This window comes from Planococcus sp. MB-3u-03 (genome assembly GCF_002833405.1).
Classification (GTDB): Bacteria; Bacillota; Bacilli; order Bacillales_A; family Planococcaceae; genus Planococcus.
This window is the reverse complement of the sequence record NZ_CP025135.1, coordinates 1,775,638-1,890,980: the sequence shown is the minus strand read 5'-3', so window position 1 is coordinate 1,890,980 and position 115,343 is coordinate 1,775,638. Positions and strand designations below refer to the sequence as shown.

The window sequence follows — 115,343 nt, the reverse complement described above, 5'->3', positions numbered from 1 at the left end:
TATCGCATCATTTCCTATTGGCGTGAGCGCCTTCCCCTTGAAGGCACATTGAACCAGATCGAGCAATTGAAAAAAGAAAAACAACGGCAAGCAGCTTCCGTCCGCGGGCTGGTCCATTCAAGCGGCTGCATCCGGCAATACATCAGCATGAGTTTTGACCAGGAAAACCCTGCTATACCGGCTAATTGCTGCAGTTTTCATGGGATCGACCACAGCCTGTTCAAAGGCAATAGAAGTGAATCGAAAGCATCGCCAAACGGGTCTTGGCAAGAGCGCTTGAAGGTCCTTCTTCCTATATGAAAATCTCTATTTCTATTATTTACAAATAAGCCTTTTTTCGTCATAATAGATATATTAGTACAGATAGGGGTAGTCGTGAAATGGGAAACGATAATTATCATGAATCAATGGAAAAGAATCGCCAGGAATTGTCACAGGAACGCATGGCAGAATTGACGAGGCGCGCACGCCAGATGCCCAAGCCGAAAAGCAGGGGCTTATTATTGCCTTCCTTGTTTTTCATCTTTATCTTGATTCCGGTCACTTTGTTGATCTATGTTGCGTTTTACTATGAACCGGATGACACGCTTACTGCCAAAACAAACGAAAATGAAGTCAGCTTCGAACTGAACTCCCAGCCGCCTTCTGACAGCACTGTGCTCGCCGCTGCAGACGACCAGCAGGAAGACGAAAAAGAAGAAGAGAAGAAAAGTGCGAAAGCAAAAGAAGCGGAAGAACAAAAAGAGCTGAAAGAAAAAGCGCGTGAACGTGAGGAAAAGGCAGCTGCAAAAGAGAAAGAGAAAGAGCAGGCAGCTGCGGAACAGCAAGCAGAGAAAAAAGCCCAGGAAACAGCGCTGGCAGAACAAAAAGCGCGTGAGGAAGCTGAAGCGAAAGCAAAAGCCGAAGCCGAAGCAGAACAACGTGCGAAAGCTGAAGAAAAAGAAAAAGAAAAAGAGCAGCAAGAAGAGCAGGAGGAAACCCCGACTGCTGGCGGCAAGACGGTAACCGTCCAATCGAGTGAAACGCTTTACCGCATTGCCGTCAATAATTACGGCGCGAGCGGTGCAGCCGCCGCTGTTGAGAAGATCAAACAGGCCAATGGCTTGGCATCTAACGATATCAGCCCCGGACAAACATTGATTTTGCCATAAGGCAAGATTAAATGCCTCCTGTTAGGGAAAAGATAGGAAGAATCTAAAAAGAGGTGAGCGAATGTTTGTCAAAAGTGCATTAGTGAAAAAAGAAAGATGCTTTACGGTAAAACCGGAAGATACGATGGAAAAAGGGCTTGAGCTATTGGAGCAGCATTCCATTGATGCATTGCCCGTCGTCGATGGCGACCAATTCAAAGGGATCTTTACTTGGTATCATGCATATCGTGCGTTCTTCTATTCGGATGCCCAGAAAGACGAGTTTGTCCGTTCGACAAAAGTGAAAGATATCATGGTCAACCACGATGTTTACTTGAATATCGACGATGTCTATGAAAAAGCCTTGGTCGAATTACGTGACTTCCCAATTATCGCTGTCGTCGACGAAGGGAAATTTCTCGGAATCGTCACCCGCTTTGATGTCGTTAACCAATTGCAAAGTGCATTCGGCATGAATCAATCAGGGGTTCGCATTACCGTTACATCGGTCGAATCAGAAGGCCGCATTGGACGGCTTGGTGAAATCATCGAAAAACATAAAGAATCCGTCGTTTCACTCGTTACATTCGATGAAACTGACAAAATGGTGCGCCGCATCGTCCTCAAAGTGAAGAAAAAGAACAATATAGACAAGTTCACGAAGGAACTGGAAAAATCGGGCTTCCGTATTCTTGATATCACTGAAGATTGAATAGCGGCTTGAACAGGAAAACATAAGCGCAGCTTATGTTTTTTTGTTGCTTCGGAAAGGATGTACACGATGAAATGGATTTTACGGATTGGATTAGCGGGCTTGGCTATCCTGGCATGGATGTTCCGTGCCGCCCACAGCGAAAACAAGGAGACAGCAGCCATTCGCTTGTCGGGAGACGCCCAATTTGCTCCTTTTAAGCTGCTTTTTATCTCCGATGTTCACCGCCGCAAACTTCGGCGCGATATGTTCAACGATCAAGTCGATCTCATCGTCATCGGCGGGGATTTTGTCGAACGGGGGGTCCCGGAACAGCGCATCCGCGAAAACTTGCGGATTTTAACTGAACTTGCTCCGGTATATTATGTATTCGGAAATAATGACAGGGAAATTGGCGAAGAGCGGCTAAGGGCATTGCTTGAAGAACAAGGCACCGTTATCCTTGATGATGAATCTGTTGAATTGTTCGGCAATGCTAAACTTAAATTGACCGGAATCGATTATTTCGCTTTTCGGGAGCATAGTGTAGAAGACGCTTTCCGCACTGTCGAGAAAGGCGATTCCGTCATTTTCATCTCCCATACGCCTTTTGTCTTTAAGCACGTAAAACAACATTATCCAGTCAGCCTGATGATTGCCGGGCATACACACGGCGGGCAAATCAGGTTGGGGCCATACGGGATATTCGACCGGGGCTCATTGACTGTGTCGGAAGGAATAACCGAACTCATCAGCAATGGATTCGGCACGACGACTTTGCCATTGCGGCTCGGTGCAAAAGCAGAGTTCCATGTGCTTGAAATTCACCCTGCATCGGGCAGGAAGCATTTGGCACAAAGCTCTTCAATCGGCTAAGATGGATATGGACATTATTACAGGAGTGGTTGAAATGGAACATGCAGATGTCATCATCGTAGGAGGCGGGCCGTGCGGTTTATCGGCAGCCATCGAAATACAGAGAATGGGCCTGCACCCCGTCATTCTCGAAAAAGGAAATATTGTCAACGCCATCTATCATTACCCGACACACCAGACCTTTTTCAGCAGCAGCGAAAAATTATCGATCGGGGATGTGCCATTCATTACCGAAGACCGCAAGCCGAAGCGCAATCAAGCGCTCGTTTATTACCGTGAAGTGGTGAAGCGGCATGCATTGGATGTACGGGCATTCGAAACGGCCATATCGATCGAACAATCGGATGGCTTTCTCGTAAAAACGACCAAGAATGATTACAAGGCGAAATATGTGGTAGTGGCAACAGGCTATTACGACCATCCGAACAAGCTTGCAGTACCGGGTGCGGACTTGCCGAAAGTGATGCATTATTTCAAGGAAGGGCATCCATATTTCGACCGTGACGTGTTGGTGATCGGGGGCAAGAATTCGGCAGTGGACGCAGCGCTGGAACTGCATAAAGCCGGCAGCCGGGTGACGGTGTCCTATCACGGCACGAGCTATTCGAAAAGTGTCAAGCCATGGATTTTGCCGGAGTTCGACGGGCTCGTGCGCCAAGGCGAAATAACCATGCTATTCGATTCCATCGTCGACGAGATCCGTGAAGATGAAGTGGAACTGACCGTGAACGATACAAAAGAAACCTTCGCGAATGATTTTGTCTTCGCCATGATCGGCTATCATCCAGATCACCAGTTCCTCCGGCAGATGGGGATCAGCATCGATGAGGCAAGCGGCAGGCCGTCTTTCAATGAAGAGACGATGGAGACGAATGTCGAAGATTTATTTATCGCAGGCGTCATCGCGGCCGGAAACAATGCCAATGAAATTTTCATCGAGAACGGTCGTTTCCATGGCCAGCAAATCGCAGCGGCGATTGCGAAAAAACAAGCGCTGGAAAATGCAACAGACTAGATTATCCAAAAGAGGTGCATTATGAAAAAGAAAGTATCGTTAATTACGACAGGGGGCACTATTGCAAGCAAAGCCATTTCCGACGACGGCTTGCTGAAGTCCGGCGCCATTTCGGGAAAAGATCTGGCGGAACTTTGCCAATTGCCGTCTGAGATCGAAGTGAAAGTAATCGATGTTTATCAATTGCCAAGCATGCATATCGGCTTCGATGAAATGAACATCGTCAAGGAAGCGATTTTGAAAGAATTGGAAGACCCGGAAGTAGAGGGCGTCGTCGTTACACATGGCACCGACACATTGGAAGAAACTGCCTATTTCCTGGACTTGACTGTTGGCGATGAGCGGACGGTCGTGGTGACAGGAAGCCAGCGTGCGCCAGAAGCAGTCGGGACGGATGTCTACTCGAATTTACGCAACTCGATTTACGTTGCTGTCGATCCGGTGATCAAAGGCGTTGGAACGGTCGTCGTCTTCAATGAGCGGATCTACAGCGCGAAATACGTCAAGAAAGTGCATGCCAGCAATTTGCAAGGCTTCGATTCATTCGGCCATGGCTATTTGGGCATCATCGATAACGATAAGGTCCGCATCTACCAAAAGCCGGTGCTGCGTGAAGTGCATCGTGTGCCAGGGGGCATGCCGCGCGTCGATATCGTCAAATGCTATTCAGGACAAGAAGGATCGATTGTCGATATGCTGGCTGAAAGCGGATCGATAGGCATCGTCCTAGAAGCTGCTGGACGCGGCCAGATTTCCCCTCATATGGTGGAGGCGGTCGAACGCGCCGTGAAATCCGGCATTCCCGTCGTGTTGACGACGAGCGCCGAAGAAGGCAATGCCTATCCGGCTTATAGCTATCCCGGAAGCGCTCACGATTTGCTGACGCGCGGCGTTATTTTGGGCAGCGATTACGATAGCAAGAAAGCGCGCATCAAATTGGCGATCCTGCTGTCGGGCAATGAAGCGATCGACAAGGAAGCCTTTGAAATTTAACAGCAACGGGTGATTGGAGGAGGGCGTCTATGTTAGAGCTGTTGACGGTGGCTATTGCGCCCGGGCTCGCATTGTTCAGTTATTTTTATTTGCGTGATCAATTTGCAGGAGAACCGTCGAAACTGATCTTCCATTGCTTTTTATACGGCGCTCTTCTGACATTCCCGATTTTATTTATCCAATATGTGTTTGAAGCCGAGAATGTATTCCAGAATGCCTTCGTGAAATCCGTCTTGTTCTCGAGTTTATTGGAAGAATTCTTCAAGTGGATCGTCTTGCTTGCGGCAGTATTCCGCCATATCGATTTCGAAGACCCGTATGATGGGATTTTATACGGCGCGAGTTTATCGCTCGGATTCGCCACGGTCGAAAATATTCTATATCTTCTTGAGTTCGGGCTTGGCGCAGCTTTCCTTCGGGCATTTCTGCCGGTTTCGAGCCATGCTTTATTCGGTGTGGTCATGGGCTTTTATTTCGGGAAAGCGAAATTCACCGAAAAAAGGGAAAGCAAATGGTGGCTTGCGGCCGCTTTAGTTGCGGCGTCGCTTTTGCATATCGCCTATAACGCTTCGCTTTATGCTTACGATAATCTATTGTACGGCGCTGTACCCTTTATGCTGTTCTTGTGGTGGTTCGGTTTGCGGAAAGTTCGCCAGGCCCACCAATTATCGGTCAGCCATTACCATAAGCACACCCCTAATTAATTAGATCAAAAGCCTTCCGCTGCGGGGCTTTTTCTTTTTGTGCTGCTTTGGCTTCTGAACTATTCGCCGGGCGCTTTGATTTTGCCCGAAACCTTTTGCATATTGTGATAAAATGAAATCATTACATAAGATGAGGTGACAGTTTTGACGAAAGCTATACAAATCGCGATCGACGGGCCGGCTGCTGCGGGCAAGAGCACGATCGCTAAAATAGTGGCAGAAAAATTAGGCTATATTTATATCGACACTGGCGCGATGTACCGCGCGATCACGTTGAAGGCATTGAACGCAGGCATCAACCTGGCGAGCAATGAAGAAGCCGGGGCTTTGCTTGTGGCGACTGAAATCGATTTGATCCCTGTAGAAGGCGGACAGAAAGTACTGCTCGACGGGCACGATGTTTCGGAAGCGATCCGTTCCCAGTACGTGACGAAGGCGGTATCGGAAATGGCTGCCCATGAACTGGTCAGAAAGCGCATGGTTGAGCTTCAGCAGAAACTGGCTGAAGACCGTGGCGTCGTCATGGATGGCCGCGACATCGGCACACATGTCTTGCCGAACGCTGCACTCAAAGTATTTATGTCCGCCACAGTCGAAGAACGCGCAAGACGCCGCTTCGAGGAAAATAAAAAGCGCGATATCCTGACGCCGCTTGTCGAGCTGCAGGAGGAAATCGCCATGCGCGACAAGATGGATTCCGAGCGTGAAGTAGCGCCTTTGAAGCAAGCAGAGGATGCCGTGTTCTTGGATACGACTCCTTTGACGATCACAGAAGCGGCGGAAGCCATCCTGAAATTAGCGGAAGAGAGGCTGATGGCGTCATGAATTTGTATGCAGTAGGAAAAACGCTCGTGAAGACTGCGCTTAGCCCGATGTATCGTTTTCAGGTCAGCGGCACTGAAAAGTTCCCGGAAACAGGCGGAGTGCTTCTTTGCAGTAATCATATCCATGCACTCGATCCGCCGGTGGTCGGCATGACAGCGCCAAGAACCGTTCATTTCATGGCGAAAGAGGAATTGTTCAAAGCTCCGGTGCTCGGATCGATCCTACCGAAGGTCAACGCCTTCCCGGTGAAGCGCGGCATGAGCGACAGGGAAGCGCTGCGGACGGCGTTGAAATTGCTGAAGGGCGGGGAAGTGGTCGGGCTGTTTCCGGAAGGCACCCGCTCGACTGACGGCGTATTGAAAAAAGGCTTGAGCGGCGCCGGGTTCTTTGCTCTTCGCGGCAATGCAGATGTCATGCCGTGCGCTATCATCGGGCCGTATAAGCCATTCGGGAAAGTGAAAGTGGTCTACGGCGACCCGATCCTGATGGACCCTTATCGTGAACGCAAAGCTTCCGCAGAAGAAGTAACGGAAGCCATCATGGCCAGTATTCAAAAGATTCTGGATGAAAACGTCGAAAATAAGTGATTATTTTTGTTTTTATTAGAGAATTCGAATAAAATAGAATATGGATAGTTTGTGAAGGAGGGCTACTTATGTCAGAGGATATGAATTTGATGGAAAACCGTGACTTCCAAACAGGAGATCGCGTAAAAGGAATAGTCGCCAAAATCGAGGAAAAAGCGGTGACGGTGACAATTGATGGAGCGCCGTTCGACGGGATCATCCCGATCAGCGAGTTATCGAGCCTCCACGTCGAAAAAGCTTCAGACTCGGTCCAAGAAGGAGACGAGCTTGAGTTGATCATCACGAAAGTGGAAGACGAGAACTTTGTGTTGTCGAAACGCAAAGTCGATGCCGAATCCGCTTGGGACGATCTCGAGAAGAAATTCGAATCCGGTGAAATCATCGAAGCGGAAGTGAAGGATGTCGTCAAAGGCGGCCTGGTCATTGACTTAGGTGTGCGTGGTTTCGTGCCGGCTTCACTTGTGGAAGATTATTTCGTCGAATCTTTTGAGGATTACAAAGGCCGTGTCATGACCTTTAAAATTGTCGAAATGGAAAAAGAGAACAACCGCTTGATCCTTTCCCACCGTGCCGTCGTGGAAGGTGAAAAAGAATCCAAGAAAGAACAAGTGATGGATTCAATCAATGCAGGAGATGTACTTGACGGCAAAGTCCAGCGCATCGCATCATTTGGTGCATTCGTCGATATCGGCGGAGTGGACGGTCTTGTCCATATTTCCCAATTGTCACACGAGCATGTCGACAAAGTGTCGGACGTCCTGACGGAAGGCCAGGAAGTGAAAGTCAAAGTGCTTTCTGTTGACCGTGACTCTGAACGTATTTCGCTGTCGATCAAGGATACTTTGCCAGGGCCATGGGATGCCATCGACGAGAAGGCTCCAAGAGGCTCTGTCCACCAAGGAACAGTGAAGCGCCTTGTCAGCTATGGAGCGTTTGTTGAAGTGCTTCCGGGAGTAGAGGGCCTTGTGCACATCTCCCAAATCGCGCACAAGCATATCGCTACACCTCATGAAGTGCTTCAAGAAGGCCAGGAAGTTGAAGTGAAAGTGCTTGAAGTCAATAAAGAAGACAAGCGCTTGTCCCTCAGCATCAAAGAGCTTCAGGAAAAAGAAGCGGAACAGGATTTCTCACAATACGATATGCCGGAAGAAGCATCCGGATTCTCGATTAGTGATGTAATCGGTGATAAATTAAAAGGGTTCAAATCCGAATAAATGTCACGGGCAAAAAGAAAGATGGATCATATCAATTACGCACTGTCCACAGGGCAATGCCGGGCTACTTGGCTCGACTGCGTCCGTTTTGTCCATCAGGCGCTTCCGGGAATCGGTGTCGCCGATGTATCGTTGGAACCAAAAACAGGTGATTTGAAACTAAAATCACCTGTTTTTATTAATGCCATGACCGGAGGCGGTGGTTCTGAGACTTTGCAGCTGAATGCCATGCTTGCGCGTGCTGCAAAGGAAACCGGAATCGCAATGGCAGTCGGTTCACAAATGGGCGCATTGAAAGATAAAAATGAGCGCGAAAGCTATCGCATCGTCCGGAAAGAAAATCCGGATGGGGCCATCTTTGGCAATCTCGGCAGCGAGGCGACAGTTGGGCAAGCGCTTGAAGCGGTCGAAATGATTGAAGCGGATGCGCTGCAGATTCATTTGAATGTCGTCCAGGAATTGACGATGCCAGAAGGCGACCGACAGTTCCGAGGGGCGCTCGAGCGCATCGCCATGATTGCAGAAGCATTGCATGTGCCAGTCATCGTCAAAGAAACCGGCTTTGGCATTTCACATGAAACTGCCATCTCGCTTGAGAAGACTCAAGTGGCCGCCATCGATGCGAGCGGCTTCGGCGGCACCAATTTTGCGAGCATCGAAAATGAACGCAGGAAACGCAAGCTGGCTTATTTCGAAGACTGGGGCATCCCGACGGCTGCTGCAATCGTTGAATGCCGACAAGGATTCAGCCGCACCGTGTTGGCTTCAGGAGGACTTCAGGACGCAGGAGACGTGGTCCGGGCATTTCGACTCGGCGCAGATGCTGCAGGCATTGCAGGCAGTTTCTTGAAACATGCAGTGAGTCTTGGTGAGGCCGGCCTGATCGAAGAGATCAATGGGCTCCACGAAGATTTGCGCATGCTGATGACCGCACTCGGCGCCCGTACAATTGAAGATATCCGCTCCGCACCTGCTGTCATCAATGGGGAATTGCTGTCCCATTTGCAGCAGAGAGGCTTTGAGACGGAACATTTTGCAGTTCCTTTGAAAAACTGAATATTGGACAATTTAAGGGGATGGACATTATTCAGATGCCATCCTCTTTTTCGTGTATAATAGGCTTATCAGAAGTGGAAGGATGAATTAATTATGTCAAAACCGGTAGTAGCAATTGTTGGCCGGCCGAATGTAGGGAAATCCACGATTTTTAATCGCGTGGTAGGAGAACGCGTTTCCATCGTGGAAGATATTCCAGGGGTTACGCGTGACCGCATCTACAGCTCGGCAGATTGGCTGACGCATGAATTCAATATCATTGATACAGGAGGCATCGACCTTAGCGACGAGCCGTTCCTTGAACAGATCCGCAGCCAGGCAGAAGTGGCGATGGATGAAGCGGATGTTATCATCTTTCTCGTCAATGGGCGTGACGGCGTGACGGAACAGGACGAGCAAGTAGCGAGAATCCTGTACCGCACGAAAAAACCTCTGGTGTTGGCTGTCAATAAAATTGACAATCCTGATATGCGCCACATGATTTACGATTTTTATTCCCTTGGAATCGGCGAACCTTACCCGGTTTCCGGATCGCACGGCCTTGGCCTGGGCGATCTTTTGGATGAAGTGGCGAAGCATTTTCCGAAAGAGGACGAAGAGGAATATCCGGACAATGTCATCAAGTTTTCATTGATCGGGCGCCCGAACGTCGGGAAATCCTCATTGGTCAACTCATTCCTTGGCGAAGACCGCGTCATCGTTAGCGAAGTGGCAGGAACGACACGCGACGCCGTGGATACGCAGTATGAATACGATGAGCAGCCTTATGTCATCATCGACACTGCAGGCATGCGCAAAAAAGGGAAAATATATGAAAGCACCGAAAAATACAGCGTGCTTCGCGCATTGCGCGCGATTGAACGTTCTGACGTTGTTCTCGTTGTCTTAAATGCCGAAGAAGGCATTCAGGAACAAGACAAGAAGATTGCCGGATATGCCCACGAGGCAGGAAAAGCAATCGTCATCGTCGTCAATAAATGGGATGCCGTGAAAAAAGACGACAAGACCTTGAACAAATTCACGCAGCAAATCCGCGAGCATTTCCTGTTCCTGGATTATGCCCCGATCATTTTCGTTTCCGCAGTCAGCGGGCAGCGTGTGCATAACATCCTTGAAATCATCAACCGCGTCAATGACAACCATTCACGCCGCATCCAGTCGAGCATTCTCAATGAAGTAATCGAAGATGCTGTGGCGATGAACCCGGCTCCGTCCGATAAAGGGCGCCGCCTGCGTCTTTATTATGTGACGCAAGTGGCAGTCAAGCCGCCGACTTTCGTTGTGTTCGTCAACGAACCGGAAATGATGCACTTCAGCTATGAGCGCTTCCTGCAGAACCGTATCCGGGAAAGCTTTGATTTCGAAGGCACGCCGCTGCGTTTGATTACGCGCGCCCGTACTTAAATTCAACCAGCGGGTGTTTCGACTTTCCTGCTGATATCAATTGATCCAATCGGACTTTACAGAACATCATGGCTCCCACTTGAAGAGGTGGGAGTTTGGTATTCTGCTAAAGCAGGATAAAGGAGAGATAAAGATGGAAAAAGTCACTGTATTTGGTGCAGGGAGTTGGGGGACGGCGCTCAGTTATGTACTGGCGCAAAACGGCCATGATCTACTATTATGGACCCATCGCCAAGACCAGTCGGATGAGATCAATCAGCATTCGAACGAACGCTATTTGAAAGGGGTGCGCTTGCCGGATTCGTTGAAAGCGACAGCAAACCTCGATGAAGCGGTAGCGCACGCCGATATTTTCGTGTTGGCCGTACCCACAAAAGCCATTCGTGAAGTTTCACGGGATATCCGTGAACGGATGACGAAAAAAGGCTTGTTCGTCCATGTGTCTAAAGGCATCGAGCCGGATTCACTCAAACGGATCAGCGAGATGATCCGTGAAGAAATCCCGGCCGAGCTGATTGAGGAAGTCGTCATTTTATCTGGGCCAAGCCATGCAGAAGAAGTTGTACAGGAGCATCCGACAACGGTCACCGCAGCGTGTGAAAATACGCAAGCAGCGAACCGTGTCCAGGATCTGTTCATGAACTCTTATTTCCGCGTCTACACAAATACCGATGTCATCGGAGTGGAAATCGGCGGGGCTTTGAAGAATATCATCGCTTTGGCGGTCGGGATTACCGATGGCCTCGGCTATGGGGATAATGCGAAAGCTGCGATCATGACGCGCGGCCTGGCTGAAATTGCACGCCTCGGCGTGAAGATGGGCGCGACGCCGTTGACCTTCTCTGGTTTATCGGGTGTTGGTGACTTGATCGTTACATGCACAAGCGTCCATTCGCGTAACTGGCGGGCAGGTAATATGCTCGGGAAAGGCAAGAGCGTCGATGAGGTGCTCGCTGAAATGGGCATGGTCGTCGAAGGGATCCGGACAACGAAAGCTGCCCATCAATTGGCCGCTGAATACAAAGTTCCCATGCCGATAACAGAAGCTTTGTATGCGGTATTGTTTGAAGGCGTCAAGCCGGAGAATGCCGTAGAAGAGCTGATGGGCCGCATGAAGAAAAATGAAATGGAAGATTTGATCGACTTGCTGTAATTGTCACAAACGAAGGGGCTGCTTGCTGCTGCCCCTTCTTTTTTTATGCTATACTATGGACTGAAACTCCACGAAAGGCGGCTTATTCATGAGTTCTTTGGATAAAATGTGGGTATCGTTTGCAGGCATCGCTTTTTTGATCATTTCCATGGGGATGATCTATTTGAGCCGATACAAATTGCAAAACGGCATCCTGAAATTTCTATTTGCGCTGATCGCGTACGTTCTGCTGATCCTGGGCTTCTTTATTATGGTTTTCACTGTATTCAGCGGACCGACCGGTGGCGCCTGAGGGGATGGACATAATGAAAAAAACAACAGCGTTGCTGCTCGTCCTGCTGACGGCAAGCCTTCTTACGGCTTGTGCGTATCCCAGCAGCGAGCGGGCGGAAAATCAGATTCCCTATGAAGATCAACTAGCCAGTGCGCAACAAGCGGTTGAACGTTACCAAGAGTTCAATGGCGGCTTATTGCCAATCAAGACGAGGGATATGGACGTCGACCAATTCATCAAATATCCTATCGACTTTTCCAAAATCGTGCCGGATTTTACAGCTGAAATCCCGAGCAATGCATTTGAAGTCGGCGGAATTTACCAGTATGTCTTGATGGATGTGGAGGAAAATCCGACCGTCAAGCTCGTCGACCTCCGGGTAGCGGAAGGCATCCGTTCTGTCAATGTCAGAAAGAGCGCGAATGGCGGCAGGGCCCCGATCTCCGAAATCATTGCCGATAATGTGTATAAATTCAATCATGAAGCAATGGGATTCAATGAAGAGCCGATGGTCCAAAGCCCATACAGCGGCAAGATGTTGCCAATGGTCATCACAGGGCAAGGCGATGTCTATATCGATTATTCCATTGATTTGTATGAGGCGATTCAAAGCTATGAAGGCGAACTCGAACAAGGGCAGGATATCCGTTTTATCCTTTACGAAAACAGCCCGGTCGTGCCTGCTTATTCGCTTCCGTACACCATCGATGAAAATGGCGAGCCTATTTTTCTGACAGAGGAAAAAGCCTGATACAGCACGGATTTGCCCGAAATCCACATGTTTTTGAAAATATTGGGAGTATTTGGTGGTTTTCTTTGAAATGCGGCCTATTTGTTGTTGCTATGCGATTTTCGTTGTGATACTCTTTTTACAGGATTGATGGCAAGCATCCCCTTTGAGAGGAGGTGAATAGCATGAACAAAACAGAATTAGTGAACTCTGTTGCAGAAGCGGCTGAACTTTCTCGTAAAGATGCTGCGAAAGCAGTTGACGCTGCATTTGAAGCGATTCAAGATGCTCTAACTAAAGGTGAAAAAGTACAATTGATCGGATTCGGTAACTTTGAAGTTCGTGAGCGCGCGGCCCGTAAAGGACGCAACCCACAAACAGGTGCTGAAATCGAGATCGCCGCAAGCAAGGTTCCTGCCTTTAAGCCAGGTAAAGCACTTAAAGACGCAGTGAAATAAGCTTCGGCTACTGTACATAGAATGGCTTTTGCGAGATCTAATCTTGCAAAGGTCATTCTTTTTTTCGGCCCCGTTTTTGCCAATACCCCCCGTAAATGCTACAATTCAGGTGAGAAAAGCGGAGTTGTCTCTCGGCTCAGCAGAAATAGGCGCGTGAAACTGCAATGATCAATGGCTGTTTTCAACCGCTGCCCCAAATAGAGTGATTTTTTCTACAGGAGGAAATAATGTGATAGATATGAAAAGCCATAACGTAGATCTGGATAAAATAGAGCAAGCTGTCGGGATGATTTTGGAGGCAGTCGGAGAAGATGTAGGCCGTGAAGGGCTGCAGGATACCCCGAAACGTGTCGCGAAAATGTATGCGGAAGTTTTTGCGGGATTGAAGGAAGACCCGAAAGAATATTTCCGCACAGTGTTTCATGAAAATCACGAAGAACTCGTATTGGTCAAGGACATTCCGTTCTATTCGATGTGCGAGCATCATCTAGTGCCATTCTTTGGCAAAGCGCATATTGCCTATATCCCGCGCGATGGGGTGGTCACAGGGCTCAGCAAATTGGCGAGAGCGGTTGAAACAGTCGCAAAACGCCCTCAGTTGCAGGAACGGATCACTTCTACGATTGCCGACTCGATGATGGAAACCTTGAACCCCCACGGCGTGTACGTCATGGTCGAAGCCGAGCATATGTGCATGACGATGCGTGGCATCAAGAAGCCAGGATCGAAAACCGTCACGGCTGTGTCAAGAGGGGTATTGGAGACAGACGACATCAAACGTTCGGAAGTCATTACCTATATCAATATGAACTAAAACTATGGAAAAGCAGGTGTAAACAATGGCACAAACTGAATATGTGGTGATCCGTGCACAAGAGGACGGCGTCAACGTCATCGGGCTTACGCGCGGCAATGATACGAAATTCCATCATACGGAAAAGCTCGACCGCGGCGAAGTGATGATCGCCCAATTCACCGAACATACATCGGCAATGAAAATTCGCGGCAAAGCGGAAATCCATTCCGCGCACGGCATCATTGAAAGCGACGCGAAAAAATAAGCGTTAATGGTGAAGGCCAGAAGGGCATTATGCTATAATATGAGCTATGGCTAACCTATGAATGGAGCAGGCAGTATGAACGGACAACAAATACAATCCAAAATCATCTCCATGGAAATCGACGTACTAAAAGCAGTTCGCCAACGAACGTTAGACCAGTTGACGGAAGGGCCTTTTGTTAAAGAGGCGCGCCTGTTTTTCTTGCTGCTGCCGTTTTTTAACGGGGAGCAATGGTCGGATAAAATGGAGACAAGCGCCCGGACAGTGGCAATCGTCTACGCTGCGCTGCACGCACATGACCGGGTGAAAGAAGAAATGCCCATCAGCAAAGAACAGCAATTGACAGTGCTCGCCGGAGACTTTTACAGTGGCATCTATTACCAATTGCTGGCTGAAGGGAAAAATATTGAAATGGTTCAAAAGCTCGCTACAGTAATCATCCAGGTGAGCGAGAAGAAAGCATCCTTCCATGAACTTGCGATCCAGCAGCCGGAGCAAGTGGAAGAGACGGCGAAAGTGATCGAAACAGCTTTGTTGAATGCGTTTTATGAAGAAAATGGCTTTGGCCATTATAAGCAGCTGATGGAACAATCCTTGCTGTATATCCGCTTTGCAGAAGAGCTGGAAGCGCTGAAGAAGGGCGAGTTCAGCTATCTCCTCAGATTGCTCAGCGAAACCTTGATCCATTCGACATTCATCGAGCGTTGGCTCACTAGTCGTCTGGAAGTTTTAGGTAATGAGATATTGGAGTCCATCAATGATTGCGAACTGGATTTTGAACTCAAGAATATATTGCTCCACCAAATTATTCCGCATCGGCATAGCGCTGAACCGCTGACGCGAGAAGGATGACGATGATGCAGAAAACGAAAGAACAAAGAGTTCACGAAGTGTTTGAAAAAATTTCCGAAAACTATGACCAGATGAATTCGGTCATCAGCTTTCAGCAACACAATAAATGGCGCAACGACACGATGCATAAAATGCAAGTAGCAAAAGGCGCGTCTTGCATCGATGTCTGCTGCGGCACGGCAGACTGGACGATTGCGCTTGGAGAAGCCGCGGGACCTACAGGGCGCGTGGTCGGATTGGACTTTAGCCAGAACATGCTGAATGTCGGGCACCAAAAAACAGCCCATATGCCTCAAATCGAATTGGTGCAAGGCAATGCGATGTCCTTGCCTTACCCGGACAATTCATTCGATTTTGCGACCATCGGCTTTGGTTTGCGCAATGTACCGGATTATGAACAGGTGTTATCAGAAATGCACCGTGTCTTGAAACCTGGAGGCATGATTGCCTGCCTAGAGACTTCACAGCCTGAAAGCTTTGTATTCAAGCCGTTTTTCCGGATGTATTTCCGTTTCATCATGCCGGTCTTCGGCAAGCTTTTCGCGAAAAGCTATAAAGAGTATTCGTGGCTTCAGGAATCAGCTAAAACATTCCCTGGCATGAAAGAGCTTGCGAAACTCTTCAGCAAGGTCGGATTCGACAGAGTGAAATATAAACCGTATTCAGGAGGGGCTGCTGCCCTCCATATGGGACTGAAAAAGTAAACAAGCGGGAGAAGGTTATTAAGTGGAAAAGATGAAGTTGAAATTGCTCTATTCCGACCTAAAACCGGAGCTGGAACTGATCGAAAAAGAATTGGAACAGGCAGTGGATTCCGAATCCCTTCTATTAAATGATGCTTCTCTTCATTTATTGCAGGCCGGAGGAAAAAGGATCCGCCCTGTTTTTGTTTTGCTTGCCGGGAAATTCGGGGATTATGATATCGAATTGCTGAAGCGTGTCGCTGTGCCTTTGGAACTTATACATATGGCGTCTTTGGTCCACGATGATGTCATAGATGATTCGGAGATCCGCAGAGGGCGCCCGACTGTTAAATCGGAATGGAATAATAGCGTGGCGATGTATACCGGGGATTTTATTCTGGCGAGAGCGCTAGAGCGGATCACGGAAATCGAATCGCCAAGAATCCATGATATCCTGTCGAAGACATTGATTGAAGTCTGCCGAGGGGAAATTATTCAAATCGAAGATAAATACAGACTCGACCAAAGCTTGCGGGATTATTTGCGGCGCATCAAGCGCAAAACCGCGTTATTGATTTCTTCCAGCTGTGAGTTGGGGGCATTGGTGTCAGGAACTGATGAAAAAACTGCAGCGCATTTGCGCCGTTTCGGTTATTTCATCGGCATGTCGTTCCAAATCATCGATGATATCCTTGACTTCACAGCCAGCGACCAGGAATTGGGCAAACCGGCCGGCAGCGATTTTATCCAAGCCAATGATCACTTTGCCGATTTTATACGCGCGGCGGAATCCGCAGATCTATCAGATGCTCCGCGAGAATTTGAACCAGGACATTTCCGATGAAAACGCCTGGAAATCGTCCGCACGATTCGTACAAGCAGCGCGGTCGATGAAACAAAGCGGATGAGTGAGCGTTATTTGGAGAAGGCACTGAAAGAACTGGACTATTTGCCAAAAGGTCCTGCGATGAAAACGATGCGCAAAATTGCGTTCTTCATCGGCAAGCGAAAGTTTTAGTTTCCAGTTGACAAATGATCGGACAATGATAGTATTTTTAAGGTGGGCAAAGTGCCCGAGCTTTTAACAGAGGAGTGTTCTATAATGGAAAAACATTTTGATGGTAAAACCTGATGGTGTCCAACGCAATGTCATCGGTGAAATCGTTTCCCGTTTTGAGAAAAAGGCTATCATTTGGCAGGCGCTAAATTGATGCAAATCCCGACTGAGCTTGCTGAACAGCATTATGGCGAGCACAAAGAGCGCCCATTCTTCGGCGAACTTGTAGACTTCATCACTTCTGGACCAGTTTTCGCAATGGTTTGGGAAGGCGAAAACGTCATCTTGACTGCGCGTCAAATGATGGGAGCTACTAACCCGAAAGATGCAGCTCCAGGAACAATCCGCGGCGACTTCGCAGTCACTGTCGGCAAAACATGATCCACGGTTCCGATTCAGCTGAAAGCGCTGAGCGCGAAATCGGCTTGTTCTTCAAAGAAGAAGAATTGGTATCTTACGAAAAACAATGAACAGCTGGGTCAACTGATCCAACTATTGAAAATGCGGCCGCGCAATCGGCCGCATTTTTATTTTAGGAGCGAATGGGGCAACAGGAAGCGCACGAGAGAATCGAAAAATGAAAGCGGTTTCTTTTGCTGGCGCGGGTTTATTGCTATTCGAATGTTTAGTTTTCTTCATATTTAGGATAGAATTGAACAAATGCCATATGGTATAGTGATATTTAAATACTTTAGCACGTTGAAGGAGAAAGCGTACATGCGTTACTTAACAGCAGGAGAATCTCACGGTCCACAATTGACCGCCATTATTGAAGGGTTGCCAGCGCAATTGCCTTTGACGGCGGAAATGATCAATAAAGAGTTGAAACGGCGCCAGGGAGGCCATGGCCGCGGCCGCCGCATGCAAATCGAGACAGATACGGTGGAGATCGTTTCAGGCGTCCGCCACGGAAAGACTCTAGGCTCTCCTGTCGCATTGGTCGTCAAAAATGATGACTGGAAGCATTGGACGAATGTCATGGGCATCGAACCGATTGAAGAAACTGATGAAGTGAAACGTCAATTGACACGCCCGCGTCCAGGGCATGCTGATTTGAACGGCGGCATGAAATATGGCCATCGTGACCTGCGGAACGTATTGGAACGTTCTTCTGCACGTGAAACGACCGTGCGCGTGGCGGTCGGCGCAGTAGCCAAGCAGCTTCTCGCTGAACTCGGCGTCAAGATCGTTTCGCACGTAACAGAAATCGGCGGCATTAAAGTCGACCCGACAAGCTATATCGGTAAATCCGCAGATGAGATCCGTGCGATTGTCGAAGAGGATGCCGTCTATTGCGCAGACTCTTCAAAAACAAAAGAAATGACCGATTTGATCGATGCGACGAAGAAAAACGGCGACTCGATCGGCGGTACTGTAGAAGTTATCGTGGAAGGCATGCCAGCCGGAATCGGCAGCTATGTGCATTATGACCGCAAACTGGATGCTAAAATCGCAGCTTCTGTCATGAGCATCAACGCATTCAAAGGGGTGGAGTTCGGCCTTGGATTCGAAATGGCGCGCCGCCCGGGCAGCGAAGTTCATGATGAAATCATTTGGAGTGAAGAAGCGGGTTATACCCGCAGCACGAACAACCTCGGAGGCTTTGAGGGTGGAATGACGACGGGCATGCCGATCATCGTGCGCGGCGTTATGAAGCCGATCCCAACGCTCTATAAGCCTTTGAAGAGCGTTGACATCGAAACGAAAGAGCCGTTCCAGGCAAGCATCGAACGCTCAGACAGCTGTGCGGTTCCGGCAGCGTCGATCGTGGCGGAACACGTCGTCGCTTTTGAAGCGGCAAATGCATTGCTTGAACAATTCGACGCGGACCAATTGCCGCGGCTGAAAGAAAACATCGAAAGCTATAAAGCCTATACAAAGGAGTTTTAATCCATGAGGGAGTTGCGGGTCGAGACTGAACATCCATACACGGTGCATATCGGACAAGGGGCGGTCAAGCTGCTGGCAAAGCACTATCGTGATGTGCTCGCTGCAGCCGACCAAGTTGTCGTAATCGCAGACAGCCAAGTGGCTGAACTGCATTTGCCGCAGCTGCTCGGGGCGCTTGAGGATTTTCAGCCGAAAGTTTTCCGCGTACCAGCAGGTGAAGGAGCGAAATCAGCCGAAAGTTTTATGGATTGCCATAGCTTTTTGCTTTCGGAGAATTGCTCGCGAAATACGGTCATTCTCGCTTTTGGGGGAGGCGCAGTCGGGGATCTGGCTGGCTTTGTCGCATCGACTTTCATGCGGGGAGTGCCTTTTATCCAAGTGCCGACAACGATCTTGGCCCATGATAGCGCTGTGGGGGGCAAAACCGCCATCAACCATCCGCTCGGCAAGAACATGATCGGTACCTTCTATCAGCCGCGTGCGGTCATTTACGATGGCGACTTTCTCCAGACCTTGCCTGAAAATGAAATCCGTTCTGGAATGGCAGAAGTGATCAAGCATGCGTTCATTTCGAATGAAGGCTGGCTGGATGAACTGATGGCGTATCAAGATTTCAGCACGATGTCCGGACAGGAACTCGAAGGGCATCTGGAAAAAGGGATCGCCGTCAAATCGGCGATTGTTGAAGAAGATGAGTTTGAAGGCGGTGTCCGCAAATTCCTCAATTTCGGCCATACGCTGGCCCATGCCATCGAAGCGCATTTGGGTTATGGCAAACTGACGCATGGAGAAGCTGTCGTACTCGGCATGGCCTATGCACTTGAATTGTCCGAAAGCCCTGAGTTGCCACGTTTCTTGAACTGGGCGAAAGTGAACGGTTATCCAATTACGCTATTGGTTAATATGCCATTCGATGAATTATTGCTTTATATGAAAAAAGATAAAAAATCGACCGCTGCCGCATTGAACTTCGTTTTGCTTGGCGCAGTGGGCCGGCCGTATATTGAAACGATTCCAGAACAACGAGCACAAGCGGCTTACGATAAGCTGAGAATAACGATCAAGGAGATGATCTGATGATTCGAGGAGTCAGAGGCGCCATCACCATCACAAAAGATGAAGCGCCCGAAATTTTGGAGCAAACGCGTCGCCTGGTCTTGGAAATGGCCAAAGAAAACGGCATCGAACCGGATGAAGTGGCTTCGGTCATCGTATCGACGACGACGGATATTTCTGCAGCTTTTCCTGCAAAAGCCGTGCGCACTATCGAAGGCTGGACTTATGTGCCGGTCATGTGTACGCATGAAATGGATGTGCCCGGCAGCATGCCGCTATGCATTCGCGTGATGATGCACGTCAACACGAAACTTGCACAGGATAAAATCCAGCATATCTATATGAATGATGCTGTAAAACTGCGTCCCGATCTATCCCAAAAAAGCCAGGTGAGCCAAGCGTGAAAACAGAAGTCCTCATTATCGGCCTCGGATTGATTGGCGGGTCTTTAGCAAAAGCATTGCAGCGCAATGAAGATGTTCATGTATCGGGCTATGATGCGGACGCATTGACTGCCAGAAAAGCTTTCAAAATGGGCATCATCCAAAGCTCGCCGCCTTCTCTCGAGCAGGCAGCCGCTGCGGCTGATGTCATCGTTTTTGCCACACCGGTCGGGGCAACTGTCAAATTAATGGAACGAAGCAAATACTGGGATTTAAAAGAAGATGTCATTTTGACAGATACCGGCAGCACCAAAGTCCAAATTATGGAAGCTGCAGCAAAGCTGGCGCATACCTTTATCGGAGGGCATCCGATGGCCGGTTCCCATAAAAGTGGTGTCGAAGCAGCTAAAGAGGTGCTCTTTGAAAATGCCTTCTACATTTTGACGCCCGGCAAGGATACGGCTGAGGAAGACGTTGAGAAACTGGTTGGGCTATTGTCGGTCACCAAAGCAAAGATCAAAGTGCTCGAAGCGAAAGAACACGATCATATGACGGCGATCGTCAGCCATTTCCCCCATTTGATCGCTGCTGCTCTGGTCCATCAGCTCGATCGTGAAGAGCAATTTCCGTTCGCGCGGCAGCTCGCAGCGGGCGGTTTCCGCGACACGACGCGAATCGCTTCGGCGAATCCGGATATGTGGCGTGACATCACGACGCAAAACAATGAGATGATTGTCGAACAGCTGGACCACTGGATGGACCAGATGACGCATTTGCGAGAGATCCTTCAGAAGAACGAGCCCGAACCGATTCACCGCTTTTTCGCGAAAGCGAAGGAGACGCGTGATGAACTGCCGGTTGCAGGGCACGGTGCCATGTATTCTGTATTTGATTTGTATATCGATATCCCCGACGTGCCGGGGATCATCTCGGAAATGACGGGCTATCTGGCGGAAGCCGGCATCAGCATCGTCAATTTGAGGATTTTGGAGACGCGTGAAGATGTCTTCGGGATTCTTGTCCTTAGTTTCCAGACGGCGGAAGACCGGGAAAATGCACAACGCGTTTTTTCCGAACGGACCGCTTATGATACGTATATCTCCTGAAAGGAATGAAATTCATGTCCAAAACGATCAGTTACGCAAAACCTGCGCTAACGGGCAGCGTTCAAGTGCCTGGGGATAAGTCCATCTCACACCGGGCCATCATGTTCGGTGCGCTGGCACAAGGAACGACGACCATCGAAGGTTTTCTGATGGGAGATGACTGCCTGAGCACCATCAGCTGTTTTCGATCGCTCGGAATCAATATCCAAATAGACGGCGAACACGTGACGGTGACAAGCGGTGGCAGGAAAGCCTGGAAAGAACCGGATGTCGTATTGGATACCGGAAATTCAGGCACGACGACGCGCTTGATGCTCGGCTTGCTCGCGGGCACTGATTTCCATTCGGTCATGGCAGGGGATGAATCCATTGCACGCCGCCCGATGAAGCGCATCGTTGAACCGCTGCGTTTGATGGGAGCGGATATCCGCGGGCGCGCCAATGGCCATTTCACCCCGCTCGCCGTCCAAGGAACAGCTCTTCAGGCAATCGACTATACGATGCCTGTCGCAAGCGCGCAAGTGAAGTCAGCGGTGCTGCTTGCGGGATTATCGGCGCAAGGGACCACCACTGTCCATGAACCGGTGCCGTCTCGCGACCATACGGAAATCATGCTGAAGCATTTCGGTGCGGACATCTCACGAGACGGCGATGTCATTTCGTTGAACGGCGGACAGGAACTGCATGCTGCGCATGTCCAAGTGCCTGGGGATATTTCATCCGCTGCTTTTATGATCGGTGCGGCGCTCATTGCTGAAGGCAGCGAAATCCAATTAACAAACGTTGGCGTTAACCCGACGCGTACGGGCTTGCTTGATGTGTTCGAAGCCATGGGCGCGGACATCCAAGCAAGCGGCCATGCATCCGAAGGGGAAGAAGCCGCTGATTTGACGGTCCGCAGCACTCTCTTGACGGGGACGGAAATCGGCGGGGATGTCATTCCAAGATTGATTGACGAAATTCCGTTGATTGCCCTAGTGGCGACACAAGCGCAAGGCAAGACGGTCATCCGCGATGCGGAAGAATTGCGCGTCAAAGAAACCGACCGCATACAGGCAGTCGTTACCGAGTTGAAAAAACTCGGCGCCGATATCGAAGCGACAGAGGATGGAATGGTCATACAGGGCCCGACGCCGTTGACTGGCGCAGCGATGCATAGCTACGGCGATCACCGCCTCGGCATGATGGCCGCAGTCGCTGCATTAATCGCAGACGGCCCTGTGACGATTGACGACCCGGGCTGCATTTCGATCTCATACCCGAACTTTTTTGAACATCTGGATAAGCTGACACAATAACTCTCCTCCGGGGGAGTTTTTATTATGCTAGGATGATGGTTTCGTGTACGATAACTATATAACAGCAAGGAATAGGTGATGCAAATGGCAACTTTACAAAATATCCAAGAAGCGGTGCAAGCCGGAGACACGGCTGCACTTGATACATTGCTCGAACAATATTTGCTGAAAGGCGATCCCGATGAACAATATGCGGTCATGGAATGGCTGCAGGAGATCGGCTTTATCGAAGAAGCACTGCGCGTGGTGGAGCATCTACAATATATGTTTCCGGAAGAGGCGCAATTGCGCGTCGACCGTTCCAAGCTGCTGATTGATGCCGACCGTGAAGATGAGGCGCTCAATGAGCTGATGGCCATACCGAAAGACGATGAATTATATCCTCAGGCACTTGTCACATTAGCGGACCTGTTTCAGCTGCAGGGGCTTCTCGAGGCAGCGGAACTGCGGCTGGACGAAGCGATCGGCCTGATGCCCGACGAACCGCTCTTGCAACAGGCAAAAGCGGAACTTTTGCTCGACTCCGGGCGCTACCTGGAATCGGCACGGATCTATCAGGAACTGGAAAGCCGCAATGTCAAGATCGAAGGGGTCAACTTGAGTGAACGCTTGGCAGAAGTCTATAGCGCCGGGGCGGCTTACGAAGAAGCCTTGCCTTATTATGAGCGTGCGCTGGAAGACGAAGCGCAGCCCGACGTATTATTCGGTGCTGCATTTGCCGCTTTCCAGACGAAACAATATGAATTGTCGGTGAAGCGGCTGGACGAACTTTTGGATGCCGACCCCGATTACTTCTCTGCCTATTTATTGAAAGCGCAATGCTTCAATATGATGGAAGACTACAAGCGTGCCTACGATGCCATCAAAGAAGGGTTGGCACGTGATGAGTTCGACAAGGAATTGTATTTGTTTGCAGGAAAACTCGCGCTGAAACTTGGCAAAGGGGAGGGAGGAGTCGAAATGCTCCGCCAGGCGATTGCCCTCGATCCCGAATACATGGAAGCCCTTTATGCGTTGATATCTTATTTCCATACAGAAGAGCGGGACGAAGAATTGCTTGAGCTCGCCTCGATGGCTGTCGAAAGCGGCAATGACTGGCATGCACTGTATCCGATGATCGCGAAAGCGTATGACCGGACAGAACAATTCAGCAAAGCTCTGGAGTATTACGAAAAGCCTATCCGGCATTTTCCGACGACCCCAGAATTCCTCGAATCCTACGCCTTATTTTAGTGGAGGAAGGAAACGCGACCGCGCTCTCGAAATAATCAAACAGCTTCAAGCGCTGGAGCCGGAAAACCCGCAATGGTTCGATTGGCTGCAATCGTTTGAATGAAAGGGGAGACGATATGACTGCATCCGTTTCTGTAGGCGAGAAAAACAATTTGTCCGCTGGTTCCTCGGGTCTTATAAGATGAAAAGACGTGAATGCATTTGGATCCTCAACTATTTGCTGAGCAATGATGAATTGCTGGAAAACACATTTTGTCGAAGAAGCGCATTATTGTCCCCGCGCCATGGTCATGTCGACAACTGAATCGAAAGAAATCCCGTTTCAGTTCTATAAAGGCAAGCTGATGACCGCCGATGCTGAAAATCTTTCCACGATCTCAGGCTTCATCCCGATGAGCCTTTATATGTACAATTGAATTTCCCGAGCATTCCGCCTGCGCCGCTTTATCTGGCGGTGCTGGAAGAAAATCCCCATATGCCGAGAGGGGCATCGGTCAGTGAACAGGACCGCCTGCTTGCAGAAAAGGTATTGAATGATAGTTTGTCGTCCTACCAGGAAGAAACGATCCTCAATAAAATTGACGAAGCACTGGACGCAGGAGATAAAGAGCGATTCTATGAACTGTCTGCCTTGCTGTCCGTAGTGAAATCGGCCAAAAAAATGGAGAGTGACTGAATACATGCATTTCAACAGCAAAGACATCGATTTATATGTAAGCCAAAAAGATTATGTCGATACCGCGGTCGTGCCGCTGATCGAATTGGACTTGACCGTTTCGGGCATGAAGGCGAGCGCCGGGGCTTCTGAATATTTGCAATCCTTAACTGTTATTCTGGAAAAGCAATTCAAAGGGCGGATTCTTTTGCTTCCGCCTATTTCTTATGTCCGGGCAGCAGACCGAACAGAGCTTGGCGAACAATTGAAAAAAGAGCTGTCGGAAACAGGGTTTAAGCACATTTTCTACTTGACGACTGACCCGAAATGGCGCTCTGTTGAAGAACTTGACAATGTTCTATGGCTGCCTGCCATCCCTACTGGGGATATGGACCAATCTTTCAAGAAATCGGTCATGGAAGACCAGTTGCGGCAAGTGCTGCCGCTGTTTACCAAAGAATGGACACATCATTCATGAAATGTTCACAAACTGTTCCATTAGACTGAATGCGATATTGACCTTAAGTTTTGATTGATATATCATTAGGTTGTCCTAGTAATTATATTTGAATGAGTATGTCCATTGGACTGACCTTGAATGTTAGAGGGGGGAAAAGAATGAGTAATAATCGTGTATCACGACGCCAATTTTTAGGTTACACACTGACTGGTGTAGGTGGTTTCATGGCAGCAGGCATGTTAATGCCGATGGTGCGTTTTGCAGTCGATCCAGTGTTGCAGCAACATGACGCCGGAGATTATGTTTTGACTGACCAAGCTGTCGCCGATATCACAGAGGAGCCTGTACGTGTCGACTTTACATTTGAACAAGTGGACGCATGGTATACATCTGAAGTCACGAATTCTGCATGGGTTTACAAAGAAGGCGATAAACTAATCGCACTTTCACCTGTCTGCAAACACTTGGGATGCACAGTCAACTGGGGCGGAGACCCAGAACAGCCAACACAGTTCTTCTGCCCGTGCCACGCTGGACGCTATGAGAAAAACGGCCAGAACATTCCAGGTACGCCGCCGCTCGGACCTCTTGATGAGTACGACGTTCAAGAGCAGGATGGTTTTGTAGCCATCGGACAAGTAAAACCAAATACTTTAGTTTAATAGTTAGGGGGTACGACACCAGTGCTAAACAAGTTATATGATTGGGTAGACGAGCGATTGGACATCACGCCGATCTGGCGCGATATTGCAGACCATGAAGTACCGGAACACGTTAACCCCGCACACCACTTTTCAGCATTTGTCTATTGTTTCGGAGGACTGACGTTCTTTATCACAGTCATCCAGATCCTGTCTGGCATGTTCCTTACCATGTATTACGTGCCGGATATTGAAAATGCTTGGCAGTCGGTTTATTATCTCCAGAATGAAGTCGCTTTTGGGGAAATCGTGCGTGGGATGCACCACTGGGGAGCTTCTTTAGTAGTTGTTATGATTTTCCTTCATACGCTGCGCGTATTCTTCACAGGGTCTTATAAGAAACCTCGTGAGCTCAACTGGGTAGTCGGCGTTATGCTATTTGGCGTAATCCTCGGCCTATCTTTCACAGGTTACTTGCTTCCATGGGATATGAAAGCATTGTTTGCAACAAAAGTTGGGATTGAAATTGCAGCTTCTGTACCGGTGATCGGCGAAACGATCAAAATTTTGCTTGCAGGGGATTCAACGATTCTCGGCGCACAAACTTTGACACGCTTCTTCGCGATCCACGTCTTCTTCTTGCCTGCTGCTTTGCTTGGGTTGCTCGCAGCACACTTTATCATGATCAGAAGACAAGGTATTTCAGGACCATTGTAATTCATCCTTGACCAAGGATTTTAAGGAGGGGACACTATGCACCGCGGAAAAGGGATGAAATTTGTAGGAGATTCACGTGTTCCGAGCAAGGAGTTTCGGAAACCGAATATCCCGAAAGATTACTCCGAATATCCTGGCAAAACAGAAGCCTTCTGGCCGAACTTCCTTCTAAAAGAATGGATGATCGGTGCTGTCTTCCTGATTGGCTATCTGCTCTTGACTGTCGCCCACCCTTCGCCTCTTGAAGGCCAGGCTGATCCGACAGACACGGCATATATTCCATTGCCAGACTGGTATTTCTTGTTCTTATATCAATTATTGAAATATGAATTCGCGTCCGGCCCATTCAACATCGTCGGCGCAATCATCATGCCGGGCCTTGCGTTCGGTGCCTTGATGCTTGCTCCGTTCCTTGACCGTGGACCGGAACGCCGTCCGTCAAAACGCCCATTGCCGACAGGCTTTATGCTTTTGGCGGTCGCATCCATCGTCTTCTTGACTTGGGAATCCGTAGCCAACCATGACTGGGAAGCAGCGGCTCGCCAAGGGGAAATCACGGAAGAAGTTGAAATCGATACAGCGGACCCTGGATATGAAATCTACTCTGCTTCTGCATGTATCAGCTGCCACGGCGACAACTTGGAAGGGGCAGTCGGGCCGAGCTTGATCGGAACCGGCTTGTCACCTGAAGAAATCGCTGAAATCGCTGTAAATGGTATCGAAGATGGAGGCACTCAATTGATGCCGCCATCATGGGATGGATCAGATGAAGACCTTCAAGTCATGACAGAGTTTATCTCCGGGCTTGAAGCTGAATAAACTTACAGAAAAAGAGCCGGGAAACCGGCTCTTTTTTTCTGCACAGGAAAGGACGATTGGATGGTGGGATTCATAGCAAAAATCTCTGCATGGCTGATGTTCCGTCCATTTTTGATATTGCTGTTCTTCGTCAATCTAGGAGGCACGATTTACGGATACATTTGGTATGGCTGGCAATTGCGCATCACCGAACCGATATTTCTCATATTCGTGCCGGATAGCCCAACGGCCAGCCTGTTTTTCACGGTAGTGCTCGGCTTATGGATCATCGGCAAGCATAGCCCGCTGATTGAAGCGCTCGCTTTTGTCACCTTGATCAAATATGGTTTATGGGCAGTCGTCATGAATCTTTTGACGCTCCTTCAAACCGGATCGATCGGCTGGCTGGGGTGGATGCTCGTCGCTTCCCATTTTGCCATGGCGCTTCAAGCGGTGCTGTATTTCGAGCATTACCGCTTCGGCTATATTTCCGTTGCACTCACCGCTATTTGGACTTTACATAACGATGTCATCGATTATGTGTTCGGGCAGATGCCGATCTATTCGAGCTTGAGCGAATTCAGTGCAGAAATCGGCTATTTCACTTTCTGGCTGTCGATTGCCTGCATCGCGTTTGCCTGGTTCACGGCGTCACAGAACCGCCATCTAGAACCGCGGCGTATTAGTTGACCGAAAGTCAGAAAAACAAGTAAAATAGACGTATAGAAACAAAAAGAGAGGTTGATCAATAAAATGGGATTGGGCGGCTATTTGATTTATTTTATCGTCTTGTTGATTGTGCCGATTTGGGCTCAAATGAAATTGAAAAGCACGTATAAGAAATATTCCAAAGTCCGGTCGACTTCCGGGCATACAGGGGCCGAAGTGGCTCGCATCATTCTCGACCAAAATGGCTTGAACAATGTCAAAGTCGTCGAAAGCCGCGGCATGCTTAGCGACCATTACAACCCGATGACCAAAACGGTTGCGCTCAGCAGCCATAACTACCATGAGCCATCGGTAGCCGGCACTGCTGTCGCAGCGCACGAAGTGGGGCACGCGATCCAGGATGCGACGGATTATTCGTTCTTGCGCTTCCGCCACCGCCTTGTGCCAATGGTCAATATTTCATCGAATATGTCTTGGGTGTTCATCATGATCGGCTTGTTCGCACAGATGAGCGGCGCCTTGTTGATCGGTATCGCGCTTCTAGCGGTAGGTGTGTTGTTCCAATTGGTCACTTTGCCGGTAGAGTTTAACGCTTCGAACCGCGCGATGGACCAGCTGTTGTCGCATAACATCATCCGCAACGATGAAGAGAGACATGCGAAAAAAGTATTGAACGCCGCGGCGATGACTTATGTAGCAGCTACTGCAGTTGCAGTGATCGAACTTGCTCGTCTGATCTTGATCTACACAAGCATGGACCGTTCATAATAAAACGAAACGGGCGGGAAAAGCATTTGCTTTTCCTGCCCGTTTTTTATTTGGCATAATTGCATTAAAGAGGCTGTTTTTGTTCATCGAGCGTAAACCCTTCACCCATGACGTCATGCACCTCAATCAATGAGACGAATGCGTGGGGATCGACGGAATTGACGATGTTTTTCAGCCGTACAAGCTCATTGCGGGCAACAACGCAGTACAGGACTTCGCGCTCTTCTTTCGTGAAATGGCCATAGCCGCGGAGAATGGTGATGCCGCGATCCATTTCAATGGCGATGCGGCTGGCAATTTCTTCTTGTGAATTGGAGATGATCAACGCGCCGCGTCCGGAGTATGCCCCTTCCTGGACAAAGTCGATGACGCGGGCGCCGACGAAGACTGCGACGAGTGTATACATCATGGAGCGATAGTCAAGGAACGTCAGCCACGACAGCATGATGACCATGGCATCGAACAGGAACATCGTCTTGCCCATGCTCCAGCCGAGGTATTTCTGAACGAGCCTGGCGATGATATCAACCCCGCCGGTCGTACCTCCATAGCGGAAGATGATGCCTAGCCCCATCCCGACAAAGACGCCGGCAAACAAAGCGGCGAGAAACAAATCATCACGCAAGGGGATTTGGACTTCGTAGACAAGGAAGATTTTCAAGAAGACGGAAACAGCGACCGTGCCGATGATCGTATAAAGAAACACTTTGCGCCCGAGCAGTTTCCAGCCGATAAAGAATAAGGGAATGTTCAATAACAGGTTCATCAGTGCCGGATCCCAGTTCCAAAGGAAATACAGGATCAGCGTGATCCCTGCGAAGCCACCTTCACCGAGCTCATTTTGGATATTAAAATGAACAAAGCCGAAACTATAGATAGCTGAGCCGAGAAGGATGAAAAAGATATTTTTCAACTGAAGATCTTTCATAAAAAAAGCAGCCTCCCTTTTTTGTCATTAACTTCTGTATTATCTGCCATGATGCCGTTTTTGACAACACCCCCCGTTTTCTTTACGATTGAATGGGAGTGTGATGACAGTGAACGCAGATAAAAGCATGAGGCAATTACAGGAAGAAGTGGACCGCCATATCGGACAGTTTAAAGAAGGGTATTTTGCGCCGATGGAGATGCTTGCGCGGATGACCGAAGAACTTGGGGAACTGGCGCGTGAAGTCAATCATGTGTACGGTCCGAAAAAGAAAAAAGAGTCAGAAGCCGAAAAGCTAATCGAAGAGGAGATGGGCGATGTGCTCTTCGTCTTGATTTGCATGGCCAACTCCATGGATATCGATGTGCAACAAGCCCATGACGGGGTCATGGAAAAATTCCGGACCCGTGATAAAGATCGTTGGACAAGAAAGGAAGAACAATGATGACGATAAAAGTAGCAATTGCTGGAGCCCGCGGGAAAATGGGTAAAGAAGCTGTACATACTGTAATGGAAAATGCCGATATGGAACTGGTGGCAGCACTGGATTATAAAGACATCGGCGCGACGTTAGCGGAGACAGGCTTATTTCCTGAAAGTTTTCAAGTGCCGGTCTTTACCGATCTTGAAGCGCTTCACGAACAGCATGCACCTGATGTCCTCGTCGACTTGACGACGCCCGAACATGTCTATGCCCATACGAAACAAGCCTTGCAGCTTGGCATTCGCCCAGTTGTCGGAACGACCGGATTTTCTACAGAGGAATTGAAAGAATTGACGGAGCTCGCAAAAAGCTCTGGACTTGGCTGCATCATCGCACCGAACTTTGCGGTAGGGGCGGTCCTGATGATGAAATTTGCAGAACAGGCGGCGAAATATTTGCCGGATGTGGAAATTATCGAAATGCATCATGACCAAAAACTGGATGCCCCATCAGGTACCGCAATGAAAACAGCGCATATGATGAGTGAAACGCGGCCGGTACACCAGCAAGGCCATGTAGATGAGAAGGAAACTTTGCAAGGCGCTCGCGGCGCAGACTACGAAGGCATGCGCATTCATAGCGTCCGCCTGCCGGGCTTAGTGGCCCATCAGCAAGTGCTGCTGGGCGGCGAAGGCCAGCTTTTGACTTTGCGCCACGATTCGTTCAACCGCGGTTCATTCATGTCAGGGGTCAGTTTATCGATCCGCGAAGTGGTAGAACGCAAGGAATTAATTTATGGCCTGGAACATATCATCGGCTAGAGGAGGCGATTGGATGAATATCGCATTGGTTGCACATGACCGGAAAAAAGACGACTTGATACAATTTGCACTAGCTTACAAACCTATTTTGGCGAAACATCAGTTATATGCAACAGGAACGACCGGCTCCCGGTTGGTCGAAGGGACAGGCTTGCCTGTCCACCGTTTCCAATCTGGGCCGCTTGGCGGCGACCAGCAGATCGGCGCGATGATTGCCCAGAACGAAATGGATATGATCATTTTTTTCCGCGACCCGCTGACGGCGCAGCCTCATGAGCCGGATGTCACGGCTTTGATCCGCCTCTGTGATGTTTATCAAATACCGCTTGCGACCAATATGGGAACAGCCGAAGTCCTCCTGAAAGGCTTGGAAAACGGATTGGTCGATTGGCGGCTCCTAAGCGACCGCCGGAAATAGGAGGAGAGATTTTGAGAAAAATGAAAATTGGAATTACATGTTACCCGACAGTCGGCGGATCTGGCGTAGTGGCGACAGAACTTGGGAAAATGCTGGCTGAAAAAGGCCATGAAATCCATTTCATCACCTCGAGTACGCCGTTCCGGCTAAACCGCCTGTATGCAAATATATTCAGCCACCAAGTGGATGTCAACAGCTATTCAGTGTTTCAATATGCACCTTATGACATCGCGCTGGCAACCAAGATTGCAGAAGTGATCAAAAACGAAGAACTTGACCTTCTGCATGTGCATTACGCTATCCCGCATGCTGTCTGTGCGATATTGGGACGTGATATGGCAGGGTCCGACATCGGCATCGTCACCACTTTGCACGGAACGGATATCACTGTCCTCGGCACCGACAGTTCATTAAAAGATGCAATCCGTTACGGTATCGAGAAATCCGATATCGTGACAGCAGTGTCGGATTCATTGAAACAGCAGACCTATGACATGATCGCACCGGACAAAGAGATTGAAACCGTTCATAATTTTGTCGACGAACGGGAATATCATCTGCACGATTCAGCCAAGTTGAAGGAAGAGCTAGGCATCGAAGCACATGAAAAAGTATTGATTCATGTATCGAATTTCCGCAAGGTGAAGCGTGTAGAAGATGTCGTCTCCACTTTTGCGAAAGTGCAAAAGACAGTCGGCGCCAAACTATTGCTGGTCGGCGATGGCCCTGAAATGAGCCGCATCCACCAGCAAGTGAAAGACCTCCATATTGAACAAGAGGTCTTGTTTCTCGGCAAGCGCGACAATCTATCGGAACTTTACAGCATGAGCGATGTGAAATTGCTGATGTCGGAAAAAGAAGCGTTTGGCCTCGTCTTGCTTGAGGCGATGGCATGCGGCGTGCCGGCAATCGGTACGCAAATCGGCGGTATTCCGGAAATCATCGACCCGGGTGAAAACGGCTTTCTGGTGGAACTCGGCGATATCGACGCTGCGGCAGATGCAGCCATCCGCATATTAACCGACGATAAGCTCCATGAAAAATTGTCGGCCACGGCCTTGGAAACTGCGACCAAACGCTTCAGTTCAGAGAAGATCCTTGCCGAATACGAAACGCTGTATGCGCGTTTGCTGAAAAAGGCCGATAAGCAATGAAACGGGCCAAGCACATCATCGCGCGCTTAAAAGAAGCGGGGTTTGAAGCCTATATGGTTGGAGGCGCTGTGCGGGATTATTTGCGCGGAGCCGTGCCGCATGATATCGATGTAGCGACGTCCGCGTCCCCTGAGCAAGTGAAAGCCCTATTCGAACGGACGATCGACACAGGGATCGAACATGGAACCGTCATGATCCTTATCGAAGGACAGGGAACCGAAGTCACCACATTCCGCACAGAAAGCGGCTATTCGGATAATCGAAGGCCAGATAAAGTGGAATTCGTCGATTCATTGCACGAAGATTTAAAACGCCGTGATTTCACCATCAATGCGATGGCGATGACTGAACAAATGGAGATTATCGACCCTTTCGGCGGCAGGGATGATTTAAGTGCAGGCATCATCCGTGCGGTCGGAGTTCCGCAAGAGCGTTTCGCAGAAGATGCCCTGCGCATGCTACGGGCGATCCGATTTTCGGGCCAGTTGAATTTCCAAATCGATGCGGCGACCAAACAAACCATCATCGAACATGCACAGAGGATACAGTCTGTCGCGATGGAGCGCATCAAGGCGGAATTGGATAAAGTCATGGTTTCTCCAGCCCCGCACATCAGCATGGGGTATTTGATTGAAACACAGCTGAACCGTTTTTTGCCCTCAGGCGGATTATTTGAGCTGGATTGGTCTGGGTATACAGCCGGCATGGATCCATTGTCGGGCTGGTTTTACCTGTTGCATCAAAATGGCGAGGCTTTCGGTGCGATACGCGGATACCGTTTCTCCAACCAGGACAAAAAAGACCTTCAATATGCACTTGAAGCGAGCCGCCTGGCGCTTTGGGACGACTGGGTTTATTACAGCTTCACCGAACGGCAATTGACGATTGCGCAAGCGGCGGTGCACAAAACGGCAGCGGTGAGAGAGCGGCGACAGGCGTTGCCGATCCAGTCGAAATCAGAGCTTGCAGCCAATGGGCGCGATTTGATGGAATGGACGGGTAAAAAAGCGGGGCCTTGGCTGAAAGAATGGACCTTGCATATCGAAAAAGCGGTGGTCGAACGCCGCTTGGCCAATGATAAAGAACGGATAAAGGACTGGTTTATAGATGAATATCACCGTCACACATAAATTGGCGACACGGCTATTGGAAGCAGGCGCGGAACCGGTTTCCGGCCAGCAATTGGCAGACGAGTTCGGGGTTTCGAGAACGGCGATTTGGAAGCATATGAAAGAGCTTGAGGAAATGGGCTATGAAATCGAATCGGTCCGTAAAAAAGGCTACCGCATCCAAAAAAGCCCGGACAGCCTGGAAGCTTTTCTTGTCCAGGCCGATCTCAAGACGGAAAAAATCGGCAAGCGGATTGAATATTTGGAGCAATGTGCTTCGACTCAAATCGTTGCGCACCAATTGGCACAGGAAGGCGCGCCGGATGGAACGGTCATCATTGCGGAGCTTCAGACAGAAGGCAGAGGCCGCTTGATGAGAAAATGGGATTCGGCGAAGGGCCAAGGAATCTGGATGAGCATCATCTTGCGTCCGGACGTCCCGCCCCATAAAGCTCCCCAGTTCACATTGGTCGCTGCGGTGGCGATTGTCCGGGCGATTCAATCGGTGACAGGTTTAGAAGCATCGATCAAATGGCCGAACGACATCCTATTCGGTACGAAAAAAGCGACAGGTATCCTGACAGAGCTGCAATCGGATGCGGATGGCATCCAAGCTTTGATCATCGGCATCGGCGTCAACGTCAATCAAGAGCGAGAAGATTTCGATACTGCCGTCCAGGACATCGCCACTTCCTTGCACCTTGAGTCCGGCGAGCTGGTAAACCGTAGGGAATTAGTGCAGGAAATCCTGCACTTTCTTGAAGTCTATACAGAGCTCTATATTGAAAAAGGATTTGCCCCGTTAAAAATATTATGGGAAGGGCATTCCGCGACAATCGGCAAAGCCGTTCGCGCCCGCATGTCGCGTGAAACCCTTGAAGGTGTCGCGGAAGGCATTACAGAAGACGGGGTCTTGCAGCTCCGTACGGCAGACGGCAAGCTTCACGGCATTTATTCCGCGGATATCGAGCTGAAGTAATGGATATAGGCATTTTCTAGAAATTCTGCTATAGTGAAAATACGGGCAGTATCCGATGCGAACTGCACCGTGGCACGTAACAGCAAGCAATAAATGAATATGATTCTGCCTTGATCATTACGTGACAGGGACGGAGGAAACCGAATTGGAATTTTCTGTCCTTCTGTCTTCTGACAGAAGGTTTTTTATATGGTTTTCTCCTAAAAAGGAGAGGAAAACATGCAAGTCGTAAACACGGTGAAGGACTTGAGAAACTGGGTCCTGGGCACAAAAAAAAGCGGGCAGTCGATTGGATTGGTGCCGACGATGGGATTTTTACACGAAGGGCATCTAGCGCTTGTTGAATCCGCAAAAGCGGAGAGCGACCTGGTGGTCATGAGTATTTTCGTCAACCCGGCGCAATTCGGCCCAAATGAGGATTTTGACCGCTATCCACGCGATTTTGAACGGGACAGCCTGCTCGCTGAAAAAGCAGGCGTCGACGTGATATTCGCTCCGTCTGTAGAAGAGATGTACCCGCGTGAATCGCAAATCACGATGGGAGCGGGAACGCTTGCAGATGTTTTGTGCGGAAAAAGCCGCCCGGGACATTTTGATGGCGTGCTGAAAGTGGTGACGAAATTATTTCATCTCGTTCAACCCGATACGGCCTATTTCGGCCAGAAAGATGCGCAGCAATTGGCGATCATTGAGTCACTTGTGCGGGATTTCGATTTTCCGCTGGAAATCCGCCGCATCGAAACAGTCCGTGAACAGGACGGGCTTGCTAAAAGCTCGCGCAATGTCTATTTGAGCGAAACCGAACGGAGCGAAGCGCCAAAACTTTATCAAGCCTTGCAGCAAGGGGTGATCGGGGCTCGCAACGGCAAAGACCCGATTCCGGAGATGACCCGGTTTATCCAGTCGGAAACTTCAGGCAGAATCGATTACGTTAAGCTGCTGTCATACCCGGACTTGACCGATGCACCGAACGGGCAGGCCATTCTGGCGCTCGCTGTGCAATTCCAAAAAGCCCGGCTTATCGACAATATCATTTTCAATTTAAAGGAGAACTGACCTATGCTTAGAATGATGCTCAATTCAAAATCCACCGTGCTACGGTAACTGAAGCTGATTTGAATTATGTCGGCAGCATCACGATCGACCAGGATCTATTGGATGCGGTCGGCATGCTGCCGAATGAAAAAGTCCATATCGTCAACAATAATAATGGCGCCCGCTTCGAGACTTATATCATCGCGGGGGAACGCGGAAGCGGCGTTATCTGCGTCAACGGGGCTGCAGCGCGCCTCGTACAGCGCGGAGACATCGTCATCATCTTGTCTTACGGCTATGTCATGGACAAAGATGCGCGCAGCCATAAGCCGACTGTGGCGATCATGGATGCCGACAATTCCATCAAAGAAATCATCCATTACGAACCGGAAGCGACGGTCATGTAAGGATCGATCCTTGAACACTCCAAAAGGGGGAAAGCTCCCCCTTTTGGAGTGTTTCTTATTTTGCCGTGCTCCCACCGGCGAACAGCGGGCGAATATGTTACAATTTTTCCTGAGAGAATCACCTGAGAAAGAGGGGTTATCATGAATTCCCAAAAATATGTCGTTGTCGATATCGAAACAACGGGCCATTCCCCTGCAAAAGGTGACCGCATCATCCAGTTGGCGATGGTGGCGATCGAACAAGGAGAAATCGTTGATACATATACGAAATTCATCAATCCGCAGCGGAAAATTCCGGCGTTCATACAGGATTTGACCAATATTACGGAGCGGGACGTGGAAGGTGCAGAGCCTTTTGAAGCGTACGCCGAGGAAATCTACAGGCAATTGGAAGGCGCCATTTTCATCGCCCATAATATACATTTCGATTTGCCGTTTCTTCAGGCAGAACTGAGCCGCGCGGGCATGCCGAAATGGCAGGGGCTGGCTATGGATACTGTGGAGCTTTCACGCCTCGTCTATCCGACTGCCTTCAGCTATAAATTACAAGACATTGCGGCGGAACAAGGCATTAGCTTGAACAATGCACATCGCGCCGATGACGATGCCCTGGCGACAGCCGAATTGTTTCTCCAGGCAAAACAGGAGCTGGCTGAACTGCCCTATGATACGCTTGTCCTTTTGCATAAGCGATCTTTCCAATTGAAATCGGACCTGTCGCGCCTGCTGTTTGAAATTACGCAGCAAAAACGCAATGGACAAGCTGATCGGTATGGCCGTTTCCGCGGCATTCCAATCGTCCCGAAAGCGGAGCGAGCACAAGTCTTGGATGATTTACCGCAGCAGTCTGCTTGGCGAAAAGGACTGGAAACCGTCAAGCCGGAATACGAACAGCGGCCGAGCCAAGTCGCGATGATGCAAGCGGTGGAGCGTGCAATCCATGAGCGAAGTGAACTGGTAATTGAAGCGTCGACAGGCATGGGCAAGACGCTCGGCTACTTGCTGCCGGCTGCGGCTTATGCCAAAGATTCCGGCAAGCAAGTCGTCATCAGTACGTATACAACCCATCTGCAGGATCAGCTCGTCTCGAAGGAAGTCAAGCTTGCGGAAGAGTTTCTCGGCGCTAAAATCCACGTGGCGCTCATCAAAGGGCTATCGCATTATATCGATTTGGGCCGCTTTTTCGAGTTGCTTCACGGGGATGATGAGTCTTATGATGAAACGTTCACGATCATGCAGATTATGGTCTGGTTGACTTCGACACGGACCGGCGATTTAAACGAATTGAATGTATCGAGCGGCGGCCAATTGCTCGTTGATAAAGTGCGCCGTTCACATTTGAGGAAATTGACGAAGCTTGAAAAAACCGTCGATTTCTATGAACATGCACTGACAGAAGCCGAACATGCCGATGTCATTGTCACCAATCATGCATTCCTATTGAATCCGCATAACCAAAAGCGGACAATATTGAAAAACGTCGAGGCGTATATATGGGATGAAGCGCACCAAGTCGTGCAGGCGGCAGTTGCCCATAAAGAAAAAACTTTCGTCTACACGCAATGGCGCTACGTATTCGGCCAATTGGGGAGCTTTGATGAAAACCAGCTGTTTTCAAAATTCTACCGTGTCGCCGAAGCGCATGGCTTTGCCAGAGTGCCCGAGCTATTGCAAATGGAATCCTTGTATTTGAAGTACACCAGTTTATTCGATGAAGTGACGCTTTATCTTGCACAGGCCTTCCAGAATAAATTCCATAATAGCCGGACCCGGAAATGTGCTTCCCTGTTGGATGAATTGGATTTCGAACGGGAAGGGTTCATGGATTTCCTGAGATTCTTGAACAGTTGGATCGACATCGCCCAGACCGTCCTGCAAAAAGCAGAACGCTTTACGGAGCTGACGATGAATGAACGGCTTGTGCTTGCGGATTTCCGTTATTGGACAGAAGAATTGATGCTGAAATCGGTGGAGTTCAGTGAAATTTTCCTGTTCCCGAAAGAAGATGAAGTTTCCTGGATCGAAGGCGACTTGCGCAGCATGCCGACGAGCTTATCGCTCTACAAACGGCCCTATGAAGTCGCGTCGCTTGTCGATAAAGTTATCGGCCAGGCGAGAGGCGAGAAAGCGGTCATTTGGCTGTCGGGCACGATGAGCGTCCCATCGAACGAACGCTTTATCGTCAATCAGCTCGGCATACCGAATCATGTGCCGATCGATAAATTCGAACCTGCCGATCAATTCTACAGCGGCGCGAAAGTCTATATCGTCGAGGACATGCCGGATATCCAGCAAGTATCCCAGCAGGAATACATCGAATCCGTGGCGGATGCGGTCACCCAGACGGTGCTTGTTACCGAAGGGCGTTGTTTTGTGTTGTTCACTTCACAGGACATGCTCAGGAAAACGGTTGATTTGATCCAGGATTCCCAGCTGCTCGATGATTATATGCTGTTTGCGCAAGGCATGTCTTCAGGCAGCCGCATGAAATTATTGAAATCGTTCCAGCGATTCCAGAAATCGGTGTTGTTCGGGACCAATAGTTTTTGGGAAGGCGTCGATGTGCCGGGTGATGCGTTGCGCGCCGTCGTCGTTGTGAGGCTGCCTTTCACCTCGCCCGAAGAGCCTGTTTTTAAAGCGAAATCACGGATCATCTCGAAAGAAGGCATTAATCCATTTATGCATTATGCCTTGCCAGAAGCCGTGCTGCGTTTGCGCCAAGGGTTCGGGCGGCTGATCCGCTCGAAAAAGGACAAGGGCTTGTTTATCGTGCTGGACCGCCGCATTGAAACGAAATCATACGGCGAGGAATTCCTGCAGGCCTTGCCTGACGTGCCGGTCGCCAAAGTGTCATTGGAAAAGATGGTAACCGATATTGAACATTGGTATAATAAGCAAGGATAAAGAGGGAAGAACGGTTCCTTCAATCGAAAGGAAGTGCCGAACAATGGAATCCAAGATCGAAGTATTAAATACTGTGCAAGTCGAGTATCAATCCGACCTGTACAAAGTGGTCGATGCATTGAACCGGACATTGAAAGACCGTGATTTGATGTTTGGACTGGCGCTCGATAAAGACGACCAAACAAAAGCGGTTTTCACAATTTATAAAACCTAGGTGATCATATGAAAGAATGGATGAAATTCATCATCGTTTTTCTGTCTGTTTTGGCTGTAGTCATTGTGCTGGTCATTTTATTCCTCGGCAATAAACCGTTCTCGGAAGCGGAACAAGCAGCCGTAGAAAAAGTGGAGGCGGAAGGGCTGCTCGATGAAGTGGAGCGGGCCTACGTCTATTCCAGCTCGGCCCAATCCGTGACAGTTCTTGGAACGGACGGGGAAGGAAAGATAAAAGCCGCCTTCGTTCCTGAAGAAGGGGACATGGAAACATTGATGCTTGAAGATCAAGTGACCGCTCAACAAGCGCGCGAAATCGTTCAGGAAGATATGGAAGTCGAGGAAATCCTCCATACGAAGCTCGGCATGGAAGAGGCGGGGGCCGTATGGGAAATCGCCTTTTTGAATGAGGCGGGGCGCTTGAACTACGTCTATCTTTTGGCAGAAGACGGCACTTGGTGGAAACGCATATTGAATTTGTGAAAGGGTTGATCAATTTGTTGAAATTAGCAAACCGCGTACAGACCTTAACGCCATCCACAACATTGGCGATTACGGCAAAAGCGAATGAACTGAAAGCACAAGGCGTCGACGTCATCGGGCTCGGTGCAGGAGAGCCGGATTATAATACACCTCAAAACATTCTTGATGCAGCCAAGCGCTCCATGGAAGAAGGCAAGACGAAATATACACCTGCAGGCGGTTTGCCTGCGTTAAAGCAGGAGATCCAGGATAAATTGCAGCGCGACCAGGGACTAAGCTACGAGAAAAATGAAATCCTGGTCGGCGTCGGGGCAAAGCATGTACTTTATACGCTATTCCAAGTATTGTTGAACGAAGGCGATGAAGTCATCATCCCGATCCCTTATTGGGTCAGCTATCCGGAACAGGTGAAATTGGCTGGAGGCGTGCCGGTTTACATAGAAGCGACAGCCGGGCAATCGTATAAAATCACTCCCCAACAATTGCGCGAAGCGATTACAGACCGCACGAAAGCCGTCATCATCAACTCGCCAAGCAATCCAACAGGCATGCTGTACTCGAAAGAAGAGCTTGAAGCACTCGCAGAAGTGTGCCGCGAAGCGGATATCATCATCGTTTCCGATGAAATTTACGAAAAATTGATCTATGGGGATGCCGTCCATATTTCAGTTGCAGAGCTGTCTGAAGATGCTAAAAACCGGACGGTCATCATCAATGGCGTGTCGAAATCGCATTCAATGACCGGATGGCGCATCGGCTATGCAGCAGGCGATAAGGAATTGATCAAAGCAATGACTGACCTTGCGAGCCATTCGACTTCAAACCCGACGACGACATCACAATACGCTGCAATCGAGGCATATAACGGGCCTCAAGATGCAGTGGAAGAAATGCGCCAGGCATTTGAAAGCCGTCTGGAAGCTATTTTCCCTAAGTTGGAAGAAATTCCAGGATTCACCGTTTTGCGTCCTCAAGGGGCATTCTATTTACTGCCGGACGTTTCTGAAGCTGCAGTGAAAACCGGTTTTTCATCAGTAGATGATTTTGCGAAAGCCTTGCTCGAAGAAGCGAACGTAGCGGTGATTCCAGGATCTGGATTCGGCGCGCATTCGACAATCCGTTTGTCCTATGCAACATCTCTTGAATTGTTGGAACAGGCAGTCGAACGTATCAGCCAATTTGTTCATAAACATTGGAAAGAATAAGCACTATACATTTGGAGGCTATTGAATAGATGAAAAAAATCACTATCGCCGAAATGGCAAAATATAATGGACAAACCATCAAGCTTGGCGCATGGGTCGCCAATAAACGCTCCAGCGGAAAAATCGCCTTTCTTCAATTGCGCGACGGTTCCGGTTTCGTGCAAGGCGTCGTCGTCAAAGCAGAAGCGGGCGAAGAGATCTTTGCCAAAGCGAAAGCATTGACGCAAGAAACTTCCTTGTATGTGACAGGTGAAGTGAAAGAAGACGAGCGTTCTGCCTTTGGCTACGAGCTAACGATTTCAGACATTGAAGTGATCCAGGAAGCGAAAGATTTCCCGATCACGCCGAAAGAACACGGCACTGAATTCTTGATGGACAACCGCCACCTATGGCTGCGTTCGAGAAAACAGCACGCCATCATGAAAATCCGCAATGAAATCATCCGTGCCACTTACGAATTCTTTAATGACAATGGCTTCGTCAAAGTGGACCCGCCGATTTTGACGGGATCTTCGCCGGAAGGCACATCGGAATTGTTTGCGACGAAATACTTCGATGAAGATGCTTATCTGTCACAATCCGGCCAGCTTTATATGGAAGCGGCTGCGATGGCACTTGGGAAAGTATTCTCATTCGGCCCGACATTCCGTGCCGAAAAATCGAAAACACGCCGCCACTTGATCGAATTCTGGATGATCGAACCGGAAATGGCCTTTGTGGAACATGCTGAGAGCTTGGAAGTCCAAGAGCAGTATGTGGCGCATATCGTCCAATCCGTCTTGAAAAATTGCCAGCTTGAACTCGAGCGCCTTGGCCGTGACACAACGAAGTTGGAAAAAATCCAAGCACCGTTCCCGCGCGTCACTTATGACGAAGCGATCAAATGGTTGAACGATAACGGCTTTGACGATATCAAATGGGGCGAAGATTTCGGTGCGCCTCACGAAACTGCGTTGGCTGAAAGCTGATATGCCGATCTTCATCACGCATTACCCGATCGGCATCAAACCGTTCTATATGCAGCCGCATCCGGACCGCGACGACGTCGTGCTGTGCGCTGACATGATCGCGCCTGAAGGCTACGGGGAAATCATCGGCGGATCTGAACGCATCCATGATTACGATTTGATGAAACAGCGCATCCAAGAGCATAATCTGGACGAAGCTGCGTATGAATGGTATTTGGACCTCAGCAAATATGGAGCGGTGCCGCATTCAGGATTCGGTTTGGGCCTTGAGCGCACAGTCGCTTGGATCAGCGGGGCAGAACATGTCCGCGAATCGATTCCATTCCCGCGTTTGTTGAACCGTCTATACCCTTAAAAAAGTTAAACAAGACAACTAGAAACTGCCTGGCAGAAACCCCTACAATAGGATTTCTGCTGCGGTGGATGAAATATCAGAGTGTTAAAGAAGTCTATAATTTGCTGTAGATCAAAAAGAGAATCACTTTTTCTACAATCAAAAATCAATGTTCTCTCTAAGTATCTGGAGAAGTGTTCGCTCGACTCCTGCGGGAGCAGCGAAGCGACGGGTTTGAGAGACCCCGCAGGCAATGAATGAGCGAAGCATCGCTGAGCACATTCCTTTGCGATGCTCGAACGCAGTGAGAGTTGAGCAACGTTTTTAGTGACGAGGAGGCTCGATTCCCGCCCGCGGAAAGCGAGCGATAAGCTTCGGAAAATCAACTTCTTAAATTTCTCGACAAGTTGAAATATCCTAATAAATTTAGACAGCTAGAAATTTGCATACAGAAAGGTGGTTGGGATATGAGACAGTCTGACCGATTGCAACAATGGATTGAGCAGGGAAATGTGACCATTTCCCAGCTTTTTTTTCAGTTTTACCGGCGCTTGAAGATTAGTGACGAGGAAGCGATTATGCTATTGCAGATCCATTCCTTCCAACAGGCAGGAAACGTGTTCCCGACACCGGATGAAATTGCCGCAAGAATGTCCGCCAACCAGAACAGCGTGACGACGATGCTGCAGAAATTGATGCAGCAAGGCTATTTGTCGATACGTCAGGAAACGGCCGATGGAATGCTGACCGAGACGATTTCGCTCCAGCCTTTATGGGACAAACTCGTGGACTGCTTAGAGCTTCAAGCGCAAACCGAAAAAGAGCATACGCAAAAAGAACAGGAAGGCGAGATCTTCCAACTGTTTGAACAAGAATTTGGCCGTTTTCTATCGCCGATGGAGATCGAAACGATTTCCATGTGGATGGACCAGGACGGCCATACGCCAGAAGTCATCCGGATGGCTTTGAAGGAAGCCGTCATCGCGCAGAAGATCAGCTTGCGCTATGTCGACCGCATTTTGTTCGAGGGAAGAAAAGAATATCCGGACGTCGAGCCAAGTGTCACGGCATGCGAATTCGTTCCGGAAAACATCCGCATCCAGCCGCAGGAAAGCACCGCAAAAAGTGCAATTCTATAATTGGCTGGAAGAACGGAATTAGCAGGTGATAGGATGATGACGAAAAAGAATGGCTCGCTTGCCTGGAGGAAATGGACCATATGTTTCCTGATGCCCATTGTGAATTGATCCACCGCAACCCGTTCGATTTGGTCATTGCGGTATTATTGTCTGCACAATGCACCGACAAGCTTGTCAACAAAGTGACGGCAACTCTTTTCGAGAAGTACCATACACCGGAAGATTATCTTTCGGTTCCTTTGGAAGAATTGCAACAGGATATCCGTTCGATTGGCTTGTTCCGCAATAAAGCGAAGAACATCCAGGCGCTTAGCCGCATACTGATCGAGCAGCACGGCGGGCGTGTGCCGGAAGACCGCGATCTATTGATGACCTTGCCAGGCGTCGGAAGAAAGACCGCCAATGTGGTCGTTTCCGTGGCATTCAATAAACCGGCACTGGCCGTCGATACCCATGTCGAACGCGTCTCGAAACGTCTTGGCTTATGCCGCTGGAAAGATTCGCCCTTGCAAGTCGAAGAGACGATCATGAAAAAAACGCCTGCTGAGGATTGGTCGAAAACCCATCACCAAATCATTTTCTTCGGCCGCTACCACTGCAAGGCGCAAAATCCCGGCTGTCACGTGTGCCCGTTGTTCGACCGCTGCCGGGAAGGAAAGAAACGCGATAAAAAAGGGCTTGTGAAACATGACGCTGTCACGGAAATCAATTGACCAAGCCGTTTCGCCGTTCTACGAAGCCTGGGCTGGCTTAAGGGAGGAGATCCAATCCTGTTTTCAGCAGCAGGCGGGTGACTGCCAAGAGCTCATTGCAGATGGCTATGGGGTTTACGAAGCATTGCGAAAAACGCTGAATGGCTTGTTCGGAAGCTCTGCACCGTCTCCATTGAATGAAAGCGAGCGGCTTGAGTTTGTGCGAAACTCCAAAAGCGCACACGCAGCTTCTCGACAACTGGAGCAATTATTCGGGGAGCTCAAAAAGAAAATCGCGCGCATAAAGATCGGCTACCCAGCTGAGTGAATAATAGAACCCGGGGCAGAAGCTACATCTGTCCCGGGTTTTTTGCGCAAAAAAGCCTGCCCTAAAGTCTAGGGCAGGCCTTTTAATATTGGGACGGAAGATCAAGATGCGTCTTCATCATCCTCGCTGTTTGAGTTATTTCCGTTATTATCGTTGCCATTGCCGTTTCCATTCCCGTTGCCGTTCCCGTTGCCGTTCCCATTTTCATTGGACGAGGCATTGCTGCCTGATTCTTCTTCTTGGTCTCCTTCTTCCGGTTCTTCCGGCTGTTCAGGAGTGTCTACGGGTTCATCTGGAGTTTCGACTGCTTCTTCTTCCTCAGCCGGCTCCTCTTCGGCCGGTTCTTCTTCAGCAGGCTGTTCTTCGGCAGGCTCTTCTTCAGCCGGTTCTTCTTCGGCTGGTGGTTCTTCGGCCGGTTCTTCTTCAACCGGCTCTTCTTCAGCTGGTTCTTCTTCTGGCTCTTCCTCAGGCTCCTCTTCAGGAGGAGGCGTGATCTCGATAGTCGTGGAAGCAGGGTCACTGCGTCTGCCATTTTGAGTGGCGACGACGCGGAATGTGTATGTGACGCCTTCTTCAAGGCCATCATAAGAATAGCTGGTGTCATCTGTCGTCGTCAGCACTTCGCCGTTGACGGAAACTTCGAATGATACATCATCCGAACCATGGCTCCAGCTCAAGTTAGCTGTGTTGCCGCTGATGTCTGCTCTTAGTCCAGAAGGTCGGTCAGGGTCTGCCACAAATCGCTCTGATACTGTACTGGGCTCCGTCCCCCTTGCAAACAATTCTTCACTGCGCATGCTCCATGGGGTGAACGGGCTTGCCAAGCGAAGCGGTTCAGTCCCGACTTCGATGACTTCCTGTGACACCGAATCCGGCTGTTGGAAGCTTGCCGTTTCCGGTGAAGAGATCTGGCTCATCACTTGCTTGAACAAACGCTGTGCAAGCAGTCGCTCGTTCGAAGCAGTGTCGATTGGTGTTCGAACATCAGGGTAACCGCTCCATACAGAGATGGAATAATCTGTTGTATATCCTGCAAACCAAACATCCCGTGCAGAGCTTGCATCGAGTCCGTAATCCTGAAGATTTTCTTCAGAATAATTGGATGTGCCAGTTTTACCGGCCATATCCAATCCGCTGATAGCAGCTTCTTTGCCGGTCGCGCCGGCGATGCTTGTGTCGACTGCATCACGCAGCATGTCTGTCACCATATAGGCAGTGCTGTCTTTCATCGCCGTCACCGGTTCAGGGGCGACGATTTCTTCAGTTGAACCGTCGCGGAAGACGATTTTCTTGATCGTGTGCGGCTTGGTAAATACGCCATTATTGCCGAATGCTGCAAATGCGCCAGCCATTTCTACGGTAGAGATTTGATTTTCAGGCGTGCCAAGTGCTGCTGATTCATAAATCCCACCGAAATCCAAGCCGAGTTTTTGAGTAAACTCACTGGCGTTGTCAGAACCGACTTCAGCCAGCGCTTTAACTGCTGGGATATTGCGTGAGCGATACAAGGCTTCGCGCGCTGTCATTGGCCCGAGGAACTGGCCATCGACGTTGCGGATTTCCTGGCCGCTGCTATAGGAATATTCTTCATCGACCAATGTCTGCCCGGTCGACCAATCCAAGTACTCGATGGCTGGTCCGTAGCTGACAAGCGGCTTGATCGTCGAGCCGATGACGCGGTCTTTGGATGTGGCAAAGTTTCTGCGCACATCCCCTTCGTACTCGCGCGCTGCACCGACTGCGCTGATGCCGCCGGTTTTTGTATCGACGACCGTCATGGCAGATTCGACTTCTTCATCGAAGAAGAGATCTGATTCCATCGTTTCATTGACGCGTTCTTGCACATACGGCTCAAGCGTCGTGTAAATAGTCAAGCCTTCATCCAGCGAATAATCGCCTTCAAGAGCTTCAAGTTCATCGACGACCATTTCCATGAATGCCGTGTATTCGGTGCTTTCTTCATTAGTGGAACGTTCATCTTCAGGAACAAGGGTTGATTCGACTGGCGTGTTCCATGCTTCTTCTTTTTGTGCTGCATCGATTTTCCCGTGCTGTTCCATCAAATTCAAGACGACATCGCGGCGCTCTTCAGCTGCTTGCGGGTTCTTGAACGGATTATAACGGTTCGGGCTTTGCGGCATTCCGGCAAGAAGGGCAGCTTCGTGAAGTTCCAGTTCAGCCACTGGTTTCCCGAAGAACTGCTCAGCAGCAGTACCAAAGCCATAAGTATTGCCTGACATCAGGATTTTGTTGAAATACATCTCAAAAATCTCTTCTTTGGAATATTCGTGTTCGAGCTTGAAAGCCAAGTAAGCTTCCTGTGCTTTACGTTTCAATGTTTTTTCATTGGACAGGAAGGAGTTCTTGATGACTTGCTGGGTGATGGTGCTGGCACCTTGAGAACCGAAGCCGCCCGTGATGTTGGCGACGACCGCGCCGCCGAGGCGGATCAAATCGATTCCGGAATGGTCATAGAAGCGATTGTCTTCAGTGGCAAGAATCGCGTCTTCTATCACTTTCGGAATATCGTCATATTCCACATATTCACGGTTTTGGGCGGTGAAAAATGGGATATCGGTTTCGCCGTCATTGGCCAGGAAGACCGGGCTGATCGGGTCTCTCAACAATTCTTCGTCGAGCTCAGGCGCACTGGACGCATAGACAGCGAACAGGACGACCCCGAACAGAAAGCCGGCGACCGCTAATGCGGCAATGGCCAGAAATCCTCTTTTGATCCAGGTTTTTGCACCGGATTTCTTTTGTTTATTCGAGTTTTTCCGTTGCCGTTCAATTGATTTTCTGCGTTCTTCACGCGATATTTTCTTATCACTCACATGCGCTTCCTCACTTTCATGTATATGCTATTTCATTAGCTGATGGAGCACGGACAAATAATCGATTCTCGGGAAAGCACCTGGCTTTACTTCAACCGAAGCTTCTTCCACTTCCGCTAAAGTCATCGATTTCCTTCCGCCAGAGGCCATTCGCTTCCAATAGGTTTCCAGTATTTCGAATGGCAAGACAAAATAGCGGTCGAGGGAAGAGAATCGGATGATCAAAAAGGCCAGGCCCCCGTGGCGGATGATGTCTGCCATATGGTGCACTTGGTGCTCATGGATGTTCTTCAACGGGAAAGAAGTCCGATTTCGGTTTCTTTCGCTTCGAAATCGACGTAGCGGCCTTGCCAGATGCCGTTATAATCGGTCGTAGACGGGGCTTGGAAATAAGCTTCCCGTATAACTGCAGCGCTTCGTGACGGGTATTCGACACGCACGATTTGCACCGGCACGGGCTTTTGTGGATGACGGCGAGCCCGCGCTGTAAATAAAACTATTGGTTTCGTTCAGTTCATCCTCCAGGGTTTTCCCGCGATTGCTGAATGAAACATCTTTTTCTTCTTCTGCACCGGCTGATCTTTCAGTGGAGAAAATTTCTTCCCATTTGGGTAATTGATTGCCATTTGTGATACACCTCGCTTACTTTATCATATCACACGCACATAGACGATAAATATGATGAAAGGTTTCCGACTTTATTCCTAATAATAGCGGATTTTGGAGCCATCTCCAACTGAAAAGAATGCCTGTTCGGCAAACTGTATATGGCTTGCCGGATTGTGATAAACTAATGGCTATGGAGGGAAAATGGACCTCAAGCAATTATCAACCAATCTTTACCAAGAATGCGATATGTGTCTCGCACGCTTTAAGAAAATGCGTGAACTGGATGCAGATCCTGATTTTTCAAGATGTAAAACCGTATGCCGATGAATGGCATGCTGCCATAGATGAATGGAAAGATGCTTCGCTTATGTTTATCCGGAACGAACGGCCGAAATACGTCCATAAGCTGCAAATCGACAATGCGGCAGAAGGCATGGGGCAAGTATTCGTCCAAAGTTTCTATAAAGATACGAGCAAAACGTTTTGTCCAGACGATACAAGCGGCTCAGTACACGATACAGACCTTGCTTACAGCGATAGATGAAAAGGGCGATGAGAAACAATGAGAATCAAAAGACGATACCGGAAATCCTCGCAGAATGGAAAGTGGAGCCGGAGATGATGGAGCGCATTTACCATTGGCATACGAAGCCTGAAAACCGGCAAGCTATGCCGATTTTCCGGAAGCGATGCACGATAGCCTGAAACAGGCATTGCGCAAGAAAGGCATCGAACAATTATATACCCATCAACGGCAGGCGTTCGACTTGGCGCAAGCCGGCAATTCGTTCACGGCCGTCACGCCGACCGCTTCCGGCAAATCGTATTGCTATCATTTGCCGGTGCTGCACAAAATATTGAATGACCCGAATGCACGCGCCTTGTACTTGTTTCCGACAAAGGCTTTGGCGCAAGACCAAAAAGCGATTTGCACGATTTGATCGAAAAGACCGAGCAGTCGATCCTGTCTTATACCTATGACGGCGACGTCCCGTCGATCCGGAAGAAAGTGAGAAAGGCGGGGCAGATCGTCATGACCAATCCCGATATGCTCCATTCCGGGATCTTGCCGCATCACACGAAATGGGTGTCTCTTTGAGAACCTTCATTATATAGTGATCGATGAACTGCACACCTATAAAGGCGTATTCGGCACCCATGTGGCGCATGTCATACGCCGCTTGAAACGGATCTGCAACTTTTTACGGCAGCGATCCGGTCTTTATCTGTACGTCGGCGACCATCGCCAATCCGAAGCAGCTGGCTGAAAGTTTGACCAATACCGATCACGAGTTGATCGACCAGAATGGGGCGCCGGCGGGCAAAAGCATATCCTGTTCTATAATCCGCCGATCGTCCACCCGACATTCGGCGTCCGGCGCAGTGCGGTGCTCGAAGTGCGTGATTTAGCGACATATCTCGTCAAGCAAGGCGTCCAAACGATCGTATTTGCTAAATCACGTGTGCGCGTGGAAATGCTGGTAACTTATTTAAACGAAATTACGAAATATAAGTTGCAGGACGAATCGATTAAAGGCTACCGCGGCGGTTATTTGCCTTCGGAGCGGCGCGCCATCGAAAAGGCTTGCGCGACGGCTCGATCCAATGCGTCGTATCGACCAATGCATTAGAACTCGGCGTCGACATCGGCCAATTGCAGGCGTGCATCATGACCGGCTATCCAGGCAATATCGCGAGCGCCTGGCAACAGGCAGGTCGTGCAGGCAGACGCCAGGACGAATCGCTCGTCGTCTATGTCGCCCAGTCGACAGCGCTTGATCAATACATCATCAACCATCCGGAATATCTTCTCGACCAATCGCCGGAAGAAGCGCGCATCCATCCGGAGAACATCATCATCCTGATGGACCATTTGAAATGCGCCTCGTTCGAGCTGCCGTTTTCGACAGATGATATGTACGGGAATTCGATGTCCAGTCTTTGCTTGAATACCTTCAGGAAGAAGGTGTTCTGGTCCGGACATCGGATCGCTGGCATTGGATGAGCGACCGTTTCCCGGCGCACGATATTTCCTTGCGTTCAGCGACGCAGGAAAACGTCGTCATCGTCGACCAATCGGTTCCGGCCGATACGAAAGTCATCGGCGAGATGGACCGCTTCAGCGCCATGACGCTTTTGCACGAAGAAGCGATCTACCTTCACCAAGGCACTCAGTTCCAAGTGGAGATCTTGGACTGGGAAGAGAAAAAAGCGTATGTGCGCGAAGTGGATGTCGATTATTTCACCGATGCCAATCTGGCAATCGAATTGAAAGTGATCAGTGAAGACAAGCACCGGAAACTTCATCAATCCAATGTGTATTACGGCGATGTGGCGGTTCTTGCCATGCCGACGATTTTCAAAAAAATCCGTTTCGACACGCATGACAATATCGGCTCTGGGCCAATTTCACTCCCAGCCGAAGAATTGCATACCTCATCGACTTGGCTCAGCTTCGACAAGCCTGCTGATTTCAGCGATTCGGATTTGTCGGATATGATGACCGGCGCGGCTTATGCAATCGAAAGCTTTATCCCGATATTCGTGCAATGTGACCGGAGGGACGTCCATGTCGTGCCGCAAGTGAAATCGCCGCATAATGACCAGCCGTCATTTTTCATTCACGATTCCTACCCGGGCGGCATCGGCATCAGCGAACGCATCTATGAGCTATGGCAGCCGCTGCTCGAAAAAGCGCGCCAGCACGTCACCGAATGTCCATGCTTCGACGGTTGCCCGTCGTGCATCGGGGCTCAGGATGCGGCGATGGATATGAAAGGGCGCGTCATCGAATTGCTCGTGGAATTGGAGAAAGAGGGGTGAGCGTATGTCTTTTGAAAACAAACTGATGCAGATGAAAGGCATGCTGAACAAAAAACCGGCCGCCCGCAAAGCGCAAACCGCTCCTGTACGGCCGCCTCACGAAACGCAATGGAAGGAAATCGGCCTGACCTTAAAGGAAAATAAATTCGGTTTTGTCTTCGAGAAGAAAATCGAGTATCCGCTTGATTACCTCCATGGCAATGTCGTGTTGGGCGAACTCGACCGTGTGCTTGAAGCATGGCAGAACACCGATTACGACCATCCGTTCAAACTATCGGAAGAAGCCCCTTTGGTGTTTTCGATACGGAAACGACAGGTCTTGGGGACAGGAGCATATATTTTCCTGCTCGGTGTGTTGGAAAGGAAACAAGGCGGTTTTGAAATGACCCAATGGATCATGCCGGATCCTTCGCAGGAAGCGGCGTTTCTCTATGAGTCGAATTTATGGCAGGCACAGGACTCGGTCATTTTCTCCTATAATGGCAAAAGCTTCGACTGGCCGCAGCTTCATTCGCGCTGGACGATGCACCGTGGGGCCTTGCCGAAACTGCCGGACCCGAAGCAAATCGATTTATTCCACGGCACGAAACGGATCTGGAAAAACGAATTGCAGCGGCTCAAGCTTAGCGTCATCGAAGAAGAAAAGCTCGGCTTTGCCCGCAGCGGAGACGTGCCCGGGTACTTGATCCCCGCGATTTATCTCGATGCGGTCAAAAGCGGATTTCCGGAGGGCTTGGCGAAAGTGCTGTACCATAATGAACTGGACATCCTGTCGCTCGTGTCGCTGTATATCCGTTCATCGGATTTGCTGATAGAGGATCTTTCGAGCGAATCGAGCGGCGCCTATACGAATATCGGCAAATGGTATGCAGACTTGAAGCAATTCGACCAAAGCGCCGCTTATCTCGAGCATGTCACGCTTGAGCGCGGAGACGCCGGAGCGCTTGCCCGCTTTTTGCTGGCAGTCCAAAAAAAACGCAAAGGCGAATTTGCGGAAGCGCTTCAATTATTCAAAGAAGCAGCGCCTCATTTGCGCGGCCCGGTGGAAGTGGAGGCATGGGTTCATCTAGCGAAACTTCATGAACATCAATTCAAAGATCCGGCACAGGCGCTCGTCATGACCGGCTTTGCAAAAGAAGCAGCCAGCCATACGAAAGTCAGAAAGTCGATATTGGATGACTTGGCCAAGCGTGAATTGCGGCTCGAGGAGAAAAAACGAAAAAAAGCCGCCGAATCTACGGTTCACAGAACACGATAAATATCGCTTATGCTATACTAGCCGTAAGGAATAGACATATTTCACGAAGTTTCTTTTAATGGAAGGACGATTCGAATGGATATTAAATATGCAGCAAAAGACATTCTAGAAAAAGACTTTAAAACAGCCATGCGCGGCTACAACCAGGACGAAGTGGATCATTTCCTGGATGAAATCATTCAAGACTATGAATTGTACAACAAAAAAATCGAACAATTGCAAAACGAAAACCGCCGATTGCGCGCGGAGCTGGAGGAATCGCCAAAAAAGCAAGCAACTCCCGCGCCTGGAACGACCAATTTTGATATTTTGCGCAGATTGTCCCATCTGGAAAATCACGTATTCGGCAATAAGCTCGACAATAGATAACAAGCTTGTCAACAGCCGCCGAATGGCGTATACTTAGTTAGCCATTTGAAATTCTGGCAATCGCTCCCGCACTAGAGGCGGGAGAGGAAAGTCCATGCTCACACGGATCTGCGACGACCGTAGTGATCGCGCCCAGCGAAACAATAAGCTGGGGCAGCATTTATGCTGACGGCGGGTAGAACGCCTAAGTCTTCGGATATGGCCGAAATACCCTGAAGGTGCCACAGTGACGGAGCTGTCTAGGAAACTATGCAGGTGGAACGAGGTAAACCCCGCGAGTGAGAAACCCAAATTATGGTAGGGGCACTTTTCCAAGGGAAATGAACCGACGGAAGAGGCGGAGTGAATCCGCAGATAGATGATTGCCATCCGCTAGTACGAGGCTTCGGCTGTTTGAGTACGTGGAGACAAAACATGGCTTATAGAATTTTGAATGGTCTTAACTTATTATCTTTGAAAGGCTCTCCTGCTGGGGAGCCTTTCTTCATATGAATGAAGAAAAATTTGAAGTGAAAAATTATATATGGTTCGAGCTGCCGCTTATCGACAATCGGTATTGTAAGCAGTGCCTGCTATATGATTAAAACAGATATAAGGAAGACGGAAAGGAAGTTGTTATGACTAGCTATAAATTACTGGCCACTGCGGCAATGGGGCTGGAATCCATCGTGGCGAACGAAGTAAAAGAACTTGGATACGAAACGACGACAGACAATGGAAAAGTGTTTTTTGAAGGCACTGCACGGGATATCGCGAAAACGAATCTTTGGCTGCGCACCGCCGACCGTGTAAAATTGATAGCCGGCGAATTCGAAGCAACGACTTTCGATGACTTGTTCGAACAGACAAAAGCGATCGAATGGGAAAAATACCTGCCAGTCGATGCCGAATTCCCGGTACAAGGGAAATCGGTCAAATCGAAACTCCATAGCGTGCCGACTTGCCAGTCGATCGTCAAAAAAGCAATTGTCGAACGCATGAAAAAAGCATATCACCGAAATGCCTTTTTGGACGAATCGGGACCGCGCTTTAAAATCGAAGTGTCGATTCTGAAAGACAAAGTGCAATTATCGATTGACACAAGTGGAGCAGGACTCCATAAACGCGGATACCGCGTTGGGCAAGGCGAAGCGCCGCTCAAAGAAACTTTGGCAGCAGCGCTCGTCAAACTGTCACGTTGGTCACCGGATCGCCCGTTCGTCGACCCGTTCTGCGGTTCAGGGACGATCGTCATCGAAGCGGCAATGATCGGCCAGAACATCGCGCCGGGCTATAACCGGGAATTCGATAGCGAACAATGGCCATGGATCGGTTCCAAGATCTGGGATGAAGTACGCGCTGAAGCGGAAGAACAAGCGGATTACGACCAGCCGCTCAATATTCTCGGCACGGACATCGACCATCGGATGATCCAAATCGCCGAAGAAAACGTCATTGAAGCGGGATTTGCAGGAATCGTCCGCTTGCAGCAGCGTCAAGTGACAGATTTCACGACGACAGAAGAGAACGGTGTCGTCATCGGAAACCCGCCATACGGCGAGCGGATCGGTGAAGTGGAAGTCATCGAAGAAATGATCGGTGATATGGGGCAAATGTTCTCGCAATACCCGACATGGTCAGTTTATATGCTGTCTTCAATGGAAGGCTTTGAAAAACTTTACGGCCAAAAAGCGACGAAAAAACGTAAATTATATAATGGCTTTATCCGCACGGACCTGTTCCAATTCTGGGGAGAACGTCCAAAAAATAAATGAGGAAAACGGAAGGGCGCCAGCCCTTCCGTTTCTCTGTGAGGGGTTTTATATGAGACAAGCATTGCCATTTCCGTTATCCAAAGATAATACGTTCTTTGACTCATTGAACGACTGGATCGGGGATATCTTCTACGATATTCTGCCTGAAAAAGGGTATGAACTTCGCGATGAACAGATTTTCATGTCGTTTCAATTGGAAAAAGCGCTGAAAGAACGACAAGTGCTATTTGCAGAAGCCGGCGTAGGAACAGGCAAGACGATGGCGTATTTATTGCCAGCGATTGCGTACGCCCGCTATACAGGCAAGCCGGCACTCATTTCTTGTGCAGACGAGGCATTGATCGAGCAATTGGTGAAAAAAGGCGGGGATATCGACCGCCTGGATGAGTTATTCAATTTGAATCTGGACGTTCGCCTTGCGAAATCGCGCGACCAGTATTTATGCTTGCAGCGCTTTGAAGGGGCGAAAAAACGCAGCGAAGCGGATTTCCTCGACCATATCGAAGAGACGCTCCCTGAATTTGTCAACAAAACCTATTCGATGCAGCAAATGTATCCTTATGGTGAACGCTCAAGCTATCCGGAATTGACGGATGACCAGTGGCAGCAAGTCAATTACCATCCGATCCAAAACTGCAACGCTTGCGATATGCGCAATAAATGCGGATTGACCTTGCATCGCAACCATTACCGGGAAGCGACCGACCTCGTCATCTGTTCACATGATTTCCTGATGGAGCATATTTGGACAAAAGAAAACCGCAAGCACGAAGGCCAGGCGCCATTGCTTCCGGAAGTTTCACAAATCGTACTCGATGAAGGCCACTTACTGGAATTCGCGGCACAGCGCGCGCTTACTTATGAAGTACAGGAAAGCTCGCTTTATGACGTGACGGAAAAAGTCATGGTCGACGGGGTTCGCGAAAAGACGCTCGGACTCATTGAACGGACCATCGATTTGCATACTGAGTTTTTCCGTGTGCTGCGCAGCAATTTGATCCCGAGCGAAGAAGACCGCAAAGCGATCCAGGAAGACCCGCTATTGAAACGCATCGGGACGGAATTGATCCGCACCGTTGACAGCCTGTTGGAAGAATTCGTCTTCGAAGGGGAATTGTTCAGCATTCCGGAATATGAACTCAACTTGGCCGAGGAGTATTTTGAGCAGTATAACTTCTCGATGGGCTTGTTTGTCGAAAACGGCGACGCGATCAGCTGGCTTGAAGAAAAAGATGAAATTGAAACTTTGGTTATCATGCCACGGCTGGTGACGGATATTCTCGATGAGAAATTATTCGATGGCAAACTGCCGATTGTCTTTTCTTCCGCCACATTGTCCGTCGCAAAAGATTTCACTTATTTGGCGGATACGTTGGGGATCGACAATTTCGAATCGTTCTCAGTGCCGTCTCCGTTTGAATACGAAGAAGTGATGGAGATCTTCAAGCATCCCGTCGCACAGGAAGCAAAAGCGCCAAAAGTACTGGAACTGGCAGCGGAAGGCGGACAAACTTTAGTATTGTTCAAATCAAAAGCCGCCATGCAATCCTTCAAGCGCGCAGTGCCGAAAGATTCTCTGCTTGCCATCGAGTTTGAAGGCGACCGCGAGCTATCATCTGTCGTGCGCGATTTCCAGGAAGGCAAATTCCAAGTGCTGTGTTCCCATCATCTATGGGAAGGGATGGATTTGCCTGGCGATGCCTTGACCAAAGTCATCATCGTCGACTTGCCGATGCCGCCGAGCGATCCGGTATTCGACGCGAAACGCAAATTCAGCGAACATCCGCTAGAAGAGATCGACTTGCCGTTTATGCAGCTGCGCTTGCAGCAAGGCGTCGGACGACTTATCCGTTCTTCTTCCGATCATGGCGAAATCCATTTGCTGTTGACCGAAGAGGAATTGCGCATTGAACATCTCTGGCAGACTGTCTTGCCGGTGCCGGCGAAAAATCGCTGAATAAAATAGCAGTTACGAATCAGCGGGGGATCTCCTCCGCTGATTTTTTTATGTTTTTTTCTGATTTCCTGCCCTAAAAAAATGAATTTCCCGAAAGCTGATGCGGCGGGGAAAAGACTGCTTATGATACAATAGACCGGAAAAGAAGGAGGAATATTGTGTCAATGGAACAACAATTCAGGGAACTACACCAGAAAATGACAAGCTATAACGAAGCCATCTCCTTGCTGTATTGGGATATGCGGACAGGCGCACCAAAGAAAGGCCAAGACCTGCGTTCAGAGACGATCGGGACCTTGTCTTCAGAACTGTTTGCGATGTCGACATCCGAGGAATACGGCAAGCTGATCGCTGAGCTGAAAAAACAGGACGGTTTATCAATCGCGATGCAGCGCTCTGTGGAAGAAGCGGACCGTGAATACCAATTGAACGCCAAAATTCCGCCAGAAGAATACCGCGAGTTCGTCGTCTTGACGAGCAAAGCGGAATCCGTCTGGGAAGAGGCGAAAGCGCAGGCAGATTTCGCCATGTTCCAGCCATACCTTGAGCAGCTCGTGGAAACGACGCGCCGCTTTGTCGGCTATTGGGGCATAAAAAACGGCAGCGTCTATAATACCTTGCTGGACCAGTATGAGCCAGGCGTGACGACCGAACAGCTGGATGAGGTATTCGGGCAATTGAGAGACCGCATCGTGCCGCTCGTCAAACAAATCCAGGCGTCTGAAAATCAGCCAAACACTGAATTCTTATATGAGCATTTTCCGAAACAAGCCCAGCAGGATTTCAGCTTGGATGTGCTGAAACAATTGGGCTATGACTTCGAAGCGGGGAGACTGGACGAAACAGTCCATCCATTCATGATTGCAGTGAACCGCGGCGATGTCCGGGTAACGACGAAATACGATGAACAGGATTTCCGTACGGCTGTCTTCGGAACGATCCACGAGGCGGGCCATGCTTTGTACGAACAGAACATCAGCAGTGATTTGAGCGGCTTGCCGGTCGACGGCGGCTCATCGATGGGCATCCATGAATCACAGTCATTGTTCTTTGAAAACTTTGTCGGGCGCAACGAATCATTCTGGCGCCACAACTACGAAAAATTCCTGTCTTATGCACCGGATTCATTCAAGCAAGTGGCGCTTGATGAATTCCTTGAAGCCATCAATGAATCAAAGCCTTCATTAATCCGCATCGAAGCCGATGAATTAACTTATGCACTCCATATCATGATTCGTTATGAATTGGAAAAAGGGTTGTTCGACGGCGACTATGAAGTGAAGGATCTCCCAGCTTTATGGAACGATAAATACGAGGAATACCTAGGCATCCGTCCGGAACATGACGGGGAAGGCGTGCTTCAGGATGTGCACTGGGCAGGCGGCAGCTTCGGCTATTTCCCTTCCTATGCACTGGGACTGTTATATGCAGCCCAGTTCAAGAATGCCATGCAAAAAGACATCCCGAATTTCGATGAATTGCTGGCAAACGGAGAGATCGGCCCGGTCACTGAATGGCTGACTGATAAAGTTCACCGACACGGAGCTGTCAAAAAGCCGCTAGAGCTTTTGGAAGAAGCAACGGGTGAGAGCTTGAATGGAAATCATTTGGCCGAATACTTGGAAGCGAAATACGCCAAAATCTATCAATTGGATTAAAGTGAAAAGCGTCATGCTTGGTAAAAAAATGAATAGCAAATGACTAAAAGGGGGATTTACTTGTGTTGGCATCTTTTCGTTTAGAAGGCAAGACCGCAATCGTTACCGGAGCCGGAAAAGGCATCGGGCGTGCGATTGCATTAGCACTCGGTGAAGCAGGGGCGAATGTCCTGCTGGTCGCACGGACCGAAAGCGACCTCGAGCAAGTGTTGCAGGAAATGGATGGCGACCGCACATCCTATGCAGTTGCAGATGTGACCGACCGAAACGATATTCAACAGGCAGTCGAAAAGGCGAATGAACGGTTCGGCAGCGTCGACATCCTGGTCAATAATGCAGGGATGAATATCCGTTCGAAACTGGATGATGCGACCGACAGCGAATGGCACAAAATCATGGATACCAACGCACAAAGCGTATTCATGTTTTCGCAGGAGGCGGCGAAACACATGACTAAAGGAGCTTCGATCATCAACGTCAGTTCTGTCGGCGGTGACCGGGCGTTGAAAACAGGCGTCGTCTATGCGGCTTCTAAAGCAGCAATTATTCAAATGACGAAAGTGATGGCGATGGAATGGGGCGAGCGGGGCATCCGCGTCAATGCAATCGGCCCTTGGTATTTCCGTACGCCGCTTACGGAGAATTTGCTGTCGGATCAGGAATACCTGGATTCGATCCTTGCAGTGACACCGCTGAAACGCGTCGGCGAGTTGCCGGAAGTCGCATCTCCTGTCGTGTTCCTTGCATCGGATGCAGCGGGCTATATTACCGGGCAGACTTTGTTCATTGACGGTGGCATGTCGATCCACGGATTTTCATGAAGAAACATCCTTCCAGTAATGGAAGGATGTTTTTCGTTCTGCTGGAAAAAATGATATGATGAATAGAAGTAACGGTGAAGGAGATATACATATGACAGCGACAGACCATAAACAGGAATTAATCGAAACAGCGCATCTTTACCGGATTTTCAAAGACAATGAAGATACGGAACGTGAAGAAAAAGCGGAATTATTTGCGCGCAAAATCTTAAAAGACCAATTCATCATCGGGTTTGCCGGCCATTTCTCCTCCGGAAAATCGTCCATGATCAACGCTTTGACGGGCGAGACATTATTGCCATCGAGCCCGATCCCGACAAGCGCGAACATCGTCAATGTCCATAAGGCAGAAAAAGACTATGCCATCGTCAACCGCAGGGGAGACCGTCCCGTGTATTTCCCTGAAAACTATGATTTCCAGGCAGTGAAGGATTTCTGTAAGAGCGGGGACGTCACGCAAATCGACATCGGGCATTCGACTTCTGTGTTGCCTGAAGGGATCACCGTCATGGACACGCCAGGCGTTGACTCAACGGATGATGCCCACAGAATGTCGACTGAATCGGCTTTGCACGTGGCCGACATGGTGTTTTACGTGATGGATTACAACCATGTGCAATCCGAACTCAATTTCAATTTCACAAAGGAATTGCAGAAATACACGGATCTTTATTTGATCGTCAACCAGATCGATAAGCATCAGGAAAGCGAGATGTCGTTCGCGGAATTCCAGCAATCGGTTGCGGATAGTTTTGCCGCTTGGGGCGTTGAACCGAAAGGCATCTTTTTCACTTCATTGAAAGTCCATGACTTCCCGGGCAATGAATTTCCAGAAGTGAAACAGCTCGTTTCCTCAGTTATGGACAATTGGCAAGGGCATCTCGGCGAAGCATCGGCGTCTGCACTTCGTCAATTAAAAGATGAGCACATCGGCTTTTTGGAAGATGAAAAAGCGGAGCGGCTCGAAGCCTTCGCAAATGTGTTGTCAGAGGAAGAATGGGCTGCACGCGAAGACCTGAAAAAAGAACACGAACTGATCAAGCGCCGTAGTTCTGTCCAGGATTACGACAATTGGCGATCGAATTTCGAGAAAAAGCGCAAAGAGCTGCTTGAAAACGCCAATATCATGCCGTATGAAGTGAGGGATGCGCTCAGTGCTTATATAGAAGCCCGTCAACCAGGATTCAAAGTGGGCTTGTTGTTCAGCGGCAAGAAAACCGAAGAAGAGCGGGAAAACCGCAAAAAAGACCTTCAAGACAAGTTGTCGAAAACGATCGACTCACAAATGTCCGGCCATTTGAAAAAGTTGATGAAAACATCGCTGCGAGAAGCGGGCTTATTGACAGATACCGAGTCGCTTGAAATCGACAAAATGAAATTTGACTTGCCGTTTGAAGTTGTCGAGGAGAATGTTCCAGAAACGGCTACGATGACTGCGGATACAGTGCTCAATGTCAGCAAGAGCCTGACCGCTCAAGTGCAGCGCTGGCTCATACAGGAAACCGATCCATGGAAAGCCCGCCAGCAAGAAGGCTTCGAAGGGCTTCCAGACGATGCGGGAACAGAGATCGACATGAAATCCGAGTCGCTTGAACAAAAGGTGCTTGCGCTCCGCACGCTCGAGGAAATGGACGAAGCGATCGATAAAGTGAAAAAATCCTTCACTGCCATTTTGCCAAAACAGATGGATGCGGCAGAAAAACAAGTGGCCGGATGGCAAGATGCGTTTCATTTGACAGCTGAAGACATGGTAGAATTCACGCCATCGATGCTCGAAGAGGAAGAACAGCAGCAATGGGACGATGGCGAAAGTGCCCCGACACACGAACTGGCATCTTTTGATGAACAGCAAGTACTGTCGCGCGTGAAGACAACTGCCGATATTTTGGAGCCGGTGCGAGGATTCTCGGAAACGGTAGCTTATTTAAAACGCAAAGCGAAGCGTTTGGAAGGCCAGGAATTTACCATCGCCTTATTTGGTGCGTTCAGTGCCGGGAAATCCTCGTTTTCGAATGCCTTGATGGGCGAGACGGTGCTGCCGGTATCCCCGAACCCGACGACTGCGACCATCAACCGCATCCGCCCGGTGACCGACGCACATCCGCATGAAACCGCTGATGTGCGCTTGAAAACCGTTTCGGCGATGACCGAAGATGTTAAAAACTCATTTGCCGTGTTCGGTGTGAAAGTGGAGACATTGGAACAAGCCTATGCGAAAACCGATGCGCTGCCAGACGATGCAACGACCGAGCAGCAAATCCACAAATCGTTCCTGCTGGCCTTTAAAGGCGGCTATGAAGCCTTTTCCGGACATCTTGGCGAAACCTTGCGCGTAAACCGCGAAGAATTCAGCTTGTATGTTGCTAAGGAAGAACGCAGTTGTTTTGTCGAGGAAATCGACTTTTATTTCGATTGCGAGCTGACAAGAAACGGTGTTACCCTAGTGGACACGCCAGGTGCGGATTCGATCAATGCGCGTCATACGAATGTCGCATTCGAATATATCCGTAATGCTGATGCTGTGTTGTTCATCACATATTACAACCACGCCTTTGCCCGTGCGGACCGCGAATTTTTGATTCAGCTTGGCCGCGTGAAAGACGCTTTCGAAATGGACAAAATGTTCTTTGTCGTCAATGCCATCGATTTGGCGAATAACGAAGAGGAAAAACAGGCAGTCATCGACTATGTCGGCAACGAATTGCAGCGCTTCGGCATCCGCTTCCCGCGCCTGTTCGGCGTTTCAAGCCTGCAAGCCTTAAAAGAGCGCGACATTTCCGGCATGCCGGAGTTCGAAGAAAACTTCCAGCATTTCCTGAAAGAAGAGCTGAAAGGGATGGCGGTCCAGTCATTGTCGGAAGAAGAACAGAAGACAGTGGACCGTTTCCGCAATTTTATTCAGTCGACCGAAAAGAACCTGGAACGCAAAGACGAGCGCTTGGAAGAATTAAAGCAATTGGAACAGAAAGTACGTAAACGCTATAGCGAAACAATGGCACCGGTATTGGAACAAGAAGCGAACCAAGAACTCGGTGAATTGCTGTATTATGTGAAACAGCGCGTATTTTACCGCTTCAACGATTTCTTCAAGGAAGCATTCAATCCTTCGCTATTCGCAAGGGAATCCTCGAAGCAAGCGCTTGATACGGCAATGCGCGATTTGCAGGAAATGACGGCTTTTGATTTCCAGCAGGAGATGAGAGTGACCAATCTGAGGCTTGCACGATTTGTCGAAAAGAAATTGACGGAACGCTTTAAAGACGATGCCGTTAAACTGAAGGACTGGAATTCGGAGTTTTCGTTCCTTCCATATGAAGTGAAAGAAGCCCAGTTGATCGAAGCAGGCCAGCCGTTTGGGGATGCTGATTATTCCCCAGCTAAATCGTATTATAAAAACAACAAGAGCTTTTTTGAGAAAAACGAAAAAGAAGCGATGCGCGATGCACTGCAGGGAATGATGGAACCGGATGCAAGCCGTTACTTGGAACAGGAAAAAGCTGCGTTGACCGAATGGGCGGAATTCTGGATCGAACAGGAAGCGGAAGGGCTCCGTCAGCATCTGTTGCGCCAGGCGATTGAACAGATCGAATCCGAGCGCAGCTTGTTGCAGCAAAGCGAAATTTTGGCGCAATGGAAGAAATTGCACGAAAAATTGATGGAAGGCAGGGGATAATATGACTGTTTTTATTGAAACGATAGATACAGAGAATTACCGTTGGATCGATGCACGCTTTGACTTAAAGGATTCCGCATGGGGAAGCGAACGCTTTGCGGCGGAACATGTGGCAGGGGCGATCCATTGGGACTTGGAGAACGATTTATCCGATATGGCGTCTGAAAACGGCCGCCACCCGATGCCGAGCAAAGAACAGCTGACGCAATTGTTCCAAGCAGCAGGTTTGGAATTGACGGATTCGATCGTCGTCTATGACCAGGGCGGTTCTCCTTATGCCGCACGAGCATGGTGGTTGCTTTCTTATGCCGGATTCGAACACGCTTTTATCAGCCGTGTCGGTTTTGACGAACTGAAGCAGCAAGGCATTGCCACTTCGACAGAGTCTACATCCTATTCAGCTTCAACCATTACGCCGGAGTTTGACGATGGATTGCTTGCGACGCGTAAAGACGTCCAGCAAATCGTCGACGGCAAAGAATTGGGCGTCTTGATCGATGCCCGTACTGCGGAACGCTATGCCGGCATCAACGAACCGATCGACGCCGTCGCCGGGCGCATCCCGGGTGCACGCAATTACGATTGGTCGCAACTGGTGTCGAATGGTGCATTCCGCACCGATGAAGAGTTCGGCGGATTGCTGCAGCCAAAAGAACCAGCTGTCGTATATTGCGGCAGCGGCGTAACGGCGGCTGCGCTGTATGCCATGCTTGCCGAAAAACAATACGAAGGCTTGAAATTGTATGTCGGCAGCTATTCCGACTGGATCTCCGATGAGGACAGTGTTGTCGAAATCGACCGCGATGAGCATCCGGAAGCGGCTGATGACCAGACGAAAGCGGTACTGGCGAAATTGATCGAAGAAGGCTACACCGGCGAGATGCTGATGAAGAAATTCGAATACGAGAAATCACTTTTAGAAGATAAAAAGTAAATGAAAATAAGGCATTGCTACATTAGCAATGCCTTTTCTTCAGAATGTTAAAGAAGTCTGTGATCTGTTATGAATGAAAAAGGAGACCGCTTATTCCGCATTCAAAAGTCAATGTTCTATCCAAGTATTTGGAGATGTGTTCGCTCGACTCCAGTGGATCAGCGAGACGACCAAGACCCCGCAAGACGCGCAGCGGCTGAGGAGGCTTGGGCGCGAGCCCACGGAAAGCGAGCGATAAGCTTCGGAAAATACGACTTCTTAACTGTCTCGAGAACTAAAAAACGGCATTGCTACATTAGCAATGCCGTTTTTCTATGATTTGTTTTTCTTGTTCAATTGGACAGTGATGATTTGGTGGTTCTCCATTTCGCGGACGATAAAGCGGAAGTCGGTCAAGTCGATGACGCCGCCTTCTGCGATATCCGTGTCCATCATCTGCACCCAGCCCCGACAGTGTCGATGTCTTCGCTTTCCTCGAATTCGATCGGGAAGCGGGCTTCGAGTTCTGATAGCAGCACCCGGCCGTTGACAAGGAAATTATGATGATCCACCCGTTTGATATCATCGGTTTCATCGTGGTCGAATTCATCACGGATTTCACCGACAATTTCTTCAAGGATGTCTTCCATTGTAATGACGCCGGCCGTCCCGCCGTATTCATCGACGACGATCGCCATATGGACGTGCTGGCTTTGCATACGCAGCAGCACATCCTGGATCGGCGCCTGGTCATGGACGAACGGCAAGTCATGGATCGTCAAGCTTTTCGACAGATCCCCGCCGTCGTGTAACTCGTCAACAATTCCTTGATATTGACAAAGCCGATGATGGCGTCTTTATCGCCGTCTTCGGTTACGGGGTAGCGTGTATATTGATGTTCTTCGATTATTTCCATTAATTCATCGTGATTCATTTCCAGTGAAATGGTAATCATTTGCGTTCTCGGCAGCATGATGTCTTTCGCCAGCCGTTCATCAAACGAAAAGATGTTTTGCATATATGCCAATTCATTCTGGTTGATCTCGCCGCTCTGGTAACTTTCATGCATCAAATGCTTCAAGTCTTCTTCGGAATGGCCGTATTCCGGCTGCAATGTACGGATGCCGAGCGGCCGCAATAGGAGCCGTGCCGCTGCATTAAGCAACCAAAGTACGGGTGCGAATATACTGCCGGCAAGACTCAGCGCAGGGGCGAGGCGGAAGGCCGCACGTTCTGCGTATTGGGCAGCTAAAGCTTTCGGTGCCAGTTCCCCGATAATGGCGCGGATGAAAAAGACCAGCACGAGCACGGTGATATAAGCGATCGGCCCTGCTGCATTCGGTCCGGCATTTTCTGCCAATGCTCGGACAGAAGGCAGCTCGGCAATATTTTTTGACAGCCAGCCAAGACCGATTGCCGTGACGGCGATGCCAAAGCGCGAAACGGATAAATAATAATCCAGATTATTGCTGATTTTTTCCAGCCAATTGGCATTTTTACGCCCTTCCGATAAGGCTTGTTCGATGCGCGGTAAGCGCACCCGGATGATGGAGAATTCCGCTCCTACAAAAAAAGCGGTAAAAAATAAAAGAATACTTGCGGTTGCGATATAAAGATAAAATATACTGTCCAATTCGTCCCCCATGTCCGGGAGCTCACCTCAGCTTTCTAAAGTTGTGCATAGTATATCATAAATGGGGAAGCTTGTATCTGCGGGCGGGCGCAGAAAAATTTAGCCGTTTCCAGCCAAACTTATTGAATGCACTGAAAAATATATTTATGATGAACAAAGAGAAAAGGAGTGGTTTTAGATGAAGGTGCTTATTTACGGGGGACAGATTTATACAATGGCAACAGAAGGCGAGACCGTAGAAGCGGTGCTGGTCTCTGACGACCACATAGAAAAAACAGGGTCTTACGAAGAATTGCGTCAACTAGCCGATAAGGAAATCGATTTAGCCGGCCGTACGATGTATCCGGGGCTTGTTGACAGCCACCTGCACCTGATCCAGCACGGAGAAAAGTTGATGCGTGTCGATTTATCGAAGATCGACAGTTCAGATGAGATGAAACAGCAATTGATCCGCTCGACAGAAGGGCATTCCGGGGATGAATGGTTTATCGGAGAAGGTTGGAATGAAAACAATTTCCCGGACCGGAAAATTTTCCACCGCAGCGAACTGGATGCCATCTGCGAATCGCCGATGATGTTAAAACGCGTGTGCCGCCATGCGGTGCTCGCCAATTCGCGCGCGCTTGAACTGGCAGGGATCACAAAAGAAACCGAAGATCCAGAAGGCGGCGTCATCGTGCGTGATACAAACGGCGAACCAACAGGGTATTTGCTCGATGCAGCCCAGGATCTCGTCGCAGGAGTCGTGCCGGAAGTGAGCGTCGACTATTTGACGAAAGCGCTGAAAACCTCGGTCGACGATTTGCTCAAGCTCGGGCTAACGGGAGGCCATACAGAAGATATGGGGTATTACGGTCATTACTCACGGCCGCTGCAAGCTTTCCGAAACGTAATCGGCAAGGAAACGAAATTCCGTGCCCATTTGCTGCGCGCCCATATCGCTTTTGAGGAGATGATGGAGAACGCCGACTACTTAGAACCGTTTATCGATCCAGGCCCGATGAAATTATTCGCTGACGGTTCGATCGGAGGCAGAACGGCACTGCTTAGCCGCCCTTATACAGACGACCCATCGACTAGCGGCGTGGCGATTCATTCCGATGAAGAACTGAAACGCCTGGTGTCGGTCGCGAGAAAACACGGGGAAGCGGTCGCTATCCACGTCATCGGGGATTTCGCGATGGAAAAAGCGCTCGATGCGATCGAAGCCCACCCAACGCCTGAAGGCAAGAGGGACCGCCTCATCCACGCGATGGTGCTGAGAGAAGACTTGCTTGAACGCTTGAAGCGCCTTGATGTGGCGCTTGATCTACAGCCAAGTTTTGTGCCTTCAGATTTTCCGTGGGTAGTGGAGCGTCTCGGCGAAGACCGCCTCGCGTTATCGTATGCTTGGAAGACGCTATTGGATGAGGGCATCATCTGCGCAGGCGGATCCGATGCGCCGATTGAAGAAGTCGACCCGCGCCAAGGTTTATTTGCGGCTGTTACACGCAGAAAGCCTGAAGAGACGCATGAAGGATATTTGCCGGAACAAAAACTCAGCCGCTTCGAAGCGATCCGCTTGTATACGTACGGCAGTGCACAAGCGATTTCTATGGAGCATCGCCGCGGCTTGATCAAAGAAGGCTTCGATGCGGATTTCACCGTGTTTGACCGTGATTTGTTCGAAGGGCCTGAGGAGCAATTGCTAGACGCTGAAGTGGAAATGACAGTCGTCGCAGGCGAAGTCATGTACGAGAAAAATGGCGTGGAGGTGTGAAGATGGAAACGTTTATCATCACCGGTGCTTCAAAAGGCATCGGCCTTGCACTCAGCAAGCAATTGGCAGAGTCCGGCCATCAAGTAATCGGCATTGCCCGCACGCAGCCTGAAGACTGGACAGGTGCACTGTTCATCAGCCATGATTTGACCGATATCGCTGGGATTTCCAAAGTCATGTCACGAGCGGCAACAGAAATTTCAGCTGAAGCCGAAGCGGTTACTTTGGTCAATAATGCCGGGACGGTCGAACCAATCGGCTTTGCCGCCGCGAACGACGGACAGGACATCGAGAAGAGCATCACTTTGAACTTGACGGCGCCAATGGCTTTGTCTTCCGCTTTCTTGGGCGGGACAGAGTCCATAAAGACGCGCCGCATCGTCAATATCTCATCAGGTGCCGGCAGAAAACAGGTCAAAGGCTGGAGCGCCTATTGCGCCGGCAAGGCGGGTCTCGACCATTACACGACCTGTCTGGACGCTGAATATGAAAACCTTAAAGCGGTTTCGGTGGCACCGGGCATTATCGATACCGGCATGCAAGAAAAAATACGGGAAAGCGGGGAAGAGGATTTCCCTCAGATCGAGCATTTCCGTGATTATAAGCGCAGCGGCAAACTGAGCACCCCGGAAGACACAGCATCAGGCTTGATCCAGTTGATGCAACGCCCTGATTTCAATGAACTGCCAGTATTGCTTGATTTGAGGGAGCTGCCGAAATGAAAAAGGGGGAAGCCCAATTGGCTACGAAACAGCAAATGCTAACGAAATTGCGTGAAGCGGACCAAGCAGGCGTCGATGTGTCGAGCCCAAAAGCCCTTGTCACACATATGCTCGAACGCGGGGATAAAGATGCCGTGCTATGGTTTTATAAAAAGGAAGCGTAGAATTCGATTTTGACTACTATCGGAAGCTTGTAGCGGAATTAAAGCGCATTAAGCTAAAACCCCAATCCAGTATTTGTGGATTGGGGATTTTGGTTGTTGTTTCAGCCGAAAGCAAGCCGCTTTCTGGATGTTAATTATGCTATAGTAGCTGTAGTTGATGTTAAAAAATGACTTAATCTTTCAACAAAAGGATGGAATTCAATGGACACGTTGTTATTTATCGCAATAATTGGGGTGGCGGTTTTTGTCGGGATCGCGTCAAAGAAATACTACGATAAACCCTATATCGTCAATTTCGGAATCGCGGCTTTGATGCTATTGCTTGTCGTTCAGTCGATTTTGATGCAGCCGATTACGATACTTGGCTATATCGCCATTGTGGTCTGTTCGATCGCATTCGTTTTCCAAGTGGTGATCGGCTACCGCAATTGGAAAGGCCAGGAGTATACAAAAGCATGAAAAAAAGCAGGTGAAGAGAAAGTCTTCACCTGCTTTTTCGTTTCATTAAATTTGTTTTAAGACGTCTTCGATTTGGCTGTCGCCTGCGGTCAGCTCGAATACTTTGTCTGTAAGATCTGTGGATTCAAGGCACGCGACGATGACAGCTGCGACGTCTTCTCTCGGAATGCTGCCGGGATCGAGTTTCCCGGCTGCAGCAATTTGCCCTGTTCCCGGATCGTCTGTCAATAAGCCGGGCCGGACAATCGTATACGCCAAGCTGCTCGATTGCAAGATGCGATCAGCGTGGTGTTTGGCGATATAGTACGGCGTCATTTCCTTAGTCCAATGGGAGCGGTCATCGGCATGGATGGCGCTGACCATGATGAAGCGATCGATGCCGGCTAGTTCTGCCGCTTCTACCGCTTTTGCCGCGCCGTCCAAATCGACAGTCATCGTTTTGTCTGCACCGGTTGAAGCGCCGCTGCCAGCTGTGAAGACTACTGCATCGCAGTCAGTCATCGCTTTTTGCAGTTCTTCCACGCTTCCTTCGAGGCTTGTCACGACAGTTTCCGCTTTTAACTCTTCAAAAAACGGGCGTTGCTCTGGTTTGCGGATCATCGCTTTCACTGTGTGCTCTGGATGTTTCGCAAGCAGGCGCACCAAATGCTGTCCAATCTTGCCGTTTGCTCCAATTACGAGTGTCTTCATTTCAATTTCCTCCTTAAAATTTGGCTACCTACACCCTATACCCGAAAAATCGGACTATAGCCAAAATATAGGATATGATGCAAAAAACTAGCATGTTTTCTTAGCGCAACTTTTAGTATAATTGTAAAAAGAAAAATAATTTAAAAATGTTAAATTATAGGGGTGTTTATATATGAGCAAACAATTCGAGGAAAATGACCTGTCCATACAGCAACGCAATCTAAAAGAAACGCCGCCGGATTTTTCACAGTTCAAAGGCAAACGTCTCGATAAGCAGCCGAATCTTTTGGTGGACGGATTGGTCCACGTCGTCTTAACCGGTTTTGGAGCCGCTTTACTGCTGGGCATCGTTTATGTGTTGTTCAATTATATCAATTGGTAAGGAGGAGAGACAATGATCCGCTATCCCGATCGAGCGTTAAGAACCATCGGCGTCACGGCACCTTCTTCAGGGTGTCCGAAGAACTTCATCATTTGCTTAAAGGAGCTACAGCCCAGTTGGAAAACAAGGATTTGCTGTCAAAACTACGGCGAATGCCTGGACCCAAAAAGAAGCAAAGTCATCGCCTGCAGCCATCCGCGCGAAAGAACTGCTCAGCATTTGGCGTGATTCCAAAGTCGACGCGATCATTCCGCCATGGGGTGGGGAGTTGTTATTGGAAGTATTGGAGCATCTGGATTTTCAGAAGTTCACGCCGAAATGGCTTCTTGGGTATTCGGACGTCAGCTTGCTGTCATTGGCAATTACGTTAAATACCGGAATCGCGACGGCACATGGCACCAATATCGTCGACTTGCGCGGCAGTGAAACCGATCCGACTACTGCGCGTTGGGTGGATGTGCTGTCTTCGACGAAAGGCACGGTCATTAAACAAGTCTCTTCTGAGCGGTACCAAAAAAAATGGAGCCATGACAAGCCGGCTCCTGGCGTTTTCAATTTGACCGATCCGACCGAATGGAAAACCGTATCGGGACAAGCTGAACGGCTGGAAGGCCGACTCCTTGGCGGATGCATCGACGTGATCCGCCACCTGATCGGTACGCCATACGGTGACGTGGATGCTTTCCGGAAGAAATTCATTTCAGGGGAGCCAGTCGTCTGGTTTTTGGAAAACTGTGAAATGAACACACCGGATTTGAAGCGCAGTTTGCTGCAGATGAAATATGCAGGCTGGTTCGACAATTGTTCCGGAATCGTCTTCGGCAGAAGCGAAGCGAACGATGCCGTGCAAGGTTATACCGCGGAGATGGTGTACCAGGAACTGGCGGAGCAATTAAAAATCCCCATCGTTTATGATGCCGACATTGGCCATCAGCCACCGCAAGTGATTTTGGTCAACGGGGCGCACGCGATTTTCCACGTTGACGACGGAAAAGGACGTGTCGTCCAGGAATTCCGCTAAAGAAAGGATGAATGCCATGGACTATCGCCGATTAACAGAAGAAGATGCTGAACAATACCGGGAACTTCGCTTGACGGCATTGCAGACAGATGCCGATGCGTTTTCGACTGATTTCAATGAAGCAAGCCAAAGGCCGGTAAGTGCGACGGCTATCAATCTCGCCAATCCTTCAGCCGTGACATTCGGGGCGTACGAAGAAGACCAGTTGCTAGCCATGATGACGCTGCTCAGATTGTCGGGGAAGAAGACCAGCCATCGAGCTGAAGTACTTGCCGTCTATGCAGCGGAAGAAACGAGAGGGACAGGAGTTGCGTCCACGCTTTTTGATCAGTTGCTGGCATTTGCAAGGGAATGGGATGGGCTCGAACAGCTTGAACTCGCCGTCAATTCTGCCAACCCGCGCGCCATCCGTTTTTACGAACGATCCGGCTTTCAGCGCATCGGCATCACGCCGAATGCCCAGAAGGCAGACAGCCGTTATATCGATGAGTTGTTGATGGTGTTGAAGCTGTAAAAATGAAAAAATAGAAAAAGTCGGAGACCCGGGTCTCCGCTTTTTTATTGTTCATTTAAAATATACAGTTTGTCGTCGCCTTCTGTCGGGGTTCCCCGGCCATCAGTATTATTCGTGATGAAATACAAATCGTCGCCGTCAGAATGGACGTCGCGAATACGGCCGTACCCTTCGATGGAATCGCTGATTTCTGCCGATTCTGGATCCATCACTTTGATCGCCGTCCCGCGAAGTGCTGCGATATACAGCGCACCGTCGTGGAAATCGATCCCGCTTGGCGCCCATGTATCATCATCGCCGCTAGTTGCTAGAGGTGCTTCTAAGCCATCTGCCGTTTCTTCTCCTTCGATATCGGGCCAGCCATAATTGGCGTCCTGTTCGATGATATTAATCTCATCGTTTGCGGATTGGCCATGTTCTGCTGCATACATTGTCTCCCCGTCCCACGCCAAGCCTTGTGGATTGCGGTGGCCGAGCGAATAGATTTCAAATTCATTGAATTCGTTGAGGCGGAGAATCTTCCCGTTGACTGAAGCGGGATCCTGCGCAAGATCAGGTTCGGATGCGTCTCCGATGGTCGCATACAGCGTGCCGTCTTCACTGAATTCTAACCGGCCACCGTGATGGACATTGCCTGTTGGAATGCCTGACAAGAGAACGGCCGTTTCCGACCAGCTGCCGCCGTCCAACCGGAATTCCGCAATTTTATTATAAGTATTTCCATTATCTTCATAGACATAATAGCCGTAAGCTTCCTGTGAGTCATCGAAATCAGGCTTCAGCACAAATCCGAGAAATCCGGCTTCAGAAGCCGAAGACAAGGGCGAAGAGAAATTGACGTCTTGGCGTTCCAACTTTCCTTCAGCATCAATGTAAGCGACTGTGCCTGGACGTTCTGATATATAGAAAGCGTCTCCTTGCTTGTTGATTGACCAAGGGGCTTCAAGGTCTGTCGCGATTACATCTGCAGGTGCGGTCGCTTCATCGGTATTCGCTGGCCCATTGCTGCATCCGGCAAATGCTATTGCCAGAAACCCGGGAAAAAGCCATTTTTTCAACTTGAAAACCTCCTTTTTATTCATCATAATCGAAGCAGGAAGCGTTGGGAAATGAAATACAGCAAGGAGGGCGAGAAATGCCGCTGCTAAAAGACGTGAAAGAACAAGAAGAACTGCGGAAAAAACGCAATTTGGTCCGCATCATCACATGGATCAGTATCGCGGTCGTGCTGTTCATCCTGTGGTATGTAATTTAAAGGGACTGCATAAAAAAACGCGAAGCCCGTAGTCTAGGCTTCGCGTTTATTGCGGTTTTGCAGTTATGCATTTGTTTTTTGCTGCGGTTTGGCGATAATCCATTCGACGATGACAAACACTGCTACGAGGACAATCATTAAATTGATCAGCCCGGCGTCCAAATACTTATCGCGGAAAATGATGGCGACCGTCAAAACGTAAAAGACGGCCTGTGTTACTTTTGCAGCAGGCGGCACTTCGTTTTTCGGATAGCGCAGCCGGCCGAGCTGGAACGCCAGAAAAGCGAATAACAGAATCAAGTATTGGGGCCAAGTAAAGCTATCGTTGACCAGATTATTCATCAATGCGTAAACGATTAATGGAACGAGATACAATAAAAGCGTTTTCAAGGGAGATCCTCATTTCTGCTATTTTTTGCGCGGAGTGCTATTTTGCCGTTCTTTCAACAGCTGGACCAAATTGAAGACGGCGAAAGCGAGTGCGAGGCCGACAATGATCACCGACAATAACGGATAAAGCGATACGCCGTTTTGCATGATGTCCACGATGCGTGCATAGATGATGAATGGGCCGATCAGGATGATGAAAATATCGAGTACGGTTCCTAGTTTCGATCTCATAAATAGCCTCCAGTAAATCAGTATGTCACCATCATATCAGAATCGCATGTGCCTGGCATGCCCAAAGCAAAAAGCAGCCGCTCAAAGTTGAACGGCTGCTTTCTTTATTTATGCTCTTTTAGTTTGTCGTTGGCAAGTGCATGGGCTGCCTTGTTCTGGGAATCGGGGATCCATTTGATGAAGCAATAATCGAATCCGTCCGCAATCGACAAGGACTCGTCCAGCAATTTTTTGTAGACCGGATTTTTCACAAAGCGTTTTTCAAAAGCGTCGACGACGAGTTTTGAGTCCGATTTGATGGACACCATGCCGGTCGCGAGCGGACGAGCGAGCTCCAGCCCTTTTAACAGCGCCGTGAATTCGGCCTGGTGATTATCCATTTTGCCGACATACTCGCTCCATTTGATGGAATGCCCTTCGCCTCTTAAAAACACGCCGACCGCGCTGACGTTGACACCGCCGGCAGTCGATGCGTCCACGAACAATTCGATCATTGCGCGGCCTCCTGTTCATCGAGCGGCCGGATTTTCTTCGCGATATAGCCAAACGGCGTATCCAGTACCGACACGATAAATTTCAGGACATAGGTCGAGATGAAGATCTGGATCCAGACATCGAACGGAAAGACGCCGAAAAAAGCGATCGATGTGAAGATCAAGGTATCGATCAATTGGCTAAGCAAGGTCGAGCCGTTATTGCGGATCCAGAACTGGCTGTCTTTCGGAAAGACTTTCCGCAAAGCTGAAAAGACGATGACGTCAATATGCTGCGCAAGCAGGTAAGCGATCATGCTGGCGATGGCGATTTGCGGCACCAACCCGAAGACCGTCTCGAGTGCTTCATGCGCAAAATCACTTTCCGCCGGGATGAATTGAAGGCCGAACTGCATTGTTACAACCATGATCAGAAGTGAGGAAAAGCCAAGCCATACCGCTTTTTTCGCTTCTTTTTTGCCGTATTTTTCATTGAGGATGTCGGTTGCGAGAAAAGTCGAGGCGTATAAGCTATTGCCGAGCGTTGCGGTCAAGCCGATGATCTCAATCGTTTTTGTCACTTGGATATTCGCCAGGATGGTGGCAAACGCGACCCAGGCGAACAATCCGGTCTTGCCGAACACTTTATACATGATAAGCAATAATACAAAATTAAACAGGGCGAAACCGAGCCCTAAAAATTCATTAAACAAACTGCTTCCTCCTTAGTTTTGGTAGAGCGGGAAGTTTCGAACCGCTGGAGGACGAAAATGTCCCAAGCCAGTATACCGATTGTTGCAGAAAAAAACAAATTCATAGTAGAATAATAGAATGACATTTTGCGGAGGTACCTGAATGAAAAAAGTATCCATCATTAACGAAATCGATGAAATGCTCAATACGTATTGTGAAGCCTGCTTTGTCAAAGCCCAACTCCGCAAGGACGAAGGAAAAACAGCGGCACACCGCTTCTGCATCAGCGAATGTACAGTCGGCACCCAATTGCAATTTTTGGGGCAGTAATTGAATAAAATCGGAACGAGCGGCAAGTAAAACCTTAAGCCGCTAAAAGTCGTTTTCAAGCGCATGAAAATCGAGTATGCACTGACTCGACCGAATAAAAAAAGGTCCAGGAATTTTCCCTGGGCCTTTTGACGTTTCACTTTTCATGGTTGGTCCTGCACGACGTTCGCTGCTTGTGGCCCGCGGTTGCCATCGATGATGTCGAACGAGACGGCTGCGCCTTCTTGCAGCGATCGGAAACCATCACCTTGGATGCCGGTAAAATGGACGAAAACATCATCACCGTTGTCACATTCAATAAAGCCATAGCCTTTTTCTGAATTGAACCATTTCACAATTCCGTGGTGCATGGACCTTCCCCCTAATATTCAGATTGTCAAACCTTTAGCCTTAGAGCCAATGGATGGCTTAACTATACATGATGGTGCATATAAGGTCAATACGGCGATGGAGCGCCATTTCAGGCCTTTTCACGGTATAATGAAAACACAACACCTTAAAGGAGAGAATCCATGAATTCCGAAACAATAGCGGACTGCCGCGTGAAAGTAAAAAGCATCTATGAACAGTTTGACGCGAGCCACGACTGGCAGCACATCGAGCGGGTATTGGAAAATGCACGCCATATTGCACAGGCAGAAGGCGGCGATTGGGCATTGATCGAGCTTGCCGTATTATTGCATGACGTCTCGGATCCAAAATACAAAAAAGCAGGGGAAGACCCGGAACAAGAAATCCTCCGAGAGCTCGTACTGACGGATAAAGAGCGCAGTGACATTCGCTCGATCATCCGGACTGTGTCTTTTAAAGGCGGCACGAACAAGGAACCGGAATCGATCGAAGGCAGAATCGTCCGCGATGCTGACCGTCTCGATGCCATCGGCGCCATCGGCATTGCGCGTGCCTTTGCGTATGGCGGCGCAAAACGCCGAAAACTATATGACTGGGATGAACAAGCACGTACAGTGATGACCGAAAGTGAATACCGGAACGGCGATACGAGCACCGTGACGCATTTTTACGAAAAGCTTTTGCTGTTAAAAGAGCTCATGGTGACCGATAGCGGAAAGCAAATGGCTGAAGAACGCCACCAATATATGCTATCCTTTCTAGAGCAACTACAAAACGAAACGGATGGGAAAAAATGAGCCACTTACACGTAACAAACTTAAGCAAATCAGTGGGGGTCAAAACCCTCTTCACCAATGTTGAGTTCTCATTGTATCCAGGAGAACGCGCCGGCTTGATCGGTGTCAACGGAACGGGCAAGTCGACTCTTCTGTCGATCTTGGCAGGAGACCTTGAATCCGACACGATGGAAATGGACCATCCGAAAAAATACCGGATTACTTATTTGATGCAGGAGCCTGAATTCGACGAATCGTTGACTGTCCTTGAGACGGTCTTCTCCGGGGACTCTCCGCTTCTCGCACTCAATCGCTCTTATGAAAAAGCACTGCAGAACATGATCGCCGACTCCGGATCTGAACAATTGCAGGAAGAGTTGATGAAAATCCAGGAAGGCATGGAACGCGAAAACGCCTGGGACATCAATGCTTTGGCGAAAACGGCGTTGACCAAGCTCGGAATCGATATGTACGACCAGCAGATCAGCGAATTGTCCGGCGGCCAGCGCAAACGCGTAGCGCTCGCGAAAGCCTTGATCGAACCGGCTGATTTGATCCTTCTGGATGAGCCGACCAACCATTTGGACGCAGGTTCTACTGAATGGCTACAGGAAACCTTGTTGCGCATGAACAGCGCCATGCTTTTTGTGACGCATGACCGTTACTTCCTTGACGCGGTCTCGACGCATATCTTTGAACTGGCGGATCAGACGATGTATACGCATAAAGGGAACTACGGCGATTATCTGGAAGCCAGAGCCGTGCGCGAAGAAATGGCCGAAGCGACCAAACAGAAGATGCACAACCGTTTCCGCTCAGAGCTGAAATGGATTCGCCGCGGTGCGAAAGCCCGCAGCACGAAACAAAAAGCGCGCATCCAGCGTTTTGACCAATTATTGGAAGACCTGCAATCAACGTCCGATAATACGAGCCTTGAATTATCAATGCAGAGCCAGCGACTAGGCAAGAAGATTATTGAAGGGGAAATTCTGGGCGTTTCATACTGCGACCATGAAATTTTCCATTCGTTTGACTTCCTCTTGCAAGGCGGCGACCGCATCGGCATCGTTGGCCCGAACGGTGCAGGAAAATCAACGCTCATGAAATTGATCGCTGGCGACTTGGAAGCGACAAGCGGCACGTTGGACTACGGCAGCACCGTCAAGATCGCGCATTTCACGCAGCGTTTGCCGGAAATGGACGAATCCCAGCGCATGATCGAATACATCCAGGAAGTATCAAGTGATTTTGAAGCGGAAAAAGGCGTCCGCCTGTCCGCGACGCAAATGCTCGAGCGATTCTTGTTCCCGTCGAATGCACACGGCACCTTGATCGGCAAATTGTCAGGAGGCGAGCGTAAGCGCTTGTACTTGCTGAAATTATTGATGGAAAAACCGAATATCCTATTGCTCGATGAGCCGACGAATGATTTGGACATCCAAACCTTGTCTGTCCTGGAAGACTTTTTGGAAAACTTCCCAGGCGTCGTCTTGACTATTTCCCATGACCGCTTTTTCCTGACCGCATCGCGAAAAACTATGGACACTCGGCAGCGGCACGGTCGATGAGTATCAAGGCCTCTATACCGACTGGCTGAAAGAAAAGAAGCCGGTAGTTGAGCCGCAAGCTGTAACTGTGGCAAATAATATACCGGTTTCAAGTGTTGCACCGCAGGTACCGGAAAAAAAGAAGAAGATGAGTTTCCTCGAGAAAAAGGAGTATGACGGCATACTCGATAAAATCGCGGAAGTGGAAGAGAAAATCGAACAGACCGAAGCACAAATGTCCAAAGCCGGATCTGATTTTGATAAATTGCAAGAATTGACCGACCAGATTGATGCCTATACCGCCGAGTACGATGAATTGATTGAACGGTGGAGCTATCTGCAGGAACTGGCAGAAGCGTAATTTACACAGGAGGGATTATTTTGAAAATACTAGCGATTGAACCGACTCCAAGCCCGAATACGATGAAAGTGATCATCGACCAGGAATTGCCGTTCGGGAAAAGCCATAATTACAAGAAAGACCAACTTGAAGGCGCGCCGAAAGAAGTGCAGGAAATCTTAGCGATCGATGGCGTCAAAGGCGTCTACCATGTGGCGGATTTCCTCGCAGTCGAACGCAATGCGAAATCCGACTGGGAAGGCATTCTCGCGGATGTGCGCAAAGTCTTTGGCGTAGGCAATGGTTCCGAGGAAGAACTTGAGATCGATGAGCATTTCGGCGAAGTGTATGTCCATGTCCAGGAATTCAAAGGCATTCCGTTGCAAGTGAAAGTGTTCGATTCGCAATCGGAAGAGCGCTTCGCGATGCCGGAACGGTTTGTGCAGGCGATGAACAAAGTCATGGACCCCACCGATGAAAACTTCATCTTCCAGCGTAAATGGGCGGATTACGGGGTCCGTTACGGCGAAAAAGCGGAAATTGGCAAAAGCATCGTCGAGGAAATCGAAGCGGCGTATCCGAACGAACGCCTGGATTCTTTGACCAGCAAAACCGAATCGAATGAATCGGCTGGCAAAATCAATAAACGCAGAGTGTCTTTGGAAGAATTCGACGCACCGGATTGGGAGACGCGCTTCCAATTGCTCGGCCAATTGGTTGAAGCGGATCTAGAGGATTTGCCGCTATTGGGCAAAGCGTTGGAAGACGACAAGATGTCGATTCGCCGCCAAGCAGCAATTTACCTCGGTGACATCGACGATGAAGCGGTCGTGCCGTACGCAGAACAGGCGATGAGAGACAAGTCGTGGGCGGTGCGCCGCACAGCAGGCGACACCATCAGCGACCTTGGCTTCGAAGCGTTCGAACCGATCATGATCGAAACATTGCAAGACAAAAACAAGCTCGTGCGCTGGCGTGCCGCAATGTTCTTGTATGAAACGGGAACGGAACAAGCCCTTCCGGCACTGAAAGAAGCGGAAAATGACCCTGAGTTCGAAGTGAAGCTCCAGATCAAGATGGCGATCGCCCGTATTGAACAAGGCGAAGAAGCGCGCGGTTCGGTATGGAAGCAAATGACCGAAGCCCGCCAGACGATGAAAGACAATAAGTGATTTAGACTCACAAAAAATTTATTAGCGTGTTTTCCGAAGCTTACCGCTCGCTTTCCGTGGGCTCGCGCCCAAGCCTCCTCAGCCGCTCTGCGCCTTGCGGGGTCTCGGCCGTCTCGCTGATCCACTGGAAAGATAAGGTCGACCTACGGGAGACATTATCTTTGCGAAAGTAATGCGGAGCATTATTGAGCAGAAGGGGTTACGAGCGGACGCTTCTCCAAACACTAAAATATTTCATTGATTGTTTTGTTAAGGCTTCTGCTTTCTATAAATTCTTGAATGTGCCAGTGTTGTATCAATACACTAAGCGTGAAAGAAATGTTTCCCGTCTGCTTCCTTGAGGTAAAGAGCAATACGACGCTTTACTTGGAGGAGAGAACATGGCTGAAAACAAGTATATTCAATAGAAGTTCTTTGCCGCGGCAAATACGAATCGTGGAATTTGAAAAGAAGATGAGCGCGACAGGTTTTATGAATCGGTGAAGAAAAATTCGCCGATCATGCATTTGAAGAAGAACCGACAGATGCGGAAGATACGGAAATCCTGCAGCTGAGCGCCAATTCCATGCATATCGATGACGAAGGCGAAGTGGACCAGAAAATGCGCTATGACTGGTTCCATTACGATAGTTTCAGGGATATGCTGTCGTATATCAATGGGCAATATAAGAACAAATAAGAAGGAAATACGAAAAAAGTCGGTCGCTCGTGGAATCCACAAGCGGCCGACTTTTTTTCTTGCTTAGCGGTATAAACTTCTAGAGGCATATCATTCCATTTTTTTCTTCAAATAGCGTTGGATGAGCTGGTGGTCTTCTGCAGTCAGTTTTTCGATTTTTTTGATTGAATTGACGATGTCGAGCACGCGGTCTTCTTCCAGTGCTCGCCTGCGGGAGGCGAAATAGGCCGAAATGGCACTGGTGAACGTTCCGATAATGCCGATTCCGACAAACATCAAAATGACCGCTAACAAGCGCCCGACGCCGGTTTCAGGGGTGATATCGCCATATCCAACAGTCGTAATCGTCACAATCGCCCACCAGATGGCATCATTGTAAGTAACAATTTGAGGTTCGATTAGGATCATTGGGATCGGCACAAGAAAAATCAAAATGACCGCGAAAATCAGCAGCTTTTCCAAGCCATTCGTTTTTAAGACGGCATACACAGGCCTTAAAAAGCGGGGAAGGATGCCCCATAATTTCAACATCCGGAAAAACATGAAAAAACGCGCTGCCTGATAAATCGCATCCAGCGGAATGATGGCAATCAATTCAAAGGGGTGGGATTTGATGAACTGCCATTTGCGCTCTGCTGCAAAGAAGCGGGTGAAATAATCAACGAAGAAAATCCCCCAGATGATCCAATGAACCAGGGTGAAACGTTCGTTGGAAACGAGCGCAATGATGACGGAAACGATCACCAGCAGGAACAGGAATGCCTCGTAAAAGAAATTGCGTAATTTCATGTCAATCCCCCTTTAGTTTAAGACAGGAATTAATCCACTTCTCCCCATGCAGGATTCCATACAATTTCCCATAAATGGCCGTCCGGATCTTGAAAATGCCCGGAGTAACCGCCCCAAAACGTATCATGTGCTGGGTCGGTTATAAGGGCTCCGGCTTGTTCAGCCTGGGCCATCACCGCATCGACTTCTGCTTTGCTGTTGACGTTATGGCCGAGCGTGAATTCTGTAGGACTTGGCGGGCCCATCGATACTTTCGTTTCGTGGGCGATGTCTTGGCGTTTCCAAATGGCGAGTTTCAGCCCTTGCTGAAGATCGAAAAAGGCGACGGCTCCGTTATCGAACTCCTCCCCAACGATTCCTTCTGTCGGTAACCCCAAGCCGTCCCGGTAAAATTTTAGCGCTCGCTTGAGATCGTCCACGCCAGTAGTGATGACAGAGATTCTTGGCTTCATTTTAATCCCTCCTCGTATATTATGTTTAAGGTTCTTACGAACCAGTCTTCTTATTTCACTTTGATTTCTCAAGCAGACAGCTTGGACGTCCCGGTATATTTCTAGATAATGGTCGTAGGATCATTTGGGACAATTCTTATCCCTCCTGTGGCTGGACCACATTCTAAGACTGTTTCTCAGTGCACGCGCGGAACTCCCTACTCGCAGGCTGAGCCTCCTGAAGATCGAACCCAGCTGTTAGTAGCGCTGGGGCGGCTTTCGACTCAGGATGAGCTCTCATACACGAGGTTGTTGGTCGGCGTACACACTAGAGATATCTCAAGGCGTCCAAGAACTGGCCAGATGATGCTAAATCGAAAGGAGGTCTTCCGATGAGATTATTTGTTGGTTTAGATGTTAGCTCATTTGATATGCGTGTCTGTTTTCTGGACGGTGACGGGGAAAAACTCGACACCTTCGCTGTTTCGAATGACCTGCCCGGTGCCACGGTCCTCAAAGAACGACTGATGGCTCGTTTGAGTGGGCAGGAGGTCGATGTTCTGAAGATCGGCTTGGAATCGACTTCCGTTTACAGCTTCCATCCGTCGATGTTCCTGCATCATGATGAGGAGTTGAAACGCTTTGGCGCGAAGGTGTTCGTCATGAACCCAAAGCAAATCGCCAATTTCAAGAAAAGCTATTCGGACATGGATAAGACGGATGAAATTGATGCGTTCGTCATTGCCGATTACTTGCGCTTCGGCCGCAATCAGCTGTCCGTCGTCAAGGAAAGCCAGTACGTGGCGCTGCAACAATTGACGCGGTCTCGTTATCATCTCGTCAAGGCATTGACGAAGGAAAAGCAGCACTTTCTCCAACACCTCAGTTTCAAGTGCAACACGTTCACTCAGGAAGTCGACGCTTCAGTGTTCGGCAATGCCATGATGGAACTGTTTCTGGAGAAACTCAGCCTGGAAGAAGTGGCCGAGATGCCACTCGAAGAGCTGGCTGCCTTCCTGCAGGAAAAAGGAAAGAACCGGTTCAACGATCCGGCCTGCATCGCTGCATCCATCCAAAAAGCCACACGCTCTTCGTATCGCTTGGACCAAGTCGTCGAAGACTCGATGGATGTGATTCTGGGTACGTCCATCGAGCTCATTCGCACGTTCAATAAACAGATCAAGGAACTCGATAAATCGATTACGAAACTGATGGCTGGGCTTACCCAAACCCTTGATTCCATTCCTGGCATTGGTCCGGTCTTCGCCGCCGGGATCATCGCTGAAATCGGTCAAATCGAACGATTTGAAGAGGAAAGCCAAATTGCCAAATACGCCGGTCTCTACTGGCGAAAACACCAATCCGGCACGTTTACCGCCGAATCTACCGCCTTGTCGCGTAACGGGAATCATTACTTGCGTTATTACCTGGTTGAAGCCGCCAACTCGGTAAGAAGGCATGTTCCCGAGTATCAAGACTATTACGCGAAAAAGTACCGAGAAGTGCCGAAACATCAACACAAACGAGCCCTCGTTCTAACCGCAAGAAAACTCGTGCGCTTGGTGGATGCGCTACTACGCAGCCACCAACTCTTCACGCCGGGAAAGGAGCGTGAAGCGATGACATAGCCATCGTCATTGCGTACCTTTCGAAAAATCCCAGTAAATGTAAATTATTTACTGGTCTATTTCTTGCGGTCTTTTTCAACAAAATTGACCTTTGATCAGTGCATCATGCCTTATTTTTCATTTGACATACTACCGCAGGTCTTTGTTGCTATGTAAGATTAGGGCCTGCGCTTCAAATTTCGATATTGCTGTAGTAATGTTCAAAAAGATATCGGGGTGGGTAAAATACATAATATGGCTTTATAAATCCTGTGAGGCGCAAGTTATAGTTCTTGTAGGTATTATATGCCGGATTATGATAACACATAGTATAGGAGGAAAGAGCATGAAAACTATTCAATTAAACGATAATGTCGAGATTCCGATTGTCGGCAGCGGAACTAACACTTTCGGCAAAGAAGGAAATCAATTCTCTGGTAATTTAAGAGGAGACACCGAAGAAATCGATTGGGCTATTGAAAATGGCTACCGTCATTTCGATTCTGCTCAACTGTATTCCAATGAGGAAGTTGTAGGAAAAGGAATCCACAAATCCTCAGTACCGCGCGAAGATTTCTTTATCACTACTAAATTAAGTACTCGCAAAGGAATAAGCAGTATAGATTGGGCAGTAGCTGAAATCGAAAAAAGCTTAGCCAAATTACAGACTGACTATATTGATTTGTTTCTCATTCATTTCCCGTGGGATAATAATGATGAGATGTTGGAAGCTTGGCGCATTCTTGAAGACCATTATGACCGGGGCGTGTTCAAGTCCATCGGGGTATCAAACTTCAACAAAGAGCAACTTGATTTGATCCTCGAAAACGGTAAAGTCAAACCAGCCGTAAACCAAATTGAATCCCACGTTGGAAAGTGGAATGAGGAGCTGATTGCTCATCATAAGGATAACGGGATTGCTTCTGTAGCTTGGTCACCGTTAGGCGGTATTGATGATAAAGCCAAGCAAGCATTGCAAGAAATCGGCCGCCAGTACGGCAAGACCTACGCTCAAGTTGTATTGCGGTACCAAATCGAACAAAACATTGTCGTCATCCCTAAGTCTCACGATAAAGACCGTCAAGCACAAAGTTTGGATATTTTCGACTTTGAACTAACGGCAAGTGAGCGGGAGCGCATTGCTGCTCTATAAAAAGTTAGCGTTTCATTTTGGAGATGGATCTCCAGAATGAAACGCTTTTTGGCATAAGCAGGTTTATTACGGAGATAAAGAGTGATGTTCTTATTTTTAGTCGATTGAATATTTCTAAAAGGATTTTTAACCAGGTTGATGTTGGCAGCTCTTTTGAAGTGGATCGCCAAGTAGAGAATGTGACGATCAGAAATGAATAAGAAGAAGTTACCTATATCCTATCAGATGAGAGATAACCTTATAGCAAAAAACTTCTCATTTATGTATTTATTATTGAACAATTGATCTTTTCTTCGAATCGAATATCAAATGATAAAACGCCAAAATATATCAAACCTGTTTTTTCGAACATGATATTATGAATTCGGATAGAAAATACGTTACTATGGACAGTGAAACGATAATTAAAAACAACTATTCTTTAAAAGAAAGCAGGGAGATATATGAACGCATACGATGAATACATGAAAGGCATTGTCGTCCCAATGCGCAAAGAACTAACGGAATCCGGATTCACGGAGCTGACGACGGCAGAAGACGTCAACGAACATATGAGCAATTCACAAGGCGTGAGCCTCGTGATCATCAACTCGATCTGTGGATGTGCCGCAGGGCTTGCACGCCCAGCAGTACGCGAAGCGGTGGAATTAGCTGAGCATAAGCCGGATCATTTGGTGACGGTCTTTGCAGGACAGGACAAGGAAGCGACAGCGCAGATGCGCCAGTATTTTGAGGAAGTGCCGCCATCGTCTCCTTCGATCGCGGTCGTAAAAGACGGCCAGCTTGCGCATTTCATTCCGCGCGAAGAAATCGAAGGCTTTGAAATGGAGCAAGTGCGTGATGCTGTGAAAAGAGCGATTGAGGAAGCTGCGCAGTGAAGATGATCGTCACGACCGCTTACCGGCCGACTGATGCGACCAAGCGCCGCGTGCAAGAGACGGCACAGCTCCTTGGCCTGCAGGCAGTCGAGCGCAATAAGCGGCCGATCTACAAATTGCACGAAGAACTAGCGGCGGACGTCATCGTCTGCAAAAAAGAACGGCTCGAGCTTTATCCAGTCGGACAAAGCGAGCCGTTCTTTTTTCATCCCAATTCGGCGGCATTTCGCTCGAAGCGGCCGCTCGGAAACGATCCGCTCGTTGAAGTCTCAGGACTCGAGCCGGGCGATGCCTATCTGGATTGCACGCTCGGCATGGCGAGTGATGCGCTCATCGCTTCGCTTGTCGTTGGGGAGACGGGGCGAGTGGTTGGCTGTGAAAGCGACCCGGTCATCGCTCATGTCATCCGTGAAGGCTTGAAAAATTATCAGGATATGCCAAAGCTGCACGAATCGATGAGGCGCATCCAAGTTGTCCCGAAAAATGCGGTCGATTATTTGAAGGGCCTTGATGATGATTCCTTCGATGTCGTTTACATGGATCCGATGTTCACGGAACAGATTGCCGAAGCGTCGAACTTTGCGCCACTCCGGAACAACGCGGACCACGGGCAGTTGACGCAGGAATGGGTAGAGGAAGCGAAGCGCGTCGCAAGGAAAAGCGTCGTCTTGAAAGCGCATTTCCGCTCGACTGATTTTGAGGCGTTCGGCTTCAATCGGCGCGTGCGCCCAAATACGAAATTCCATTTCGGCGTCATACAAATGAATAAGAGCCAATAAAAAAATCTCCCAAAGCGGGAGATTTTTTTTAGTCTGTAAAGGATAGCGAAGTCAAATACACAAGCATAAACAATAGACCCAATCCAATCAATAATGACGCGTCCATGAAAATTCCTCCTTTTTGAAAAAAACAAGGCGTACTTACTCGCTTTATTGTACAATGAAATGGAACAAGATGAAACCTTTCCACTTAAAAATCGTTTATTACTATAACTATCTTGACAAAATGTTCAAAATTGAGGGTGATGTTTAATGAAGAGTTGGTGGCAGAAGTCCTTGATGGTTGCTGTAACGGTTCTGACGCTAGGAGCCATTACGCCAAACCATATGATTTGGGAGTCCTTGCTCGATGAAGAGGATAGCCCAAAAACACATGCAAGCCAAGGGCAAACAAAAGAATTTACGCTTGAATGGATCGACCCTGCAGAATATTATGTGACGGCAGACTCAATTCTTGCCGATTTCCGCCAAGCTGCGGAAGAACAGTCCTACATAAAATTCGGTTCGCGCATTGGCCCGGTGATCGATTCGGAATTCCGTACGCGCATTTTGCCGACGATCCAGGACGTCATCGACACGGAACTGGCTGCATACGGCAAAGACAGATTGCGCAATTTGGCGATTTCCGAAAAACCGTCCGGCGACCACGCCGAGAAGATTTTCCACGTTTACGACAAAGACAGCGGGCAAGATGAAATCCGCTTCCATGTCCGGACTGAGAAAAAACCGCTTGAAGGCTATTCGTTCAATTTCCATTACCATTTAGCAAGCGATCAGTACCAGCGCCACATCAGCATCGGGGACATCTACTGGTCAAAAAATACACCGCCTAAATGGCTTTCCTGAAACCGTTATCACGATAACGGTTTTTTTTAATTCGCCCATTTCTTTCTTCAGCTGTGATACTCTTAAAGTTTTTCTTATTCGAGTTGTTTTTGTTATGATGATACTAATAATGGAGGGAATTGCATGAAACAATATTTAGCGTTGTGTGAACATATTCTGGATCAAGGAGCCAAAAAAGAAGACCGTACGGGGACCGGGACGCTCAGCGTATTCGGCCACCAGATGCGCTTTGACCTGGCAGAGGGCTTCCCGCTCATGACCACCAAAAAAACAGCGTTTCGCCTGATCGTCTCTGAACTTCTCTGGTTCATCAAAGGCGATACGAACGTCCAAACTTTATTGAAAGATAATAACCACATTTGGGATGAGTGGGCATTTGCCCAGTGGGTCGAAAGCGATGAATACGACGGGCCGGACATGAATGATTTCGGTAGGCGGGCACAGCGCGATCCGGAATTTGCAGAACTGTACAAACAGCAAATGACGCTGTTCCAGGAAAAGTACTGGCAGATGACGAGTTTGCGAAAAATACGGTGATTTGGGGCCGGTTTACGGCAAGCAATGGCGATCGTGGGCAGCGACTGACGGCGGCCAGATTGACCAGCTGAAAATGTCGTTGAATCGATCAAGAACAATCCAGACTCGCGCCGCCATTTGGTAACGGCATGGAATCCGGAATTCATCGATGATATGGCGCTTCCGCCTTGCCACATCATGTTCCAGTTTTACGTAGCAGACGGCAAATTGTCGTGCCAGCTATACCAAAGAAGCGCGGACGTCTTTCTCGGCGTGCCGTTCAATATTGCGTCCTACGCCCTTTTGACGCATCTAGTTGCACAGGAATGCGGGCTCGAGCCTGGTGAATTCATTCATACGACCGGCGATACGCATCTTTATGTGAACCATTTAGAACAAGTGCAGGAGCAATTGAGCAGAGAACCGAAAGCTTTGCCAATTTTGAAATTAACAGAAGGCAAATCGATGTTCGATATGGACATGGAAGACATTCAAATTGAGGGCTATGACCCGCATCCACGGATCAAAGCACCTGTTGCTGTATAACGGCCAAGGAGGAGAACTTATGATTTCATTAATGGTGGCACATGACCCAGATCACGTAATCGGCAAGGACAACCAATTGCCGTGGCATATTCCGGAAGATTTGGCATATTTTAAAACACACCCTCGGAAAAGGCATGGTCATGGGGCGCAATACCTTCGAATCGATCGGCCGCCCCTTGCCGAAACGGCGCAATATCATCGTGACACGCAATGCGGATTATACGGCACCAGGCGCCGACATTACTCATAACCTGGAAGATGCGATCGAACTGGCCAGAGAGCAGCACGACGAAGTGATGGTCATCGGCGGCGAGCAGATTTTCCGCAAAGCCTTGCCGATCGCCGACAGGCTGTATATTACACTGGTCCACCAGCCGTTCGAGGGAGATACGTTTTTTCCTGAATACGGAAGGGAATGGAAGCTAGTATCGGAGTCTGAACGCCAACACTCGAACGGCATCCCGTATTCTTATTTGGTGTACGAACGAAATGCAGGGGGAGAAACAGGTGCTTAAGTCTGCCCGAACATTTTCTTATCTATTCGGCTATTTACCGATTGCCGCTACCAATCTGGCGAAGTTCAAAAAACGTAAAGCGAACATGAGCCAAGAGGAATACAGCAAGCTGATCCATAGCGAACCCCAAAAATGGGCGTCTGGCATCATGCAGCGCACCGGCAGCCAGGTCGAAGTGAGCGGGCTCGATTACTTACCAGAAGGGCCGGTGCTGTTTGTCAGCAACCACGAAGGCAATTTCGATATTCCGGTGCTGTTGTCGTCGATCCCGAAACCGTTCGGCTTTATTTCCAAAGAAGAAGTGAGGAAATTCCCAATCATCCCGACTTATATGGAAGAGATGAATTGCGTATTCCTCGACCGGACCGACCGCCGCAGCGCCTTCAAGTCCATCACCGATACCATCGGAAAGCTTCAGGAAGGCCATTCCATCCTGATTTTCCCGGAAGGCACGAGAAGTAAAGGCCAAGGGCTCAAGGAGTTTAAAGCCGGCTTCATGCGCATTGCCAAAGAAGCTGGCGTACCGGTCGTGCCGATCGCCATCGAAGGCACGTCGCGCATTATGGAAAACAACAATAACCAAATCCGCCCGGCCCATGTAAGGGTTCAGGTGCTTGAACCGTTTACGCCGCAACAGTTGGACGCTGCGGGCGTAAAAGCAGCGCAAGTGGTCAAAAGCCGCATCGAACAAGCGCTGGCTAAGCTTCAGTAAACTTTTTGCAAGAAGAGAAACACCCTATATGCAGATGAAATGGAAGTGATCGAATGTCGAAAATTCACATTGTAACGGATTCGACTGCTGATTTGAAGGCAGAAGAAATAGAAGCATACGGGCTTCACGTCGTACCGTTGTCGATCCAGATCGGGGGCAAGACCTATCTCGACCGCGTCGATTTGGAACCGGAAGCTTTTCTGGAACTGATGAAAAACTCAGCTGAATTTCCGAAGAGCTCACAACCGGCGCCAGGAGTCTTTAAAGAGCTATATGACGAACTCGGCAAGGACGGGGCCAAATTATTTCCATCCATATGACTGGCGGCATGAGCGGCACTGTGGAATCTGCGCGCACCGCTGCCGAATTGACGGATTCGGATGTTACGGTCATCGATTCCCGCTATATTTCCCATGCCTTGAGCTTCCAGGTATTCGAGGCTGCCGACATGGCGAAACAAGGAAAAACGGTCCAGGAAATTGTCGAACGCGTGGAGCAGGTGCGGCGCAATACGAAATTGTATGTTGTTGTCGATACGCTCGATAATTTAGTCAAAGGCGGGCGCATCGGCAAAGGCCGTGCGATGATCGGATCGTTCCTGAAGATCAAGCCGATTGCCTCGCTTGATGATGGTGAGTATACACCTGTCGCTAAAATGCGCAGTCATAAGCAAGTGGTTGAGTATTTGGTGAAGGATTTCACCGAACGCACAAAAGGCAAAGTGGTTAAAGGCGTCGGCATCGCACAGGCGAATGGCCAATCGATGGCCGAGCCGCTGCGCGAAAAAATCAAGGACACCGGGTTTGCCGGGGTCCGTTATGATTTCACGACACCAGTCATTTCCACGCATACCGGAATTGGCGCCATCGGTTTCATGTATTATACGGAGTAAACTAAAAGAAATATGAAGGAGAGACGGACGTGAAACGCATCCTGTATATTGTTGTCGCTTTATCGCTTGTGCTTGCGGGATGTGCTTCAACGTTCAATTTCGGTAAAGAAGAAGCGGCGCCGCGTTTGCCGGTAGAGTTCACACCCTATACGATCCCGCCTAACTTCATTCCGCAAACCGTCATTATCACGGCACTGGGCGATTCTTTGTCGCAAGGCGTGGGCGATACGGAAAACCGCGGGGGTTATGCCGGCCGCTTGGCGCTCGAAATGGCTGAGTGGCCCGGGGTAGAAGGCATCGCCCTTGAGAACACCGCGAAACGCGGCAGGAGAAGCGACCAATTATTGGCGCTGTTCCAGCAAGGCAAGCTGTCCGGCCCGTTGCTCGCTTCCGATTATATTTTCATGACGATCGGCGGCAACGACGTCATGCGCATCGTCAAACGGGATTTGTTTTCGCTGAATATCGATGCATTCACTAAAGAATTGATTCTCTACCAGAACCGCTTCGAGACCATCTACGCATCCATCCGCTCATTGAATCCGTCCGCGCCGCTCATCGTCGTCGGCCTGTACAACCCATTTTCTCTGGTGACGGATGAAGTTGAGGAATTCGATCAAATTATCGCCTCCTATAATGGAGTCATGCAAGAAACAGTGGAAGATGACCCGCATGCCTGTTTCGTCCCGGTCAGCGATTTATTCGTCGGCAATGAGAATTTGGTATATCATACCGATTTCTTCCACCCGAACAGCAAAGGCTATGACCTGATGGCTGAGCGCGTATCTGAAAGAATGGGGCAATGCGGCATCAGCTTCCAAGGATAGGAGGTGGAAAAATGAAAAAATGGCGTTTTGCATTCTTCGTGTTATTGGTGTTGAACCTTATTGCCGTCATTGGATTTTTCCTGTTCATTACGACACCATCCGATAATTTTAAAACCTATCAAGCGGAAAGCAGCCCGCCGCCTGAAGGCAATACAGTCGTCGTCAATACGACCAAAGCCGACTTTGAAGGGATTGCGAATACCTACATCGCAGATGCGATGGAAGGCCAGCCGATGCCCTTGCGCCTAGCGGTGACCGATAATGTCAGCTTGTCTACCGAATTGACGGTATTCGGGGTGACCTTGCCGATCCTGTTGACGTTCGACCCGGTTGTGCTGCCGGATGGCAATTTGCTGTTGGAACAGCGTTCGGTCGAAGTCGGACGGCTCGACATACCACCGGAATCAGCGTTAAAATTGCTTCGAGACTCCGTGGACCTTCCAGAATTTATGGAAGTTCTGCCGAAAGAAGAGGAAGTCGTGTTGAATCTCACCGAAATTCCCATCAACGGCGGCGTTTCAGTACGCGCAACATCGTTCGACCTTGAAGAAGACGACATCCGTCTTTTAGTAACGATTCAGCCATAATGTGAGGAGGAGTAAGATGAAGACAGAAAAAGCGACATTTGCCGGCGGCTGTTTTTGGTGCATGGTGCAGCCTTTTGATTCACTCGAAGGCATCGAAGCGGTCGTCAGTGGCTATACAGGCGGCGATTTGCCGAATCCGACCTATGAACAAGTCTGCACAAACTTGACTGGCCATCGGGAAGCTGTTGAAATCACCTTCCAACCGGAGCTTTACCCTTATGAGCAACTGCTTGAAGTGTATTGGTCCCAGATCGACCCGACCGATGCGGGCGGCCAGTTTTTCGACCGCGGCGATTCTTATAAAACCGCCATTTATTACCACACGGAAGAACAGCGGATCGCTGCTGAAAAATCCAAACAGCAATTGGAGCAATCGGGCAAGTTCACGAAGCCGATCGCGACGGATATTCTGGAAGCAAAAGAATTCTATCCGGCCGAAACGTATCACCAAGAATATTACCAGAAAAACCCAACGCATTATAACCGCTATGCGACAGGATCCGGTCGCAAGGCATTTATCCAAAACCATTGGGGGGAATCGAAATGAAAGACGATTTAAAAGCGAAATTGACGCCGATGCAATACCATGTCACGCAGGAAAACGGTACTGAACCGCCGTTCCAAGGCGAATTCGACCAGCATTTCGAAGAAGGCATCTATGTTGACATCGTCTCGGGCAAACCGTTGTTCAGCTCAAAAGACAAATTCGACGCCCATTGCGGATGGCCAAGCTTTGCCAAGCCGATCGAAGACGAAGAAGTCAAAGAAAGCTTCGATACGAGCCATGGCATGAGACGGACCGAAGTGCGCTCTGCTTCTGCCGATTCGCATCTCGGCCATTTGTTCCCGGACGGGCCATCTGAACTCGGCGGCTTGCGCTATTGCATCAACTCCGCAGCATTGCGTTTTGTTCCGAAAGACCAATTGGAACAGCAGGGCTATAGCGAGTATCTGCAACTATTTGAATAATAGATGAGCCTGGACTCCGGTCCGGGCTTTTTGCTGAAAGGAGGAGCCTCTCATGGAGCGCTCGTTTTATCAATTTGCATTGAAATACCGCGGCAAGCTTGTGCAGGATGAATATTCCCGATTTGCCGAGGCGATGTTTTTGGATCACAGCTTTCCGAAAACGAGTACGGATTTTCAGGAAATCTCACAATATGTCGAAGAGAAGGCGCATCCAGTTCTCCAAGCTTCCACATTCGACCGGATGTGGGAAGAATACGAGACAGCTTGAGGCTCTTCATTGCACTTGTCTAAAAAAAACAGTATGATTAAATCGACTAAAATAAAGTGAGGTTTTATGATGAGTGTCCACATTAATGCTAAAAAAGGCGATATCGCCGATACTATTCTGCTTCCTGGAGACCCGCTTCGCGCGAAGTACATCGCGGAAACATTCCTAGAAGACGTCACATTGTATAACGAAGTCCGCAATATGTTCGGCTATACGGGTACATACAAAGGCAAACGCATTTCCGTTCAAGGAACGGGCATGGGTGTCCCGTCGATCTCGATCTATGTGACGGAATTGATGCAAGAATACGACGTGCAGAAATTGATCCGCGTCGGTACTTGCGGCTCGATCCATAAAGACGTCAAAGTGCGCGATGTCATCCTTGCACAGGCTGCTTCAACGGATTCGAAAATGAACGACATCATCTTCAACGGCATCTCATATGCGCCGATCGCCAACTTCGACCTTCTGCAAAAGGCTTATGCAGCCGGGCAGGAAAAAGGCTTGAACTTGCGCGTAGGGAACGTATTCACAGAAGACGTATTCTACAACGAACACGCAGAGCACGAAAAATGGGCACAATACGGAATTCTTGGCTTGGAAATGGAATCTTCCGCATTGTACACGCTAGCAGCGAAATTCGGCCGCAAAGCGCTATCGATTCTGACAGTCAGCGACCATCTTTTGACTGGTGAAGTAACTTCTGCAGAAGAACGCCAAACAACTTTCAACGATATGATTGTTGTGGCATTGGACGCAGCGATCCAAGACTAACAGGAAAAAAGACTGTCGAGGCAGTCTTTTTCTTTTAACCCCGCCAAGTTTCCGAAAAATCTTTGAAACTTGTTGTCAGGTGAATGAAGAAAGTGGTGAAACATATGGACGAAAAGCGACCGGGCGAAGAACAGCAACCCGAAGCGCAGGCGGCAGAGGAACCAAAGTCGCATTTTATTCGAATGAAGACCTTCTATTTCATCATGCTCGTCTTTTTCTTGATTATCGCGACAGCGGGCATCACCGTTTTCGCTTTAACTTTCGGAGAAGATAAAGCAGTGGAAGTGAACAGTCCTGAGCGCCAGGAATTCCAGAAATTATACTCTGCTTACGATCAAATAGAAGCACAGTATTTTGAGGAAGTAGAGGAAGAAGACTTGATCAACGGTGCCATCAACGGCATGGTGGATGCACTTGGCGACCCGTATTCCGACTATATGGATGAAAACGAGGCTGCCCAGTTCATGGAAGGCATTTCATCCAGCTTTGAAGGAATCGGCGCAGAAGTCCAAGAGCGCAATGGCTATGTAACGGTTGTTTCACCGATCAAGAACTCTCCGGCTGAAAAGCAGGTGTCTTGCCGAACGACCAGATATTGGAAGTTGACGGCGAAAGCATACAAGGATTTTCTACAACCGAAGCGGTCATGTTGATCCGTGGGGAAAAGGAACCGAAGTGACTTTGACGATCCAGCGCGGCGAAAATGCTGACCCGATCGAGATCACGATCGTCCGTGACGAGATCCCGATTGAAACGGTGTATGCGGAAATGGTCAATGACCAAGTCGCCCACATCAATATTACAAGTTTCTCTGGGACACTTATGATGAACTGCAGGAAGCCATCGCTGACATGGAAGAACAAGGCATGGAAGCAGCAGTCCTCGATGTGCGCCAGAATCCAGGCGGCTTATTGAATACGGCGCTTGATATTTCCAACCTCTTTATTGAAGAGGGCAAGGAAATGTTCGAAGTGCAAGCAAAAGGCGAAGAGCCGGAAGTGTATCTCGCTACAGGCGGCGATAAACTGGATATTCCGGTGACCTTGCTGATCGATGGAGGCAGTGCATCGGCTTCTGAGATTTTGGCAGGAGCGATGAGCGAATCCGCGGATGTTACCTTAGTCGGAGAGAAAACCTTCGGGAAAGGGACCGTCCAAACAGCGAATGACCTTTCGGATGGCTCGAACTTGAAGTTCACGACCGCTAAATGGTTAACGCCGGATGGCAATTGGATCCACGAAGAAGGCATCGAGCCGGATGAAGTGGTTCCATATCCAGAATATGCATCCCTGCCGTTCCTTGATCCGTCAGTCGAATTGAAAGATGGCAGCATATCCGAACAAGTGCAAACTGCAGAGAAAATGTTGGATGCACTCGGTTATGAAGTCGGCGAAATCGACGGCGTGTTCGAAGAAGAGATGGAGCAGGCCGTAACTGAATTCCAGGAAGCGAACGATCTGGAAGCGGACGGTGTATTGACCGAAGACACGACGTATGCGGTCATGGACCAATTGCGCGAAAAGATCAATACGGAAGATCCTCAGCTCCAGGAAGCAACAGATATCCTGATGGAGCAGGCTGGCTTAGCAACGGAAGAACCGGCTGAAGAAGAAGCCGATACAGAAGAATAAGTTTGTTGAAAAGGCCCGCTTCCGGCGGGCCTTTTCTTGCATAAGGAGAGAAAGGGTGAGTTGATGGTTGATGTGTATTTGTTCAGCGGATTTCTCGGCAGCGGGAAAACGACCTTGCTGAAGAAGATGATTATGGAATTTAAAGAAAAAGGCTTGAAGCCGGCAGTGTTCATGAATGAACTCGGATCGATGAATTTCGATTCCGAAGAAGTCGGGGACGGGGTGCCGCTTAAGGAAATCCTGGATGGCTGCATTTGCTGCAGCGGCTCGGAAAAATCGGAAGCGCAGATCCAGACTTTGCTCGCGGAGTCGGAATTTGATGTGTTGCTGATTGAAACGACAGGAGCGGCACATCCTGTCGAAGCGCTCGACGCGATATTTTCGCCGCTGTTCGCGGAGCGCTTGAACTTCCGCGGCATTGTCACAGTGGCGGACAGCAAACGCTTTTTAGAGCGCCAGCAATTGTCTCCGCAAATTCGCTCGCTGTTCATCGAACAGATTCGCCATGCTGATTTACTATTGGCCAACAAAACCGATTTGCTGAGCGAATCGGAACAAAGCCAGGCGATTTTTGAGATCCAGCAAATCAATCCGACGGCGCGTATCGTCCAGACGGTCCATGCCAAAGTGCCGCTAAAATTGCTTGAATCCATCAGCCCCGCAGAGCGTGGGCCTGTCGAACAGGCACCGGTGTCAAAATTGAATTTGCAGACGAAGATCGTGTCATTTGATGAGCCAATCGAACGGGAAGCGTTTGAGGAATGGCTGCGCAATTTGCCGGATACGGTCTACCGCATCAAAGGCTATCTTACGCTCTCAGGCCATAGCTATCCGCATTCTTTCCAGTACGCTTACGGCATGGTGCAATGGCTGCCAGAATACATGAAGCTGCGCAACCAGATTGTGCTGATCGGTGAAAACCTTGAGGAGCTGGCAATGCCATGATCGAGGCGTATAAACGGCTATGGCCAGACCGGCAAGGCGTCCAGCGCATCACGACGCAAGACGAGTTGGAGACAAGCATACGCGTAGAACTGAACGACGAATTGACCCATCCACGCGTCCGTAAATCAGTGGAAGAAAAGCTGGAGTTGGCGGTCGAACGGATTGGGGAGTCGGCGCTTACGGAAGATGAAAAAACAAAATTAATCCAGCTATATAAAAAACTTGCCGCTCATTGAGCGGCAAGCTGTTCAGGCTACCGGGAATGCTCCGGTAGCTTTTTTTTTATAAATTATCAGTTTCCACTCTCTGTTTTTCTGATTTCCGAGACAAGCCCGCTTATCCCATTTGGGAACAGGTGATCATTTCCGGGAAGTTTTCTCAATGTCGCATTCGACAGTTTCTCTGAGTATTTTTGTGAATGGCTGAAAGGGACAATGGGATCGCCAGCGCTATGGAAAAGAACGACTTCCGGTAAGGGCTCAATATGAGAACCAAAATCCTTTTCCAGTAAAAACTCTTCGACTGCCCATTGCGAATTGATTTCCCAATACGGTGCTGCGACAGTGATGATTTTAGCAAATGACTTTCGAGGAGCTTGTTCTGATAAAAATTTAAACAAAACCGAACCTCCGAGTGAGTGGGTTACCACAATTGCGCCATCGTTCAATGATTCGATTTCTTTTTTTAATACGTGTTTCCAAGGCAAGTAATGCGGGTCTTCAGGATGAGTCATTTTTGGTGCAATTACCTGGAATTCGGCGTCTAATTGTTGCTTCAAATACTGCAGCAGCCCCGAACTGCCTTCTTGCTCTCCTTGTGGGCCGGCACTATGGATGAATAAAACTTGTTTCATTAGTTGAGCCTCCCGTCGTTTGATGTCGACTGCATTCAACCGCTAAAGGTAGTTTACTTTATTAATTCTCCGATCCAGCGCTTTTAAAACACAGCTATCTGTTTTAACCTTAAGAAATCCGCTCAGTTGTATTTATCTCAAATTCTATCAAATAACTGGCCCGTCCAATAAAAAAACACCTTTGCACTGAGTGGCTGGTATTTTCATACCCGATTTTCAGTGAAAGGTGTTTTTTTATCTTATAGATATAGGCAGTGACAGAGCGATTCGATGGCTTTGATCTGACCTTGATGCTTCTAACCTTTTGCCACTGCGATTTATCAGTGGTCAGCCAGTTTTTTCTGGATGATCAACAAGCGGATCGATAAGGTGATGGCGCCTGCAGTGAGTCCGGCGATCAGGCCGACCCAATAGCCGAATGCACCGAGATCGGTGAACGTGGCGAACAGATAGCCTGAAGGCAGCCCGATGACCCAATAGGAAATGAGCGCCATGATGAATGTGATATTGACGTCCTTATAGCCGCGCAACGCCCCTTGTACCGGAGCTTGGACAGCGTCCGACACTTGGAACAAGGCAGCGAAGATCAGGAACTGGACAGCGAGCCCGATGACGGCGGGGTCGGATGAATACAACTCGGCGATCGGTTCCCGCAGGAAGTACAGGATGCCCGACGAGATGACACTGAGCGTCACGGCTGCCGCGACGCCAAGCCAGCTGTATTGCTTGGCATGTGCAGCACGTTTTGCCCCGACTTCAAACCCGACCAGTATCGTTGCGCCCATCGAGATGCTGAGCGGCAGCATATAGAGGAGCGATGCAAAGTTCAAGGCGATTTGGTGGGCAGCGATGGTGATCGTCCCGTACACAGACATCATGAACGTGACCGCAGAAAAGATGCTTGTTTCGGCGAAGATCGAAATGCCTATCGGCACGCCGATGCCCGTGATCTCTTTCCATCTACTTAAGGAAGGGCGCGCCCATTTGCGGAAAATCCCGAATGACTTGAACGGTTCATTCGTGTGGATGATGAACGCGGCAATCGCCAGCACGAGCCAATACGTGATCGCCGAAGCCATCCCGGCACCCGGGCCGCCGAGTTCAGGAAGCCGAAGTTTCCGAAAATCAGCAAATAATTGAAGAATACATTGATCGGTGCCGACATCAGCGTGATGAACATCGTCACGCGCGTGGCGCCGAGCGCGTCGATATACGAACGCAGCGCATTATAGGCGAACAGCGGCACCAGCCCTAAGCTCATCGCAAAATATAGCGGCTGGCTACGTCGTTGACAGCTGGCTCGAGGTCCATAAAGCCGAGCAGCCAGTCGATGCCGAAGAAGAAAAGGCGAAGACGATTGCCGCCAGGATGGCCGCCAAGTAAATCCCTTGCTGTACGGCGTCTTTCACGCCATCTTTTTCTTGGCCCCATCAATTGTGCTACAATTGGGTAATGGACATGAGGATGCCGGCAAGTCCGATATACACCGGAACCCAAAAGAGGATCCGATCGACACGCCGGCAAGATCCTCGGTCCCGTAGCGGGCGGTCATGTAAATATCGAAAAAGTCACCATATACATAGCGACTTGGGTGATGAGAATCGGCAGGACGATTTTCATTAACAATTTGAGTTTTCTTGAGTCGTTTCTGTTTCGTACATATACATAGCCTCCCAATACACTTGCAATACCAAATAAAACGAGTATATCACACAAACCGTGCAAAGTGATGAAGACACATATGCGCATAGTAGGAGAGTCGGACAACAGATGGAAAACAAGACAATCATTTTAACGGGCGGCGGGACAGCTGGCCATGTTTCATTAAATCAGGCAATCATTCCGAACTGGAAAACTCGGGTTCCGCGTTGAATATATCGGCTCCAAAGAGGGATTGAAAACGAATTGATCCGCGATTCGTATCCGGAGATCACCTATCACGCCATTTCAAGCGGCAAACTGCGCCGTTATTTCTCCATGAAGAACTTCACGGATCCGTTCCGTGTCGGGGCAGGATTGACGCAAGCCTTAAACATTATCCGCAAAGTGAAGCCGGTCGCAATCTTTTCAAAAGGCGGTTTCGTCTCGGTACCGGTCGCGATGGCGGGCCGTTTGGCAGGCGTGCCTGTCATCATTCACGAATCCGATGTCACGCCCGGCCTTGCGAATAATTGGCAATTCCCTTTGCGGACCATATCTTTACGGTCTTCAAGGAAACGATGAGCCATGTGCCGAAAGAGAAATCGACTTGCACGGGCTCGGTCATCCGCAGCGAATTGCTCGACGGCTCAGCCGCGAACGGCAGGAATTATGCCATTTCGACAATACCCATAAAGTATTGATGATCATGGGCGGAAGCCAAGGGTCTTCGCTCATCAATGATGCGGTGCGCGAAAACCTGGATACGTTGACGAAGCAATTCAATATCATTCATTTATGTGGAAAAGGCAATATCGATGATCGCCTTGAAGGCCACGCACAGTATTGCCAGTTTGAATATGTGACGCATGAATTGTCGCATCTTTTGCATTTGACGGACCTTGTCGTTTCCCGGGCAGGATCGAATTCGATCTTTGAATTTTTGGCGTTGAAAAAGCCGATGCTGCTCATTCCTTTATCGAAACAAAAAAGCCGCGGGGACCAGATCTTAAATGCCAATTTGTTCGAAGCGCAAGGCTTTGCCCATGTGCTTGAGGAAGAACAAGTGAATGCACAAAGCTTCATGGCAGCGATTGAGCGCCTGGTAGCTGAAGAAGAGCAATTGATCCACGCAATGACTGAAGCAGAACCGCCGAAAACCGCCTATGAAATGGCGAAATTGGTGGCTGCCCACGCAAAATAAACTCGAGCTGAAGAGGTGTCGTTATGGAATTACTGAAAGTACACGGTTCAATGAATACATTTTTCCTCTATGAAGGAAGCGACCGCGAGGATTTTCCGCAATTAACGAAGCGGCTGGCGGCACTTGATCCGGAAATAGACGGCCTCTTGACCGTCTCCCCATCCACACACGCTGATGCGAAAATGCGTGTCTTCAATACGGACGGTTCCGAAGCTTCCATGTGCGGCAATGGTTTGCGCTGCGTCGCGCGCTATGTTTGCGAACGGGAAGGCATCGAACAGGCCGTAATCGAAACGATGAAAGCGGATTTGGCGGTGCAAAAAGAACAGGAAGTCGACGCCGGCGTAAACATGTACGGTGTTGAAATTTCACCGGTGTCTTTCCAGCTTGCCGATTTGCCGATGATGTTCGATCAGCATACGGAATGGCGCCAACGTGCGTTGCCATTCGTGGGTGCTGACATTCCGTTTACGGCAGTTGCCGTGCCGAACCCTCACCTGATCGGGATCGTCGGCAAGGACTTGCAGCAACACCCATCCCATCAGGAAAAATGGGCCGCTTATTTTAACGGCGACAATCCCTATTTTCCGGACGGGGTCAATTTAAGTTATGTGACGCCATTAAAAGAAGAAATTTTTGTCCGGACTTACGAGAGAGGCGTCGGCTTTACGGACGCCTGCGGGACGGCCATGACGGCATCCGCTTTGGTCAGCTGTCTTGCGGGGCTCGTCCCGTTCGGTGACGTTTCCGTCTTTAACCCAGGTGGTATGGTTAACTGTTCGGTAAAATCCGCGGACGGTCAGTATCAATTGAAATTGAGCGGCAATGCGACATATCTGGGCGTTTATCGCTTCCGTGCCGGCACTGCTTCAGCAGGCGGCGAGCTGGAACTGATGAACCAGTCGGATGAGCAGCCGGCTTATGAAAGATTCATTGAGAAAATCAGCGGTGCGACAGCAGAGCTGAGATAACAGAAAGCGGTGGATTCGATGTCGGGACCTTTTACGAAAGAGCAAATGGATATGCTGTACGAAAAAGCGGCCGACCCGGTCTATTTCATGCAACAACAGGGCAACGGCTTTATTTATGCTTGGGTCAATCCGGTCTGCCAGGAGATTTTCGGGGTCGATTTGACAGGCCGTACTGTAGAAGAGTGTATGCCCAGGGAATTGGCGCTGGAAATCCACAAGCAATACCGGATTGCGATCAAGCGCAATGAACGCCATCTGTACAGGGACTATAGCTTGTTCTCTGACCGCGGAACCGCGATGGAAACCGAGCTGACCCCATTTAAGCATGAAGGCGTGCAATACGTGCTGGCCATCACGAGAGATGTGACTGAACAAAAGAAAATCGAAGAGGATTATCTGTTCTATCAATCGCTTGTCCAGAATTCAGTCGACCCGATGTTGATGATCTCAGCCGATTTTACGATCCTCGATATGAACCCAGCTTACGAAAAAACCTTTGGCGTGCACCGTAAGGAATGGCTCGGCCGCAATTACGATGACATTCCGCAAGACAAGCAGAAATTCTTCGAAATGGGCAAGCTTCTCCTTGAAAACAGCACAAGCACACATAAAGCAAGTTCGATTTTCCTGAGCCGCATCAAAAGCGATGGGCGCGAGGCGAAGTTTTCGGCCAGTTATTCATTGATTAAGGAAAACGGGATTATCCGCGCTTTTCATGTCGTGTTCCGTGAGCTAACGAACGAATTATTATTGAAGCATGAACTGAAACGGACGGAGAATATTCTGGAAAGCTACAAAGATGCACTGAATTACGCAGCACTCGTACTCATTTGGGATATCTCCGGTATGATTGAATTTGCCAATGAAAATTTCAAGAAGTTGACGGGCTTTGAAAGCAGTGAATTGACTGGGATGAATATCCAGTCGATCGGCCAAGCCATTATGTCCGGCCAGCAGCTCGCCCATCTCCAGTCGGTCCTGAAAAAAGGCGAGATCTGGCGTGGGCAAGTGCGCAGCTTGAAGAAGAATGGCCAGCCGTTCTGGGTGGATGCCACGATTATTCCGCTGTTTGATGTCGAAGGGCGCATCTATCAAATGCTCTCCATCTTATTCGATATCACCGACCGCAAAGAAATGGAAGAGCAATTGCATCATATGGCGTATCACGACCCGTTGACGAATTTGCCGAACCGCCGGATGATGGTCAAGCATTTCCGTGAAATGGAAGCAAAAAGCAACAGGACGGGAGACCAAGTCGCTGTTTTGTACATAGATGGCGATAACTTCAAGGAAATCAACGATCTGCACGGTCACGAAATAGGCGACGAATTCATCCACCAATTCGCCCGCGCACTTGAGCGCAGCATCCGAAAGTACGATGTGGCGGCGCGCATCGGCGGCGACGAATTCCTCATCCTGCTGCCGGGCATATCTGCTATCAACAGCCGCAAACAGATCGAGAACATCATTTCTCGCATCCAGCAAACCTTGAAAGATGGATGGGCCATCAACGGCCGGCAATTCTCCCCGACTTGCTCAATTGGCAGCGCTTTGTATCCCGAAGACGGCAGCGAGTTTGAAGAGCTGATCCAAAAAGCCGATCATGCGCTGTATGAGGCAAAGAAAAAAGGCGGGGGAATTGTCTGTTTTCACGGTGAGGCATAAGTTTCTTCCATTAAAATGCGGAAATTCTGCCCCCTTGCATGTATGTAAGCGCTTCAATCCGCTTTAGCTGAATCTTTTCAATCAAAAGCATTGTTTTTTTCAGTGGAAGTAGTAAGATTGATATGGAAATTCGTTCAGTACCGCTACAGCCCTGCCGCTTTAAGTCGGGCGAGGGGCGTGCTAAAATAGGAAAGACCTATAAATAAAAGTGAATGCCATAAGGCAAATAGTTGGAGGTTATTCAATGTCTACCAATCAACCGGACACAAAATCCCCATGGAATTCCATAACCGGCCCGAACTTAGGGTACGTGATGGAGATGTACGACCTTTACCAGGAATCCCCTGAATTGATCGACCCTGAGTTTGCAGAGCTATTCAAACAATACGGCCCGCCTGCAGAGCCTGCCGTACAGACAGGCGATGCTACTGGCGCTGCATCCGGTGTGGCGGTCGAACCGAACCGTTTTGAAAAAGTGCTCGCAGCGGTTAATTTGGCGGAAGCTATCCGTGCACACGGCCATTTGGCTTCGGATATCTATCCATTGAAAGACCAGCCGCGGGATACGGAAAGACTGGAAATTTCAAAATACGGCTTGACTGAAGCCGATTTGAAGGATGTTCCAGTATCCTTGATCCTGGAAAACGCTCCAGCCGAAGTGAAAAACGGCCTTGATGCAATCAATTACCTGAAATCGCTTTACACGGACAAAATCGCTTACGAATTTTCGCATGTTATCCAACCGCAGGAACGCAGCTGGATTCAGTCGAAAATCGAAGCGGGCGATATGAAGCCGAAACTCGATGCCGACAAGAAAAGCAGGTATTGGATCTTTTGACGCGCGTTGAAGGATTTGAGAAGTTCGTCCACCGCACATTTGTCGGGCAAAAGCGCTTTTCTATCGAAGGCGTCGATTCGCTTGTCGTCTTGATGGATGAACTTGTCCGCATGTCTGAATCTGCAGGCACTGAAAACATCATGATCGGCATGGCCCACCGTGGGCGTTTGAATGTATTGACGCACATCCTCCATAAACCGTATGAAATGATGTTCGCTGGATTCGCGCATGTCGGCGATGAAGCGTTCCTTCCGGAAGACGGATCGCTTGAAATCACCAAAGGCTGGTTCGGCGATGTGAAGTACCATATGGGTGCTGCACACAGTTCCAAAGCAGGAACGAAGATCAAGCTTGCATATAACCCGTCCCACCTAGAAGTCGTAAGCCCGATCGTTACAGGGCAAACACGTGCTGCACAGGAAATGACTTCCAAGAGCGGCTTGGCATCACACGATCCGAAAAAAGCCTATTCAATCCTCGTACACGGCGACGCCGCGTTCCCAGGGCAAGGCATCGTGACGGAAACCTTGAACTTCAGCCGCATCAAAGGTTACCAGACGGGCGGATCGATCCACATCATCGCCAATAACCTGATCGGTTTCACAACGGAACAGCACGATTCCCGTTCGACGCATTATTCATCAGACCCTGCAAAAGGCTTTGAAGTTCCGGTACTTCATGTCAATGCAGACGATCCGGAAGCTGTTGTAGCTGTTGCCCGCTTCGCGTTTGAATACCGCGAGAAATTCGGCAAGGACATCCTGATCGACTTGATCGGCTATCGCCGCTATGGCCATAATGAAATGGACGAGCCGTTAGTGACGAACCCGATGATGTATCACGGCGTTCATCAGCACGATACGGTCCGTGAATTGTACGGAAAACAATTAGCTTCCGAAAGCGTGCTTTCAGAAGATGAAGTCAAAGAGCTTGATGCAGACATCCAAAAAGTGATGCAGGAAGCGTATGACAAAGTAAAAGAAAACAAATCCGACGATCATCCGAAATTAGAGATGCCGGAAGCTGTCTTGAATGGTTTCCCGGAAATCGAAACGGGCGTCGGCAAAGACGTCCTTGAAAAGATGAACAATGAACTATTGTCATGGCCACAAGACTTTTCCGCATTCGGCAAATTGGCGCGCATCCTGAAACGCCGCGAAGAGCCATTCAAAGGAAAAGGCAAAATCGATTGGGCCCATGCAGAAACTTTGGCTTTCGGTGCCATTTTGCAAGAAGGCAACCCGATCCGCCTCACAGGGCAAGATGCACAGCGCGGAACCTTTGCACACCGCCATCTTGTGCTGCATGATGAGAAGAACGGCAACGAACTTGTTCCGCTTCACCACATTTCCGACTCGAAAGCATCATTCGTCGTCTACAACAGCCCGTTAAGTGAAGCTTCTATTCTTGGCTTCGAATACGGCTATAACGTAGAGAACGACAAAGCTTTAGTCATTTGGGAAGCTCAATATGGAGATTTCGCCAATATGGCACAAGTCATGTTCGACCAATTCATTTCGTCCGGCCGCGCAAAATGGGGCCAAAAATCCGGTCTGGTTATGCTGCTTCCGCACGGCTATGAAGGGCAAGGCCCGGAACACTCCAGTGCACGTCTCGAGCGTTATTTGCAGATGGCTGGAGAAAATAACTGGACAGTCGCTAACCTATCCAGCGCAGCAAACTATTTCCACATTCTCCGCCGCCAGGCGAAAATGCTTGGGGAAGAAGCGATCCGCCCATTGATCATCGTGTCGCCGAAGTCACTTCTGAGACACCCGCTCGTCGGGGCTGAAGTCGATCAATTGGCAGAAGGCAAGTTCGAGACAGTGATCGAACAGCCGGGCATGGGGCAGGATGCGAAGAAAGTGAAACGCCTGCTATTCGCTAGCGGTAAGATGGCCATCGATTTGGCGGAACGCGTCAAAGACGGAAAAGACTACGAGTGGGCGCATATCGTCCGCGTCGAGCAGTTGTATCCGTTCCCGGCTGAAAAAATCAAAGCGATTGTCGACCGCTACCCGAATGCCAAGGAATTGGCTTGGGTCCAGGAAGAGCCGCAAAATATGGGGTCTTGGTCATTTGCCGACCCTTACTTGCGCGAACTCGCAGATGGCAAAGAAGTGAAATACTACGGACGCATGAAGCGCCAAAGCCCTGCAGAAGGCGACGGCGAGTCACATAAAGTCGAACAGGCACGCATCATCGATGAAGCTCTAGCTAAATCGAAATGATGAACTTTTAAGGAGGAATTAATTGTGGCAGAGATCAAAGTACCGGAATTAGCAGAATCGATTACAGAAGGAACAATCGCCCAGTGGCTGAAACAGCCAGGCGATACAGTAGAAAAAGGGGAATTCATCGTTGAACTTGAGACAGACAAAGTCAATGTTGAAGTCATCTCTGAAGAAGCGGGCGTCGTTCAGGAATTGCTCGCTGAAGAAGGCGATACAGTTGAAGTCGGCCAAGTAATCGCAACAGTCGGAGAAGGCTCTGGCGAAGCGGCAGCTTCAGCACCGAAAGAAGAAGCGAAAAAAGAAGAAGCACCAAAAGAAGATCTTGCTAAAGAAGAAGCGAAGCAAGAAGCTCCTGCAGACCAGGAAGCTGCGCCTACAGAAGAAGAAAGCACTTCTTCTGACCGCACAATCGCAAGCCCAGCAGCCCGCAAATTGGCTCGTGAAAAAGGCATCGACCTGGCTTCTATCACCCCAGTAGACCCAATGGGCCGCGTACGCGTCCAAGACGTTGAAGCACACGGTTCGAAACCGGCAGCGGCTCCAGCTAAACAGGAAGCACCAAAAGCTTCTGCACCTGCAGCGCCTTCTTCTGATGAAGAAAGCGGCCGCGTGGTCCGTCAAAAAATGACAAGACGCCGCCAGACCATTGCTAAGCGTTTGCTTGAAGTGAAGCAATCGACTGCCATGCTGACGACGTTCAACGAAATCGACATGACCAATGTAATGGAACTGCGCAAGCGCAAGAAAGACAAATTCCAGCAAGACCATGACGTTAAGCTTGGATTCATGTCATTCTTCACAAAAGCAGTAACTGCTGCATTGAAAAAATACCCATACGTCAATGCTGAAATCGATGGCACGGATGTGCTCTTGAAGCAATTTTATGATGTAGGGATCGCTGTATCGACTGAAGAAGGCCTTGTAGTGCCGATCGTCCGCGATACGGATAAAAAGAACTTTGCAGAAATCGAAGCGTCTATCGGCGAATTGGCAACAAAAGCACGCGACAAGAAATTGTCGATCGGCGATATGACCGGCGGATCGTTCACGATCACAAACGGCGGTGTCTTCGGTTCACTCTTGTCTACACCGATCTTGAACGGTACGCAAGTCGGGATCCTCGGCATGCACACCATCCAGAAGCGCCCGATCGCAGTTGGCGACAATGTTGAAATCCGTCCAATGATGTACGTAGCGCTATCGTATGACCACCGCGTCATCGATGGCAGCGATTCTGTTGGCTTCTTGAAAACAGTGAAAGAATTGATCGAGAACCCAGAAGACCTATTGCTTGAATCTTAAGACCACACCAAAAGGCAGCTCCATTGCGGGGCTGCCTTTTGTTATGGGATAATGTGGCATAGAGACGGGGGATTTCGATGGAGCTGGATTTTTTATGGGAAATGGCGATGGAATACGGGTATTTGAGTATGTTCTTGGTGAATTGGCTATTGCTGTTTGGCCTGCCGATCCCCAATGAATTCGCTGCAGCGTTTTCAGGCGTTGTGACGGAAACGAGCGACTTTAAGCCGCTTCCTGCCTTTTTGTCCGCATACAGCGGGCTGATTACGAGCAATTTATTCGCCTATGGGCTCGGGTGGCTGTTCGGCCATCGCTTGATTGCTTGGCTGCAGACGACGTTTCTGCAGGGCGGCATTGAACGGTTCCGGCAGTTTTTGGCCAATAAAGGCAATTGGGCAATCGCTTTCAGTTTTTTCCTTCCAGGCGTGCGCTGGGCGATGCCTTATGTCGTCGGGGCAGACCGCTTTCCGCTTGGGCGCTATCTACTTTTCGCCATGCCTGCTGGGTTTGTCTGGACTTTCACCTACTTCTCACTGGGACGCAGTTTTCCATATGCCTATGAAGCGATTCTCGGACATTTGCAAAGGTTTTTGATCGCTTTATCGAGTCTCGCGGTCTTCGGGGTGATCGGGTATCTGGCAATCGTGCGAAAAGGCGGCAAGGGAGGGCAAGTTTGAATTCCCGGGCAGTTTTCCTTATACTGAATAGAGCAGCAGAACATTAAATTAATATTGACAGAAAAGGATGATACCGATGATACATACGAATTGGCTGGAAAAAGAAACCGTCCGTACCGTTACGTGCAAGCATACCGATGCCGATAAATTTTTAGTATCGAATGTGCTGACAGTTGGACAGCAATATGACGTGAAAAACGAAACTGAAGAATTTTTGTTTGTCGTCGACAACACGGGAAAAGTCGGCGGCTATTACAAAACTTATTTCGAATGATGAACAAAAACCGATGGATTCATCGGTTTTTTCTATGGAGACAGGAGTGGAGCAAATGACGATAATTGATGAAGAAATCAAGAAACGGACGCAGCGTGACCACGCAGAAGATTCAAACCTGATCGGGGAAGGCGGCTATATTTCGCCTGATGAAAATTTATGGAACGATATCCTGACAGCTGTCGTGCTGAAAAAGCCGGTGCTGTTGAAAGGGCCGACAGGAGCAGGGAAAACGAAGCTCGCCGAAAGCATTTCCGAGCTGTTCCAGCAACCGATCCAGAGCATCAACTGTTCTGTCGACTTGGATGCGGAAGCGCTGCTCGGCTTTAAGACATTGGTGCAGCGCGATGGCCAAAGCGCGATTGAGTTTGTTGAAGGACCTGTCGTAACCGCCATGAAACATGGCCATATCCTTTACATCGATGAAATCAATATGGCGAAAGCCGAAACTTTGCCGATCCTTCACAGTGCGCTCGATTATCGCCGGATGCTGACCAATCCATTTACTGGCGAAGTGATCCAAGCGCATCCTGACTTTTCGGTAATGGCTGCCATTAATGAAGGGTATATCGGGACATCGCCGATGAACGAAGCGCTAAAAAACCGTTTCATTTCCTATCCTATTCCTTATTTGTCCGGCGAGCAGCTCCGAGGCCTGTGGGATAGGGAATTTCCGGATGCTGACCCGAAGCTGAAAACGTTCATGTTGAACTTGGCAGCAGATTTGATGAAGCAAGTGGAAAGCGGCCTAATGTCAGAAGAAGCCGCCTCAATCCGAAGCTTATTGGATGCAACTGCGCTCGCGATGCATATCGATACGCTGCGCGCCGTCCGCTACGCCATCGCCGAAAAACTGGACGATGAAAGTGAACGGAATTTATTGATGGATTTGGCGAATACTTGGCGAAAGTAGGGATGCAGGATGACTTCAATCAATCGCTTTATCCAATTCAATAATGAAACGGTTGATACGAGGCTCCTCAACCGGATGCAACAGCTTTCCAGAGCGTTGTCATCCGCGCCGTACCTGCGGTTGACGACACGGAAATTATGGGAATTCCGGCCATCTGAAGGCGCTGTCTCGATGAGTGTTTTCTGGCGCCATCGGCCAAAGGAAATCGAGCAGGCCGGCTATCTTTCAGACATTTATTTGGTGAGCGCTGGATTTTGGCGCCATTTCAGCATGCGATCTTGGCGCAATTTTGAACAGGCGGAAACCCGTTTGCCTGAACTTGCCACGCAGTTGCTGTTGATGGCGGAAGAATTCCGCTTGAGTGACCGCATCATAGCGGAACGTCCTGGGACGAAGCATGCATTTGAAGTGAGGGAGAAAATCGTCTCTGGTTTCCATTCCGATCAGCTGGAACAAAACCGCAAAAAAGGCTTTTGGGCCGACGCCTTCCTAAATGCCGCTTATTTGAAGCTGCGCGGCAAAGATGTGTCGTTAAATGACGATCTGGATCCTTTGTTTTTGGCCTGGACGGAATTATTCAGTGCCGATTCGACTGAAGATTCTGCGCGGACCATACATAAGATTTTGCCGCAACTGGAATATTTGCTGGGTTCGGATGCTCTCCATACGTATTACACTTTCGGTGAACCGGCTGAGAAAACGCCTCCCCAAAGGTACCACGAAGGCATTGAGGCAGAGCAGTCAGAAGAGGAAGAGGAGATCGACACGATCGAAGAATGGTTTCAATCCTGGCACCGTGAAACCGAATTGAATGATGCCGCTGCCCTTGAGTATGAACTCGAGCGAGGCGATTCAAAGCCCGCTGATGGGGGCAGGGAAGAAGAAGGTGCTGGGGAAGTCGAACAAACCGGCACCGGAGAGTCCCAAGGCGAACACCGCGAAGACAACCTGGCTGATGAACAGAGAAAAGATGAAAAGAAACCGAAAAAAGCAAACGGCCGTTTCGGATCAGCGAACGATGGCGTCGTCTATTATGAATCACGCATCGAAGCCTTGCCTTTAGATCGTCAACAGCTGCAGCAATGGCGCAGCGAACAAGCCCCCTATGTGCGGGCCTTGCTGAAGGAAATGCAAAAGCGTATGCAGCAGCGTGTCGAAAGCGAACGGACGAATTTGCATGCTGGCCGCCTGTCGAAAAACCTATTGCCGCTTGTCACCGACGAACGGCCAAAGCCTTTCTACCGGAAAACCGCCCCTTCAAAGCAATTGGATGCGGTCTTCAGCTTGATGATCGACGGTTCCGCTTCCATGGTCGACAAGCTCGACGAGACGAAGCAGGCAGTGCTATTATTCCACGATGTACTCAGGTCGCTCAAAATCCCGCATGAAATTGCGGTCTTTTATGAAGATGCCTACGAAGCGGGGGATGACAAACAGCCCAATTATTTTGAGTGGCTGCATAAATTCACCGACGGCATGACCGACCATGCAGCTGAGATTCTTTCACTCGATGCCCATGAAGACAACCGCGACGGCTTTGCGATTCGTTGGATGGCCGAACGCCTCAAACAGCGCCTCGAGAAGCACCGCTTCATGCTGGTCTTTTCGGACGGCGAGCCGTCTGCTTATAATTACGCCGACAACGGCATCATCGATACGGCCCAAGCCGTTTCGGAAACCGAGAAGATAGGCATTGAAGTGATGCACCTGTTTTTGAGTGGTGAATCGACGAGCGAGGAACAAGCTGCATTCTACCGGATGCTGTATGGCAATAAATCGGTCAGCGCTGATTCACTGGAGCAATTTGTTGAGCAGACGCTGCGCTTATTGAAACGCACCTTGCATTTGGTTGTACAGGCATTATAATGAACAATCTAAAAACCCCTTCGCAAAAAATGCGAAGGGGTTTTTTTCAGCTTGTCGAGAAAGTTAAGAAGTCGTATTTTCCGAAGCTTATCGCTCGCTTTCCGTGGGCTCGCGCCCAAGCCTCCTCAGTCGCTGTGCTCCTTGCGAAGGCTCGGTCGTCTCTCGCTGATCCACTGGAGTCGAGCGTACGCTTCTCCAAATACTTAGAAAGATCATTGATTATTAAATGTAGAAAAACGACTCCATTCTATTTCGCAATGGATTTATAGACTTCTTCAACACTCTGTAAAAACCCTTCGCAAAATGCGAAGGGTTTTATCAGTTCTTTCCTGGCCATCGTGTATGGCGAGCAGGCGTTGCTTCAAGTCTTCTTCCATGCGGCCGATTTCAAGCTCTGCCGCTTTACGGTTGCGGCGGCCTTCTGCCTGGATTTTAATGTTTCTTCAATCGTTTCAAGCAAATTCTCCTGTGTCTGCTTCAAGGTCTCGATTTCGACGATGCCGCGCTCGTTTTCACGTGCGGTTTCGATCGAGTTCATCTTAAGCATTTCCGAGTTTTTCAATAGCAGGTCGTTCGTTGTAGCCGTCACTTGTTTTTGCGCCTCGACCGCTTTCATCTGCTTGTTCAAGGTCAATGCGATGGCGATCTGGTTTTTCCATAGCGGAATGGACGTCATGATCGACGATTGGATTTTTTCTGCGAGCGTTTGGTTGGTCTGTTGGATCATACGGATCTGCGGCGCGCTTTGGATGGTGATCTGGCGCGACAATTGCAAGTCATACAGGCGCTTTTCCAAGCGGTCGACATACTGGACCATATCGTTCACTTCCTGATAGGCCATCTGGTCATTGGATGCTTCGGCTTTTTTGCGCAGTGCAGGAATCGTTTCGTTCATGATCTCGTCCCGTTTGATTTCCGCTGCTGCGATATAGACGTTCAAGGCCTGGAAATAAGTCTTGTTCTGGTCATATAGTTGCTCGAGCATCTGGACATCTTCCAACAAGCCCCGTTTTGAATGGTCAAGCTGGACGCTGATGCGGTCGACTTGTGTGCTTAACTTCTGGTATTTGCTCATCATTTCCTGGACCGAATACTTCGCGCGGTTGAACACTTTGCGCAGCCCTTTTTGCTTTTTCTGCGTCAGTTCTTCCGGGTTCAGCTGTTCGAGTTTTTTCATGAGGTCGTGGAGCACATCCCCGACAGGGCCAATATCTTTCCGCTGGACGTGATCGAGCATTTTATGCGAAAACTGGCTCAGCTGGTTTTGGGCATTTGCGCCGTAAGTGAGGATGGCTTCACGGTTGCCGGTCGGGATCTGCTTGGCCAATCCACGGGCTTTTTCCTGTTCTTCGGCACTCAAACGGTCGAGCAGCGCGACAGGCTGTCCCTCCGTCTGCGCCAATTGCGTTTGCTGGGCTGTTTCCTCCATGCCAAAAGGGGTCCCAAGAAGCTCATCCAACTCATTTCTCGTCTGATTGTTGGTCATTTTCCATGTCTCCTTTATGTTCGATTTGCTGTTGCTGTTCGATTGTTCTCGTATTGTGCTGGTCGACAGCGAGCCGCGCATAATCGAGTTCCATGCGCAATTGCTCCACGTCCGTAGACAGCACGCGTTTCAGGTCGGCTTCCATTACATGCTGCAATGAACGAAGCATTTCACGCGTTTCCTGGAGCGCAATGCGCATCTCCATGTCTTTGACGGGCTGTCCGACCAATAATGTATATTTGCCGGTCAATTCAATGGCAGAATCCAGATGCGAATAGAAGAATGGTTCTGCCAAATAGAATTTGCGCGGGTTTTGCTGGACGATCAGTAAAATTTTATTTGCGATTTTAACCATATCCATTAATTGCTTGAAAGAGGAGATGGATCGTACTTTATAATATTGGCTTTGCAAGGTTTTGATTTTTCTTTGCCTTCCTTGATCTGCACGCGGATATTCCGGTATTCGCTTCTCGTCATGCCGAGCTGCTTGGAATCGCTCGACAGCTGGTATTGCTTCATCGATGTATTGCTGGCAAAATAAGTGCCGGCTGCAACAGCACCGGAAGCAAGCAGCCCGATTTCCGCCCTAAATAGAGAATCAGGAACATGGCGGACATAAGAGGAGGCTGACCGATTGTCTTTGATGAAGTTTTCGATCGGCTTAATGGGTTTCATGCTTTAACCTCCTTAACGGCTACTAAACTATACGTGCGGCGCAGAAAAGTTTCATTGTGCGCGTCTTTATCCCTTATTTTACGTGAACGGGAGAGCCAATACAAACTTCCGGACCGTTAGCGGCCTGACATATTAACGCTTTACAAATTCCCATTAATTTGGCATAATACTTATAAGGATTTTTAGAAGGCCGAAAATTAGTTTGGAAAAGATTCAGAAAGTTTTAGATTTGTTTGACTTTTAGTCAATTTGATATAATTAAGGTAATTCAACATATGAACTTCCGCAACAGCTATTCACATATTCCCAAAAGTGATCAGCACGTGTCGGTACTTTTGGGAATATGTGAATTTTTATGAAAGTTCGCATATTGAAAATTTTGTTTACCACAGGAGGTAATTTAACATGCAAGAAGGTACAGTAAAATGGTTTAACTCAGAAAAGGTTTTGGCTTCATCGAAGTTGAAGGCGGCGACGATGTATTCGTACACTTCTCAGCGATTCAAGGCGAAGGCTTTAAAACGCTTGACGAAGGACAACGCGTAGAATTTGAAGTAGAGGAAGGCAACCGCGGACCTCAAGCTACTAACGTAACTAAACTTTAATTCTCCAATCCAAGAACTGCCGTAAGGGCAGTTCTTTTTTGATGGATTTTTTTCCTGGAGTTTTCGATTGTTTAATATTTCCGCTCTTTCGGGTATATCTAAATTAGATTGCCAAGAATATTGAAGGGGGATTTATCCATGCAGGGAAAAGTGAAAGAATTTAATGACGATAAAGGATTCGGTTATATCGAAGGCGATACGGGCGAGTTGTTTTATTTTGAAACGATCAACATCAATGAAGAAGGGTTCCGCCGCTTTATGCCGAACCAGCACGTTGAATTTACCATTTACGACGGGGCTCCCGATAAGGAACGGGTAGCGACGAACGTCACATTAGTCTTCTAATTGCCGGATGAAAGGGGAACGCATATGGGTAACGAATATTTAAAGAAGCCATTGCCGAGTGAAGAAAAGCAACGAGATTTCTATCAAAAGCTTCGTGTCAGGGTGCATAATTGGCTGGAGAGCAAATCATCAAAACTGGATTCTGCTGGCCAGTTCGTCTTATTTGCACCAGACCTTTTCCACTTATTGACCCGCTTGCTGCTGGACAGCCGGATCGATAAGAAAAGCAAAGCCTATGTCGGGGCCGGCGTACTGTATTTCATGGCGCCGATCGATTTTCTCCCGGAAATTCTAGTCGGGCCAGGCGGGTTCATGGACGATGTCATCGTCGCTGTATACGTCATCAACATGGTTTTGAACAGATTCCCGAAAGAAGTCGTGACAGAGCACTGGGCAGGAGACGAAGATCTTTTGAAAGTGCTGAGCAAATTGGCGAATTCCGGGGACCGTTGGGCAGCGAAATTGCCAGCCGGAAAAGCCGTGAAACGCTTCCTGAAATAATCCAAAGCACATAAAAAACCCCTCAGAAATGTATATTTCTGAGGGGTTTTTTCGTGTCAGGAAATTACTTGGCGATGCCTTGTGCTTCTTTCCATTCCAAAAATTCATCATAGGTCAATTGCTTGTCGAGAATCGAACCATCTTCCTGGATTTCGATGACACGGTTAGCAACGGTCTGTATAAACTGATGGTCATGGGAAGTGAAGACCATGGCGCCTTTAAATGCGATCATGCCATTGTTCAAGGCTTGGATCGATTCAAGGTCCAAGTGGTTGGTTGGCTCATCCAATAGCAGCACATTGGCATGCGACAGCATCATTTTCGATAGCATGCAGCGTACTTTTTCGCCACCGGACAAAACAGAAGGTTTCTTCTTCACTTCTTCACCAGAGAACAGCATTCTGCCGAGGAAGCCGCGAAGGAAAGTTTCGCTTTCGTCTTCCGGCGAATATTGGCGAAGCCAGTCCACCAAGGAAGTTTCGCTGCCTTCGAAGTATTCGGTATTGTCGATCGGCAAGTAGGCGCGTGAAGTGGTGACACCCCAGCGGGCAGAACCGGAAGCCGGCTCGTCTTCTTCTGCCAGGACGCGCAGAAGTGCCGATTTAGCCAATGGATCGCCCATCAAAACGATTTTATCGTCTTTGTTCATATTGAAGCTGATGTTATTCAATAATTGATTGCCGTCGACTGTTTGGCTGAGGTCTTTTACAGTCAACACATCGTTGCCGATTTCGCGGCCGATAGTGAAGTTGACGAACGGGTATTTACGGGAAGATGGGCGGATATCGTCCAACTCGATTTTATCGAGCATTTTCTTCCGTGACGTCGCCTGCTTGGATTTCGAGGCGTTGGCAGAGAAACGGGCAATAAAGGCCTGAAGCTCTTTGATCTTTTCTTCTTTTTTCGCATTTTGGTCGGATGCCAAGCGTGTCGCCAACTGGCTGGACTCATACCAGAAGTCGTAGTTACCGACATAGAGCTGGATTTTTCCAAAGTCGAGGTCGGCGATATGGGTACATACTTTATTGAGGAAGTGGCGGTCATGCGATACAACGATGACAGTGTTATCAAAGTTGATCAGGAATTCTTCAAGCCATTGGATAGCTTTCAAGTCCAAGTGGTTGGTCGGCTCATCCAGAAGAAGAACATCCGGTTTGCCGAATAGAGCTTGTGCCAAAAGCACTTTGACTTTATCGGATCCGGAGAGTTCCGCCATTTTCTTATCATGGAGATCCTCGGAAATGCCAAGGCCCTGCAAAAGGATGGCGGCTTCGGATTCAGCTTCCCAGCCGTTCAGTTCTGCGAATTCGCCTTCAAGTTCAGCTGCGCGCATGCCGTCCTCGTCAGAGAAGTCTTCTTTCATATAAATGGCGTTCTTCTCGGACATGACCTCATAGAGTTTTTTATGGCCCATGATGACCGTCTCAAGAACTGCATATTCTTCATACTCAAAGTGGTTTTGCTTCAATACGGCCAAGCGTTCGCCAGAGCCCATATAGACATTGCCGGACTGTGCTTCAAGTTCGCCGGAAAGGATCTTGATGAACGTCGATTTACCGGCGCCGTTCGCTCCGATTAAGCCGTAGCAATTGCCTGGGTTGAACTGGATGTTGACATCTTCAAATAACTTGCGGTCGCCAAAACGCAAAGATACATCATTTACTGCTATCATTATTATTCGTCCTCCTAAAATTCACAATATGAATAGTATAACACGAATACGCCCCAAACCGGTAGCGTTCAAAGCCCTTGTCGGCTAAACTAATAAAGGATAAGCTTTAGCGGCTTTTTCTGCGAAGATAAGCATCCAACTGGCCGAGTTCTTTATTCAGGAGGTACTCCATCTGTACATATTCGCGCCTGCCCGGAACATGTTCCGGCGTCAGGCCTTTCATCGAGTAAATAAAGTAATAGCCGCCAATTTGACGGAACAGCACGACAACGTGCGGAAATTCATCAAAAGTGACTTTAATATTGTATCGTTTTGCATAGCTCCAATTTATGAGCTTCATCCAGCAACCCGCCTTTCCAGTCTTATTTTAAGGGACGGAGCGGCAGGAACACAAGTTTGGTGCTGAGGGATAAGGAGAGAGAAAATATGAGGAGAATTGGAACAAAATCAGCATTGACTGGCGTCATCTTTGCCATTTTGCTAGTGGCGCTTAATTTACGGCTGGCCATATCTTCGATCGGCCCGATGCTCGAGCCGATTCGGGCAGATCTCGCGCTGACGAACGGGCAAGTCAGTTTATTGACCGCTGTTCCGGTCCTGTGCATGGGGCTGTTCGCGCCGTTTGCGATCGTCTTCAACCGCCGTTTCGGATTGAAGTGGTCCATCGGCTTTTTACTGGCAGTCATCGGCGTGTTTACTTTAGGACGCGGCTTTTGGCCGAGTTATTTCAATTTATTGCTCAGTTCGTTTTTCATCGGCATCGCGATCGCCATCATCGGGCCGATGCTGTCTGCAATGATCAAACGGGATTTCCCAACCAGGACAGCTTCCCTGATCGGCGTTTATTCGTTCGGCATGGGGCTCGGTGCGACACTTGCCGCAGGGTTGACGAGTGTCGTCTATGCAGCTTCCGGATGGCCGGCGGGGCTTGCGGTCTGGTCGGGCTTGGCGATTGCTGCCCTCATCGTATGGCTGAGAATGCCTGAAGCGAAGGCAAAAACGCAAGCACAAGCAATGCCGGATGATCCGCTGCCGATCACAGAAAGCCCATGGAAAAACTTGAAGGCGTGGTACATGCTTTTGTTCTTCGGCTTCCAATCGGCTTTCTTCTTCTCGATGCTGACGTGGCTCGCTCCCATCGCTATCGACAAAGGCTTGAGCGTGCTGTCGGCAGGAGCGGTCGTTACCGTCATGACGGCGGTGCAGATTGTCTGCAATATTTCGATCCCGCTGCTATTCAGCCGTTACCCGAACCGTTTTTTATGGGTATTGGCTGTTCTCGCATTCGGAACTGCCGGCATTTTCTTGTTGATGTTTGCCGGTGCGTGGGCGGTATGGTCTGCTGCCGCTTTGATCGGCGTGGCGCTCGGTGGTTTGTTTCCGATCGCTTTGCTTTTGCCGCTCGATGCGACGGATTCCGCTGATGAAGCGAATAGCTGGGCTGCGATGACGCAATCCGGGGCTATTTGATTTCGGCATTTATGCCGTTTATCATCGGAGTCGTCTATGACCGAACAGGCAACCACGATATCACTTTATTGATGTTCTTGGCATTCGTCTTGCTGATGATTCTTTTCGCTTATTTGCTCAATCGAAAACCTTGATGTTTTGTTTAGGGACGGCGCAACAGCCATCCACGAAAATAAAGCGATAGGAGCGAAACAGGATCGCCCACGAAGCAATCATCATGGGGATATCCGCCTCCGGAAGCAAGGTTGAAAATACCAATAA

110 protein-coding genes, 1 other RNA gene and 19 pseudogenes (2 of these 130 only partly in view) are annotated in these 115,343 nt (G+C 49.1%); 107 read left to right on the top strand and 23 right to left on the bottom strand.

What is annotated here, in order from left to right; translation table 11 throughout:
• From CW734_RS10810 to CW734_RS10640, 35 genes and pseudogenes are all read left to right on the top strand, one after another.
• A pseudogene (locus tag CW734_RS10810) lies at positions 1-300 on the top strand (RecQ family ATP-dependent DNA helicase) (it extends 1,002 nt beyond the left edge of the window).
• A gap of 80 nt (positions 301-380) precedes the next feature.
• On the top strand, positions 381-1,151 hold the full coding sequence (locus CW734_RS10805; RefSeq protein WP_101190465.1) for a LysM peptidoglycan-binding domain-containing protein: 771 nt from the start codon (positions 381-383) through the stop codon (positions 1,149-1,151).
• Between the two features lie 61 nt (positions 1,152-1,212).
• Entirely contained in the window at positions 1,213-1,842 is a 630-nt protein-coding gene (locus CW734_RS10800; protein ID WP_101190464.1) for a CBS domain-containing protein, read from the top strand.
• Positions 1,843-1,911: 69 nt separating this feature from the next.
• Complete coding sequence (locus CW734_RS10795; RefSeq protein ID WP_101190463.1) at positions 1,912-2,697, top strand: metallophosphoesterase; 786 nt, start codon at positions 1,912-1,914, stop codon at positions 2,695-2,697.
• 34 nt (positions 2,698-2,731) lie between these two features.
• Positions 2,732-3,712: a YpdA family putative bacillithiol disulfide reductase gene (locus CW734_RS10790; RefSeq protein WP_101192182.1), complete on the top strand. Its 981-nt coding sequence runs from the start codon at positions 2,732-2,734 to the stop codon at positions 3,710-3,712.
• A 21-nt stretch (positions 3,713-3,733) separates the two neighbouring features.
• Positions 3,734-4,705: an asparaginase gene (locus CW734_RS10785; protein WP_101190462.1), complete on the top strand. Its 972-nt coding sequence runs from the start codon at positions 3,734-3,736 to the stop codon at positions 4,703-4,705.
• 29 nt (positions 4,706-4,734) lie between these two features.
• Positions 4,735-5,409: a glutamic-type intramembrane protease PrsW gene (gene prsW, locus CW734_RS10780; RefSeq protein WP_101190461.1), complete on the top strand. Its 675-nt coding sequence runs from the start codon at positions 4,735-4,737 to the stop codon at positions 5,407-5,409.
• A 144-nt stretch (positions 5,410-5,553) separates the two neighbouring features.
• Positions 5,554-6,234, top strand: coding sequence for a (d)CMP kinase (cmk, locus tag CW734_RS10775; protein WP_101190460.1), 681 nt, complete (start codon positions 5,554-5,556; stop codon positions 6,232-6,234).
• Positions 6,231-6,821 (top strand): lysophospholipid acyltransferase family protein, encoded by a 591-nt coding sequence (locus tag CW734_RS10770; protein ID WP_101190459.1) that lies wholly within the window; start codon positions 6,231-6,233, stop codon positions 6,819-6,821. The genes cmk and CW734_RS10770 overlap by 4 nt, the downstream gene beginning before the upstream one ends.
• 68 nt (positions 6,822-6,889) lie before the next feature.
• Positions 6,890-8,035, top strand: coding sequence for a 30S ribosomal protein S1 (gene rpsA / locus CW734_RS10765; RefSeq protein ID WP_101190458.1), 1,146 nt, complete (start codon positions 6,890-6,892; stop codon positions 8,033-8,035).
• A 21-nt stretch (positions 8,036-8,056) separates the two neighbouring features.
• Positions 8,057-9,091 (top strand): type 2 isopentenyl-diphosphate Delta-isomerase, encoded by a 1,035-nt coding sequence (fni, locus tag CW734_RS10760; protein ID WP_269801456.1) that lies wholly within the window; start codon positions 8,057-8,059, stop codon positions 9,089-9,091.
• Between the two features lie 93 nt (positions 9,092-9,184).
• Entirely contained in the window at positions 9,185-10,495 is a 1,311-nt protein-coding gene (gene der / locus CW734_RS10755; protein WP_101190456.1) for a ribosome biogenesis GTPase Der, read from the top strand.
• 133 nt (positions 10,496-10,628) lie between these two features.
• Complete coding sequence (locus CW734_RS10750) at positions 10,629-11,648, top strand: NAD(P)H-dependent glycerol-3-phosphate dehydrogenase (protein WP_101190455.1); 1,020 nt, start codon at positions 10,629-10,631, stop codon at positions 11,646-11,648.
• An 88-nt stretch (positions 11,649-11,736) separates the two neighbouring features.
• Positions 11,737-11,940, top strand: a complete 204-nt coding sequence (locus CW734_RS10745; RefSeq protein ID WP_058380557.1) for a DUF2768 domain-containing protein — start codon at positions 11,737-11,739, stop codon at positions 11,938-11,940.
• 13 nt (positions 11,941-11,953) lie between these two features.
• Entirely contained in the window at positions 11,954-12,673 is a 720-nt protein-coding gene (locus CW734_RS10740; protein ID WP_101190454.1) for a hypothetical protein, read from the top strand.
• Positions 12,674-12,837: 164 nt separating this feature from the next.
• On the top strand, positions 12,838-13,110 hold the full coding sequence (locus CW734_RS10735) for an HU family DNA-binding protein (protein ID WP_068869301.1): 273 nt from the start codon (positions 12,838-12,840) through the stop codon (positions 13,108-13,110).
• A gap of 238 nt (positions 13,111-13,348) precedes the next feature.
• Positions 13,349-13,924 carry a GTP cyclohydrolase I FolE gene (folE, locus tag CW734_RS10730; RefSeq protein ID WP_058383624.1) on the top strand — a complete coding sequence of 192 codons (576 nt, stop codon included), beginning with the start codon at positions 13,349-13,351 and terminating at the stop codon, positions 13,922-13,924.
• A gap of 25 nt (positions 13,925-13,949) precedes the next feature.
• Complete coding sequence (mtrB, locus tag CW734_RS10725) at positions 13,950-14,171, top strand: trp RNA-binding attenuation protein MtrB (protein WP_058380559.1); 222 nt, start codon at positions 13,950-13,952, stop codon at positions 14,169-14,171.
• A 75-nt stretch (positions 14,172-14,246) separates the two neighbouring features.
• A complete protein-coding gene (locus tag CW734_RS10720; protein ID WP_101190453.1) occupies positions 14,247-15,023 on the top strand; it encodes a heptaprenyl diphosphate synthase component 1 in 777 nt (258 codons plus the stop codon).
• Positions 15,024-15,028: 5 nt separating this feature from the next.
• On the top strand, positions 15,029-15,727 hold the full coding sequence (locus tag CW734_RS10715; RefSeq protein ID WP_101192181.1) for a demethylmenaquinone methyltransferase: 699 nt from the start codon (positions 15,029-15,031) through the stop codon (positions 15,725-15,727).
• 22 nt (positions 15,728-15,749) lie between these two features.
• A pseudogene (gene hepT, locus CW734_RS10710) lies at positions 15,750-16,724 on the top strand (heptaprenyl diphosphate synthase component II).
• A 100-nt stretch (positions 16,725-16,824) separates the two neighbouring features.
• Positions 16,825-17,250 (top strand): annotated as a pseudogene (ndk, locus tag CW734_RS10705) (nucleoside-diphosphate kinase).
• A 230-nt stretch (positions 17,251-17,480) separates the two neighbouring features.
• Complete coding sequence (aroC, locus tag CW734_RS10700) at positions 17,481-18,653, top strand: chorismate synthase (RefSeq protein WP_101190452.1); 1,173 nt, start codon at positions 17,481-17,483, stop codon at positions 18,651-18,653.
• Between the two features lie 3 nt (positions 18,654-18,656).
• A complete protein-coding gene (aroB, locus tag CW734_RS10695; protein ID WP_101190451.1) occupies positions 18,657-19,730 on the top strand; it encodes a 3-dehydroquinate synthase in 1,074 nt (357 codons plus the stop codon).
• Positions 19,730-20,113: a chorismate mutase gene (aroH, locus tag CW734_RS10690; RefSeq protein WP_068869297.1), complete on the top strand. Its 384-nt coding sequence runs from the start codon at positions 19,730-19,732 to the stop codon at positions 20,111-20,113. Before aroB ends, aroH begins: the two co-directional genes overlap by 1 nt.
• The gene (locus CW734_RS10685) at positions 20,110-21,198 is read left to right on the top strand and encodes a prephenate dehydrogenase (protein ID WP_101190450.1); all 1,089 of its coding nucleotides are present in this window, start codon (positions 20,110-20,112) and stop codon (positions 21,196-21,198) included. Before aroH ends, CW734_RS10685 begins: the two co-directional genes overlap by 4 nt.
• Positions 21,199-21,212: 14 nt before the next feature.
• Positions 21,213-22,496, top strand: coding sequence for a 3-phosphoshikimate 1-carboxyvinyltransferase (aroA, locus tag CW734_RS10680; RefSeq protein ID WP_101190449.1), 1,284 nt, complete (start codon positions 21,213-21,215; stop codon positions 22,494-22,496).
• Between the two features lie 84 nt (positions 22,497-22,580).
• Positions 22,581-23,729 carry a tetratricopeptide repeat protein gene (locus CW734_RS10675; RefSeq protein ID WP_232787029.1) on the top strand — a complete coding sequence of 383 codons (1,149 nt, stop codon included), beginning with the start codon at positions 22,581-22,583 and terminating at the stop codon, positions 23,727-23,729.
• Positions 23,730-23,845: 116 nt separating this feature from the next.
• Positions 23,846-24,405: pseudogene (locus tag CW734_RS10670) on the top strand (ReoY family proteolytic degradation factor).
• Positions 24,406-24,409: 4 nt separating this feature from the next.
• Positions 24,410-24,862 (top strand): YpiF family protein, encoded by a 453-nt coding sequence (locus CW734_RS10665; protein ID WP_101190448.1) that lies wholly within the window; start codon positions 24,410-24,412, stop codon positions 24,860-24,862.
• A 140-nt stretch (positions 24,863-25,002) separates the two neighbouring features.
• Positions 25,003-25,506: a QcrA and Rieske domain-containing protein gene (locus CW734_RS10660; RefSeq protein WP_068869291.1), complete on the top strand. Its 504-nt coding sequence runs from the start codon at positions 25,003-25,005 to the stop codon at positions 25,504-25,506.
• Positions 25,507-25,527: 21 nt separating this feature from the next.
• Positions 25,528-26,202, top strand: a complete 675-nt coding sequence (gene qcrB / locus CW734_RS10655) for a menaquinol-cytochrome c reductase cytochrome b subunit (RefSeq protein ID WP_058380570.1) — start codon at positions 25,528-25,530, stop codon at positions 26,200-26,202.
• A gap of 36 nt (positions 26,203-26,238) precedes the next feature.
• On the top strand, positions 26,239-27,021 hold the full coding sequence (locus CW734_RS10650) for a menaquinol-cytochrome c reductase cytochrome b/c subunit (RefSeq protein WP_101190447.1): 783 nt from the start codon (positions 26,239-26,241) through the stop codon (positions 27,019-27,021).
• 60 nt (positions 27,022-27,081) lie between these two features.
• Positions 27,082-27,690, top strand: coding sequence for a lipoprotein heptaprenylglyceryl N-acetyltransferase LhaT (locus CW734_RS10645; protein WP_101190446.1), 609 nt, complete (start codon positions 27,082-27,084; stop codon positions 27,688-27,690).
• A gap of 63 nt (positions 27,691-27,753) precedes the next feature.
• A complete protein-coding gene (locus CW734_RS10640) occupies positions 27,754-28,437 on the top strand; it encodes a zinc metallopeptidase (protein ID WP_101190445.1) in 684 nt (227 codons plus the stop codon).
• Between the two features lie 64 nt (positions 28,438-28,501).
• On the opposite strand, the gene CW734_RS10635 is transcribed toward CW734_RS10640, so the two are convergent.
• On the bottom strand, positions 28,502-29,365 hold the full coding sequence (locus tag CW734_RS10635; protein ID WP_101190444.1) for a YitT family protein: 864 nt from the start codon (positions 29,363-29,365) through the stop codon (positions 28,502-28,504).
• A 103-nt stretch (positions 29,366-29,468) separates the two neighbouring features.
• On the opposite strand from CW734_RS10635, the gene CW734_RS10630 reads away from it, so the two are divergent.
• From CW734_RS10630 to CW734_RS10555, 16 genes and pseudogenes are all read left to right on the top strand, one after another.
• The gene (locus CW734_RS10630) at positions 29,469-29,810 is read left to right on the top strand and encodes a nucleotide pyrophosphohydrolase (protein WP_101190443.1); all 342 of its coding nucleotides are present in this window, start codon (positions 29,469-29,471) and stop codon (positions 29,808-29,810) included.
• Positions 29,810-30,610: a 4-hydroxy-tetrahydrodipicolinate reductase gene (gene dapB, locus CW734_RS10625; protein ID WP_101190442.1), complete on the top strand. Its 801-nt coding sequence runs from the start codon at positions 29,810-29,812 to the stop codon at positions 30,608-30,610. Before CW734_RS10630 ends, dapB begins: the two co-directional genes overlap by 1 nt.
• Positions 30,611-30,623: 13 nt before the next feature.
• Entirely contained in the window at positions 30,624-31,028 is a 405-nt protein-coding gene (gene mgsA / locus CW734_RS10620; RefSeq protein ID WP_101190441.1) for a methylglyoxal synthase, read from the top strand.
• Between the two features lie 11 nt (positions 31,029-31,039).
• Positions 31,040-32,182 carry an N-acetyl-alpha-D-glucosaminyl L-malate synthase BshA gene (bshA, locus tag CW734_RS10615; protein ID WP_180956207.1) on the top strand — a complete coding sequence of 381 codons (1,143 nt, stop codon included), beginning with the start codon at positions 31,040-31,042 and terminating at the stop codon, positions 32,180-32,182.
• On the top strand, positions 32,179-33,312 hold the full coding sequence (locus CW734_RS10610) for a CCA tRNA nucleotidyltransferase (protein WP_101190440.1): 1,134 nt from the start codon (positions 32,179-32,181) through the stop codon (positions 33,310-33,312). Before bshA ends, CW734_RS10610 begins: the two co-directional genes overlap by 4 nt.
• Positions 33,290-34,270, top strand: a complete 981-nt coding sequence (locus tag CW734_RS10605) for a biotin--[acetyl-CoA-carboxylase] ligase (RefSeq protein WP_101190439.1) — start codon at positions 33,290-33,292, stop codon at positions 34,268-34,270. Before CW734_RS10610 ends, CW734_RS10605 begins: the two co-directional genes overlap by 23 nt.
• Before the next feature lie 219 nt (positions 34,271-34,489).
• Positions 34,490-35,326 (top strand): pantoate--beta-alanine ligase, encoded by an 837-nt coding sequence (gene panC / locus CW734_RS10600; protein WP_101190438.1) that lies wholly within the window; start codon positions 34,490-34,492, stop codon positions 35,324-35,326.
• A 3-nt stretch (positions 35,327-35,329) separates the two neighbouring features.
• Positions 35,330-35,712: pseudogene (panD, locus tag CW734_RS10595) on the top strand (aspartate 1-decarboxylase).
• A gap of 141 nt (positions 35,713-35,853) precedes the next feature.
• Positions 35,854-38,616, top strand: coding sequence for an ATP-dependent DNA helicase DinG (dinG, locus tag CW734_RS10590; RefSeq protein ID WP_180956206.1), 2,763 nt, complete (start codon positions 35,854-35,856; stop codon positions 38,614-38,616).
• A 43-nt stretch (positions 38,617-38,659) separates the two neighbouring features.
• The gene (locus CW734_RS10585; protein ID WP_101190435.1) at positions 38,660-38,830 is read left to right on the top strand and encodes a YpmA family protein; all 171 of its coding nucleotides are present in this window, start codon (positions 38,660-38,662) and stop codon (positions 38,828-38,830) included.
• An 8-nt stretch (positions 38,831-38,838) separates the two neighbouring features.
• Complete coding sequence (locus CW734_RS10580; RefSeq protein ID WP_101190434.1) at positions 38,839-39,312, top strand: cell wall elongation regulator TseB-like domain-containing protein; 474 nt, start codon at positions 38,839-38,841, stop codon at positions 39,310-39,312.
• A gap of 14 nt (positions 39,313-39,326) precedes the next feature.
• A complete protein-coding gene (locus CW734_RS10575; protein ID WP_101192179.1) occupies positions 39,327-40,517 on the top strand; it encodes a pyridoxal phosphate-dependent aminotransferase in 1,191 nt (396 codons plus the stop codon).
• A gap of 29 nt (positions 40,518-40,546) precedes the next feature.
• A pseudogene (asnS, locus tag CW734_RS10570) lies at positions 40,547-41,840 on the top strand (asparagine--tRNA ligase).
• Between the two features lie 446 nt (positions 41,841-42,286).
• Entirely contained in the window at positions 42,287-42,958 is a 672-nt protein-coding gene (locus tag CW734_RS10565; RefSeq protein WP_232787028.1) for a DnaD domain protein, read from the top strand.
• A 62-nt stretch (positions 42,959-43,020) separates the two neighbouring features.
• The gene (nth, locus tag CW734_RS10560; protein WP_269801514.1) at positions 43,021-43,671 is read left to right on the top strand and encodes an endonuclease III; all 651 of its coding nucleotides are present in this window, start codon (positions 43,021-43,023) and stop codon (positions 43,669-43,671) included.
• The gene (locus tag CW734_RS10555; RefSeq protein ID WP_101190432.1) at positions 43,646-43,978 is read left to right on the top strand and encodes a YpoC family protein; all 333 of its coding nucleotides are present in this window, start codon (positions 43,646-43,648) and stop codon (positions 43,976-43,978) included. Before nth ends, CW734_RS10555 begins: the two co-directional genes overlap by 26 nt.
• Positions 43,979-44,079: 101 nt before the next feature.
• On the opposite strand, the gene CW734_RS10550 is transcribed toward CW734_RS10555, so the two are convergent.
• Together CW734_RS10550 and recU are read right to left on the bottom strand one after the other, a co-directional pair.
• The gene (locus CW734_RS10550) at positions 44,080-46,812 is read right to left on the bottom strand and encodes a penicillin-binding protein 1A (protein ID WP_101190431.1); all 2,733 of its coding nucleotides are present in this window, start codon (positions 46,810-46,812) and stop codon (positions 44,080-44,082) included.
• Between the two features lie 27 nt (positions 46,813-46,839).
• Positions 46,840-47,438: pseudogene (gene recU / locus CW734_RS10545) on the bottom strand (Holliday junction resolvase RecU).
• Between the two features lie 266 nt (positions 47,439-47,704).
• On the opposite strand from recU, the gene CW734_RS10540 reads away from it, so the two are divergent.
• From CW734_RS10540 to CW734_RS10490, 11 genes and pseudogenes are all read left to right on the top strand, one after another.
• A complete protein-coding gene (locus CW734_RS10540; protein WP_232787027.1) occupies positions 47,705-47,965 on the top strand; it encodes a DUF1798 family protein in 261 nt (86 codons plus the stop codon).
• Between the two features lie 8 nt (positions 47,966-47,973).
• Positions 47,974-50,244, top strand: a pseudogene (locus CW734_RS10535) (DEAD/DEAH box helicase).
• Positions 50,245-50,248: 4 nt separating this feature from the next.
• Entirely contained in the window at positions 50,249-51,502 is a 1,254-nt protein-coding gene (locus CW734_RS10530; RefSeq protein WP_101190430.1) for a ribonuclease H-like domain-containing protein, read from the top strand.
• A gap of 75 nt (positions 51,503-51,577) precedes the next feature.
• Complete coding sequence (gpsB, locus tag CW734_RS10525; RefSeq protein ID WP_068869266.1) at positions 51,578-51,871, top strand: cell division regulator GpsB; 294 nt, start codon at positions 51,578-51,580, stop codon at positions 51,869-51,871.
• Positions 51,872-51,919: 48 nt separating this feature from the next.
• Positions 51,920-52,298: RNase P RNA component class B (gene rnpB, locus CW734_RS10520), an RNA gene on the top strand.
• Between the two features lie 190 nt (positions 52,299-52,488).
• Positions 52,489-53,625: a THUMP domain-containing class I SAM-dependent RNA methyltransferase gene (locus CW734_RS10515; RefSeq protein ID WP_101190429.1), complete on the top strand. Its 1,137-nt coding sequence runs from the start codon at positions 52,489-52,491 to the stop codon at positions 53,623-53,625.
• Between the two features lie 49 nt (positions 53,626-53,674).
• A complete protein-coding gene (locus tag CW734_RS10510; protein ID WP_101190428.1) occupies positions 53,675-55,582 on the top strand; it encodes an ATP-dependent DNA helicase in 1,908 nt (635 codons plus the stop codon).
• 164 nt (positions 55,583-55,746) lie between these two features.
• Positions 55,747-57,240: a carboxypeptidase M32 gene (locus tag CW734_RS10505; protein WP_101190427.1), complete on the top strand. Its 1,494-nt coding sequence runs from the start codon at positions 55,747-55,749 to the stop codon at positions 57,238-57,240.
• A gap of 62 nt (positions 57,241-57,302) precedes the next feature.
• Complete coding sequence (locus tag CW734_RS10500) at positions 57,303-58,061, top strand: SDR family NAD(P)-dependent oxidoreductase (protein ID WP_101190426.1); 759 nt, start codon at positions 57,303-57,305, stop codon at positions 58,059-58,061.
• A gap of 91 nt (positions 58,062-58,152) precedes the next feature.
• Positions 58,153-61,734, top strand: a complete 3,582-nt coding sequence (locus tag CW734_RS10495) for a dynamin family protein (protein ID WP_101190425.1) — start codon at positions 58,153-58,155, stop codon at positions 61,732-61,734.
• A 1-nt stretch (position 61,735) separates the two neighbouring features.
• The gene (locus CW734_RS10490; protein WP_101190424.1) at positions 61,736-62,668 is read left to right on the top strand and encodes a sulfurtransferase; all 933 of its coding nucleotides are present in this window, start codon (positions 61,736-61,738) and stop codon (positions 62,666-62,668) included.
• Positions 62,669-62,980: 312 nt separating this feature from the next.
• Here CW734_RS10490 and CW734_RS19740 read toward each other — a convergent pair whose 3' ends face one another.
• From CW734_RS19740 to CW734_RS10485, 3 genes are read right to left on the bottom strand one after another with little or no spacing between them, the layout of a single operon-like run.
• Positions 62,981-63,103, bottom strand: coding sequence for a hypothetical protein (locus CW734_RS19740; RefSeq protein WP_332870997.1), 123 nt, complete (start codon positions 63,101-63,103; stop codon positions 62,981-62,983).
• A complete protein-coding gene (locus CW734_RS19735) occupies positions 63,100-63,429 on the bottom strand; it encodes a CBS domain-containing protein (protein WP_332870996.1) in 330 nt (109 codons plus the stop codon). The genes CW734_RS19740 and CW734_RS19735 overlap by 4 nt, the downstream gene beginning before the upstream one ends.
• Entirely contained in the window at positions 63,426-64,292 is an 867-nt protein-coding gene (locus tag CW734_RS10485) for a CNNM domain-containing protein (protein WP_332870995.1), read from the bottom strand. The genes CW734_RS19735 and CW734_RS10485 overlap by 4 nt, the downstream gene beginning before the upstream one ends.
• Positions 64,293-64,458: 166 nt before the next feature.
• On the opposite strand from CW734_RS10485, the gene CW734_RS10480 reads away from it, so the two are divergent.
• From CW734_RS10480 to CW734_RS10470, 4 genes are all read left to right on the top strand, one after another.
• Positions 64,459-66,039, top strand: coding sequence for an amidohydrolase (locus CW734_RS10480; protein WP_101190423.1), 1,581 nt, complete (start codon positions 64,459-64,461; stop codon positions 66,037-66,039).
• Positions 66,040-66,041: 2 nt separating this feature from the next.
• On the top strand, positions 66,042-66,761 hold the full coding sequence (locus tag CW734_RS10475; protein ID WP_058380600.1) for an SDR family NAD(P)-dependent oxidoreductase: 720 nt from the start codon (positions 66,042-66,044) through the stop codon (positions 66,759-66,761).
• A 17-nt stretch (positions 66,762-66,778) separates the two neighbouring features.
• Positions 66,779-66,925 (top strand): hypothetical protein, encoded by a 147-nt coding sequence (locus tag CW734_RS18475; protein WP_198551086.1) that lies wholly within the window; start codon positions 66,779-66,781, stop codon positions 66,923-66,925.
• A gap of 201 nt (positions 66,926-67,126) precedes the next feature.
• Positions 67,127-67,384: a hypothetical protein gene (locus CW734_RS10470; RefSeq protein ID WP_058380602.1), complete on the top strand. Its 258-nt coding sequence runs from the start codon at positions 67,127-67,129 to the stop codon at positions 67,382-67,384.
• Between the two features lie 45 nt (positions 67,385-67,429).
• Here CW734_RS10470 and CW734_RS10465 read toward each other — a convergent pair whose 3' ends face one another.
• Positions 67,430-68,074, bottom strand: coding sequence for an SDR family oxidoreductase (locus tag CW734_RS10465; protein WP_101190421.1), 645 nt, complete (start codon positions 68,072-68,074; stop codon positions 67,430-67,432).
• A 172-nt stretch (positions 68,075-68,246) separates the two neighbouring features.
• Here CW734_RS10465 and CW734_RS10460 point away from each other — a divergent pair, with 172 nt between their 5' ends.
• From CW734_RS10460 to CW734_RS10450, 5 genes and pseudogenes are all read left to right on the top strand, one after another.
• Positions 68,247-68,456, top strand: a complete 210-nt coding sequence (locus CW734_RS10460; protein ID WP_058380604.1) for a hypothetical protein — start codon at positions 68,247-68,249, stop codon at positions 68,454-68,456.
• A gap of 12 nt (positions 68,457-68,468) precedes the next feature.
• Positions 68,469-68,684 carry a hypothetical protein gene (locus CW734_RS19000; protein ID WP_232787026.1) on the top strand — a complete coding sequence of 72 codons (216 nt, stop codon included), beginning with the start codon at positions 68,469-68,471 and terminating at the stop codon, positions 68,682-68,684.
• Positions 68,638-68,793: pseudogene (locus CW734_RS18995) on the top strand (LD-carboxypeptidase); the annotation flags it as partial. The gene CW734_RS19000 and the pseudogene CW734_RS18995, both read left to right, overlap by 47 nt.
• Positions 68,794-68,907: 114 nt before the next feature.
• The gene (locus tag CW734_RS18990) at positions 68,908-69,477 is read left to right on the top strand and encodes a S66 peptidase family protein (protein ID WP_332871050.1); all 570 of its coding nucleotides are present in this window, start codon (positions 68,908-68,910) and stop codon (positions 69,475-69,477) included.
• Positions 69,478-69,493: 16 nt separating this feature from the next.
• Positions 69,494-69,991, top strand: coding sequence for a GNAT family N-acetyltransferase (locus tag CW734_RS10450; protein ID WP_157824150.1), 498 nt, complete (start codon positions 69,494-69,496; stop codon positions 69,989-69,991).
• A gap of 44 nt (positions 69,992-70,035) precedes the next feature.
• On the opposite strand, the gene CW734_RS10445 is transcribed toward CW734_RS10450, so the two are convergent.
• From CW734_RS10445 to CW734_RS10425, 5 genes are all read right to left on the bottom strand, one after another.
• Positions 70,036-71,049, bottom strand: a complete 1,014-nt coding sequence (locus CW734_RS10445) for a PQQ-dependent sugar dehydrogenase (protein WP_232787025.1) — start codon at positions 71,047-71,049, stop codon at positions 70,036-70,038.
• Between the two features lie 260 nt (positions 71,050-71,309).
• Positions 71,310-71,636 carry a hypothetical protein gene (locus CW734_RS10440; protein ID WP_058380608.1) on the bottom strand — a complete coding sequence of 109 codons (327 nt, stop codon included), beginning with the start codon at positions 71,634-71,636 and terminating at the stop codon, positions 71,310-71,312.
• An 18-nt stretch (positions 71,637-71,654) separates the two neighbouring features.
• The gene (locus tag CW734_RS10435) at positions 71,655-71,867 is read right to left on the bottom strand and encodes a hypothetical protein (protein ID WP_101190419.1); all 213 of its coding nucleotides are present in this window, start codon (positions 71,865-71,867) and stop codon (positions 71,655-71,657) included.
• Between the two features lie 104 nt (positions 71,868-71,971).
• Positions 71,972-72,361, bottom strand: coding sequence for a ribonuclease HI family protein (locus CW734_RS10430; protein WP_101190418.1), 390 nt, complete (start codon positions 72,359-72,361; stop codon positions 71,972-71,974).
• The gene (locus CW734_RS10425; RefSeq protein WP_101190417.1) at positions 72,358-73,053 is read right to left on the bottom strand and encodes a queuosine precursor transporter; all 696 of its coding nucleotides are present in this window, start codon (positions 73,051-73,053) and stop codon (positions 72,358-72,360) included. Before CW734_RS10425 ends, CW734_RS10430 begins: the two co-directional genes overlap by 4 nt.
• Positions 73,054-73,195: 142 nt before the next feature.
• Here CW734_RS10425 and CW734_RS10420 point away from each other — a divergent pair, with 142 nt between their 5' ends.
• Entirely contained in the window at positions 73,196-73,363 is a 168-nt protein-coding gene (locus tag CW734_RS10420; RefSeq protein WP_101190416.1) for a zinc-finger domain-containing protein, read from the top strand.
• Positions 73,364-73,506: 143 nt separating this feature from the next.
• Here CW734_RS10420 and CW734_RS10415 read toward each other — a convergent pair whose 3' ends face one another.
• Positions 73,507-73,713: a cold-shock protein gene (locus tag CW734_RS10415; RefSeq protein ID WP_058380613.1), complete on the bottom strand. Its 207-nt coding sequence runs from the start codon at positions 73,711-73,713 to the stop codon at positions 73,507-73,509.
• Between the two features lie 162 nt (positions 73,714-73,875).
• Here CW734_RS10415 and CW734_RS10410 point away from each other — a divergent pair, with 162 nt between their 5' ends.
• From CW734_RS10410 to CW734_RS10400, 3 genes and pseudogenes are all read left to right on the top strand, one after another.
• A complete protein-coding gene (locus CW734_RS10410; RefSeq protein ID WP_101190415.1) occupies positions 73,876-74,511 on the top strand; it encodes an HD domain-containing protein in 636 nt (211 codons plus the stop codon).
• Positions 74,508-76,398, top strand: a pseudogene (locus CW734_RS10405) (ABC-F family ATP-binding cassette domain-containing protein). Before CW734_RS10410 ends, CW734_RS10405 begins: the two are co-directional and overlap by 4 nt.
• A gap of 20 nt (positions 76,399-76,418) precedes the next feature.
• Positions 76,419-77,549 carry a conserved virulence factor C family protein gene (locus CW734_RS10400; protein WP_101190414.1) on the top strand — a complete coding sequence of 377 codons (1,131 nt, stop codon included), beginning with the start codon at positions 76,419-76,421 and terminating at the stop codon, positions 77,547-77,549.
• A 769-nt stretch (positions 77,550-78,318) separates the two neighbouring features.
• Here CW734_RS10400 and CW734_RS10395 read toward each other — a convergent pair.
• Positions 78,319-79,017: a potassium channel family protein gene (locus CW734_RS10395; RefSeq protein ID WP_101190413.1), complete on the bottom strand. Its 699-nt coding sequence runs from the start codon at positions 79,015-79,017 to the stop codon at positions 78,319-78,321.
• A 29-nt stretch (positions 79,018-79,046) separates the two neighbouring features.
• Positions 79,047-79,469 (bottom strand): VOC family protein, encoded by a 423-nt coding sequence (locus CW734_RS10390; RefSeq protein ID WP_101190412.1) that lies wholly within the window; start codon positions 79,467-79,469, stop codon positions 79,047-79,049.
• A gap of 371 nt (positions 79,470-79,840) precedes the next feature.
• Here CW734_RS10390 and CW734_RS10385 point away from each other — a divergent pair, with 371 nt between their 5' ends.
• The 18 genes and pseudogenes from CW734_RS10385 (at position 79,841) to CW734_RS10300 (ending at position 94,129) form a co-directional block, all read left to right on the top strand.
• On the top strand, positions 79,841-81,076 hold the full coding sequence (locus tag CW734_RS10385; protein ID WP_101190411.1) for an IS110 family RNA-guided transposase: 1,236 nt from the start codon (positions 79,841-79,843) through the stop codon (positions 81,074-81,076).
• Between the two features lie 325 nt (positions 81,077-81,401).
• Positions 81,402-82,208, top strand: a complete 807-nt coding sequence (locus tag CW734_RS10380) for an aldo/keto reductase family protein (protein ID WP_101190410.1) — start codon at positions 81,402-81,404, stop codon at positions 82,206-82,208.
• 443 nt (positions 82,209-82,651) lie between these two features.
• Positions 82,652-83,086 carry a BrxA/BrxB family bacilliredoxin gene (locus tag CW734_RS10375; protein ID WP_101190409.1) on the top strand — a complete coding sequence of 145 codons (435 nt, stop codon included), beginning with the start codon at positions 82,652-82,654 and terminating at the stop codon, positions 83,084-83,086.
• Between the two features lie 2 nt (positions 83,087-83,088).
• The gene (locus tag CW734_RS10370) at positions 83,089-83,865 is read left to right on the top strand and encodes a class I SAM-dependent methyltransferase (protein ID WP_101192177.1); all 777 of its coding nucleotides are present in this window, start codon (positions 83,089-83,091) and stop codon (positions 83,863-83,865) included.
• 252 nt (positions 83,866-84,117) lie between these two features.
• Positions 84,118-84,711: a YpjP family protein gene (locus CW734_RS10365; protein WP_101190408.1), complete on the top strand. Its 594-nt coding sequence runs from the start codon at positions 84,118-84,120 to the stop codon at positions 84,709-84,711.
• Positions 84,712-84,834: 123 nt separating this feature from the next.
• Positions 84,835-85,773, top strand: a pseudogene (locus CW734_RS10360) (thymidylate synthase).
• A gap of 19 nt (positions 85,774-85,792) precedes the next feature.
• Positions 85,793-86,288, top strand: a pseudogene (locus CW734_RS10355) (dihydrofolate reductase).
• Entirely contained in the window at positions 86,281-87,000 is a 720-nt protein-coding gene (locus CW734_RS10350; RefSeq protein WP_232787024.1) for a lysophospholipid acyltransferase family protein, read from the top strand. Before CW734_RS10355 ends, CW734_RS10350 begins: the two are co-directional and overlap by 8 nt.
• 53 nt (positions 87,001-87,053) lie before the next feature.
• Positions 87,054-87,892, top strand: a pseudogene (locus tag CW734_RS10345) (DegV family protein).
• A 29-nt stretch (positions 87,893-87,921) separates the two neighbouring features.
• Positions 87,922-88,719, top strand: a complete 798-nt coding sequence (locus CW734_RS10340) for a GDSL-type esterase/lipase family protein (RefSeq protein ID WP_101190406.1) — start codon at positions 87,922-87,924, stop codon at positions 88,717-88,719.
• A gap of 11 nt (positions 88,720-88,730) precedes the next feature.
• Positions 88,731-89,306, top strand: a complete 576-nt coding sequence (locus tag CW734_RS10335; RefSeq protein ID WP_101190405.1) for a YpmS family protein — start codon at positions 88,731-88,733, stop codon at positions 89,304-89,306.
• A 16-nt stretch (positions 89,307-89,322) separates the two neighbouring features.
• Complete coding sequence (msrA, locus tag CW734_RS10330; protein WP_101190404.1) at positions 89,323-89,853, top strand: peptide-methionine (S)-S-oxide reductase MsrA; 531 nt, start codon at positions 89,323-89,325, stop codon at positions 89,851-89,853.
• Entirely contained in the window at positions 89,850-90,275 is a 426-nt protein-coding gene (gene msrB / locus CW734_RS10325; protein ID WP_101190403.1) for a peptide-methionine (R)-S-oxide reductase MsrB, read from the top strand. Before msrA ends, msrB begins: the two co-directional genes overlap by 4 nt.
• A gap of 52 nt (positions 90,276-90,327) precedes the next feature.
• Positions 90,328-90,543: a YozE family protein gene (locus CW734_RS10320; RefSeq protein WP_101190402.1), complete on the top strand. Its 216-nt coding sequence runs from the start codon at positions 90,328-90,330 to the stop codon at positions 90,541-90,543.
• 69 nt (positions 90,544-90,612) lie between these two features.
• Entirely contained in the window at positions 90,613-91,317 is a 705-nt protein-coding gene (gene deoD / locus CW734_RS10315; RefSeq protein WP_058380644.1) for a purine-nucleoside phosphorylase, read from the top strand.
• A 104-nt stretch (positions 91,318-91,421) separates the two neighbouring features.
• A pseudogene (locus CW734_RS10310) lies at positions 91,422-92,948 on the top strand (S41 family peptidase).
• A gap of 63 nt (positions 92,949-93,011) precedes the next feature.
• A complete protein-coding gene (locus tag CW734_RS10305) occupies positions 93,012-93,893 on the top strand; it encodes a CobW family GTP-binding protein (RefSeq protein ID WP_101190401.1) in 882 nt (293 codons plus the stop codon).
• Positions 93,890-94,129: a hypothetical protein gene (locus CW734_RS10300; protein WP_101190400.1), complete on the top strand. Its 240-nt coding sequence runs from the start codon at positions 93,890-93,892 to the stop codon at positions 94,127-94,129. The genes CW734_RS10305 and CW734_RS10300 overlap by 4 nt, the downstream gene beginning before the upstream one ends.
• Positions 94,130-94,185: 56 nt before the next feature.
• On the opposite strand, the gene CW734_RS10295 is transcribed toward CW734_RS10300, so the two are convergent.
• Entirely contained in the window at positions 94,186-94,746 is a 561-nt protein-coding gene (locus tag CW734_RS10295) for an alpha/beta hydrolase (protein WP_101190399.1), read from the bottom strand.
• Between the two features lie 320 nt (positions 94,747-95,066).
• Positions 95,067-96,407: pseudogene (locus tag CW734_RS10290) on the bottom strand (MATE family efflux transporter).
• Between the two features lie 109 nt (positions 96,408-96,516).
• On the opposite strand from CW734_RS10290, the pseudogene CW734_RS20005 reads away from it, so the two are divergent.
• The 9 genes and pseudogenes from CW734_RS20005 (at position 96,517) to CW734_RS10245 (ending at position 108,328) form a co-directional block, all read left to right on the top strand.
• Positions 96,517-97,588: pseudogene (locus CW734_RS20005) on the top strand (undecaprenyldiphospho-muramoylpentapeptide beta-N-acetylglucosaminyltransferase).
• A 23-nt stretch (positions 97,589-97,611) separates the two neighbouring features.
• Complete coding sequence (gene dapF / locus CW734_RS10280) at positions 97,612-98,559, top strand: diaminopimelate epimerase (RefSeq protein WP_101190398.1); 948 nt, start codon at positions 97,612-97,614, stop codon at positions 98,557-98,559.
• Between the two features lie 18 nt (positions 98,560-98,577).
• The gene (locus CW734_RS10275) at positions 98,578-100,224 is read left to right on the top strand and encodes a diguanylate cyclase domain-containing protein (RefSeq protein WP_101190397.1); all 1,647 of its coding nucleotides are present in this window, start codon (positions 98,578-98,580) and stop codon (positions 100,222-100,224) included.
• A gap of 244 nt (positions 100,225-100,468) precedes the next feature.
• A pseudogene (locus CW734_RS10270) lies at positions 100,469-103,293 on the top strand (2-oxoglutarate dehydrogenase E1 component).
• A gap of 24 nt (positions 103,294-103,317) precedes the next feature.
• The gene (gene odhB / locus CW734_RS10265; RefSeq protein ID WP_101190396.1) at positions 103,318-104,598 is read left to right on the top strand and encodes a 2-oxoglutarate dehydrogenase complex dihydrolipoyllysine-residue succinyltransferase; all 1,281 of its coding nucleotides are present in this window, start codon (positions 103,318-103,320) and stop codon (positions 104,596-104,598) included.
• A 77-nt stretch (positions 104,599-104,675) separates the two neighbouring features.
• The gene (locus tag CW734_RS10260; protein ID WP_101190395.1) at positions 104,676-105,275 is read left to right on the top strand and encodes a DedA family protein; all 600 of its coding nucleotides are present in this window, start codon (positions 104,676-104,678) and stop codon (positions 105,273-105,275) included.
• A 76-nt stretch (positions 105,276-105,351) separates the two neighbouring features.
• Positions 105,352-105,549 carry a DUF6501 family protein gene (locus tag CW734_RS10255; protein WP_101190394.1) on the top strand — a complete coding sequence of 66 codons (198 nt, stop codon included), beginning with the start codon at positions 105,352-105,354 and terminating at the stop codon, positions 105,547-105,549.
• Positions 105,550-105,604: 55 nt separating this feature from the next.
• Positions 105,605-106,462 (top strand): ATP-binding protein, encoded by an 858-nt coding sequence (locus tag CW734_RS10250; protein WP_101190393.1) that lies wholly within the window; start codon positions 105,605-105,607, stop codon positions 106,460-106,462.
• Positions 106,463-106,471: 9 nt separating this feature from the next.
• The gene (locus CW734_RS10245) at positions 106,472-108,328 is read left to right on the top strand and encodes a vWA domain-containing protein (RefSeq protein ID WP_101190392.1); all 1,857 of its coding nucleotides are present in this window, start codon (positions 106,472-106,474) and stop codon (positions 108,326-108,328) included.
• Positions 108,329-108,603: 275 nt separating this feature from the next.
• Here the strand turns inward: CW734_RS10245 and CW734_RS10235 are convergent.
• From CW734_RS10235 to CW734_RS18980, 3 genes and pseudogenes are all read right to left on the bottom strand, one after another.
• Positions 108,604-109,814 (bottom strand): annotated as a pseudogene (locus tag CW734_RS10235) (toxic anion resistance protein).
• On the bottom strand, positions 109,789-110,226 hold the full coding sequence (locus CW734_RS18985; protein WP_232787023.1) for a 5-bromo-4-chloroindolyl phosphate hydrolysis family protein: 438 nt from the start codon (positions 110,224-110,226) through the stop codon (positions 109,789-109,791). The pseudogene CW734_RS10235 and the gene CW734_RS18985 overlap by 26 nt, the downstream one beginning before the upstream one ends.
• Complete coding sequence (locus CW734_RS18980; RefSeq protein ID WP_232787022.1) at positions 110,175-110,489, bottom strand: 5-bromo-4-chloroindolyl phosphate hydrolysis family protein; 315 nt, start codon at positions 110,487-110,489, stop codon at positions 110,175-110,177. The genes CW734_RS18985 and CW734_RS18980 overlap by 52 nt, the downstream gene beginning before the upstream one ends.
• Positions 110,490-110,894: 405 nt before the next feature.
• On the opposite strand from CW734_RS18980, the pseudogene CW734_RS10225 reads away from it, so the two are divergent.
• From CW734_RS10225 to CW734_RS10215, 3 genes and pseudogenes are all read left to right on the top strand, one after another.
• Positions 110,895-111,094: pseudogene (locus CW734_RS10225) on the top strand (cold-shock protein).
• Positions 111,095-111,232: 138 nt separating this feature from the next.
• Positions 111,233-111,439 (top strand): cold-shock protein, encoded by a 207-nt coding sequence (locus CW734_RS10220; RefSeq protein WP_101190390.1) that lies wholly within the window; start codon positions 111,233-111,235, stop codon positions 111,437-111,439.
• A gap of 24 nt (positions 111,440-111,463) precedes the next feature.
• A complete protein-coding gene (locus CW734_RS10215) occupies positions 111,464-111,940 on the top strand; it encodes a YkvA family protein (RefSeq protein WP_101190389.1) in 477 nt (158 codons plus the stop codon).
• Between the two features lie 64 nt (positions 111,941-112,004).
• Here CW734_RS10215 and CW734_RS10210 read toward each other — a convergent pair whose 3' ends face one another.
• Together CW734_RS10210 and CW734_RS10205 are read right to left on the bottom strand one after the other, a co-directional pair.
• Positions 112,005-113,612: an ABC-F family ATP-binding cassette domain-containing protein gene (locus tag CW734_RS10210; RefSeq protein WP_101190388.1), complete on the bottom strand. Its 1,608-nt coding sequence runs from the start codon at positions 113,610-113,612 to the stop codon at positions 112,005-112,007.
• 106 nt (positions 113,613-113,718) lie between these two features.
• The gene (locus CW734_RS10205) at positions 113,719-113,952 is read right to left on the bottom strand and encodes a hypothetical protein (RefSeq protein ID WP_101190387.1); all 234 of its coding nucleotides are present in this window, start codon (positions 113,950-113,952) and stop codon (positions 113,719-113,721) included.
• Between the two features lie 86 nt (positions 113,953-114,038).
• On the opposite strand from CW734_RS10205, the gene CW734_RS10200 reads away from it, so the two are divergent.
• Positions 114,039-115,082 (top strand): MFS transporter, encoded by a 1,044-nt coding sequence (locus CW734_RS10200; RefSeq protein WP_232787021.1) that lies wholly within the window; start codon positions 114,039-114,041, stop codon positions 115,080-115,082.
• A gap of 11 nt (positions 115,083-115,093) precedes the next feature.
• Positions 115,094-115,216, top strand: coding sequence for a hypothetical protein (locus CW734_RS19425; RefSeq protein ID WP_269801451.1), 123 nt, complete (start codon positions 115,094-115,096; stop codon positions 115,214-115,216).
• Here the strand turns inward: CW734_RS19425 and CW734_RS10195 are convergent.
• Positions 115,200-115,343, bottom strand: the 3' portion of a protein-coding gene (locus CW734_RS10195; RefSeq protein ID WP_101190386.1) for a hypothetical protein. It continues 141 nt past the right edge of the window; only the last 144 of its 285 coding nucleotides appear in the window; its start codon lies off the right edge, out of view — the gene reads right to left on this strand; the stop codon is at positions 115,200-115,202. The genes CW734_RS19425 and CW734_RS10195 overlap by 17 nt on opposite strands.

Coding starts and splice junctions, on each gene's coding strand:
- panC (WP_101190438.1), top strand. CDS start 34,490: ATGCAAGTCGTAAACACGGTGAAGGACTTGAGAAACTGGGTCCTGGGC.
- CW734_RS10740 (WP_101190454.1), top strand. CDS start 11,954: ATGAAAAAAACAACAGCGTTGCTGCTCGTCCTGCTGACGGCAAGCCTT.
- CW734_RS10505 (WP_101190427.1), top strand. CDS start 55,747: ATGGAACAACAATTCAGGGAACTACACCAGAAAATGACAAGCTATAAC.
- CW734_RS10795 (WP_101190463.1), top strand. CDS start 1,912: ATGAAATGGATTTTACGGATTGGATTAGCGGGCTTGGCTATCCTGGCA.
- CW734_RS10485 (WP_332870995.1), bottom strand. CDS start 64,292: ATGGGGGACGAATTGGACAGTATATTTTATCTTTATATCGCAACCGCA.
- CW734_RS10380 (WP_101190410.1), top strand. CDS start 81,402: ATGAAAACTATTCAATTAAACGATAATGTCGAGATTCCGATTGTCGGC.
- prsW (WP_101190461.1), top strand. CDS start 4,735: ATGTTAGAGCTGTTGACGGTGGCTATTGCGCCCGGGCTCGCATTGTTC.
- CW734_RS10580 (WP_101190434.1), top strand. CDS start 38,839: ATGAAAGAATGGATGAAATTCATCATCGTTTTTCTGTCTGTTTTGGCT.
- CW734_RS10205 (WP_101190387.1), bottom strand. CDS start 113,952: ATGAAGCTCATAAATTGGAGCTATGCAAAACGATACAATATTAAAGTC.
- CW734_RS10415 (WP_058380613.1), bottom strand. CDS start 73,713: ATGCACCACGGAATTGTGAAATGGTTCAATTCAGAAAAAGGCTATGGC.
- folE (WP_058383624.1), top strand. CDS start 13,349: ATGAAAAGCCATAACGTAGATCTGGATAAAATAGAGCAAGCTGTCGGG.
- aroH (WP_068869297.1), top strand. CDS start 19,730: ATGATTCGAGGAGTCAGAGGCGCCATCACCATCACAAAAGATGAAGCG.
- CW734_RS10410 (WP_101190415.1), top strand. CDS start 73,876: ATGAATTCCGAAACAATAGCGGACTGCCGCGTGAAAGTAAAAAGCATC.
- CW734_RS10390 (WP_101190412.1), bottom strand. CDS start 79,469: ATGAAGCCAAGAATCTCTGTCATCACTACTGGCGTGGACGATCTCAAG.
- CW734_RS10790 (WP_101192182.1), top strand. CDS start 2,732: ATGGAACATGCAGATGTCATCATCGTAGGAGGCGGGCCGTGCGGTTTA.
- CW734_RS10250 (WP_101190393.1), top strand. CDS start 105,605: ATGACGATAATTGATGAAGAAATCAAGAAACGGACGCAGCGTGACCAC.
- CW734_RS10630 (WP_101190443.1), top strand. CDS start 29,469: ATGACAGTGAACGCAGATAAAAGCATGAGGCAATTACAGGAAGAAGTG.
- CW734_RS19425 (WP_269801451.1), top strand. CDS start 115,094: ATGCCGTTTATCATCGGAGTCGTCTATGACCGAACAGGCAACCACGAT.
- CW734_RS10745 (WP_058380557.1), top strand. CDS start 11,737: ATGAGTTCTTTGGATAAAATGTGGGTATCGTTTGCAGGCATCGCTTTT.
- CW734_RS10645 (WP_101190446.1), top strand. CDS start 27,082: ATGGTGGGATTCATAGCAAAAATCTCTGCATGGCTGATGTTCCGTCCA.
- CW734_RS10540 (WP_232787027.1), top strand. CDS start 47,705: ATGCAGATCCTGATTTTTCAAGATGTAAAACCGTATGCCGATGAATGG.
- CW734_RS10770 (WP_101190459.1), top strand. CDS start 6,231: ATGAATTTGTATGCAGTAGGAAAAACGCTCGTGAAGACTGCGCTTAGC.
- CW734_RS10475 (WP_058380600.1), top strand. CDS start 66,042: ATGGAAACGTTTATCATCACCGGTGCTTCAAAAGGCATCGGCCTTGCA.
- CW734_RS10295 (WP_101190399.1), bottom strand. CDS start 94,746: ATGAAACAAGTTTTATTCATCCATAGTGCCGGCCCACAAGGAGAGCAA.
- CW734_RS10430 (WP_101190418.1), bottom strand. CDS start 72,361: ATGATCGAATTGTTCGTGGACGCATCGACTGCCGGCGGTGTCAACGTC.
- aroA (WP_101190449.1), top strand. CDS start 21,213: ATGTCCAAAACGATCAGTTACGCAAAACCTGCGCTAACGGGCAGCGTT.
- CW734_RS10245 (WP_101190392.1), top strand. CDS start 106,472: ATGACTTCAATCAATCGCTTTATCCAATTCAATAATGAAACGGTTGAT.
- CW734_RS10300 (WP_101190400.1), top strand. CDS start 93,890: ATGATCGAGGCGTATAAACGGCTATGGCCAGACCGGCAAGGCGTCCAG.
- fni (WP_269801456.1), top strand. CDS start 8,057: ATGGATCATATCAATTACGCACTGTCCACAGGGCAATGCCGGGCTACT.
- CW734_RS10375 (WP_101190409.1), top strand. CDS start 82,652: ATGAACGCATACGATGAATACATGAAAGGCATTGTCGTCCCAATGCGC.
- CW734_RS10510 (WP_101190428.1), top strand. CDS start 53,675: ATGAGACAAGCATTGCCATTTCCGTTATCCAAAGATAATACGTTCTTT.
- CW734_RS19000 (WP_232787026.1), top strand. CDS start 68,469: ATGATCCGCTATCCCGATCGAGCGTTAAGAACCATCGGCGTCACGGCA.
- mtrB (WP_058380559.1), top strand. CDS start 13,950: ATGGCACAAACTGAATATGTGGTGATCCGTGCACAAGAGGACGGCGTC.
- CW734_RS10715 (WP_101192181.1), top strand. CDS start 15,029: ATGCAGAAAACGAAAGAACAAAGAGTTCACGAAGTGTTTGAAAAAATT.
- CW734_RS10320 (WP_101190402.1), top strand. CDS start 90,328: ATGGAGCGCTCGTTTTATCAATTTGCATTGAAATACCGCGGCAAGCTT.
- deoD (WP_058380644.1), top strand. CDS start 90,613: ATGAGTGTCCACATTAATGCTAAAAAAGGCGATATCGCCGATACTATT.
- CW734_RS10385 (WP_101190411.1), top strand. CDS start 79,841: ATGAGATTATTTGTTGGTTTAGATGTTAGCTCATTTGATATGCGTGTC.
- CW734_RS10480 (WP_101190423.1), top strand. CDS start 64,459: ATGAAGGTGCTTATTTACGGGGGACAGATTTATACAATGGCAACAGAA.
- CW734_RS10675 (WP_232787029.1), top strand. CDS start 22,581: ATGGCAACTTTACAAAATATCCAAGAAGCGGTGCAAGCCGGAGACACG.
- CW734_RS10370 (WP_101192177.1), top strand. CDS start 83,089: ATGATCGTCACGACCGCTTACCGGCCGACTGATGCGACCAAGCGCCGC.
- aroB (WP_101190451.1), top strand. CDS start 18,657: ATGAGGGAGTTGCGGGTCGAGACTGAACATCCATACACGGTGCATATC.
- CW734_RS19740 (WP_332870997.1), bottom strand. CDS start 63,103: ATGATGGACACGGATATCGCAGAAGGCGGCGTCATCGACTTGACCGAC.
- dapF (WP_101190398.1), top strand. CDS start 97,612: ATGGAATTACTGAAAGTACACGGTTCAATGAATACATTTTTCCTCTAT.
- CW734_RS10470 (WP_058380602.1), top strand. CDS start 67,127: ATGGACACGTTGTTATTTATCGCAATAATTGGGGTGGCGGTTTTTGTC.
- CW734_RS10530 (WP_101190430.1), top strand. CDS start 50,249: ATGTCTTTTGAAAACAAACTGATGCAGATGAAAGGCATGCTGAACAAA.
- CW734_RS10260 (WP_101190395.1), top strand. CDS start 104,676: ATGGAGCTGGATTTTTTATGGGAAATGGCGATGGAATACGGGTATTTG.
- CW734_RS10565 (WP_232787028.1), top strand. CDS start 42,287: ATGAGACAGTCTGACCGATTGCAACAATGGATTGAGCAGGGAAATGTG.
- CW734_RS10255 (WP_101190394.1), top strand. CDS start 105,352: ATGATACATACGAATTGGCTGGAAAAAGAAACCGTCCGTACCGTTACG.
- CW734_RS10605 (WP_101190439.1), top strand. CDS start 33,290: ATGAATATCACCGTCACACATAAATTGGCGACACGGCTATTGGAAGCA.
- CW734_RS10720 (WP_101190453.1), top strand. CDS start 14,247: ATGAACGGACAACAAATACAATCCAAAATCATCTCCATGGAAATCGAC.
- CW734_RS10365 (WP_101190408.1), top strand. CDS start 84,118: ATGAAGAGTTGGTGGCAGAAGTCCTTGATGGTTGCTGTAACGGTTCTG.
- CW734_RS10420 (WP_101190416.1), top strand. CDS start 73,196: ATGAAAAAAGTATCCATCATTAACGAAATCGATGAAATGCTCAATACG.
- CW734_RS10495 (WP_101190425.1), top strand. CDS start 58,153: ATGACAGCGACAGACCATAAACAGGAATTAATCGAAACAGCGCATCTT.
- msrA (WP_101190404.1), top strand. CDS start 89,323: ATGAAGACAGAAAAAGCGACATTTGCCGGCGGCTGTTTTTGGTGCATG.
- CW734_RS10785 (WP_101190462.1), top strand. CDS start 3,734: ATGAAAAAGAAAGTATCGTTAATTACGACAGGGGGCACTATTGCAAGC.
- CW734_RS10435 (WP_101190419.1), bottom strand. CDS start 71,867: ATGAGATCGAAACTAGGAACCGTACTCGATATTTTCATCATCCTGATC.
- mgsA (WP_101190441.1), top strand. CDS start 30,624: ATGAATATCGCATTGGTTGCACATGACCGGAAAAAAGACGACTTGATA.
- CW734_RS10200 (WP_232787021.1), top strand. CDS start 114,039: ATGAGGAGAATTGGAACAAAATCAGCATTGACTGGCGTCATCTTTGCC.
- CW734_RS10275 (WP_101190397.1), top strand. CDS start 98,578: ATGTCGGGACCTTTTACGAAAGAGCAAATGGATATGCTGTACGAAAAA.
- CW734_RS18980 (WP_232787022.1), bottom strand. CDS start 110,489: ATGAAACCCATTAAGCCGATCGAAAACTTCATCAAAGACAATCGGTCA.
- msrB (WP_101190403.1), top strand. CDS start 89,850: ATGAAAGACGATTTAAAAGCGAAATTGACGCCGATGCAATACCATGTC.
- CW734_RS10450 (WP_157824150.1), top strand. CDS start 69,494: ATGGACTATCGCCGATTAACAGAAGAAGATGCTGAACAATACCGGGAA.
- CW734_RS10215 (WP_101190389.1), top strand. CDS start 111,464: ATGGGTAACGAATATTTAAAGAAGCCATTGCCGAGTGAAGAAAAGCAA.
- CW734_RS10640 (WP_101190445.1), top strand. CDS start 27,754: ATGGGATTGGGCGGCTATTTGATTTATTTTATCGTCTTGTTGATTGTG.
- dinG (WP_180956206.1), top strand. CDS start 35,854: ATGAATTCCCAAAAATATGTCGTTGTCGATATCGAAACAACGGGCCAT.
- aroC (WP_101190452.1), top strand. CDS start 17,481: ATGCGTTACTTAACAGCAGGAGAATCTCACGGTCCACAATTGACCGCC.
- CW734_RS10555 (WP_101190432.1), top strand. CDS start 43,646: ATGACGCTGTCACGGAAATCAATTGACCAAGCCGTTTCGCCGTTCTAC.
- CW734_RS10665 (WP_101190448.1), top strand. CDS start 24,410: ATGCATTTCAACAGCAAAGACATCGATTTATATGTAAGCCAAAAAGAT.
- CW734_RS10460 (WP_058380604.1), top strand. CDS start 68,247: ATGAGCAAACAATTCGAGGAAAATGACCTGTCCATACAGCAACGCAAT.
- dapB (WP_101190442.1), top strand. CDS start 29,810: ATGACGATAAAAGTAGCAATTGCTGGAGCCCGCGGGAAAATGGGTAAA.
- CW734_RS10610 (WP_101190440.1), top strand. CDS start 32,179: ATGAAACGGGCCAAGCACATCATCGCGCGCTTAAAAGAAGCGGGGTTT.
- CW734_RS10395 (WP_101190413.1), bottom strand. CDS start 79,017: ATGAAATTACGCAATTTCTTTTACGAGGCATTCCTGTTCCTGCTGGTG.
- CW734_RS10650 (WP_101190447.1), top strand. CDS start 26,239: ATGCACCGCGGAAAAGGGATGAAATTTGTAGGAGATTCACGTGTTCCG.
- CW734_RS10210 (WP_101190388.1), bottom strand. CDS start 113,612: ATGATAGCAGTAAATGATGTATCTTTGCGTTTTGGCGACCGCAAGTTA.
- CW734_RS10490 (WP_101190424.1), top strand. CDS start 61,736: ATGACTGTTTTTATTGAAACGATAGATACAGAGAATTACCGTTGGATC.
- CW734_RS10735 (WP_068869301.1), top strand. CDS start 12,838: ATGAACAAAACAGAATTAGTGAACTCTGTTGCAGAAGCGGCTGAACTT.
- CW734_RS10805 (WP_101190465.1), top strand. CDS start 381: ATGGGAAACGATAATTATCATGAATCAATGGAAAAGAATCGCCAGGAA.
- CW734_RS10465 (WP_101190421.1), bottom strand. CDS start 68,074: ATGAAGACACTCGTAATTGGAGCAAACGGCAAGATTGGACAGCATTTG.
- CW734_RS10635 (WP_101190444.1), bottom strand. CDS start 29,365: ATGAAAGATCTTCAGTTGAAAAATATCTTTTTCATCCTTCTCGGCTCA.
- CW734_RS10515 (WP_101190429.1), top strand. CDS start 52,489: ATGACTAGCTATAAATTACTGGCCACTGCGGCAATGGGGCTGGAATCC.
- der (WP_101190456.1), top strand. CDS start 9,185: ATGTCAAAACCGGTAGTAGCAATTGTTGGCCGGCCGAATGTAGGGAAA.
- rpsA (WP_101190458.1), top strand. CDS start 6,890: ATGTCAGAGGATATGAATTTGATGGAAAACCGTGACTTCCAAACAGGA.
- CW734_RS10660 (WP_068869291.1), top strand. CDS start 25,003: ATGAGTAATAATCGTGTATCACGACGCCAATTTTTAGGTTACACACTG.
- CW734_RS10750 (WP_101190455.1), top strand. CDS start 10,629: ATGGAAAAAGTCACTGTATTTGGTGCAGGGAGTTGGGGGACGGCGCTC.
- CW734_RS10220 (WP_101190390.1), top strand. CDS start 111,233: ATGCAGGGAAAAGTGAAAGAATTTAATGACGATAAAGGATTCGGTTAT.
- CW734_RS10335 (WP_101190405.1), top strand. CDS start 88,731: ATGAAAAAATGGCGTTTTGCATTCTTCGTGTTATTGGTGTTGAACCTT.
- CW734_RS10585 (WP_101190435.1), top strand. CDS start 38,660: ATGGAATCCAAGATCGAAGTATTAAATACTGTGCAAGTCGAGTATCAA.
- gpsB (WP_068869266.1), top strand. CDS start 51,578: ATGGATATTAAATATGCAGCAAAAGACATTCTAGAAAAAGACTTTAAA.
- CW734_RS10305 (WP_101190401.1), top strand. CDS start 93,012: ATGGTTGATGTGTATTTGTTCAGCGGATTTCTCGGCAGCGGGAAAACG.
- CW734_RS10800 (WP_101190464.1), top strand. CDS start 1,213: ATGTTTGTCAAAAGTGCATTAGTGAAAAAAGAAAGATGCTTTACGGTA.